98 protein-coding genes, 1 tRNA gene and 1 pseudogene (1 of these 100 running past the window's edge) are annotated in these 115,343 nt (G+C 67.6%); 63 read left to right on the top strand and 37 right to left on the bottom strand.

What is annotated here, in order from left to right; genetic code table 11:
* Positions 1 to 358: 358 nt before the first annotated feature.
* Together pafA and ACFFGN_RS21830 are read left to right on the top strand one after the other, a co-directional pair.
* Entirely contained in the window at positions 359 to 1,720 is a 1,362-nt protein-coding gene (pafA, locus tag ACFFGN_RS21825) for a Pup--protein ligase (RefSeq protein WP_328991985.1), read from the top strand.
* Between the two features lie 144 nt (positions 1,721 to 1,864).
* Positions 1,865 to 2,824 carry an FKBP-type peptidyl-prolyl cis-trans isomerase gene (locus ACFFGN_RS21830; protein WP_380050689.1) on the top strand — a complete coding sequence of 320 codons (960 nt, stop codon included), beginning with the start codon at positions 1,865 to 1,867 and terminating at the stop codon, positions 2,822 to 2,824.
* Positions 2,825 to 2,925: 101 nt separating this feature from the next.
* Here ACFFGN_RS21830 and ACFFGN_RS21835 read toward each other — a convergent pair whose 3' ends face one another.
* Positions 2,926 to 3,381: a hypothetical protein gene (locus ACFFGN_RS21835; RefSeq protein WP_380050691.1), complete on the bottom strand. Its 456-nt coding sequence runs from the start codon at positions 3,379 to 3,381 to the stop codon at positions 2,926 to 2,928.
* Positions 3,382 to 3,577: 196 nt separating this feature from the next.
* Between ACFFGN_RS21835 and ACFFGN_RS21840 the strand changes: the two genes are divergently transcribed.
* Genes ACFFGN_RS21840 through ACFFGN_RS21850 form a run of 3 tightly spaced genes read left to right on the top strand, consistent with a single transcriptional unit; the run spans position 3,578 to position 5,176 of the window.
* Entirely contained in the window at positions 3,578 to 4,045 is a 468-nt protein-coding gene (locus tag ACFFGN_RS21840) for a DUF1579 family protein (RefSeq protein WP_380050693.1), read from the top strand.
* A 19-nt stretch (positions 4,046 to 4,064) separates the two neighbouring features.
* Positions 4,065 to 4,751: a DNA alkylation repair protein gene (locus ACFFGN_RS21845; protein WP_380050695.1), complete on the top strand. Its 687-nt coding sequence runs from the start codon at positions 4,065 to 4,067 to the stop codon at positions 4,749 to 4,751.
* Complete coding sequence (locus tag ACFFGN_RS21850; protein ID WP_380050697.1) at positions 4,748 to 5,176, top strand: hypothetical protein; 429 nt, start codon at positions 4,748 to 4,750, stop codon at positions 5,174 to 5,176. The genes ACFFGN_RS21845 and ACFFGN_RS21850 overlap by 4 nt, the downstream gene beginning before the upstream one ends.
* Here ACFFGN_RS21850 and ACFFGN_RS21855 read toward each other — a convergent pair.
* Together ACFFGN_RS21855 and ACFFGN_RS21860 are read right to left on the bottom strand one after the other, a co-directional pair.
* Positions 5,173 to 6,258, bottom strand: coding sequence for a DUF3866 family protein (locus ACFFGN_RS21855; RefSeq protein WP_380051033.1), 1,086 nt, complete (start codon positions 6,256 to 6,258; stop codon positions 5,173 to 5,175). The two genes, ACFFGN_RS21850 and ACFFGN_RS21855, sit on opposite strands and share 4 nt — an antisense overlap.
* Entirely contained in the window at positions 6,258 to 7,322 is a 1,065-nt protein-coding gene (locus ACFFGN_RS21860; protein WP_380050699.1) for a TetR/AcrR family transcriptional regulator, read from the bottom strand. Before ACFFGN_RS21860 ends, ACFFGN_RS21855 begins: the two co-directional genes overlap by 1 nt.
* A 67-nt stretch (positions 7,323 to 7,389) precedes the next feature.
* Between ACFFGN_RS21860 and clpX the strand changes: the two genes are divergently transcribed.
* From clpX to ACFFGN_RS21880, 4 genes are all read left to right on the top strand, one after another.
* Positions 7,390 to 8,640, top strand: coding sequence for an ATP-dependent Clp protease ATP-binding subunit ClpX (gene clpX, locus ACFFGN_RS21865; protein ID WP_380050701.1), 1,251 nt, complete (start codon positions 7,390 to 7,392; stop codon positions 8,638 to 8,640).
* Between the two features lie 111 nt (positions 8,641 to 8,751).
* Positions 8,752 to 9,714 (top strand): helix-turn-helix transcriptional regulator, encoded by a 963-nt coding sequence (locus ACFFGN_RS21870; protein WP_380050703.1) that lies wholly within the window; start codon positions 8,752 to 8,754, stop codon positions 9,712 to 9,714.
* Positions 9,711 to 10,685, top strand: coding sequence for a helix-turn-helix transcriptional regulator (locus ACFFGN_RS21875; protein ID WP_380050705.1), 975 nt, complete (start codon positions 9,711 to 9,713; stop codon positions 10,683 to 10,685). The genes ACFFGN_RS21870 and ACFFGN_RS21875 overlap by 4 nt, the downstream gene beginning before the upstream one ends.
* A gap of 661 nt (positions 10,686 to 11,346) precedes the next feature.
* On the top strand, positions 11,347 to 11,595 hold the full coding sequence (locus ACFFGN_RS21880) for an RICIN domain-containing protein (RefSeq protein ID WP_380050707.1): 249 nt from the start codon (positions 11,347 to 11,349) through the stop codon (positions 11,593 to 11,595).
* Here the strand turns inward: ACFFGN_RS21880 and ACFFGN_RS21885 are convergent.
* Entirely contained in the window at positions 11,585 to 12,766 is a 1,182-nt protein-coding gene (locus tag ACFFGN_RS21885) for a winged helix DNA-binding domain-containing protein (protein ID WP_380050709.1), read from the bottom strand. The two genes, ACFFGN_RS21880 and ACFFGN_RS21885, sit on opposite strands and share 11 nt — an antisense overlap.
* Positions 12,767 to 12,861: 95 nt before the next feature.
* On the opposite strand from ACFFGN_RS21885, the gene ACFFGN_RS21890 reads away from it, so the two are divergent.
* From ACFFGN_RS21890 to ACFFGN_RS21920, 7 genes are all read left to right on the top strand, one after another.
* Positions 12,862 to 13,062, top strand: coding sequence for a hypothetical protein (locus ACFFGN_RS21890; protein WP_380050711.1), 201 nt, complete (start codon positions 12,862 to 12,864; stop codon positions 13,060 to 13,062).
* Between the two features lie 60 nt (positions 13,063 to 13,122).
* A complete protein-coding gene (locus ACFFGN_RS21895; protein WP_380050713.1) occupies positions 13,123 to 13,431 on the top strand; it encodes a twin-arginine translocase TatA/TatE family subunit in 309 nt (102 codons plus the stop codon).
* 28 nt (positions 13,432 to 13,459) lie between these two features.
* The gene (gene tatC / locus ACFFGN_RS21900; RefSeq protein WP_380050715.1) at positions 13,460 to 14,266 is read left to right on the top strand and encodes a twin-arginine translocase subunit TatC; all 807 of its coding nucleotides are present in this window, start codon (positions 13,460 to 13,462) and stop codon (positions 14,264 to 14,266) included.
* Positions 14,266 to 15,135, top strand: a complete 870-nt coding sequence (locus ACFFGN_RS21905) for a diacylglycerol/lipid kinase family protein (protein WP_380050718.1) — start codon at positions 14,266 to 14,268, stop codon at positions 15,133 to 15,135. The genes tatC and ACFFGN_RS21905 overlap by 1 nt, the downstream gene beginning before the upstream one ends.
* 267 nt (positions 15,136 to 15,402) lie before the next feature.
* Entirely contained in the window at positions 15,403 to 16,029 is a 627-nt protein-coding gene (locus tag ACFFGN_RS21910; protein ID WP_380050720.1) for a DUF1345 domain-containing protein, read from the top strand.
* Positions 16,030 to 17,299: 1,270 nt separating this feature from the next.
* Positions 17,300 to 20,122, top strand: coding sequence for a DEAD/DEAH box helicase (locus ACFFGN_RS21915; RefSeq protein WP_380050722.1), 2,823 nt, complete (start codon positions 17,300 to 17,302; stop codon positions 20,120 to 20,122).
* Between the two features lie 55 nt (positions 20,123 to 20,177).
* Entirely contained in the window at positions 20,178 to 21,488 is a 1,311-nt protein-coding gene (locus ACFFGN_RS21920) for a serine hydrolase domain-containing protein (RefSeq protein WP_380050724.1), read from the top strand.
* A gap of 120 nt (positions 21,489 to 21,608) precedes the next feature.
* On the opposite strand, the gene ACFFGN_RS21925 is transcribed toward ACFFGN_RS21920, so the two are convergent.
* On the bottom strand, positions 21,609 to 22,067 hold the full coding sequence (locus ACFFGN_RS21925; RefSeq protein ID WP_380050726.1) for a MarR family winged helix-turn-helix transcriptional regulator: 459 nt from the start codon (positions 22,065 to 22,067) through the stop codon (positions 21,609 to 21,611).
* A 59-nt stretch (positions 22,068 to 22,126) separates the two neighbouring features.
* Here ACFFGN_RS21925 and ACFFGN_RS21930 point away from each other — a divergent pair, with 59 nt between their 5' ends.
* A complete protein-coding gene (locus ACFFGN_RS21930) occupies positions 22,127 to 22,501 on the top strand; it encodes a cupin domain-containing protein (protein WP_380050728.1) in 375 nt (124 codons plus the stop codon).
* Positions 22,502 to 22,671: 170 nt separating this feature from the next.
* On the opposite strand, the gene ACFFGN_RS21935 is transcribed toward ACFFGN_RS21930, so the two are convergent.
* On the bottom strand, positions 22,672 to 23,373 hold the full coding sequence (locus ACFFGN_RS21935) for a hypothetical protein (RefSeq protein ID WP_380050730.1): 702 nt from the start codon (positions 23,371 to 23,373) through the stop codon (positions 22,672 to 22,674).
* A gap of 79 nt (positions 23,374 to 23,452) precedes the next feature.
* Between ACFFGN_RS21935 and ACFFGN_RS21940 the strand changes: the two genes are divergently transcribed.
* Together ACFFGN_RS21940 and ACFFGN_RS21945 are read left to right on the top strand one after the other, a co-directional pair.
* Entirely contained in the window at positions 23,453 to 24,526 is a 1,074-nt protein-coding gene (locus ACFFGN_RS21940; protein ID WP_380050732.1) for an ArsR/SmtB family transcription factor, read from the top strand.
* Positions 24,527 to 24,626: 100 nt separating this feature from the next.
* Positions 24,627 to 25,844, top strand: coding sequence for an MFS transporter (locus ACFFGN_RS21945; RefSeq protein ID WP_380050734.1), 1,218 nt, complete (start codon positions 24,627 to 24,629; stop codon positions 25,842 to 25,844).
* Between the two features lie 61 nt (positions 25,845 to 25,905).
* Here the strand turns inward: ACFFGN_RS21945 and ACFFGN_RS21950 are convergent, their stop codons facing one another.
* From ACFFGN_RS21950 to cobG, 5 genes are all read right to left on the bottom strand, one after another.
* Positions 25,906 to 26,970 carry an FAD-dependent oxidoreductase gene (locus tag ACFFGN_RS21950; RefSeq protein ID WP_380050736.1) on the bottom strand — a complete coding sequence of 355 codons (1,065 nt, stop codon included), beginning with the start codon at positions 26,968 to 26,970 and terminating at the stop codon, positions 25,906 to 25,908.
* A 39-nt stretch (positions 26,971 to 27,009) separates the two neighbouring features.
* Positions 27,010 to 27,615: a hypothetical protein gene (locus tag ACFFGN_RS21955; RefSeq protein ID WP_380050738.1), complete on the bottom strand. Its 606-nt coding sequence runs from the start codon at positions 27,613 to 27,615 to the stop codon at positions 27,010 to 27,012.
* Positions 27,616 to 27,705: 90 nt separating this feature from the next.
* A complete protein-coding gene (locus ACFFGN_RS21960) occupies positions 27,706 to 29,205 on the bottom strand; it encodes a precorrin-2 C(20)-methyltransferase (RefSeq protein ID WP_380050740.1) in 1,500 nt (499 codons plus the stop codon).
* Positions 29,202 to 29,834: a precorrin-8X methylmutase gene (locus tag ACFFGN_RS21965; protein WP_380050742.1), complete on the bottom strand. Its 633-nt coding sequence runs from the start codon at positions 29,832 to 29,834 to the stop codon at positions 29,202 to 29,204. Before ACFFGN_RS21965 ends, ACFFGN_RS21960 begins: the two co-directional genes overlap by 4 nt.
* Entirely contained in the window at positions 29,831 to 31,063 is a 1,233-nt protein-coding gene (gene cobG, locus ACFFGN_RS21970) for a precorrin-3B synthase (protein ID WP_380050744.1), read from the bottom strand. Before cobG ends, ACFFGN_RS21965 begins: the two co-directional genes overlap by 4 nt.
* Positions 31,064 to 31,243: 180 nt before the next feature.
* Between cobG and ACFFGN_RS21975 the strand changes: the two genes are divergently transcribed.
* Positions 31,244 to 31,747, top strand: coding sequence for a mycothiol transferase (locus ACFFGN_RS21975; protein WP_380050746.1), 504 nt, complete (start codon positions 31,244 to 31,246; stop codon positions 31,745 to 31,747).
* Between the two features lie 36 nt (positions 31,748 to 31,783).
* Here the strand turns inward: ACFFGN_RS21975 and ACFFGN_RS21980 are convergent, their stop codons facing one another.
* The 4 genes from ACFFGN_RS21980 to ACFFGN_RS21995 form a co-directional block, all read right to left on the bottom strand.
* Positions 31,784 to 32,251, bottom strand: coding sequence for a GNAT family N-acetyltransferase (locus ACFFGN_RS21980; RefSeq protein ID WP_380050748.1), 468 nt, complete (start codon positions 32,249 to 32,251; stop codon positions 31,784 to 31,786).
* Positions 32,252 to 32,374: 123 nt separating this feature from the next.
* Complete coding sequence (locus ACFFGN_RS21985) at positions 32,375 to 33,703, bottom strand: hypothetical protein (RefSeq protein ID WP_380050750.1); 1,329 nt, start codon at positions 33,701 to 33,703, stop codon at positions 32,375 to 32,377.
* Positions 33,704 to 33,824: 121 nt separating this feature from the next.
* Positions 33,825 to 34,349 (bottom strand): winged helix-turn-helix transcriptional regulator, encoded by a 525-nt coding sequence (locus tag ACFFGN_RS21990; protein ID WP_380050752.1) that lies wholly within the window; start codon positions 34,347 to 34,349, stop codon positions 33,825 to 33,827.
* 53 nt (positions 34,350 to 34,402) lie between these two features.
* Positions 34,403 to 34,474, bottom strand: a tRNA-Arg gene (locus ACFFGN_RS21995).
* Between the two features lie 155 nt (positions 34,475 to 34,629).
* Here ACFFGN_RS21995 and ACFFGN_RS22000 point away from each other — a divergent pair.
* The 15 genes and pseudogenes from ACFFGN_RS22000 to ACFFGN_RS22070 all read left to right on the top strand — a co-directional run bounded on the left by ACFFGN_RS22000 (position 34,630) and on the right by ACFFGN_RS22070 (position 52,668).
* Positions 34,630 to 34,815 (top strand): PspC domain-containing protein, encoded by a 186-nt coding sequence (locus tag ACFFGN_RS22000; protein ID WP_380050754.1) that lies wholly within the window; start codon positions 34,630 to 34,632, stop codon positions 34,813 to 34,815.
* A 470-nt stretch (positions 34,816 to 35,285) separates the two neighbouring features.
* Positions 35,286 to 35,813, top strand: coding sequence for a hypothetical protein (locus ACFFGN_RS22005; protein WP_380050755.1), 528 nt, complete (start codon positions 35,286 to 35,288; stop codon positions 35,811 to 35,813).
* A 133-nt stretch (positions 35,814 to 35,946) separates the two neighbouring features.
* Complete coding sequence (locus tag ACFFGN_RS22010) at positions 35,947 to 36,408, top strand: hypothetical protein (protein ID WP_380050757.1); 462 nt, start codon at positions 35,947 to 35,949, stop codon at positions 36,406 to 36,408.
* A 192-nt stretch (positions 36,409 to 36,600) separates the two neighbouring features.
* A complete protein-coding gene (locus ACFFGN_RS22015; protein ID WP_380050759.1) occupies positions 36,601 to 38,256 on the top strand; it encodes a choice-of-anchor B family protein in 1,656 nt (551 codons plus the stop codon).
* Positions 38,257 to 39,666: 1,410 nt separating this feature from the next.
* Complete coding sequence (argS, locus tag ACFFGN_RS22020) at positions 39,667 to 41,319, top strand: arginine--tRNA ligase (RefSeq protein ID WP_380050761.1); 1,653 nt, start codon at positions 39,667 to 39,669, stop codon at positions 41,317 to 41,319.
* A complete protein-coding gene (gene lysA / locus ACFFGN_RS22025) occupies positions 41,316 to 42,719 on the top strand; it encodes a diaminopimelate decarboxylase (RefSeq protein ID WP_380050763.1) in 1,404 nt (467 codons plus the stop codon). Before argS ends, lysA begins: the two co-directional genes overlap by 4 nt.
* Complete coding sequence (locus ACFFGN_RS22030; protein ID WP_380050765.1) at positions 42,719 to 44,020, top strand: homoserine dehydrogenase; 1,302 nt, start codon at positions 42,719 to 42,721, stop codon at positions 44,018 to 44,020. The genes lysA and ACFFGN_RS22030 overlap by 1 nt, the downstream gene beginning before the upstream one ends.
* Positions 44,020 to 45,102 (top strand): threonine synthase, encoded by a 1,083-nt coding sequence (gene thrC, locus ACFFGN_RS22035; protein ID WP_380050767.1) that lies wholly within the window; start codon positions 44,020 to 44,022, stop codon positions 45,100 to 45,102. Before ACFFGN_RS22030 ends, thrC begins: the two co-directional genes overlap by 1 nt.
* Entirely contained in the window at positions 45,099 to 45,986 is an 888-nt protein-coding gene (gene thrB / locus ACFFGN_RS22040) for a homoserine kinase (RefSeq protein ID WP_380050769.1), read from the top strand. The genes thrC and thrB overlap by 4 nt, the downstream gene beginning before the upstream one ends.
* A gap of 304 nt (positions 45,987 to 46,290) precedes the next feature.
* Positions 46,291 to 48,525: a transcription termination factor Rho gene (rho, locus tag ACFFGN_RS22045; protein WP_380050771.1), complete on the top strand. Its 2,235-nt coding sequence runs from the start codon at positions 46,291 to 46,293 to the stop codon at positions 48,523 to 48,525.
* Positions 48,526 to 48,580: 55 nt separating this feature from the next.
* A pseudogene (locus tag ACFFGN_RS22050) lies at positions 48,581 to 48,694 on the top strand (GAF and ANTAR domain-containing protein); the annotation flags it as partial.
* 269 nt (positions 48,695 to 48,963) lie between these two features.
* Positions 48,964 to 49,170: a 50S ribosomal protein L31 gene (gene rpmE, locus ACFFGN_RS22055; protein WP_380050772.1), complete on the top strand. Its 207-nt coding sequence runs from the start codon at positions 48,964 to 48,966 to the stop codon at positions 49,168 to 49,170.
* A gap of 91 nt (positions 49,171 to 49,261) precedes the next feature.
* Entirely contained in the window at positions 49,262 to 50,338 is a 1,077-nt protein-coding gene (prfA, locus tag ACFFGN_RS22060; RefSeq protein ID WP_380050774.1) for a peptide chain release factor 1, read from the top strand.
* The gene (gene prmC, locus ACFFGN_RS22065; RefSeq protein ID WP_380050775.1) at positions 50,335 to 51,168 is read left to right on the top strand and encodes a peptide chain release factor N(5)-glutamine methyltransferase; all 834 of its coding nucleotides are present in this window, start codon (positions 50,335 to 50,337) and stop codon (positions 51,166 to 51,168) included. The genes prfA and prmC overlap by 4 nt, the downstream gene beginning before the upstream one ends.
* A gap of 81 nt (positions 51,169 to 51,249) precedes the next feature.
* A complete protein-coding gene (locus tag ACFFGN_RS22070) occupies positions 51,250 to 52,668 on the top strand; it encodes an RICIN domain-containing protein (RefSeq protein ID WP_380050777.1) in 1,419 nt (472 codons plus the stop codon).
* On the opposite strand, the gene ACFFGN_RS22075 is transcribed toward ACFFGN_RS22070, so the two are convergent.
* Together ACFFGN_RS22075 and ACFFGN_RS22080 are read right to left on the bottom strand one after the other, a co-directional pair.
* A complete protein-coding gene (locus tag ACFFGN_RS22075; protein WP_380050778.1) occupies positions 52,669 to 55,665 on the bottom strand; it encodes an AfsR/SARP family transcriptional regulator in 2,997 nt (998 codons plus the stop codon).
* 45 nt (positions 55,666 to 55,710) lie between these two features.
* Positions 55,711 to 56,745: an adenosine deaminase gene (locus tag ACFFGN_RS22080; RefSeq protein WP_380050780.1), complete on the bottom strand. Its 1,035-nt coding sequence runs from the start codon at positions 56,743 to 56,745 to the stop codon at positions 55,711 to 55,713.
* On the opposite strand from ACFFGN_RS22080, the gene ACFFGN_RS22085 reads away from it, so the two are divergent.
* The 16 genes from ACFFGN_RS22085 (at position 56,744) to ACFFGN_RS22160 (ending at position 75,757) form a co-directional block, all read left to right on the top strand.
* On the top strand, positions 56,744 to 57,898 hold the full coding sequence (locus ACFFGN_RS22085; protein WP_380050782.1) for an L-threonylcarbamoyladenylate synthase: 1,155 nt from the start codon (positions 56,744 to 56,746) through the stop codon (positions 57,896 to 57,898). The genes ACFFGN_RS22080 and ACFFGN_RS22085 overlap by 2 nt on opposite strands.
* On the top strand, positions 57,899 to 59,032 hold the full coding sequence (locus ACFFGN_RS22090; RefSeq protein WP_380050784.1) for a glycosyltransferase family 4 protein: 1,134 nt from the start codon (positions 57,899 to 57,901) through the stop codon (positions 59,030 to 59,032). It abuts the gene before it with no gap.
* A 1,032-nt stretch (positions 59,033 to 60,064) separates the two neighbouring features.
* A complete protein-coding gene (locus tag ACFFGN_RS22095; protein WP_380050786.1) occupies positions 60,065 to 60,517 on the top strand; it encodes a Cg1360 family ATP-synthase-associated protein in 453 nt (150 codons plus the stop codon).
* Between the two features lie 102 nt (positions 60,518 to 60,619).
* Positions 60,620 to 60,832, top strand: coding sequence for an AtpZ/AtpI family protein (locus tag ACFFGN_RS22100; RefSeq protein WP_380050787.1), 213 nt, complete (start codon positions 60,620 to 60,622; stop codon positions 60,830 to 60,832).
* Positions 60,833 to 60,899: 67 nt separating this feature from the next.
* Entirely contained in the window at positions 60,900 to 61,682 is a 783-nt protein-coding gene (gene atpB, locus ACFFGN_RS22105; protein ID WP_380050788.1) for a F0F1 ATP synthase subunit A, read from the top strand.
* Between the two features lie 76 nt (positions 61,683 to 61,758).
* Positions 61,759 to 61,995, top strand: a complete 237-nt coding sequence (atpE, locus tag ACFFGN_RS22110) for an ATP synthase F0 subunit C (RefSeq protein ID WP_380050789.1) — start codon at positions 61,759 to 61,761, stop codon at positions 61,993 to 61,995.
* Positions 61,996 to 62,027: 32 nt separating this feature from the next.
* Positions 62,028 to 62,606: a F0F1 ATP synthase subunit B gene (locus ACFFGN_RS22115; protein ID WP_380050790.1), complete on the top strand. Its 579-nt coding sequence runs from the start codon at positions 62,028 to 62,030 to the stop codon at positions 62,604 to 62,606.
* Complete coding sequence (locus ACFFGN_RS22120) at positions 62,606 to 63,403, top strand: F0F1 ATP synthase subunit delta (protein WP_380050791.1); 798 nt, start codon at positions 62,606 to 62,608, stop codon at positions 63,401 to 63,403. The genes ACFFGN_RS22115 and ACFFGN_RS22120 overlap by 1 nt, the downstream gene beginning before the upstream one ends.
* 93 nt (positions 63,404 to 63,496) lie before the next feature.
* Positions 63,497 to 65,134: a F0F1 ATP synthase subunit alpha gene (gene atpA, locus ACFFGN_RS22125; protein WP_380050792.1), complete on the top strand. Its 1,638-nt coding sequence runs from the start codon at positions 63,497 to 63,499 to the stop codon at positions 65,132 to 65,134.
* Between the two features lie 6 nt (positions 65,135 to 65,140).
* A complete protein-coding gene (locus ACFFGN_RS22130) occupies positions 65,141 to 66,052 on the top strand; it encodes a F0F1 ATP synthase subunit gamma (protein ID WP_380050793.1) in 912 nt (303 codons plus the stop codon).
* Between the two features lie 5 nt (positions 66,053 to 66,057).
* Positions 66,058 to 67,509 carry a F0F1 ATP synthase subunit beta gene (gene atpD, locus ACFFGN_RS22135; protein WP_380050794.1) on the top strand — a complete coding sequence of 484 codons (1,452 nt, stop codon included), beginning with the start codon at positions 66,058 to 66,060 and terminating at the stop codon, positions 67,507 to 67,509.
* The gene (locus ACFFGN_RS22140) at positions 67,509 to 67,916 is read left to right on the top strand and encodes a F0F1 ATP synthase subunit epsilon (RefSeq protein WP_380050795.1); all 408 of its coding nucleotides are present in this window, start codon (positions 67,509 to 67,511) and stop codon (positions 67,914 to 67,916) included. Before atpD ends, ACFFGN_RS22140 begins: the two co-directional genes overlap by 1 nt.
* A gap of 88 nt (positions 67,917 to 68,004) precedes the next feature.
* Positions 68,005 to 68,439, top strand: a complete 435-nt coding sequence (locus ACFFGN_RS22145) for a DUF2550 domain-containing protein (RefSeq protein ID WP_380050796.1) — start codon at positions 68,005 to 68,007, stop codon at positions 68,437 to 68,439.
* A 76-nt stretch (positions 68,440 to 68,515) separates the two neighbouring features.
* Positions 68,516 to 70,171 (top strand): signal peptide peptidase SppA, encoded by a 1,656-nt coding sequence (sppA, locus tag ACFFGN_RS22150; protein ID WP_380050797.1) that lies wholly within the window; start codon positions 68,516 to 68,518, stop codon positions 70,169 to 70,171.
* 523 nt (positions 70,172 to 70,694) lie between these two features.
* Positions 70,695 to 75,449, top strand: coding sequence for a DUF6531 domain-containing protein (locus ACFFGN_RS22155; RefSeq protein ID WP_380050799.1), 4,755 nt, complete (start codon positions 70,695 to 70,697; stop codon positions 75,447 to 75,449).
* Positions 75,446 to 75,757 carry an Imm53 family immunity protein gene (locus ACFFGN_RS22160; protein ID WP_380050801.1) on the top strand — a complete coding sequence of 104 codons (312 nt, stop codon included), beginning with the start codon at positions 75,446 to 75,448 and terminating at the stop codon, positions 75,755 to 75,757. The genes ACFFGN_RS22155 and ACFFGN_RS22160 overlap by 4 nt, the downstream gene beginning before the upstream one ends.
* A 73-nt stretch (positions 75,758 to 75,830) precedes the next feature.
* Here the strand turns inward: ACFFGN_RS22160 and ACFFGN_RS22165 are convergent, their stop codons facing one another.
* The gene (locus ACFFGN_RS22165; protein ID WP_380050803.1) at positions 75,831 to 76,457 is read right to left on the bottom strand and encodes a cob(I)yrinic acid a,c-diamide adenosyltransferase; all 627 of its coding nucleotides are present in this window, start codon (positions 76,455 to 76,457) and stop codon (positions 75,831 to 75,833) included.
* Positions 76,458 to 76,668: 211 nt separating this feature from the next.
* Here ACFFGN_RS22165 and murA point away from each other — a divergent pair, with 211 nt between their 5' ends.
* Entirely contained in the window at positions 76,669 to 77,958 is a 1,290-nt protein-coding gene (murA, locus tag ACFFGN_RS22170; RefSeq protein WP_380050805.1) for a UDP-N-acetylglucosamine 1-carboxyvinyltransferase, read from the top strand.
* 6 nt (positions 77,959 to 77,964) lie between these two features.
* Here the strand turns inward: murA and ACFFGN_RS22175 are convergent, their stop codons facing one another.
* The 7 genes from ACFFGN_RS22175 to ACFFGN_RS22205 form a co-directional block, all read right to left on the bottom strand.
* The gene (locus ACFFGN_RS22175) at positions 77,965 to 78,696 is read right to left on the bottom strand and encodes a dienelactone hydrolase family protein (protein ID WP_380050807.1); all 732 of its coding nucleotides are present in this window, start codon (positions 78,694 to 78,696) and stop codon (positions 77,965 to 77,967) included.
* A 14-nt stretch (positions 78,697 to 78,710) separates the two neighbouring features.
* On the bottom strand, positions 78,711 to 79,232 hold the full coding sequence (locus tag ACFFGN_RS22180; RefSeq protein WP_380050809.1) for a PM0498 family protein: 522 nt from the start codon (positions 79,230 to 79,232) through the stop codon (positions 78,711 to 78,713).
* A 2-nt stretch (positions 79,233 to 79,234) separates the two neighbouring features.
* On the bottom strand, positions 79,235 to 81,739 hold the full coding sequence (locus ACFFGN_RS22185; RefSeq protein WP_380050811.1) for a DEAD/DEAH box helicase: 2,505 nt from the start codon (positions 81,737 to 81,739) through the stop codon (positions 79,235 to 79,237).
* A gap of 39 nt (positions 81,740 to 81,778) precedes the next feature.
* Complete coding sequence (locus tag ACFFGN_RS22190; protein WP_380050813.1) at positions 81,779 to 82,591, bottom strand: ATP-grasp domain-containing protein; 813 nt, start codon at positions 82,589 to 82,591, stop codon at positions 81,779 to 81,781.
* A gap of 88 nt (positions 82,592 to 82,679) precedes the next feature.
* Positions 82,680 to 86,132, bottom strand: a complete 3,453-nt coding sequence (locus ACFFGN_RS22195) for a S8 family peptidase (protein ID WP_380050815.1) — start codon at positions 86,130 to 86,132, stop codon at positions 82,680 to 82,682.
* A 91-nt stretch (positions 86,133 to 86,223) separates the two neighbouring features.
* Positions 86,224 to 87,339 (bottom strand): CU044_5270 family protein, encoded by a 1,116-nt coding sequence (locus tag ACFFGN_RS22200; RefSeq protein ID WP_380050817.1) that lies wholly within the window; start codon positions 87,337 to 87,339, stop codon positions 86,224 to 86,226.
* Between the two features lies 1 nt (position 87,340).
* A complete protein-coding gene (locus tag ACFFGN_RS22205; protein ID WP_380050819.1) occupies positions 87,341 to 87,979 on the bottom strand; it encodes an RNA polymerase sigma factor in 639 nt (212 codons plus the stop codon).
* Positions 87,980 to 88,225: 246 nt separating this feature from the next.
* Between ACFFGN_RS22205 and ACFFGN_RS22210 the strand changes: the two genes are divergently transcribed.
* Entirely contained in the window at positions 88,226 to 88,870 is a 645-nt protein-coding gene (locus ACFFGN_RS22210; RefSeq protein ID WP_380050821.1) for an SDR family NAD(P)-dependent oxidoreductase, read from the top strand.
* Between the two features lie 3 nt (positions 88,871 to 88,873).
* Here ACFFGN_RS22210 and hisN read toward each other — a convergent pair whose 3' ends face one another.
* Complete coding sequence (gene hisN, locus ACFFGN_RS22215; RefSeq protein WP_380050823.1) at positions 88,874 to 89,659, bottom strand: histidinol-phosphatase; 786 nt, start codon at positions 89,657 to 89,659, stop codon at positions 88,874 to 88,876.
* 112 nt (positions 89,660 to 89,771) lie between these two features.
* Here hisN and ACFFGN_RS22220 point away from each other — a divergent pair, with 112 nt between their 5' ends.
* Positions 89,772 to 90,263: a DUF2231 domain-containing protein gene (locus tag ACFFGN_RS22220; protein ID WP_380050825.1), complete on the top strand. Its 492-nt coding sequence runs from the start codon at positions 89,772 to 89,774 to the stop codon at positions 90,261 to 90,263.
* Positions 90,264 to 90,298: 35 nt separating this feature from the next.
* On the opposite strand, the gene rsgA is transcribed toward ACFFGN_RS22220, so the two are convergent.
* The 6 genes from rsgA to ACFFGN_RS22250 all read right to left on the bottom strand — a co-directional run bounded on the left by rsgA (position 90,299) and on the right by ACFFGN_RS22250 (position 96,240).
* Positions 90,299 to 91,276, bottom strand: a complete 978-nt coding sequence (gene rsgA / locus ACFFGN_RS22225; protein ID WP_380050827.1) for a ribosome small subunit-dependent GTPase A — start codon at positions 91,274 to 91,276, stop codon at positions 90,299 to 90,301.
* The gene (gene aroA, locus ACFFGN_RS22230; RefSeq protein WP_380050829.1) at positions 91,276 to 92,562 is read right to left on the bottom strand and encodes a 3-phosphoshikimate 1-carboxyvinyltransferase; all 1,287 of its coding nucleotides are present in this window, start codon (positions 92,560 to 92,562) and stop codon (positions 91,276 to 91,278) included. Before aroA ends, rsgA begins: the two co-directional genes overlap by 1 nt.
* A gap of 128 nt (positions 92,563 to 92,690) precedes the next feature.
* Positions 92,691 to 93,314, bottom strand: coding sequence for a DoxX family membrane protein (locus ACFFGN_RS22235; protein WP_380050831.1), 624 nt, complete (start codon positions 93,312 to 93,314; stop codon positions 92,691 to 92,693).
* Between the two features lie 100 nt (positions 93,315 to 93,414).
* A complete protein-coding gene (locus ACFFGN_RS22240) occupies positions 93,415 to 94,170 on the bottom strand; it encodes a DsbA family oxidoreductase (protein WP_380050833.1) in 756 nt (251 codons plus the stop codon).
* 164 nt (positions 94,171 to 94,334) lie between these two features.
* Positions 94,335 to 95,675, bottom strand: a complete 1,341-nt coding sequence (locus tag ACFFGN_RS22245; protein WP_380050835.1) for an ArgE/DapE family deacylase — start codon at positions 95,673 to 95,675, stop codon at positions 94,335 to 94,337.
* The gene (locus ACFFGN_RS22250) at positions 95,668 to 96,240 is read right to left on the bottom strand and encodes a TetR/AcrR family transcriptional regulator (RefSeq protein WP_380050837.1); all 573 of its coding nucleotides are present in this window, start codon (positions 96,238 to 96,240) and stop codon (positions 95,668 to 95,670) included. Before ACFFGN_RS22250 ends, ACFFGN_RS22245 begins: the two co-directional genes overlap by 8 nt.
* Positions 96,241 to 96,316: 76 nt before the next feature.
* On the opposite strand from ACFFGN_RS22250, the gene ACFFGN_RS22255 reads away from it, so the two are divergent.
* On the top strand, positions 96,317 to 96,967 hold the full coding sequence (locus ACFFGN_RS22255) for a lysophospholipid acyltransferase family protein (RefSeq protein ID WP_380050839.1): 651 nt from the start codon (positions 96,317 to 96,319) through the stop codon (positions 96,965 to 96,967).
* 247 nt (positions 96,968 to 97,214) lie between these two features.
* Here the strand turns inward: ACFFGN_RS22255 and ACFFGN_RS22260 are convergent, their stop codons facing one another.
* Positions 97,215 to 98,090, bottom strand: coding sequence for a phosphotransferase (locus ACFFGN_RS22260; RefSeq protein ID WP_380050841.1), 876 nt, complete (start codon positions 98,088 to 98,090; stop codon positions 97,215 to 97,217).
* 286 nt (positions 98,091 to 98,376) lie between these two features.
* Positions 98,377 to 99,666: an aspartate--tRNA(Asn) ligase gene (gene aspS / locus ACFFGN_RS22265; protein WP_380050843.1), complete on the bottom strand. Its 1,290-nt coding sequence runs from the start codon at positions 99,664 to 99,666 to the stop codon at positions 98,377 to 98,379.
* Positions 99,667 to 100,156: 490 nt separating this feature from the next.
* Between aspS and ACFFGN_RS22270 the strand changes: the two genes are divergently transcribed.
* The 3 genes from ACFFGN_RS22270 to ACFFGN_RS22280 all read left to right on the top strand — a co-directional run bounded on the left by ACFFGN_RS22270 (position 100,157) and on the right by ACFFGN_RS22280 (position 106,250).
* The gene (locus tag ACFFGN_RS22270) at positions 100,157 to 102,790 is read left to right on the top strand and encodes a discoidin domain-containing protein (protein ID WP_380050845.1); all 2,634 of its coding nucleotides are present in this window, start codon (positions 100,157 to 100,159) and stop codon (positions 102,788 to 102,790) included.
* A gap of 77 nt (positions 102,791 to 102,867) precedes the next feature.
* On the top strand, positions 102,868 to 104,796 hold the full coding sequence (locus ACFFGN_RS22275) for a glycosyl hydrolase family 8 (RefSeq protein WP_380050847.1): 1,929 nt from the start codon (positions 102,868 to 102,870) through the stop codon (positions 104,794 to 104,796).
* Complete coding sequence (locus tag ACFFGN_RS22280; RefSeq protein WP_380050849.1) at positions 104,796 to 106,250, top strand: discoidin domain-containing protein; 1,455 nt, start codon at positions 104,796 to 104,798, stop codon at positions 106,248 to 106,250. Before ACFFGN_RS22275 ends, ACFFGN_RS22280 begins: the two co-directional genes overlap by 1 nt.
* Before the next feature lie 47 nt (positions 106,251 to 106,297).
* Here the strand turns inward: ACFFGN_RS22280 and ACFFGN_RS22285 are convergent, their stop codons facing one another.
* Positions 106,298 to 108,658, bottom strand: coding sequence for a sigma-70 family RNA polymerase sigma factor (locus tag ACFFGN_RS22285; protein WP_380050851.1), 2,361 nt, complete (start codon positions 108,656 to 108,658; stop codon positions 106,298 to 106,300).
* Positions 108,659 to 108,886: 228 nt separating this feature from the next.
* On the opposite strand from ACFFGN_RS22285, the gene ACFFGN_RS22290 reads away from it, so the two are divergent.
* The 5 genes from ACFFGN_RS22290 (at position 108,887) to rsrA (ending at position 113,017) form a co-directional block, all read left to right on the top strand.
* Positions 108,887 to 109,702, top strand: coding sequence for a hypothetical protein (locus tag ACFFGN_RS22290; RefSeq protein ID WP_380050853.1), 816 nt, complete (start codon positions 108,887 to 108,889; stop codon positions 109,700 to 109,702).
* 701 nt (positions 109,703 to 110,403) lie between these two features.
* Entirely contained in the window at positions 110,404 to 111,207 is an 804-nt protein-coding gene (locus ACFFGN_RS22295) for an SOS response-associated peptidase (protein WP_380050855.1), read from the top strand.
* Positions 111,208 to 111,377: 170 nt separating this feature from the next.
* Entirely contained in the window at positions 111,378 to 112,007 is a 630-nt protein-coding gene (locus ACFFGN_RS22300) for an alpha/beta hydrolase family protein (RefSeq protein ID WP_380050857.1), read from the top strand.
* A gap of 102 nt (positions 112,008 to 112,109) precedes the next feature.
* The gene (locus tag ACFFGN_RS22305) at positions 112,110 to 112,748 is read left to right on the top strand and encodes a sigma-70 family RNA polymerase sigma factor (protein ID WP_380050859.1); all 639 of its coding nucleotides are present in this window, start codon (positions 112,110 to 112,112) and stop codon (positions 112,746 to 112,748) included.
* Positions 112,745 to 113,017 (top strand): mycothiol system anti-sigma-R factor, encoded by a 273-nt coding sequence (gene rsrA, locus ACFFGN_RS22310; RefSeq protein WP_380050861.1) that lies wholly within the window; start codon positions 112,745 to 112,747, stop codon positions 113,015 to 113,017. Before ACFFGN_RS22305 ends, rsrA begins: the two co-directional genes overlap by 4 nt.
* An 88-nt stretch (positions 113,018 to 113,105) precedes the next feature.
* On the opposite strand, the gene ACFFGN_RS22315 is transcribed toward rsrA, so the two are convergent.
* Together ACFFGN_RS22315 and ACFFGN_RS22320 are read right to left on the bottom strand one after the other, a co-directional pair.
* On the bottom strand, positions 113,106 to 113,792 hold the full coding sequence (locus tag ACFFGN_RS22315) for a hypothetical protein (protein WP_380050863.1): 687 nt from the start codon (positions 113,790 to 113,792) through the stop codon (positions 113,106 to 113,108).
* A gap of 377 nt (positions 113,793 to 114,169) precedes the next feature.
* Positions 114,170 to 115,343: the final stretch of an ATP-binding protein gene (locus ACFFGN_RS22320; protein WP_380050865.1), read on the bottom strand. The gene runs 1,226 nt beyond the window's last position; only the last 1,174 of its 2,400 coding nucleotides appear in the window; the start codon falls outside the window, past its right edge; it ends in the stop codon at positions 114,170 to 114,172.

The raw sequence follows: 115,343 nt of genomic DNA on the forward strand, positions 1-115,343 counted from the left end.
CGACGGTCGGACGCGAAATGCGGGCGGTACCGCGCCACTCACCGACGGTCGGACCCGGAATGCGGGCGGTACCGCGCCACTTCCCGACGGTCGGACCCGGAATGCCGTATTCCACGTCCGACCGTGGGTAACAAACCCACGAGGGGCCGGGGGCGCATAACTCCAGCCCGCGAGTGGCTGGGGGTTCGTACGCGTTCACTCGCGGATGGAAGTGGGGGTCGTACCAGCGCTGGGGGCGGGTGGCCGGCCGGATCGGCCTTGTGAAAAGGGGAAGCGGCGGGTGGGTTACGGCAACGATGGGATGACGGCGCGCCTGAGACAGCGCCAAACTGTCGGAGCCGGGACGTAGGGTGGGAATGTGAACCGGCGAATCTTCGGCCTGGAGAACGAGTACGGCGTCACTTGCACCTTTCGCGGTCAGCGCCGACTGACCCCCGACGAGGTGGCGCGCTACTTGTTTCGGCGAGTCGTGTCCTGGGGGCGGAGCAGCAACGTCTTCCTCCGCAACGGGGCCCGGCTCTATCTCGATGTGGGGTCCCACCCGGAGTATGCGACGGGTGAGTGCGACTCCGTCACCGACCTGATAGCGCACGACAAGGCCGGCGAGCGGATCCTCGAGGGCCTGCTGGTGGACGCGCAGAAGCGGCTGCACGACGAGGGCATCTTCGGCGACGTCTACCTGTTCAAGAACAACACCGACTCCGCCGGCAACTCCTACGGCTGCCACGAGAACTACCTGGTCAGCCGGCACGGGGACTTCGCCAAGCTGGCCGACGTGCTGATCCCGTTCCTGGTCACGCGGCAGCTGATCTGCGGCGCCGGCAAGGTGCTGCAGACGCCGCGCGGCGCGGTGTATTCGGTCAGCCAGCGCGCGGAGCACATCTGGGAAGGCGTCTCCAGCGCGACGACCCGGTCCCGGCCGATCATCAACACCCGCGACGAGCCGCATGCGGACGCCGAGCGGTTCCGCCGGCTGCACGTCATCGTCGGCGACTCGAACATGTCCGAGACCACGATGCTGCTCAAGGTCGCCAGTACCGATCTGGTGCTGCGCATGATCGAGGCCGGCATCGTGATGCGTGACCTCACGCTGGACAACCCGATCCGGGCGATCCGCGAGATCAGCCACGACATGACCGGCCGCCGCGAGGTCCGGCTGGCCAACGGCCGCGAGGCCAGCGCGCTGGACATCCAGGGCGAATATCTGACCAAGGCCCGGGACTTCGTCGATCGCCGCGAGCTGGGTACTCCGGCTGTCGAGCGCGCGCTGAATCTGTGGGAGCGCTGCCTGAAGGCGATCGAGTCCGGCGACCTGTCCGGTATCGAGCGCGAGATCGACTGGGTGATCAAGTACCGGTTGATCGAGCGCTACCGCGAGCAGAACAATCTCGGTCTGGCCAGTCCGCGGGTCGCGCAGCTCGACCTGGCGTACCACGACATCCACCGCCCGCGCGGGTTGTACTACCTGCTCGAGCGCAAGGGCGCGGTCACCCGGGTGGTCGACGACCTGCGGGTCTTCGAGGCCAAGTCGGTGCCGCCGCAGACCACCCGCGCGCGGTTGCGCGGCGAGTTCATCAAGCGGGCCCAGGAGCGCCGTCGCGACTTCACGGTCGACTGGGTGCACCTCAAGCTGAACGACCAGGCCCAGCGCACGGTGCTGTGCAAGGACCCGTTCAAGTCCCACGACGAGCGGGTCGAGAAGCTCATCGCCAGCATGTAGGTACCTGGAGGCAAACGTTCTCACCCAGACGGCTGGCTGGGCCACGCTGTGTGCATTTGCGAGTCCAGGCTAGGGTGGTCGGCGTTCATCTGGCCGTACTGAGGCGGGCCTGCCGAGACAGGGTCGCGCCGTGAGATTTTCGAGGTGCTCGTGCGCAAGCTGTTGAGTGTGGTCGCAGCCGTGGCCCTGGGTTCGTCCCTGGTCGCCTGTGGCTCGGAAGAGCCGAAAGCCGGAGACGGTGGTGACTTCGGCAAGAGCGGTATCAAGGTCACCGAATCGTTCGGCAAGAAGCCGACCATCACCCACAAAGAGGGCGAGCCGGACAAGGCTCTGGTCACCGAGGTCCTGAGCGAGGGCAAGGGCGCCGAGGTGAAGAAGGGCGAGCTGCTGGTCGCCAACTACATCGGCCAGATCTGGCGTGACGGCAAGGTCTTCGACAACTCCTACGACCGCGGCGCGCCCGCGGCGTTCCCGATCGGTGTCGGCAAGGTCGTCACCGGCTGGGACGAGGCACTCGTCGGCAAGAAGATCGGTAGCCGTGTGCTGCTGTCGATCCCGCCGGACAAGGGCTACAAGGAGACCGGCAACAAGGAAGCCGGTATCGAGGGCACCGACACGCTGATCTTCGTGGTGGACATCGTCGGCGCGTTCGACACCACCAAGAAGACCGCTGAGGGCGGTACGACGCAGGCCGCGCCCGCCGGTAACCCGACCATCACCGGTGCGATCACCGCCGAGCCGAAGGTCACCGTGCCGAAGGGCCTGAAGGCTCCGAAGGAGACCGGCAAGCCGATCGTGCTGATCAAGGGCACCGGCAAGCCCGTCGAGAAGAACTCGATGGTCCGCATGCACTACGCGATCTTCGACTACACCGGCAAGAAGCAGTTCAGCACCTGGGTGCCGAGTCAGCAGGCCCCGGTCGCCGAAGCGGTCGCACAGCCGATCGCCCCGGCCGGCGCTCCCGCCGGTCAGGCCGGTCCGCTTGCCGCGCTCGTCGGCGTACCGGTTGGCAGCCGCGTGCTGATGCACCTGCCGCCGCAGCAGAACCAGGCCGCGTTCGTCGTACTCGACGTGATCGACAGCCTGCCGATCAGCGTCGCCTGATCCAGCTACCGACTCCGGCCGGATCGTTCCCTCACGGGAGCGATCCGGCCGCTGCCGTTTCCGGGCGCCGTACGACGGACCTGCGCGGGCGGTGTCGTTGGTCAGCGGCGGCGGAACCAGCGGTTTGAGGCGGGGCGGTAGAGGGCCACGAGTGCGCCCAGAACCGCGAGGATGTGGATCGCGCGGATTCCCGCGTACAGGTCCAGGTCGACCTCGGCCCAGTGGGCGCCGGCGGCCAGCCATTTGATGGGTTCGATGACCAAGGTCGCCAGGCCGATCACCCCGAGCAGTCCGGTGAGGGCGATCCTGACCCGGTTCCTGCCGCTGCGCAGTCGAAGGACCAGCATGGTCAGTCCGCCGTACAAGAGCACCCGGAACGCGATCATCGCGGCAAGCGCCGGCGTAACCCCTGATTCCGAGCTGATCGCCGCGCTCGCGCCGATCACGCTTTCGGCGACACCCGCGCCGATGGCGGTGAGCCACAACGCCATCGAGAGACGTACGGAGTGGGGCGGGCTGGTCGGTGCGTGGACCTGGTGGATCTCGAGAGTTGCCATGCCTCAACGATGAGCCGTGGGCTTCGCCCGTTCAGGAGTGTTGAGACCCGCCATGAGGTGGAGGTAGGCCCACCAGGTCGGCCACCCGCGCGGGGGGAACCGGCCAGGTGGCCGATGTTTCTCCCGGCGCGGAAAGACAGGCTTGAGGCATTCATCAACGAGCCGACAGCCGTCGGATCCGAGCAGGAGGAACACCATGACCGAGAATGCGATGGCTCTGCCCACGCCGCACCCCGAGCTCAAGCGTCTGGACCGTTTTGCCGGCACCTGGAGCATGGCCGGTGACCTCGTCGGCGCCGACGGCGAGAACATCAAGGGCCAGGCCACTTTCCGCTGGCTGCCGGGCGGGTTCTTCCTGGAGCAGCACATCACGCTGGACTTCCTCGGCATGACGATCGACAGCCTCGAGATCGTCGGGTACGACGAGCAGCGCGGCACCTTCGCCTCGACGGTCTACTCCAACATGTCGCCGCAGCCCTTGCCGTACACCTGGCAGGTCGACGGGGAGAACCTCACCATCACGGTCTCGTACGGCCCGCTGGACGCGACGTTCCGCGGCGCCTTCCGCGATGACGGCACCTTCTCCGGCGGGTGGCGAGCCAACCCGGGCGCCGACGAGACCGTCAATATCGACTATGACCTCAGCGGCCAGCGACTCGCCTGAACGCCTGGTGGAGTTCGCCATGGTTGAGCTGTCCGCCGACGGGTTTCGGCGCGAGTACGACGACCTGCGGCGCGATGTTGGTAGAGACCGGGTGCCGGCCGGGCGGATCTTCGCGCTGGCGAAGCGGTTCATAGCGGCCGAGGTGGCTCAGATCGAAGACCTGCTGGAGGATCCGCGGCACGACGTTCGCGTCGGTGCTGTCAGCATCATGGACTTCGAGGCCCGCGGCCGCCGTACCTCGCCCGAGCGGCGCCGCGACCTCTATCAGCTGTACCTGCGACGCCATGACCGCATAGACAACTGGGACCTGGTCGATCGGGCCGCGCCGCATGTCGTCGGCGGCTACCTGTACGACAAGCCGCGAGAGCCGCTCTACCGGCTGGCCGCGTCCCCGAGCCAGTGGGAACGCCGTACCTCGATCGTGAGCACCTGGTACTTCATCCGGCTCGGCGACGTCGACGACACGTTCCGCCTGGGTGCGGTCCTCGCGCACGACCCGGCCGACCTGGTCCAGAAAGCGGTCGGCGGGTGGATTCGCGAGGCCGGCAAGCGGGACCCGGCCCAGCTGATCTGCTATCTCGACCAGTTCGCGGCGACTATGCCTCGCACGGCTCTCCGCTACGCGATCGAGAAGCTCGACCCACCGACCAGGCAGCACTACCTCAAGCTCAAATCCACCGCCGGACACGGAGAACAATCCTCATGACTTCACCCCTGCGTAGTACCGCGGCAGTCGTCGCTGGCATTGCGGTCATCGGCATCCTCTCCAACGGCGTCGACACCGTGCTGGAGCAGAGCGGTGTCTTCCCGTCCATCGCGGAGCAACGCGAGCAAGGTTTCCGCACCCCTTGGATGGTGGCCCTTGCGCTCGCCTACCGCCTGCTCTTCGCGTACGTCGGTGGCTGGCTCACTGCACGCTTTGCGCCGGCCAACCCCGCCAAGCACGTAGTGGTGCTCATAGTCATTGGAACCACGCTTGGCGCTCTCGGAGCGATCGCGAGCTGGGACGTCGCGCCTGCGTGGTTCACCGTCCTTATGCTGCTGGGAACCCCCGTCGCTGCCTGGCTGGGCGGGATGCGCGTCAGGCGCAGTCGCGAGGTGCGGGTTCCTGCTGTGGCTCTCGGACGCTAGGAGGCGTTGTGGTCGCCGCTGGTGATTAGGGTGGCGGCGTGGCGGCCGGCGGCTGCGGCGGCTTCGAAGTACGCGCGGTCGCCGTCGAGGTCCCTGCCCATGGTGGACAGCTTGACCGGCGCACCGGCCAGTACGTCGTACAGGCCGTCCACTGGAACCCGTACGACGCGGTGGCGGGCGTGGAGCGGTTCGGCGGCGTCGCGGACCAGATCGCCGAATTCACCCGGTAGGTCCGGTACGACGACGTCAGCCGGTTGAAGCGCCACCCGGCCGTAGGCGGTCAAGCTGTGGTGGGAGATACCGCGATGGCGTGGACGCGGATCAGCCTCGGAAATCCGCAGGGACGCGACGGCCCGTCCACCAAGGGTTCCGACGGCGTTGATGGCTTCACCCGACTGGACGCCGGAGAACCCCCAGCGAGTACCAGTACCGAGGTTGCCCGGGCCCTGGGTGATTACGACCAACTCGGCCTCTAGAACGCGAACAGCCGTCAGTAGGCCTGTATGGACCGTCACGGCCTCCCGGTCACCGCCGTACGCCTGGCCGACCGTGACCGTGCCCGCGAGCCACCCCGCGTCTCGCAGGGCCGGAACCGTACGGGAGAAGGCCATCGGCAGTGCACCACCGTCGGTCATCACGTAGACCACGCGCGTTCCGGGCCGGGCGTCGTACACCCCAGCGAGTACTGCGGGTAGCGCCGAGTGGAGGTCTGCCACTACGACAGGAGCGCCACCGAGGTCGTCGGCGTCGCGAAGTATCTCGTGGTCCGGGGAGTCCTGCTCGTCGGCGCCGAGCACCATCGACTGCAAGGGCGTGTAGCGCGCCTTGACGAGGTGGCCGCTCTCGGGCGGATCGGCCGGCAGTCGGTCCGGAATCGCCACCACCAGGGCGTATCCGCCGGTGCCGAGGCCACGGTCGAGCGCGCCCACGTTCAGCAGGACCCGATCGCCGATCAGGGGAAGGCCGACCAGGTCCGGATAGGCCAAGGCCCGGACGGCGGTGTCGCCCACCGAAACCACCAGCTCCTGCGCTCCGGTCCAGCTGCGGCCCAGTTCGGTCACGAAACCCGCACGCCAACGCATCACGAGGCGACTTTAGTGTCCGCACTCGCGGCGACGTGTCCGGCGCCACGTCCCTCGGCCCGTGACACCACCCGGCCGGCCTGGATCCGCACCGCCACCTCGACCCGATCACCGCCGGCTGCCAGGGGAGCCGCGGCTACGGCCGGGGCCAGCGCGCCGGACGGGTCGAGCACTACCTGCAGCGTGGGCCAGGCCGCCGAGGGGAAGGCCTCGCGCAGACACGTACACACCTCGGCGATCACCAGCCGGGCCAGCGGTGCTCGCTCGTCGGAGGCGTCGACCGGAATCACCAGGGTTGTTGCCGCTCCAGCCCGTACGGCGTCCTCTGCCGCCTCCAACCGTTCCAGGCCGAGAACCGTCACCACGCCGTCGCGATCGAGATCGGCGGGTTGGCCCGTGACGAGGTTGATCGCGGGTGGGGGAGACCAGGGTTCGTCGACCGGTACGGGCCGCACGATGCTGTGCGAAGGCGGCCACCAGTCGTCGAAGTCCAACTCCAGCAGCCGATCGCAGGCGTTCACCACGTTGAAGGGCTCAACGAATCCGGGCGCCGCCGCCACGAGCTGGCTCGCGCCGTACAGGCTGGTCAGCGCGGACTCGGCCACTCGCACCAGACGACGACCCGGGCGCAGGTTCTCCAGGGCCAGGCCGAGTAGGAGGGCGTCGAGCTTCATCAACTGGCCGAAGGTCTGCCGTAGCCGCTCGTCGCCGATGATCTCGGGCAGCAGGTCCTGGTTGATCCGCGCGTCACCTCGCGGATCCAGGTCGAACGGCAGACCCGTCACCCACGTCCGCGCGAACTCCCGCAACGCCTCCGACGCGGTACGCCGCTCGGGTGGTTCCTCGACGGGCCGGTCGGCGGCCTCGGCCAGCACGCTGAAGTAGAGCGCGCGTTTGCCCGGGAAGTTCGAGTAGACCGCGCCACGGGTCAGTCCGGCCCGGTCCGCGATCGAGTCGACTCGCGCAACGCGGAAACCCCGCTCGGTGAATTCGTCCCGAGCGGCCGCCAGCACCCGGTTCCGGGTTTGCTGCTGGGCCTGGGCCCGGCTGAGTCGACCTGCCATCTGGTTAAGATACTTGGATCATCCAGATGATCATAACATCTGGATTCCGCCGCAGGAGGGAACCGCCGTGCCCGATCGGGATCTGCTGAAATGTTCCTTCTGTGGCAAATCACAAAAGCAGGTCCGCAAGCTGATCGCAGGTCCAGCCGGCGTGTACATCTGCGACGAGTGCGTTGACGTCTGCAACGAGCTGATCGAAGAGGAGTTGTTCGAGGCGTCCGCGCCGAGCCTCGACGAGCTGCCCCGGCCGATGGAGATCTGCGCCTTTCTCGATCAGTACGTGATCGGCCAGGACCGGGCGAAGAAGACGCTCGCGGTCGCGGTCTACAACCACTACAAGCGGATCCAGGCGACGGCCAAGCGCGGTGTCGACCAGATCGAGCTGGCCAAGTCGAACATCCTGCTGATCGGCCCGACCGGCTGCGGCAAAACCCATCTCGCCCAGACGCTGGCCCGGATGCTGAAGGTGCCGTTCGCGATCGCGGACGCCACCGCGCTGACCGAGGCCGGGTACGTCGGCGAGGACGTCGAGAACATCCTGCTGAAGCTGATCCAGGCCGCCGACTTCGACATCGCGAAGGCGGAGACCGGCATCATCTACCTGGACGAGGTGGACAAGGTCGCTCGCAAGAGCGAGAACCCGTCCATCACCCGGGACGTCTCTGGCGAGGGCGTACAACAGGCCCTGCTGAAGATCATCGAGGGCACGGTCGCGAGCGTTCCACCGCAGGGCGGCCGCAAGCACCCGAACCAGGAACTCCTGCAGATCGACACCTCGAACATCCTGTTCATCGTCGGCGGCGCCTTCGCCGGCCTGGACCGCATCATCGATCAGCGCGTCAACGCGGGCGGCATCGGTTTCGGTGCGCGCATCCAGACCACTCGCGATCTCGACGATGTGTTCGGTGAGGTGACTCCGGAGGACCTGCTCAAGTTCGGCCTGATCCCGGAGTTCGTCGGGCGGCTGCCGATGGTGACGAGCGTGCGCAGCCTCGATCGCGACGCGCTGGTCCGGATCCTGACCGAACCGCGCAACGCCCTGATCCGGCAGTACCACCGCCTGTTCGAGCTGGACGGTGTCGAACTGGAGTTCACCGACGCGGCGATCGAGGCCGTCGCGGACCAGGCGATCCTGCGCCGGACCGGCGCTCGCGGACTGCGCGCCATTCTCGAGGAGGTGCTGATGGCCGTCATGTACGACATCCCCGGCCGCGACGACGTCGCCCGCGTTGTCATCACCGCCGAAGTGGTCGCCGAACACGCCTTGCCCACCATCGTGCCCCGCCCCACCGCCGAACCCCGCGAAAAGTCCGCCTGACTCCGCCCGGGCGGCGGTGCTGGTGGGACTGGAGTGACTGGTGGGAGGACCCGTTCGCGGGTCGGGGTAATTGTGCGGGTTTGGGGGCCTCGCAGCGCATAAGGTGGACGGGTGTCGGCGCGGAAGAGTGAGCGGCTGCTCAACCTGGTGATCTGCCTGTTGGTGGCGCGCACTTACGTGACCAAAGAGCGCATCCGCGAGGTGGTCGAGGGCTACGCCGGCCTGACCCCGGACGCCTTTGAGAAGATGTTCGAGCGGGACAAGGACGAGCTGCGCGATCTCGGTATTCCGATCGAGATGGGCACGATCGACAAGTTCTTCTCCGACGACATCGGCTACCGCATCCGCCGCGACGTCTTCGAACTGCCCGAGGTCCACCTGGAACCGGACGAGGCCGCCGTACTCGGTGTCGCCGCCCGGGTCTGGCAGCACGCGAGCCTGGCCGAGGCGACCAGCTCGGCCGTGCTCAAACTGAAGGCCGCGGGCATTCAGACCGACCAGTCGGCGCTGAGCGCGATCGAGCCGCACGTCGGTGCGTCCGAGCCTGCCTTCGATCCGCTCTGGTCCGCCGTCGTCACCCGTACGGTCGTGACGTTCGAGCACCTGCGCAGCGGCGCGGCCAAGCCGACCAAGCGCACGCTGGAGCCGTGGGGCATCGTCTCCTGGCACGGCCGGTGGTACGTCGTCGGCCGGGACCGCGATCGCGAGGCGACCCGGATGTTCCGGCTGTCCCGGATCGGCGGCAACGTCAAGACGATCGGCTCGCCGCAGGCGTTCACCGTGCCGGCGGGCACCGATCTGCGCGGCCTGGTCTCCGAACTCGCGCCACCACCACCGACCTCCGAGGCGAAGATCCGCGCCCGGGCCGGTTCGTGCGTGAGCCTGCGCCGTCGCGCTACCGCCGTCGAGCCGTACGAAGAAGGCTGGGACCTCCTGCACGTCCCGTACGCCGATGCCGGGGTGCTCGCCGAGGAGATCGCGTCGTACGGGCCGCAGGCCGTGGTCGACGCGCCGGGCGACGTACTGGACGGCGTACTGCGGCGCTTGCGCGAAGTGGCGGGGGTGCCGGTATGAGCAACGCCCGGGATCAGGTTCAGCGCCTGCTCGCGCTGGTCCCGTACCTCCGTGAGAACGACGGCGCCCTGGTCGAGGACGTCGCCGCGGAGTTCGGGGTCAAGCCGAAGCAGATCATCGCCGACCTGAAGGTGCTCTGGTTCTGCGGTCTGCCCGGCGCGCAGATGGGCGATCTGATCGAGATCGACATCGAGGCGGCCGAGGGCGACGGCGTCATCCACATCAACAACGCCGACTACCTGGCCCGGCCGTTGCGCCTCGCGGCCGACGAGGCCCTCGCCCTGCTGACCGCCCTCCGTACGCTGCGCGAGGTGACCGGTGACAACGACCGGGACGCCGTCGACCGGGCCATCGCGAAACTCGAGACCGCCGCCGGTGAAGGTGCCGCCGCCGCGATCGAAGGTGCCGCCGCGCACGTACACGTCGAACCGACGCGGCCCGAACTCGCCGAGACGGTCAACCGCGCCCTGGCCGGTCATCGCCGCCTGCACCTTACGTACGACGTACCGTCGCGGGACGAGACCACCGAGCGGGACGTCGACCCGATGCGCCTGGTCGTTTCGGAAGGCCGCACCTATCTCGAGGCCTGGTGCCGCCTGGCCGAGGACGTCCGGTTGTTCCGGCTGGACCGGATCGCCGCCGCCAAGCTGCTGGACCTGCCGAGCGAACCACCCGCGCAGGCGACTCCCCGCGATTTGTCGAACGGGATGTTCCAGCCGTCGGAGGCGGATCTGCTGGCCACGGTGCGACTGGCACCACCCGCACGCTGGGTCGCGGAGTACTACCCGACCGAGTCGGTTGAGGAAGGCCCGAACGGCTCCCTGGTGATCACCCTGCGCGTGGCCGACACCGCCTGGCTACAACGCCTCATCCTGCGCCTCGGCGGCTCCGCCCAGGTCCTCGAACCGGCCGAACTCGGCGCCCAGATCGCCGAAACCGCCCGCGAAGCCCTCAAGGCCTACACCTTCTAACCTCACCCCCTCGGCCTGGCTCTTCACCGCCTGCACAACCTCCACCCACCACCACCCCCGCCGCGCCGCCGCTCCCGCCGCGCCCCCGCCGCCACGCCGCGCAGCGATCCCGTCGCGCAGCGCACACGTGCAGGCCGATTTGTGGAAAACCCTCTCGCGAAGTGCCTGGTTGTGTTTGCACACGCGCGACATAAGGAAGCACCTCGCGAGAGGGTTTTCCACAACCAGATCGCGGGAGGGTTCTCCACGGATCAGATCAGGGTTCGAGGCGGAGGGCGTTACCCGTTGCGTCCTGCCTTCTGGGCAGGGTCGAAAGGTAGTGCCTGCGGGCTAATCCGGTCAGTTCTGCCGGCAGATCCGCTTCCGGCCGGCTCTTGTCGCTGCAGTAATCAGCGAGATCAATACGACCGCTGACGCCAGGAAGGTGCTGGGCATTCCAAGGATGGCCCGGCGAACGAGAGCTACGACGTCTACTTCAGGTCCAACAAGTGGACCAACAACTGCATGGGCGTCGGCAATGGCGGCAGCGCCGTCTCGATCGAACACTGGCGCTGCTACGAGGGGGACAACGTCCAGCACTGGCGCATCGTCGAGGACACCCGATCGGACTGGTGGGCACTCAAATCGGTGGGCAAACTCGGCTCCAACGAATGCCTGGACATTGAAGCGGATCCACCAGCGCGCCATCCGCTACCCGTGTCACCTCGGCAAGAATCAGCGCTTCCTGTGGCGCTCCGATCAGCGCGGCAGCTACTGGGTGTCGGAGCTCTCGCCGCACCCGGAAACGAACCAGCGCGTGCTCGAGATCGATGATTACGGCAACAGCCAGTTCATCCAGCTGCCGATCAGCGATGGCGGCGCCCACCAGCGCTGGAACGTGTATCCGGTCGAGTCGGCAGTCAAGCGCTGAGTTCGCGCTCGAGTGGGGTGCGGAAGCGGGGGGTGACGCGGGTGCCGTCGAGCCAGGTGGTCCAGCGGGCCGCCTCCGCCTCGATCGCGGCCGTTGCTTCCTGGCCGATATCGGTCAATATCCGGTACCGCACCTCACCCGTAGCCGACTGGCCCCAGCCGCCGACGATCTGCCCGTCGCACCAGATCGAGGGCCCGACGTTGCCCATCGTGTCGAACAGCTGGGCCTTGTGCTCACCGAGATACCAGTCGCGCTCCTTCCAGCCCATCGGCGTCGGATCGAGCGCGGGCAGCATCGCCACCCACGGCTCCACTGGTTCGACCGGATCCTCGTCACCCGGCAGGACCCAGCCCGTCGTACCGGAGTCGGGCAGGTCGACCTGCACGGCTTGGACGGCGGCGAGGGCCTTCTTGGTCTGGCCGCCGTTCCACCCGGTCCACCACTGCAGGTCGGCCAGCGTGCCCGGGCCGAACGACGCCAGCCAGCGCCTCGTCAGCTCCGCCCGGGCCTCTTCGGCGGGGAGGCCGGTGTCCAGTCCGTCCGGCAGCCAGGTTTCCACGGGGGACCACCGGTGCTGGGCGCTCAACCACGTTCCGACCGGGCGCCCGCGCACGATCAGCCCGTCCACCGCGAGCTGGAACAGGACCCGGCTGGTGACATACGGCTGGGCGGCGTAGGCCTTTCCCTCCGCCATCGACAGCCTGGTCCGCAGCCTGGGCTCGTCGTCGGCCAACTCGCTGGCGACGGCTGAACCACGGGCCCGCAACGCCTTGGCGGTCGAGGCCTCGACCGAGGCGAGCCACTCGGCCGCACTGTCGACGCCCGCCTCGGTCAGGTGTTTGACCAGCAGTTTTCGCTGCTTCGCGGCGATATCCACCGCGCAGGCGGAGTGCACCACGGGCGCGAGCGAGGTCGGCACCACAAAGACCGTGCGTCTCATTCCGAGCATGCGCAGCACGGTCCGGTCGTCGTACAGCGCTTGTTCGAGTGGTTCCGGCGAGGCGGCGCCGGTCCGGGCGGCGGCGGACAGATGCACTGTGGCCTGATCCGTGGCGTGCAGAACCACCAGCGCCTCCGTCGCCTCAAGCGGGTTCGCCGCCTGAACGGAGGGGGCCAGGCGGTGCCGGCGGCCCAGCCTGGCCCGCCGCTCGGTGACGTCGATCTTTTGCATGCCGAAGTCCTATCAGGGGTGTCCGACAATTCCATCCAAGATGAACGGCGGGCGGCTGACCTGCGCTCGGCCGGGGGACCGGCTAGGCTCGGCGCATGTACTGGTTCCTGCTGTTCCTCGGCGTGGCGGTGGTCTGGGCGATCGTGCTCTTCCTGCTCGCGCGGAAGTTGTGGGGGCAGAGCAAGGCATTGGCCCGGGAGGTCGGTGCCGCACAAGCCAAGCTCGAGGCCGCCCAACGGGCCCCGGCCGACTCCGCCATGGAGGACGCCGAGGCGAAGGTCGGCAGCCGGGCGTAGGATCGGCCACGGATTCGCGGTCGACGAGAACCAGTTGGTGTGGGAAAAGGGAGATCCGTCATGACATCGCTCATCACGATGCCTTCGGGCGCGGAGTGGCTCATCGTTTTGGCCATCGTCGTGCTGCTGTTCGGCTCGACCAAGCTGCCGACGCTTGTGCGTCAGCTCGGTAAGTCGAAGAAGATCTGGGAAGAAGAGGTCGGCACCGGCAAGAAGAAGGGCGATGCCGAGCTCACCCAGGGTGTGCAGACGCCGGAGCAGACGATCAACCCGCCCGTGCAGGCGCCGAGCCAGCAGCCGCAGCCGAACACCCAGGTGAACGGCCAAGGCCCGGGCGACGGCGTGCCGCCGTCGCACACGGCCAACTGAGCCACGCGCACCACCTCTTGTGGCGCTGATGAAGATCGGACGGCGGAAAGAGCGCCGTCCGAAGGACGACGAGGGTCGGATGACCCTGCGCGAGCACATCACCGAGCTGCGTAACCGGCTGGTCAAGGCCATTCTCGCGATCCTCATCGGTGCCGTGGCCGGCTGGATCTACTTCGATCCGCTGCTCGACATCCTGCGGCACCCGTTCGAGACCGGTATTCGCGATCTGCTCCGTGAGAAGGGGCAAGAGCCGAAGCTGACCTTCACCAACGTCACCGATCCGTTCACGTTCCGGATCAAGATCGCGCTGGTCTTCGGTGTCATCCTGGCTGCGCCGATCTGGCTGTACCAGCTGTGGGCGTTCATCGTGCCCGGCTTGCACCGTAAGGAGCGCAAGTGGTCGATGCTGTTCGCCGCCATCGCCACGCCGCTGTTCTGCGCGGGTATCGCGGTCGCCTACTGGACCCTGCCCAAGGGTCTGGAGATCCTGATCGGCTTCACCCCTGAGGCCGTCGAGAACCTCATTCAGCTGCCGGACTACCTGAACTTCGTACTGCGGACGCTGCTGGTCTTCGGTATCGCGTTCCTGATTCCGCTCGTGGTCGTGCTGCTCAACCTGCTCGGCGTGGTGCCGGCCACCGCGCTGGCGAAGTTCCGGCCGTACACGATCATCGTCATCTTCGTATTCGGCGCGGTCGCGACGCCTTCGGGTGACCCGTTCTCGTTGATGTTCCTGGCCGTGCCGATGTGCTTGCTGTACTTCGCGGCCGAGATCATCGCCCGGATCGTCGACAAGCGCCGGGCCAAAAAACTCGAAGAAGACCTGGCCGACTGATGGCCCGTCATCTCGCGCTGGTGGTCAACCCGACCTCCGGCAGGGGCCTCGGTGCCCGGGTGGCACCGGTGGTCCTGGCCCGGCTGGAAGCGGCCGGCCTGACGGTGTCCGAGTTCGTCACCACCTGCGCGGAGGACGTCGGCCGGATCTCCGCCGAGGTGATCGCCTCCGGCGCGGACGCGGTGGTACTCGTCGGCGGTGACGGCACGATCCACCTCGCCGCCCAGGTCCTCGGCGGCTCGGGGATGCCGACCGGGATCATCCCGGCCGGGACCGGTAACGATTTCGCCCGCGCCATCGGCGTACCGCTGAAAAATCCCGAGGCCGCCGCGGACCGGGTGATCGCCGGCAACACCCGCGCGGTGGACCTGGCCACGGCCAAGGGCGAGTTGATCACCACGATCATGTGCAGCGGGTTCGACTCGAAGGTGAACGAGCGGGTCAACCGGATGAGCTGGCCCAAGGGCCAGTCGCGGTACACGGTCGCCACCATCGCGGAACTGCGCACGTTCGCGCCGATCCCGTTCAAGGTGACGGTCGACGGCGAGCTGATCGAGACCGACGCGATGATCGTCGCGGTCGGCAGCACCTCGTCGTACGGCGGTGGCCTGCAGATCCTGGCCGGCGCGGTCGTCGACGACGGGTTGCTCGACATCACGATCATCGAGCCGATCTCCCGCATCAAGCTGCTGCAGATGTTCCCGAAGCTGGCCAAGGGCACGCACGTGCCGCACCCGCTGGTCCGCCAGCTGCGCGGCACGGCCGTCCGGATCGAGGCCCCCGGCGTCACAGCGTACGCCGATGGCGAGCGCCTCGGCCCGCTGCCGATCGACGTCGGCATCAAGCCCGGCGCCCTACTCATCTACTAGCTCTTCTGCGAGGACCACTGGCAGGGGCCTGGCGACTCCACCGCCTGCGGAAAGAGCCCACACCTGCCACGAGTGGACGCGTCTGCACGCGACCAGCGCGTCCGGAGAGTCTTGACGACGGTCACCAGTCGCGGCTGAACGGCTCTGACGGCGTTGAGTAGTCGCGTCTGAACGGCGCTGGCGGTGTCACGGTGCGTCGCGAGTCGATTGCACTGCGAATCGTGCGATCTTCGCGGGGGAAGCGGAGCGCGCGAAAGGTGACGGCTGATGCCGAAGGTCCTGTCCGGTATGTCCACAGTGCTCGACGCGGGCCTGCTCGCGCTCGGGCTGTACATCCTGTTCTGGGTGCCGCAGCCACGAATGAACTCGGCTCTGCTGGTCTGGAACGTGCTGGCGCTGGTCTACCTCGCGGTCCGGCTGGTCCGGTCCTTCCGGCTGAGCCCGATCGACCTGGCCGGCTGGCTGAACGGCCCACTGGCGTGGCGGCGCGCGCGTTTCGTCTTCACCTTGCTCACCAGCCTGATCGGTATCGGCTGCGGCCTCGATATCGTTGCCACCAGCAACGAGGATGAGGTGGACGTGGCCCGCCTGCTCGGCGCCGCCGCGGTGGTCGTACTGGCGTGGTTCATCCTGCACTTCGGTTATGCCGAACGGTATGCACTGGTCTATCGCCGGCTGGCTCCGGACCGATCTCTGGTCTTCCCCGGTACCGAGGTCCCCGCGTACCTGGATTTCGTCTACTTCGCCTTCACCACCGGGTGTTCCTTCGCCGCCTCCGATGTCGAGGTCCGCAACCGTGCGACGCGGATCCTGGTGCTGACCCACAGCGTGCTGTCGTTCTTCTACAACACCGCCATCCTCGGCATCGCCGTCGGTGTCATCAGCGGCCGCTAAGGCCTCCCGGCGATTGAGCGCAGTTGGCTCTTGTTGTCGCCGCGGTTCTTCTGATAGGAAACTTTCCTAACAGATAAAGTCCGCTCGTCGGCCGATCCAGTCGGGTGGCGACCAGACCGCCTAGCTGCACGCGTCCCGCGCCGGCCGGGCAAGGGCGACGAACCAGGGAGAGCCGTACGACAAGACCAGCCGGATCCATGCCGTCCGGAGAGGTGTCCTGACGAGCGATCTCACCTGAGTACGCCGCTCGGCTGGAAGTTCTACGACAACAACTTCCACATCAGCTGATGTGGAACCGCCTCCGCTCCTGTCCGCCCGCTGGAGCGGGGGCAACCAAGCCGAACGCCCGGAGGATGCCACCCCTATCCTCCGGGCGTTCGCCCCGTCCTGCGTCCTCCCGTCTCGTCCCGAGCCCTGCGCGTACCCGTGCCCGTCGGCAACCCGGCCTGCCCTTCCGGCCTGCCAACGACTTGTACGCCAGCGTCACCAGGGCCGGGCCGACCGGTTCTGCCGCCTTGCCGCGGCCACTTCCTGGCCCGGCTCGCGACCACCAATCGCCTCGGTATGACCCGCCGGTTGGCCCACTGCCGAGTTGTTTGCTCACTACCCGGCTGCAACCGGGTGGTCCCGCAACAACTCGGTAGTGGGCCAGCGGAAAGCCGGTAGCCGCACTGAACCCCGGCAGCCACGGGGTTCGCGAACTCGATCGGGATCAGTTGGCACTCAGCGCGATTGAGGAGGCAACCGGGCAGGGGAGATCGGATCCGAGCAGGGGAAACCGGGTCCTCGCGCCCGTTATTGCCCCCGCGAGGAGCCCGTTGCCCCTGCTAGGACCCCACTTCCACCGCTAGGTCGACGTGAATAGGCCGCCCGGCACCCCGCACCCGGCGCCCTGGGTCACGCAGCAGGCCACGCAGCAGGCCACGCAGCAGGCCACGCAGCAGGCGTCGCACCGTGGGCCCCCACCGGCGTCGCCCATGGATCACGTCGCAGGCTTCGCGCCTTGGGTCACGCCGCAGTCGTGGCGGCATGGATCGCCCGCAGGGTGCGGTGCCGCGGATGGGCCAAGGCGTCGGGAGGTGGGCCGTCCCGCGGATCGGCCTGAGCGTCAGGAGGCGGGCCGTGCCTCGGATGGGCCAGGCGTTGGGAGGTGGGCCGTGCCCGGATGGTTGAGGTATTCGGATGGTCGCGGTATCTGGAGACCGTGGGCTCGGGCGGTGGCAGGCCGGGGTGTTCGGGAATTGGGGGTGGCGTCGCATAGCCTGGCGTTATGACCTCCCCGTCCGAGAAGTACGCAAAATTCCGCTCGGACCAGGAGCACCCGGCAGTGGCCGAGTTCCGCTCGCTGTACGACTTCAAGCTGGACGAGTTCCAGTTGCGCGCGTGTGCCGCGCTGGAGGACGGGCATCAGGTGCTGGTCGCGGCGCCGACCGGCTCGGGCAAGACCATCGTCGGCGAGTTCGCGGTGCACCTGGCGCTCAAGCACGGGCAGAAGTGCTTCTACACCACCCCGATCAAGGCCCTCAGCAATCAGAAGTACGGCGATCTCGTCCGCCGCTACGGCAGTGAGAACGTCGGCCTGCTGACCGGTGACAACTCGATCAACTCCGAGGCGCCGATCGTGGTGATGACCACCGAGGTGCTGCGCAACATGCTGTACGCCGGTTCCCACACGCTGCTCGGCCTGTCGTATGTGGTGATGGACGAGGTGCACTACCTCGCCGACCGGGCCCGTGGCGCGGTCTGGGAAGAGGTCATCATTCACCTGCCGGACTCGGTCGCGGTGGTTTCGCTGTCGGCGACGGTGAGCAACGCCGAGGAGTTCGGCGACTGGCTCGAGACCGTCCGCGGTAACACCGTGGTCGTGCTGGAGGAGAAGCGGCCCGTTCCGCTGTTCCAGCATGTAATGGTCGGCAAGCGCCTGCACGACCTGTTCGCCGGCGAGGCGCCGACCGCGCGGACCGGTGCGCCGGCGCCCGCCAAGCCGCAGCGCTCGGGTAATCCGGCCAAACAAGAGGCCTTCGACGTCAAGGATCTGGTCAATCCCCAGCTGGTCCGCATCGCGCGCGACGACAACCGGATCTTCCGCGACGACTCGCGCAAGCCGAGGCGCCGTCGCGATCTGCCGAAGCAGCGACCGAGCAAGTCGCACTTCACCCCGTTCCGCTCGGATGTGGTGGAAGAGCTAGACGCGGCCGCGCTGTTGCCCGCGATCTTCTTCATCTTCTCCCGCAAGGGCTGCGAGGACGCGATGGTGCAGTGCCTGCGTTCCGGCCTGCGCCTGACTAAACCGGCCGAGCGGGACGAGATCAAGCGCGTGCTCGCCGAGCGCACGGTCGACCTGCCCGACGAGGACCTGGGCGTGCTCGGGTACCACGATTTCGCCGAGGCGCTCAGCCGCGGAATCGCCGCGCACCACGCCGGCATGCTCGCCGCCTTCAAGGAATGTGTCGAGGAGTTGTTCGCGCGCGGCCTGATCAAGGTGGTCTTCGCGACCGAAACGCTTGCCCTTGGCATCAATATGCCCGCGCGCACCGTCGTACTGGAGAAGCTCAGCAAGTGGAATGGTGAGACCCACGCCGACATCACCCCGGGGGAGTACACGCAGCTCACCGGACGGGCCGGGCGGCGCGGTATCGACGTCGAGGGCCATGCGGTGGTGCTCTGGCAGCCCGGGTTCGACCCGCGCGCGGTGGCCGGCCTGGCCTCGACTCGTACGTATCCGCTGCGCTCGTCGTTCTCCCCGTCGTACAACATGGCCGTGAACCTGGTTCGCCAGGTCGGCCGCGGCCGCGCGCGGGACATGCTGGAGCTGTCGTTCGCGCAGTTCCAGTCCGACCAGGCGGTCGTCGGTTTGGCCCGGCAGGTGCAGCGCAACACCGACGCGCTCGAGGGCTACAAGGAATCGATCGACTGTCACCTCGGTGACTTCCTGGAGTACGCCGCTCTGCGCCGGCGGATCAGCGAGCATGAGTCGTCCGGTTCGAAGCAGCGCAAGCTGGATCGTCGCGTCGAGGCGCAGGAGTCGATCGAGCGGTTGCGCATCGGCGACATCATTCGCGTGCCCGCCGGGCGTAGCGCGGGTTGGGCGCTGGTGCTCGATCCGGGCGTGCGGTCCGAGCGGGAAGGCCCGCGCCCGACCGTGCTCACGCTCGACCGGCAGGTTCGCAAGTTGTCGATGATCGACTTCCCGGAACCGGTCGAGTCGATCGGCCAGTTGCGCGTACCGAAGAAGTTCAACGCGCGAAACCCGCAGCAGCGCCGCGACCTGGCGCACGTGCTGCGCGGCCGGACCGACATGCTCGGCGAGGACGGACCGCCGTCACGTAGCCGCGGCCGGGATTCGGTGCAGCACTCGGATGATCCCGAGCTGCAGCGGATGCGGGCCGAGCTGCGAGCCCACCCCTGCCACGGTTGTGCCGATCGCGAGGACCACGCCCGCTGGGCTGAGCGGTACTTCCGCCTCGAGCGGGAGACGCGCGAGGTCCAGCGCAAGATCGAGCAGCGGACGAATACGATCGCCCGCCAGTTCGACCGGGTCTGCCAGGTGCTGGACGCCCTGCACTATCTGGAGGGCGACCAGACCACCGAGGCGGGCGACCGGCTGTCGCGGATCTACACCGAGCTCGACCTGGTGGCGGCGGAGTGCCTGCGCCAGGGCGTGTTCGACGGGCTGGACGTGCCGCAGCTCGCGGCCTGCCTTGCCGCGTTGGTGTTCGAGTCCCGTTCGAAGGACGAGCCGACGTCACCCCGTCTGCCGGGCGGGGACGTGCGCGATGTGCTGGAGCAGATGGGCCAGATCTGGCGCGAGCTGTCGACCCTCGAGCGGAACATGCGCGTCGACTTCCTGCGCCCGATGGACCTCGGCTTCTGCTGGGCCGCGTTCCGCTGGGCTTCGGGTGCCTCGCTCACCGAGGTGCTGTACGAGTCGGATCTGGCCGCGGGCGATTTCGTGCGCTGGGTGAAGCAGCTGATCGATCTCACCGAGCAGGTCGCGGACGCGGCCGGCCCGGGCGATCTGCGCAAAACCGCGCGCGCCGTCACCGAGGAGATCCGCCGCGGTGTCATCTCCTACGCGTCGGTTGTCGACTGACCCGGTCGCCAGGGTAGAAAGACCCGTCTGCCCGCCGGAGAAGGAGAACCTGTTCGTGGAACTGTCACGCCGTCATTTCGGCAAGCTCGCCGTCGCCACCGGAGCCGCCGCCGCAGTTGGTACTGCGACGGGTACGGCGCTGAGTGGTCCGGTCAACGCCGCCGACGTTGCTGGTACGGCGCTGGGCGGTTCGGCCAGCACGGCCGCGACCTGGCGCGCGACCGGCACCGCCGTACCGGCGTTGAGCGGTTTCGATACCCAGATGCGGGCCTTCATGGAGGCGCGGGGCATCACCGCCGGGCAGATCGCGGTCACCTACAAGGGTCGGCTCGTGCTCGCGCGCGGTTTCAGCACCTCCAGCACGCTCACCGTCCAGCCCACTTCGCTGTTCCGGGTGGCGAGCCTGTCGAAGTCGGTTACCGCGGCGGCCATCGTGAAGCTGGTGCAGGACGGCAAGCTCAGCCTTTCCACGCCGGTCACCTCGATCCTCGGCTTCACCCCGCCGAGCGGGCAGACCGTGGATCCCCGGCTCTCGTCGGTCACCATGAAGCGGCTGTTGCAGCACCTCGGCGGTTGGGATCGCGATATCTCCGGCGACCCGAACTTCAAGGACCCGGCCATCTCGAAGGCCCTCGGGGTCCCGATGCAGCTGCGCCACGCGGACGTCATCAAGTACATGGCCGGGCAGCCGCTCGACTTCGCCCCCGGCAGCCGGTACGCGTACTCCAACTACGGCTACCTACTGGCCGGCCGGGTGATCGAGAAGGTCTCCGGTCTCACCTACGGGTCGTACGTACAGCAGAAGTTGCTGACCCCGTTGAAGATCACCCGGATGGCGCTCGGCGATTCCGTTGCGAGGCGTACCGGCGAGGTCCCATACGAGTCGCAGTTCACCCGGCCGACGGTGATGGACAACACCGGCGCCACCGTGCCCGCGCCGTACGGGGCGTTCAGTATGCGTATCCAGGACGCCAACGGCGGCTGGCTCGCGTCGGCGCCGGACCTGGTCCGCTGGGCGAAGATGTTCGACGCGCCCTCCACGGTTCTGAACAGCACGTCGCTGGCCAGTATCTGGGCCCAGCCCGAGACGGGTATCAACGCCAACGGCGCGTACTACGGCCTCGGCTGGTCCGTGCGACCGACCACGGGTGGGACCGGGCGAAATACCTGGCACACCGGAAGCCTGGACGGCACGTACGCCCTGCTGGTCAGGACGTGGGGCGGGCTGAGCTGGGCGGTGCTGTTCAACCGGCGCGACGACCCGAGTGGCAAGTCGTACAGCGATATCGACCAGATCATCTGGACGGCGGCCAGCAACGTCACCAACTGGCCGACCCACGACTTCTTCCCGAGCTACTTCGCCTGAGCCGCACGCCCTGAGCCGCACGCCCCGAGCCGCACGCCCAGTCGCGGGCCCTGAGTTGAGGGGTCTGTGGGAGGAGTCTCGTCGGCGGATTGAGTTGCAGGGCCTGAGGCGGGCGGCGGGTCAGAGGTAGAGGGCGCGGAGCTGCGGTCCGGCGGGGTCGTGCTCGCCGGCCATCGCGCCGAGAAGTTCGCGAACCGCCTCAACGGTCTCAGCGCCATGGGACCGCTTGAGGCGGCGTTCGTAGTTGTGGTGGAACTTGCGCGCCGCCGCCAGCGCGTCCTGCCCGCGCTGGGACAGCCGCACGATCCGGGCCCGTCCGTCGAATGGTGACGGCATCCGAACGACGTACCCCCGGCGTTCCATATCGTCGATGATCTGTCCCGCGCCCTGTTTGGTGATCTCGAGCCGCTCGGCCAGCGCGCTCACGGTCAGCGGCTCCGCGTCCAGCGTGCGCAGCACATAACCGTCCGACCGGCCTTGATCGTCGAACCCCTGCGCGGTAAGGGCTTCGCGCAGCTCGTGGACGAACTCCTGGTACGCCAGCACGAGCAAGATGCCAAAGTCCGTTGTCTTGGTCATGCGCCCCATGATAGACAAGTGAAGTTGAACAAGCCAGCTTGTCTATCTGAGGGGTGGAAATGACTGTTATCCGCGCGGCCGAGGCGCCGCGATTCGAACTTCCCGGCATCGAGTTCACCGGCCTGGCGTCGCCTAGCCGCGGCTCGGCCGGACTGTGCACCTGGCGCTTGACCCTGAGCCCGGGCATGGCCAACGAGCAGACGCATACGCTCGACCGGGACGAGGTGTTCATGGTGATCTCGGGCCAGGTGCGCATCACGCCGGACGGCGAGGAGCTCGGCCCAGGCGACGCCGCTGTCGTCGTGGCGGGCGATCCCATCCAGGTCGCCAACCTCGGCTCCGAACCGGCCGTGCTGCATGTCGCCATCACGGCGGGATTCACCGGCAAGATGGCCGACGGCACCATCGTCCAGGCGCCGGCATGGGCCAGCTAACGGATAAGGCCTTCGGGCTTGCTCCGCGAGTGGCCGCATCCAGCCAGGTCTGGGCCTGGCCGCGGCCACTCGCGGCACCACCGGCGATTCGCGGCGACTCGCGGCATGAGTGGCCGGTGCGACCGGTGCGAGCAGCCGGTACGACGTACACGTCATGCCGGTGGATCTGCTTAGTGCGTGAGAGTGGCGACGCCGAGGCGGTTGACGCTGTCCTTGATCACCACCCGGAGGCGGACGGCCCTATCCGGTGCCGCGCCCGGGAGCTTCGTGAGGTCGGGGTAGACGCGGTACGGGCCCGCGTCGTCGGTACCGAGGTGCGTCCAATCGCTCTGCCCTTCGACCCGCGCGGCGAAGGTGGCCTGCGCGAACGGCACACCTGGTACGTCGGCGATCAAGGCAGTCCGCCCGTCCGAGGTCTTCCCGCCCACGGATAACCTCGGCGCCGGGGCATGCGCCGTAGGCGGCAAGGCATTCCGGCTTCGGTACACCGCTGCTGACAAAGCTGGCACCGTCACCTGCACGGTCGACTGGTCCAAGCTCCGGAGCGACCTGGTACGTCGTACGGGCCAGTCCTGGTCGTACGTCATCCCGGCCGCGCCCACTGGTACGTCGAGGGCGCGGGGCTGGTTCGACGAGTTGGCCAGCACGAGGTACTCCGTACCGGCGATGCGGCTGAACGCGACGACATCCGCGTCGGTATGCCGCAGCACCTGGTTGCCGCGTTTCCAGATCGGATCGCGCCTCGTATAAGAAGCGAGAGCACTGATCTGTTTGTAGAGCGGGTGTTCACGGTCGAAGTTGTTGTCGGCCGGAGTGGCGTCCGTACCAAGCTGGTCCTGGTTGACGAAGTCGGGCACACGCGTCGGGAACATGTCCTGCCGGGCCTCGGCGTCACCGCCCGTTCCGATGAAGCCTTGTTCGTCGCCGTGGATTGGCTGAGATGATCGGGGGGTGCCCTCTGTACTGACCGGTTTGACCCGGCTGACCGGCGAGCAGGTCCGGCTGGTCGTGTCTCCGTTGCTGGAGCTCGGTTCGGCTCTGCACGTGCTGGCGGCGCCCGACCACCACGACCGGGCTGAATGGGCTGACCGGGTCAAGGCCACGATGACACCGGCCGAGAACGCCGAGCTCGACGCCTGGTCTTGGACGTACCGTGCCGTGCGGGCGCGGATCTTCGTCACCTACCCGGTCGAAGAGCCCGAAGCCGGACCGGCGGAGGGCAATGGCTGGCAGCGTGAACTCGCGCGGCTACGGTCTAGGCCAACCGACGAGCTCGCGGCGGATCTCGTGCGGCCGCTGCAGGCCGGTTCGGGTGACCTCGATTCGGTCCGGCATTGGGCGCGCAGTCGCGGGCGGGAGGTCGACGTACTTGTAGCGGGCTTGCTGACAGACCCGGACCGGCCGGTGGAGAGATTCCTCGATCTGCTGGACCGGTGTTGGCAGGCGTGGTTCGCCGCCGATTGGGCGCAGGTCGCGCCGAAGTTGACGGTCCGCGGGCGGCACGACCGTGACCTCGCGATCCGGCAGGGCCTGGCCAGCATGCTGACCTCGCTCGACCCGGCGATCGACGGCAAGCCCGGCGCGGATTCCGTGGTGGCGCAACGCCTGCACAGCAAGCGTCTCGACGTGGGGAGTCGCGGCCTGCTGCTGGTACCGAGTGCCTTCGTCGCGCCACACCTGTATCTCACCGACGTTCCAGGGCACCCGATCTCGGTGATCTACCCGTTCGATGGCACGGCGGGCCCGGCCGTTCCGACGGCGAAGGCGCTGCAAACCCGGCTGGAGACCCTCGCTGCGCCGATCGCCCTGCGGATCTGCCGAGCCGTCGCCAGCGAACCCCGGACCGCAGGCGAGATCGCCTCCTTGTGGAATCTCAACTCCACCCAGGTGACGAGACACCTCCGCGCCCTGACCCGTGCGGGCGTTGTCACCGCCGCGCGCGAGGGCCGGTTCGTCACGTATCGGCTCGACCATGCCGCACTTCGCGACCTGGGCGACGAGTTGCTCACCCTGATCATGCGCTGAGGTCTCCATCATCTGCTGGAGTGATCCGCGCCAGACCGTCGTTTGACGTGATCCGGCAATCGACGGAACACGTCGGCTCCGAACGGCTGGAATAGCGCCCATGACGTCTGCCCTCCGCCTGCCGGTGATCCGCCGCCTGATCCTCGCCACTGTGGTGAACACCCTCGGCAACGGGGTGTACGCCGCGGTCGGCGCGCTCTTCCTCACCCGGGTCGCCGGGCTCTCCGTCCCCGCGGTCGGCCTCGGCCTGACGATCGCCGCCCTGGCCGGGCTGATCACGAGTACGCCGCTCGGGGTGGTTGCCGACCGCCTCGGCCCGAACCGCGCGTACGTGGTGTTCCTGCTGATCCAGGCGATCGCGATGGCGGGCCTGACGCAGGTCCGCTCGGTCGGCTGGTTCATCGCGATCGCCGTCGTCACCGCCATCGCGGATTCGGGCCAGCGTGGTGCGAAAGGCGCCTTGATCGCGGGCGTCGTACCAGCCGAGCAGCGGGTTCGTACCCGGGCCCAATTGCGGGTCGCCACCAATATCGGCATGGCCGTCGGTATCGCGCTCGCGGGTATCGTGCTCGCGGTCGACCGTCCGACGGTTTACGTGGTGGCGTTGCTCGCGGACGTTGCCACCTTCGCGGCGACCGCGGCGATCGTCGCCTGGGGGATGCCGTCCGTACCGCCGGTGCCGATGGCCTCGGGCCCGTCGGCGCTCACCGCCTTGCGGGACCGGCCGTACCTCGCGTTTGTTGCGCTGGACGGCTTGCTCACGATGCACGCAGCGATGATCCAGGTGGCCATGCCGCTATGGGTGGCCACCGCGACGGATGCGCCGACGTGGGTCATCTCGGTGCTGCTGGTGCTGAACTCGATCGCTGTGATCCTGCTGCAGGTGCGAGTGGCCCGCGGCACCGAGGAATTGCGTGGTGCTGCACGAGCGGGGCGCCGGGCTGGTTGGCTGCTCGCGATCGCATGCGCGGTGCTCGCCTTGACGGATGTGACTTCCGGGCCGGTCACGATCGGCCTGCTGATCCTGGCGGCGCTCGTGCACGTGCTGGGGGAGATGCTGCAGTCGGCCGGTGGTTGGGGCGTGAGCTTCGAACTCGCGCCGCCCGGCGGGCAAGGTCAGTACCAGGGCGCCTACGCGATGGGGCGGCAGATGGGCGACCTGATCGCGCCGCTGCTCCTCACCGTCGTCGCGGTCTCGATCGGCTGGCCGGGTTGGCTCGCGACCGGGGCGATCTTCTTTCTCGCAGGCACCCTCATTCCACCGGTGGTCCGCGGCCACCAGGCGGCCCAACCTCCGCTGACACCCGCCGCAGCCTGACAACCAAAGCCTGGCCAACCAAAGCCTGGCCAACCAAAGCCTGGCAACCAAAGCCTGACGGTCAGAGCTTGGCGGGCATCTTCAGCAACGTACGAAGGGCACGCGCGGCTGCGTGGCCGGCCCGGTTGGCGCCGATCGTGCTCGCGGAAGGCCCGTAACCCACCAGGTGCACGCGATCGTCGCGAACCACGCGGGTGCCGTCCATCCGGATGCCACCGGCCGGCTCCCGCAGATGTAGCGGCGCGAGATGCGCCAGATCCGCGCGAAAGCCCGTCGCCCACAGAATCGCGTCGAACCGTTCGGTCGTACCGTCGGCCCATTCCACCCCATCGGCCACGATCCGCCGGAACATCGGGCGCCGCTGGTAGACCCCGCGCGCCGCGGCGGCCTTCTCCTGCTCGCGAAGCTGCAACCCGGTCACGCTCACCACGCTGCGCGGCGGCAGACCGGCGCGGACGCGTTCTTCCACCTTCGCCACTACGGCTCGCCCGATCTCGGGGCCGAACTCCTCGCCATCACGCCAAACCGGCTCGCGACGAGTCACCCACGTCGTACTGGCGTGTTCGGAGATCTCCGCGAGCAGTTGCACCGCAGAGGCACCTCCGCCGACCACGAGTACGCGCTGGCCCGTGAACTCCTCAGCGCCGGTGTAGTCGGCCGTATGGAGTTGGCGGCCCTTGAAGGTTTCGATACCCGGGTACCACGGGATGAACGGCCTATCCCAAGTACCAGTGGCATTGACGATCGCTGCCGTGTTCCAGACGCCTTGGTCAGTCACGACCTCTAGACGACGCTCCGGAGCTTCGCGGACGGTACTAACCGCCACAGGCCGCAGAATCGGCAAGTTGAACTGCTGTTCGTACTGCCCGAAGTAGTGCGGCACGAACTCGTTGGCCCGCTCACTACCCGCACTCTCCGGTACGTCGAGCCCGGGCAGCGTCGCGATCCCGTGGACGTCGTACATGGTCAACGAGTCCCACCGGTGCTGCCAGGCTCCACCCGGCGCAGGGTTGCGATCGAGCACTACCACCTCGTCGTACGGGCGAAAGCCCATCCGGACGAGGTGGTAGGCGGTCGACAAACCTGCCTGCCCTGCTCCGATCACAACGACGTCGACATGCTCCACACCTGCTTCAACCCGTTAGCGGGCGTGGATCTTCCGGCGTCACTTCCAGCTGGTGTCGATCTTGCGGTGATACCGCTGACCGGCCTTGCCGCCGATGACCGCGGCGAGCAGGGTGACCAGCAGTAACGCGCCGGCCAGGATCAGGCCGCCGGTAGTGATGGTCTCGTCCGACAGCGACAGCGTCGGGATGTCGACCCGGTCGAGCACGTTGTACTCGTTGCCGGCGAACGCGCCGAGACCGGCGACAAGCAGCGTGGCGAGTACACCGATGGCCCAGACGCCTAGACCCTGGCGAGCGCCGTCGAACCGCGCGAGCCGGCCGGCGACGTACCCGCCGGTGTAGTAGGCCAGAGCCATCACCAGCAGCAGGATGATGCTCGAGACCAGCCCGACCGTCCCGGCCTGGCTACCGATCTCGTCCCAGTTGATCGTGACCGCGTAGTCCACCGCGGTGGCGATCGCGCCAACCACCCCGGCCAGTAGGACCGTGATGGCCACGGCGATCAACCAGCCGAAGAAGGCCGAACCACCCTTGAAGCCCCGGTAAACGGGGTCAACGGTCTCGACCACCTTCGTATCGGCGCGATGAGCCGGTGCCGGCGGCACGGTCGTTTCCTCGGTCTTGTCTTCGTAGTGCTGAACCATGACGCTCTCCTCAGCGATCAGCCCGTGACCGGTCAGGTACCCCCGGTCGCGAGCCTCATGCGCCGCGTGGTTCAGCGCGGCGGCCGATGCTCAGGGATAGCGGCGGGGGGTGAAGACCAGCCGGCCGGCCTCGCGCTCGATCACCTGGGTCGTCGACGAGCCGATGATCAGCAGGCAGCGCATATCAACCTGCGCCGGATCGAGCTCGGCCAGCGTGGTGACGGTGATCGCCTCCTCGGGCCCGCCGACGTCGCGGCCGATCACCACCGGAGTCGCCGGCTCGCGCACCGCCAGCAGCAGGTCGCGCATCGCGGCCACCTGCCAGGTACGGGTTTTCGAGGCCGGGTTGTAGATCGCGATGGCCAGATCCGCCGCCGCAGCCGCCCGGATCCGCTTCTCGATGACGTCCCACGGCTTGAGCCGGTCGGACAGCGAGAGTACGCAGTAGTCGTGCCCGAGCGGAGCGCCCACGCGGCTCGCCACCGCCTGCGCCGCGGTCAGCCCGGGCAGTACGACGACCTCAACATCCTGGTACGCCGGTTCGCTCGCCACCTCGGTAACCGCGGAGGCCATCGCGAAGACGCCCGGATCACCCGACGAGACCACCACGACGCGCGATCCCTTGCGGGCCAGATCCAGCGCGAAGGCCGCGCGCTCGGACTCCACCCGGTTGTCCGAACCGTGCTTGCGCTGGCGGGCCCGATCGGGCAGGCGATCCAGGTATGGGCCGTAGCCGATCAGGTCGTCGGCCTGGGCGATGGCGGACCGCACCTGCGGGGTCATCCAGTTCGGGCCGGCCGGCCCGAGGCCCACCACCGTGACGGAACCACCGACCGCGGAGGCTTCCATATTGGTGCCTTCGGCAACAAAATTGTTGATAGGGCTGGGCAGCAACGCCAGTGAGAAGTACGGCACCGAGTCGGGATCCACCTCCGACAGCGGCATCGTGCGCTGGTCGGCGGTCGTCGCTCGCTCGACGTAGAACGCCTCGTCGGCCCGGCCGGCCAGCTCGAAGGCCTCGCGCACGTTGGTGAACGTCCGGCCGAGCTTCATCACCGCGGCGGCGTCGGTCTGCGCGAGGCGCTCGGCGAGCACGTCCGGCGGCAGCGTGCCGGGCAGCACGGTCAGGATCTCGTCGCGCTCGCACAACGGCCTGCCCAGTACGGCGGCCGCGGCGCTGACCGAGGTCACGCCGGGTACCACCTCGCACGGATAGCGATCGGCCAGCCGCTTGTGCATGTGCATGTAGGACCCGTAGAAGAGCGGATCACCCTCGGCCAGTACGACGACGTCGCGCCCGGCGTCGAGGTGGGCCGCCAGCCGTTCGGCGCAGTCGGCGTAGAAGTCGTCCATCGCGCCCTGGTAGCCGCCTGGGTGATCGGTCGTCTCGACCGTGAGCGGATAGACCAGGTGCTCTTCCAGCTGGCCGTCGCGCAGGTACGGCGCGGCCACTGAGCGGGCGATGCTGCGGCCATGCCGGGCGCTGTGGAACGCGATCACGTCAGCGGCATTGATCAGCCGGGCTGCCTTGACCGTCACCAGTTCGGGATCACCGGGGCCGAGCCCGACACCCCATAGTTGTCCCGTCATTCTTCCTCGCTCGCGATCGCGTTGATGGCGGCCGCGGTGATCGCGCTACCGCCCCGGCGGCCCCGGACCACCAGGTACTCCAGCCCGAGTGAGTTGGCCGCGAGAGCCTCCTTCGATTCGGCCGCGCCGATGAACCCGACCGGGATCCCCAGTACGGCGGCGGGCCTGGGTGCGCCGGCTTCGATCAGCTCGAGCAGCCGGAACAGCGCGGTCGGAGCGTTGCCGATGGCAACCACCGCGCCATCGAGACGGTCCAGCCACAGATCGAGAGCGGCCGCACTACGAGTGGTCTCGAGCTGAGCGGCGAGTTCGGGTACGCCGGGCGCGGACAGCGTGCAGACGACCTCGTTGTCGGCCGGCAGCCGTCGCCGGGTGATCCCCGCGGCCACCATGGCGGCGTCGCAGAGGATCGGGGCGCCGGCCCGCAAGGCCTCGCGGGCGGACTTCACCGCGCCGGGGGACCAGGCGAGATCCTCGACCAGATCGACCATGCCACAGGCGTGGATCATGCGCACCGCGACCTGCGCGACGTCGGCGGGCAGGCCGTCCAGCGCCGCCTCCGACCGGATGGTGGCGAACGACTGCCGATAGATCTCGGCTCCGTCGCGCTCGTAGTCCAGCTGGCTCACAGCGTCCTCATCGTCTTCTCGTTGTTTCTTCGGGCGGCGATCAGCTCGCCCACTTGCTCGCGGCCAGCCGGGACACCATCCACCAGGTATCCCTCGCTGGTCGCGACCACATCCACCAGCTCATCGGCGGGATGCCCGCACCGCCGCTCACACCCGGACCAATGCACGGGCCGCCCGCGCCCACTCAACCTCAGCGTCGTACGCCGCGCATCGGCACGTACGTCGGCCAGGGCCTTCGCGCAGCCGGGTTGTCCCGCACAAGCCGTCGTACCGACCCATGGCGACTCGGGATCAACCACCAGGCCGACGCCGGCTAGACGCTCTTCGGCGGCGTGAACCTGGTCCGCGGGGATATCCGGCAGTACGAGCGAACGCCAGGGTGTAACCCGTACGGCCTGTCCGATTGCCTCGGCCTGGTCACTGGTCAGACTCCCGAGGGGAACGACTACGACGAGCGCGACGCGTCCATCCGGCTGCAGGTGGCGTCCGGCCTCGGTGGGCCCGCCCTGCGGCGCTGAGGCCTCTGACGGGTCTTGGGCGGTTTGATGGTTCAGACGGACTAGAACGCGTTGTACGCCGTCTTCGAGTTCCGCGAGCCGCCAGGCCTCGGAACGCTGCTCGGCTCGTTCGGCGAGGAAGGCCCGGGCGGTAGCGAGCAGGAGGCCCGTTCCTTGCGAGAGGTTGGCTCGGACGCCTGTGTCGGCTCCAGCCAGTCTCAGGGCGATCCGGCCATCAGGAAATACTTGGAGCCCTGCGTCCGCCTTGAGCGCGGTGAGATCGCCCCGGCCGTCGTCGAGGGCGAACAGGAACCGCCCGGGCAGTTCCGCCAGGTCAGCCCGTGCGCACAGCAGACGATCTAGCTGCGCCACCAGCGGCCGTACGTCGTACAGGCTGGTCGAGTCCAGGCCGGTCAGTGGAGAGGCCAGGATGTTCCGGACGCGCTCGTGCGTCATCGAGGGCAGCAGGCCCGCCGTGTACAGGCGGTCCGAGAGGGTCTGCTCGCTGCCGGGCTTGAGCCCTCTGATCTGCAGGTTGGCCCGGGAGGTCAGTTCGAGTCTGCCGTCGCCTACCGCGATGGCGGCGCTCGCCAGGACTTGGAGCTGGTCCGCGCTGACGAAGCCGCCAGGGACCCGAATGCGGGCCAATCCACCGTCAGCCGCCTGGTGTACGGCCAGCACGCCCGGACAACTGTCCGGGCTGGTTCGGGCTGGCGGCATACGGAGGACCACGGCCGCGATGCTACTTGCCCACCTCCACCGCCCGGATCAGCAGCGGCCCCGATGTGAGATATGTGGTATTCCGGCGGCTCCTACGCGCCGCTCATGATCCGCCGATCGCTGCGGGGATTCATCCACAGTGGATCGAACATAGATTCGATAATTGCGCAGCGAGTGGGTAGGATCGCTCGCATGAGTCTTCGTGAGCGACCTTGGCCGGACCGGGCGGCGACGCTGCCTGCCGCCGTGCTGGGGTTCCTGGAGTTCGTGCATACGACGGCGGTGAACAAGCTCGTCGGCTTGCGTGAGGAGCAGGCCCGGGCAACGCCATTGCCGACTTCGCCGTTGATGAGCCCGCTCGGGCTGATCAAGCACCTCACCGCGGTGCAGCGGCAGCACATCCAGGTCCACATCGGCGGGAGCCGGCTGCCGCTGCTGTGGAGCCACGATGACCATGGCTTCGACTTCCGGCTCGAGCCGGACGACTCCATCACCACCGTCGTCGCGGCGTACGACGAGGAGTGGCTGCGTTCCCAGCAGACGCTCGCGGAGGTGGACTGGAGTTCGTTCGTCGAGGTCTATGGGCAGCAGGTGCGGGTGGAGCGCCTGCTCACCGATGTCCTGCAGGAGTCGGCTCGCCACTTGGGCCACCTGGACATCTTGCGGGAACTCATCGACGGAACGACGGGGGAGTGAGGCGTTTGGTGTCCCCAGGAGAGCCGGTAGCCGGGATCACAGCACGGTCTGGAGCATCACGCTCTGGGATGCGAATCCCTGCCGCTGATAGAACCGCTGCGCCTTCTCGTTCGCGGCATAGGCGCTGACCGAGGCGAACACCGCGTTTTGTTCGCGAGCCCAGTCGAGGAACCGGGTGGTGAGCAGCGCGCCCACGCCCTGGCTCCGGATGTCGGCCCAGATGTAGATGCTCTCCAGCACGGCGGAGCGATGCGGCCGGGTCGAGCCCGGCTCGTTCACGCGACCGACTAGATGACCGATCAGCCGGCCACCGTCGTCGTACGCCAGTAGCAGCAGCCAGTCCGGATCGCTTACCAGCGCGCTGTACCGCGCATGGCCCTCGCGCTGGGGCCAGCTGGTGTCCGTCAGCGGGTCGAACTGTCCGGCGTCGTCGCGGAACAGGTTGGTGACGGACTCGACCAGCTGGTCGACGTCGCGTTCGGTGACAACTCGGACCGTTGGCATGCGGCCGAACCTAGCCCACCGAAGGGCCGAGTTCGCGGGTCCAACGTGGCGTCACACCGAGGATGTGCAGGTCCGGGATCGCCGGACCTGCACTACGGCTTCGGCGTAAGGGCTTCGGGTTCGTCAGGACGTTTTTGGCAGGTCCGACCGGACCTCGACCGCCGCGAAGGGCTTGATCTGGCCGAGCAGCAAGGGATCGACCGACTTGTCGCCGAGCAGGTGGCGTCGGTAGAAGGCGCTTGCGTACGTGACGAATACCGCGCGTTGCTGGCCCTCCGTGAGCTGCTTGTCGTCCTTGATCGGGTCTTCGCTGTCTCGGCAGTATCCAGGCGCCGGAGGCGGGTTGGTGGCCCACAGGTGGGCGTCGTCGTACGAGCGGACTTGACCGCTGGCGGGCGACCACTGGGTGTTGAAGAAGTTGTGGTTCGCGCCGCGCACGTACCACTGGTAGAGCGGCGCACGGTTCTTCTGGTCGTAGAAGTCGAACCGGCGTCCGTCGGTCGCGCCGTCGCAGCTACCAGCGACAACCCCGATCGGCACGTTGGTGATCCGGTACGGCGTGTGCTCGGGCCTCTCCGGTTCATCGTCGGGCGAGTAGTGCTCGACCGCCGCCAGTGGCAGTACCGCCTTGATCTTCACACCAGCGGGCCACTTCGCCTGGTGCACGTCAGCCGCCTGGAAGCCCACGCCGCGGCCTCCGCGGGAATGACCGCTCAGACCAACGTTCGACATGTCGAGGTGACCCTTGAACTTCGGCGCGTCCTTAAGGACCTTCGCGAGTGGGCCGTCGCCCTTGCTGGCCAGGCGCTGCCAAAGGCTCAGGTGCTTGTTGATGAGAGCGGCGCGAGCTTCGTCCTGGATCTGGCCTTGCTGGCCGGCGTTGACCCCGTTAGCGCTGATGGAGACCGTGACGATGCCCTGAGCTGCCAGGACCTTCCCGAGATAGTCGTAGCCGCGGTAGCTCGGCATCGCAGGCGTGCCAGCCGCGCAAGGCCACGACCCCAGCGCCTTGTAGGCCTTCGCGATGATCGCCTCGAGCCGTGCCTGCTCAGCCGGGTCGGTGGTGTGCTCCAGTTCGGCGCTCGCCTGCTTTTCGGCTCGATCGGCCTCGCGGTCGGCGCAGGTCTCCCAGAGCCCATGCGAGATCAGTACGACGGGGTGGCGGCCCTTGCCCAGGTTCTTCGGATAGTGCACGACGCCGGCCAACTCGATCTTCGCCAGCCGCTCGGAGCCCTCGTCATCCCCCAGAAACCCCGGTACCTCGAAGGCGGTATCGCCAAGGTTGTAAACCGAGCTCTCCACCGCGAGCGTCCGGTGCCGCGCGACTACTCCGGACAGATCCGGTTGGGTCAACCGCGCGGCGGTGGCACCAGGGGCGGCGGCGGTGGTCAGCAGGACCGCGGCGGCTCCGCCCGCGAGTACCCGTTGCCATGACCTAGTCAACTCCGGCAAAACGCGTCCTTCCTCAGAGATCAACCAGCCCGCCGGCTCGCCCTCTGACGGGGCGAGCACCAACGCACTGCTCGGAGGATGACGCGCTACCTCGCGGAACCGTTTACACAGGAGCGGTAGGTCAGGCCTCTAGGGGGCCGATGGCGTAGCGGGCTTGCATGGTTTCGCTGGCGGCCGGGCCTGCGGTGAAGACGAAGTCGGGGCCGTCCACCCGGCGGCCGGTCGCGCGGTCCACTACGACGGGCTCGACCTCTGTGCGGGTTTCGGCGTCGACCAGGATCATGCTGCGCTCGTCCGGCTTGAGCTGCTGGTTGCCCCACGCGGCCATCGCCACCAGAACGGGCCGAAGTGATCGGCCTAGGTCGGTGAGGACGTAGTCGAAGCGCGGTGGATGTTCCTGGTATTGGCGGCGCTCCAGCAGGCCATCGGCGACGAGTTCCTTCAATCGGCTGGTGAGGGTGCTCGCCGAGAGGTTGAGGTTCTGCTGGAACTCGTCGAACTTCGTGAAGCCGTCGAAGGCGTCGTGCAGGATCAGCACCTTCCACCACTCGCCGACATGCTGGATCACGGTGGACAGCGGGCTTTCCCGGTCCTCGTCGCGGATCTGGTTCACAGCGATCTGGACCACCCGTCCCTTCGACGCCACGGTGCCAAGCAAGAGGCCCCGAACCAAACTGGTTCAGGGCCTAACGCGCTGGGCGCCCCCGGCAGGATTCGAACCTGCGCACCCGCCTCCGGAGGGCGGTGCTCTATCCCCTGAGCTACGGGGGCTCGGGACGGGAGGAACAGTACCAGGAAATCGGCCGGAGGTTTTCACCCGGGGCCATCCCTGACTCGACCCTGGCTTGCCCGCGCGGCGGGATCCCGTCGCGCGAACGGGTCGTCATAGTGGATGTAGGCCCAACCAGTGAAAGGAAATCCGAACCATGGCTACCTCTTTGGTCCGTCCGTCGCACGATCGCTGGATCGGCGGTGTCTGCGCCGGTCTGGCCCGCCGGTTCGGCACGTCGTCCAGCACGATGCGGCTGATCTTCGTGATCAGCTGCCTGCTGCCGGGCCCCCAGGTCCTGATCTACCTCGTGCTCTGGGCGCTGATGCCGTCCGAGCGCTGAAGTCACTGATGGTCCGTCAGGGGATGAGGCGGTGAGAGCGATTTCACAGCGGGCGGTTTCCCGGTCGTGCCGATCTTGGCGCGGGCGGTGACAAAAAGCCTTCGCTGGAAGGAACCGCCACAACCCTCGGCCAGCCGACAGGGCGGCCCGTCGCGAGACGGGCCGCCCTTGCTGTCGTCGGCGAGGGTCCTACCGCTGCGCGCCATCCGGGCCCCTTGCAATCAACGCTCGGGCCGACGAGATCGAGGCCGCCGCCTTGCGCGTACGGCGCGAGCTTGCGGGCCGCGATCTCTTTACTGCAAGGGCTCTTGCAGCCCTTGACCGTGAGGGCGGTGGGCCCGTCGGCCGAGGCGATGATCCCAGCAGGCGCGTTTGAACGCCCGCCACGGTTAGTCGAACACGCGACTGCCGGACGGCGGTGAGTGCTCGCGTGCGAAACTTCCCTCCGCCGGAAGGAGGCGAAACCGTTGATGAAGGATCGGGTACGACGTGGCCTGTCCGTCGTACTGCTGCTGGCCGCCACCGGCGCCACGCTCACCGCTTGTCAGGTCGGTCCCGCGCCGCCCGGTCCGGCCGAGGCTCGTACGGGGCCGCCGCCGTGGTCGGCGCCGCGCGACGCCGTGTCGTACATCGACAAGGCTGGGATGGAGCGACTGCCGCTCGACTTCAAGGGCCCCACGCCGTACTACGTGAAACTCATCGTCACGGTGGACGGCGCTCCGGTGGAACTGCCGGTGGACATCGGTATCGACCGGGTCCGTGCCGAACAGGCAGCGGTGCATACCCACGCGACCGACGGCATCGTCAATGTCGAGGCCAAGACCACCACCGAACGGCCGACGCTCGCCCAGTTCTTCACCCTCTGGGGCGTCCGGTACGACGCGAAGTGCCTCGGTGACGCGTGTGGTGGCGTCGAGGTCCAGGTGAACGGCGAACCCGCTGCCTGGGACGCCAAGCTGCAGAGGGAAAGCCTGATCGAGGTCGCCGCCAAGCGCTGAGGTGGCGGACCGGATCGGTAGCCGGGGCAGTTGTTCAGCAGGGCTTCATCGCCGTGCCACCTGATCACGCGACAGGTGACGCCTGGCGGCGATTCGCTGACGGCTCGTCCGCCTATTGAAAGTGATAATCATTATGCGTTTGTCCGGGTTCAAGCCTGTTGCCCTTCGAGCCGGGCTGGCCGTCACCGCCGGCACCCTGCTGATCGCCGCCAACACCGCAACGGCCCAAGCGGCCGGTATGACCTGGAGCGGCGACTTCAGCTCGCGGTCGACCGCGATGAAGCGGTTGGCGAACTGCGCCGCGACCGCCTGGTACAACGACAGCAAGTCAGGTGGCGCCATCACCGGTTGCAACAACGCTTCGAGCAATTCGTACTGGGACGGCATGCGTCTCGGTGCGGCCGGCTACCACGGCATCGAAGGCAAGCGGGTCGCCTACCGCTCCGATCAGTCCTGCCCGCCCAAAGACGGCTTCCAGTACGTCAAGTGCTTCTACGTCGGCGGCAAGGCCAAGGGCCACCCGGTCATGACCGTGGCCATCGAGTCCTACGGCGCCGGCGGCCAGGACGTGAACGTCACTTGGTACTACCTGTAAATCCGCCACGCCAGGCGAATGGCGGCTCCGGTGGTTCGACGCCGGCGCCACCGACCTGCAGATGCGGGTGTTGGCGAGCGCGAAGGTTTTACCTTGCGTGTCCAGGCAATGGCTATACGTAGCGGGGTTCTTCTGGTCCACTGGTCGCCGTCTCGGGTGTGAGGCCGGAGCCGGACGAGGGGAACCACCGCCATGGTTTTGTCGCGCCAGAAAGCACGTTTGCTCGCCGGACTGGCGGTTGTTGCCGCCGTCACCGGCATGACCGCCACGGCGAGTTGGGCTCACGACCCGGACACCCCGGCAGGCCGCGATGCCGCCCGCCGCTTCCTGGTCGACCGCGAGCCGGTGAGCAAGGCGGCACCGATCACCGGTGCCGCCGCCACGCCATGCGTGAACGGAACCGCCGCCGGTTATCCCTGTAAGGGCGTCGACCTGCTGAGCGTGTTGCCGATGAACAGCATCGGCGGGGGCCAGGGCAACGACATCTGGGGCTGGACCGATCAGCTCACCGGCAAGGAGTACGCGTTGATGGGCCGTACCAACGGCACCGCCTTCGTCGACATCTCCACGCCGACCTCGCCGATCTACCTCGGCAATCTGCCCACCCACAGTGGTACGGCGCCCTGGCGCGACATCAAGGTCTACAAGGACCACGCGTTCATCGTCGCGGATGTGTCCGGGCACGGTATGCAGGTGTTCGACCTGACCCGCCTGCGGAACATCTCGAGCCCGCAGAAGTTCACGGCCGACAAGCACTACGCCCAGTTCGGCAACGCGCACAACATCGCGATCAACGAGGCAACGGGCTACGCCTACGCCGTCGGCTCGAACACCTGCAGCGGCGGACCGCACATGGTCGACATCCGTACGCCGAAAACGCCCGTCTCGGCTGGTTGCGTAGCGGCGGACGGGTACACCCACGACACCCAATGCGTGATTTACAAGGGCCCGGACGCGACGTACACGGGACGCGAGTTGTGCTTCAACGCGAACGAGGACACGCTCACCATCGTCGACGTCACGAACAAGGCAACCCCCAAGCAGGTCGTACGCAAGACCTACAACGGATCGGCGTACAGCCATCAAGGGTGGTTGACCGAGGACCACAAGTACTTCCTGCTGGATGACGAACTGGACGAGCAGAAACGGTCTGTGAACACCCAGACCTACATCTGGAACGTGCAGGACCTCGACGCGCCCGTCCACACTGGCACGTACACCGCGCCCTCGAAGGCGATCGACCACAACCAGTACGTGCTGGGCAACTACTCGTACCAGGCGAACTACCGGGCCGGCCTGCGCATCGTGGACATCAGCAAGGTGGCAACCGCCCAGCTGACCGAGGCGGCGTACTTCGACATCTACCCGGCCGACAGCAACGGCAGCTTCAACGGTGCCTGGAGCACCTACCCGTACTTCCCGAGCGGCAACGTGGTGATCAGTGGCATCGAGCAAGGGTTGTTCGTGGTGAAGCCCCAGCTCGGCAACATCCCGCCGCCGACCGGGCAGGCCTACACCAACGACACGGACGTCGCGATCCAGGACAAGGCGACGGTCGTCAGCGAAATCCCGATCACGGCACGTTCGGGCAACGCGTCGTCGGCCGTGAAGGTGGATGTGAGGATCCGCCACACCTACCGAGGCGATCTGGCGATCGATGTGGTCGCGCCGGACGGCACGGCGTACCGCGTCAAGGACCCGAGCAACGGCGACGGCGCAGACGACGTAGTAGCCACCTACACCATCAACGCCTCCTCCGAGCCCATCAACGGCACCTGGAAACTCCGCATCCAGGATCTCTACACCGGCGACACCGGCACCCTGGACTCCTGGACCATCACTCCGTAGGTCCACCCGCGCCGGGTTCTCACTTCGTGTGCGTCGACGCGCCGGGCTCTCCCTTTCGTTGCGTTGATTCGTCTGGAGTCGCTCGCCCTTTCGTACGGCGGCCCGCTGTGGTCGCCGACGTGGGCGGGCGAATTCGGACGAGTCGTCGTCTTCGCCTGCCCTGGGAACTCCGAAACCGGGAGGGGGTTCGGTGGTCACCCGTCCCCCTGAGTGGTCGCAATTGTCAGGTGGACCCGGGACGCGTCAAGGGTCGAGATCGGCTTCGCCGACGCGTGCGCGCCCTTGACGCGTCCCGGGTCCACCAAGGGCGGCGGGCTATCAGGGGGACGGGTGGGGTGTGGCCGGTTGTGTCGGGTTGGTTCGGTGGTGGCGCGGCTGGTTGGCCGGGTGGTCCGCCTCGGCGAATCGCCCGGGTCGCCGGGATCGCCCGGGGTCACCCGGGATCACCGGGACCACCGGGATCGCCGGGATCGCCGGGATCGCCGGGATCACCCGGGATCGCCCGGGGTCGCCGGGATCGCCCGGGGTCGCCCGCATCCGTGGGAGTGGCTGGCCACTGGGGTGGGGGGTTACCACCTGGGAATCCGGGGTGGTAACCCACCGGCGGGGTGGCTGGCCACTCGCAGGATTGGCGTGAGGTGGTGTTGGTGGCGATCGGTGCTGGGGTTTCGGGTCGGCTGCCGGGTTTTTGCTCGGTTACCGGGTTTTGGTGTGTCCGCTGCCGAGTTGTTTGGCCGCTACCCGGTTGTAGCCGGGTAGTCGTACCAAAAGTCGGTAGTGGGTTCGGCTGGACCGCCCCCGGGCCATCGGGGCGCCCGCTGGGGGCATCGGGACCGCCCGCCGGGTCGTCGGGATCGCCAGTGAGGGTCATCGGGACCGCCCGGCGCCGGGGGCATCGGGACCCAGTCGGGCCAGCGGGACCCCAGTCGGGCCGCCGGGATCCCCGGTCGAGCCGTCGGGGCCGTCAGTCGGGCCACCAGCCCGGGTCGAGGGCGGTGGACCCGCGCGGGGGCGTGCCGGAGGTCCTGGCGCGGAGCGTGCGGATATCCCGATCCCGGGCAGACCTCACCCGTCCCCCTGATAGCTGCCGCCTTTTGGTTGGTTCGGGCCGGGTCAAGGGCGCGAACGCGTCACCGCAGGTGATTGAAAACCCTTGACGCGGCCCGAACCGACCTGACAATTCGAAAGACCTCAGGGGGACGGGTGCCAACCGGAACCACCCGGCTCCGACAAACCGGGCGCACAGACGAGAATCGAAGGGAAAGCGACCACCTGGTGGGACGGTCGGGGGACGGATCTGCCGGAGGAATGGGGCTGGGTACGCCTTGGGGACGTAAAAGTGGGGCAAGGAGTGACCAGGGAACGGAAACCCTGTCCGGAGCACGGGATCGCCGCCGTTAGGCTTGGCCGGTGACCCCGGAACAGCTCGCTACCACGATCCTGCAGGCCCTGACCACCCTGGTCGACGATGGCACGCTCACCGTCGAGGGCGGGTTGCCCGCCGAACTGAAGGTGGAGCGGCCCAAGAATCCCGAGCATGGCGACTACGCGACGAACGTGGCGATGCAGCTCGGTAAGAAGGCCGGCATGGCGCCGCGCCAGTTCGCGGAGCTCCTGGCAGCCCGGCTGAGCGATGATCCGGCCATTACGGCGGTGGAGATCGCCGGGCCGGGGTTCATCAACATCCGGGTGGCGGCCGATGCTCAGGGCAAGATCGCGGCGGCGATTCTGGAGGCCGGTCAGCAGTACGGCAGCAGCGCCACGCTGAAGGGCCAAAAGATCAACCTCGAGTTCATCTCGGCCAATCCGACCGGGCCGTTGCACCTCGGGCACACCCGCTGGGCCGCCGTCGGTGATGCGCTGGCGCGGGTGCTGATCGCGGCCGGAGCGGATGTCACCCGCGAGTTCTACGTGAACGACCGTGGCGCCCAGATGGAGAAGTTCGGCGCCTCGCTGTACGCGTCCGCGAAGGGCGAGCCGGTCCCGGAGGACGGATACCACGGCGAGTACATCCACGATCTCGCCAAGCGCATCGTCGCCGAGAACCCCGAGATCCTCAACACCAACGACGCGCAAACGGCGTTCCGTGAGGCCGGGTACCAGCTCCAGCTCACCGAGCAGCAGAGCCAGCTCGACCATTTCCGGACCAGCTTCGACGTCTGGTTCTCCGAGCGCAGCCTGCACGAGCAGAACGGCGTACCGCACGCCATCGACAAGCTGCGCGAGCAAGGCCATCTGTACGAGGCCGACGAGGCGCTCTGGATGCGGACCACCGACTTCACCGACGACAAGGACCGGGTGCTGATCCGGACCGGCGGTGAGCCGACGTACTTCGCCTCCGACGCGGCGTACTACATCAACAAGCGCGAGCGCGGTTTCGACGTCTGCATCTACCTGCTCGGAGCCGACCACCACGGGTACGTGAACCGCCTGAAGGCGATCGCGGCCTGCGCGGGTGACGACCCCGAGCACAACATCGAGATCCTGATCGGCCAGCTGGTGAAGATCCTCAAGGGTGGCGAGGAGATGAAGCTGTCCAAGCGGGCAGGCACCATCGTCACGCTGGCCGAGCTGGTCGAGGAGGGCGGCGTCGACCCGCTGCGCTACACGTTGTGCCGCTACCCGGTGGACTCGCCGCTGACCCTGGACATCGAGGAGATGACCCGGCAGGTCAGCGAGAACCCGGTGTACTACGTGCAGTACGCGCATGCCCGGCTGGCGTCGATCCTGCGCAACGCGGCCGATCTCGGCATCAAGCTGGACGAGTTCGAGCCGGGCCTGCTCAGCCATGACCGCGAGGGCGATCTGCTCCGCGCGCTGGCGGAGTTCCCCGGCGTGGTGGCGACGGCCGCCGAACTGCGCGAGCCGCACCGGATCGCGCGCTACCTGGAGGACACCGCCTCGAGGTTCCACAAGTTCTACGACAGTTGCCGGGTGCTACCGCGCGGTGACGAGGAGGTGGAGCCGGTGCACAAGGCTCGTCTCACCCTGGTCTCCGCGACCAAGACCGTGCTCGCCAACGGGCTCGACCTGCTCGGCGTCTCCGCTCCGGAGCGGATGTGAGGGCGCACGAGGCGGGCGCGCTGCACGCGGACCTCGGGTACCGGGGTCCGGCCTGGCTGCGCGCGCCGAAAGACGCCAACGAACTGGTCAAGTCGCTCTGGTCGATGACCGCGCTCAAGAACGCCGACGGCGCGCTGGAGATCGGCGGCCTCGACGTACGTGAGCTGGTCGCCGAGCACGGCAGCCCGGCGTACGTGCTGGACGAGGCCGATTTCCGTGCTCGCGCCCGGGCGTTCAAGGAGGGCTTCAAGAACTTCGACGTGTACTACGCCGGTAAAGCCTTTCTCTGTACGACGGTCGTGCGCTGGGTGATGGAGGAGGGGCTCAACCTCGACATCTGCTCGGGCGGTGAGCTCGCGACAGCCCTGCGCGCGGGCGCGGATCCGGCCCGGCTCGGGTTCCACGGCAACAACAAGTCCGTCAGCGAACTCACCCGCGCCCTCGAGGCGGGCGTCGGCCGGATCATCGTCGACAGCTTCCACGAGATCGAGCGCCTGGACGCCCTGGCCGTCGAGCGCGGCCTGGTCGCGCCCGTGATGATCCGGGTCACCGCCGGCGTCGAGGCGCACACCCACGAGTACATCGCGACCGCCCACGAGGACCAGAAGTTCGGGTTCTCGATCACCTCGGGCGACGGGTTCGAGGCGGTCAGCCGGGTCCAGCGGGCCGAGGGGCTGGAGCTGCTCGGACTGCACTCGCACATCGGGTCGCAGATCTTCGACTCGTCCGGGTTCGAGGTCGCGGCCAAGCGCGTACTCGCCTTGCACGCAAGGGTTTCCACCGAGCTCGGCGTCGACATGCCCGAGCTGGACCTGGGCGGCGGCTTCGGTATCGCCTACACCACCCAGGACGACCCGTCCGACCCGCACCAGTTGGCCACCGAGCTCGGCAAGATCGTCGAGCACGAGTGCAAGGCCTTCGACGTCGAGGTACCGCGGGTCTCGATCGAACCGGGCCGCGCGATCGTCGGACCGGCCGTGTGCACGGTGTACGAGGTCGGCACGGTCAAGGAGGTCGAGCTCGACGCGGGCGCCTCCCGCACGTACGTCTCGGTCGACGGCGGTATGAGCGACAACATCCGTACCGCCCTGTACGACGCGGACTACTCCTGCACGCTGGCGGGACGGCGTTCCGAGGCGGAGCCCACGTTGGCCCGGGTCGTCGGTAAGCACTGCGAATCGGGTGACATCGTGGTGAAGGACGAGTTCCTGCCGTCCGACGTCCGCCCGGGCGATCTTCTCGCCGTACCCGGCACCGGCGCGTACTGCCGGTCGATGGCGAGCAACTACAACCACGTACCGCGCCCGCCGGTGATCGCCGTGCGGGACGGGCAGGCGCGAGTCGTCGTACGCCGGGAGACCGAGGACGACCTGCTCGCTTTGGACATGGGAGTGCAGTGATGAGTCACGGTGCGGTCAAACCCCTGAAGGTCGCCCTGCTCGGCTGTGGTGTGGTCGGGACCGAGGTGGTCCGGATTCTCACCGACCAGGCCGACGACCTGGCCGCCCGGGTCGGCGCCCCGCTGGAGATCGCCGGGATCGCGGTTCGCCGCGCCGGCCGGGCCCGCGACATCGCGGTGGACGAGTCGCTGATCACCACCGACGCGCACGCGCTGGTCTCGCGTGGCGACCTGGACCTGGTGATCGAGGTGATCGGCGGTATCGAACCCGCCCGCAGCCTGATCCTCACCGCGCTGGAGAACGGCGCCTCGGTGGTCAGCGCGAACAAGGCCCTGCTCGCCGAGGACGGCGGCACGCTGTTCGCCGCCGCCGAGAAGTACGAGCGCGATCTGTACTACGAGGCCGCCGTGGCCGGCGCGATCCCGATTCTGCGCCCGTTGCGCGAGTCCCTGGCCGGTGACGACGTCACCAAGGTGATGGGCATCGTCAACGGCACCACGAACTACATCCTCGACAAGATGGACTCGACCGGCGCCGGCTTCGACGAGGCGCTCGAAGAGGCCCAGGCCCTCGGATATGCCGAGGCCGATCCGACCGCCGATATCGAGGGTTTCGACGCCGCGGCGAAGGCGGCCATCCTGGCGAGTTTGGCCTTCCACACCAGGGTTTCGATCGCGGACGTACACCGCGAGGGCATCACCGAGGTGTCCGCGACGGACATCGCCTCGGCCCGCGAAATGGGCTGCGTGGTCAAGTCCCTGGCCATCTGCGAACTCGACGCCGCGACCGATTCGGTCAGCGCCCGGGTGCATCCGGCGATGATTCCGCTGGGTCATCCGCTGGCCTCGGTGCGGGACGCGTACAACGCCGTTTTCGTGGAATCCAAAGCGGCCGGCCAGCTGATGTTCTATGGTCGTGGTGCCGGCGGCGCCCCGACGGCCAGTGCTGTCCTCGGGGATCTGGTGTCCGCCGCGCGCAACCGGCTCAAGGGAGTGCCGGGGGTCGGCGAGTCGTCGTACACCCAGCGGGCCGTGCGCCCGATGGGCGATACCCAGACCCGCTATCACGTGTCGCTGGACGTGGCCGATAAGGCCGGCGTGCTCGCGGCGGTGGCCTACGCGTTCTCCGAGCACGGCGTGTCGATTCAGACCGTGCGGCAGGAGGGCCGGGGTGGTGACGCGCAACTGGTTGTTGTCACCCACACCGCCAGTGACGCCGCGTTGTCCGCGACCGTGGAGGCCCTGCGAGACATGGACATCGTTCGAGAAGTCAGCAGTGTCATGCGGGTTGAAGGGGAATAATGATGGTTCAGCGGCGACATGCATGGCGTGGCGTTATCGAGGAGTACCGAGACCGATTGCCGGTTTCGGCCGACACTCCGGTGGTGACGCTCGGCGAGGGTGGTACGCCGCTGGTGGCAGCGCAATGGCTCAGCGAGCAGACCGGGTGCGAGGTCTGGCTCAAGGTCGAGGGCAACAACCCGACCGGCTCGTTCAAGGACCGCGGTATGACGGTCGCGATCTCGCTGGCCGCGCAGGCCGGGGACAAGGCCGTCGTCTGTGCCTCGACCGGTAACACCTCGGCCAGCGCCGCGGCGTACGCCGTGCGCGCGGGGCTACTGCCGCTGGTACTGATTCCGGCCGGACGGATCGCGAAGGGCAAGCTCGCGCAGGCGATCGTGCACGGCGCGCAGTTGGTCTCGATCGACGGCAGCTTCGACGACTGCCTGCGGATCGTGCGCGAGCTTGGCAAGAACTACCCGGTCGCGCTGGTGAACTCGGTGAACCCGGTCCGCCTGGAAGGGCAGAAGACCGCCGCCTTCGAGGTGTGCGACGCCCTCGGGGACGCGCCGGATCTGCACCTGCTGCCGGTTGGCAACGCGGGCAACATCGCCGCGTACTGGAAGGGCTACAACGAGTACGCCAAGGACAAACTCGCCTCGAAAACCCCGCAGATGTGGGGGTTCCAGGCCGAGGGCGCCGCGCCGATCGTGCGCGGGGAGATCGTCGACAAGCCCGACACCCAGGCGACGGCGATCCGCGTCGGCAACCCCGCTTCGTGGCAGCTGGCCGCGGCCGCGCGCGACGAGTCGGGCGGGCGGATCGAGGCCGTGACCGACGAGCAGATCCTCGCCGCGCAGCGCGAACTCGCTGGTAAGGAAGGCGTTTTCGTCGAGCCTGCCTCGGCCGCCGGCGTCGCCGGGCTGCTCGCGACCAAGGCCGCCGGGCGGCTCGACGGTGGCCAGACGATCGTGATCACCGTGACCGGGCACGGCCTGAAGGACACCGATACCGCCCTCGCATACGCCGTACCGGATGGTGTGGACGCGCCGGTCACCCCGGCCGAGACCGACGCCGTCGCCCGCGTCGCCGGACTGGTATGAGTTCGGCCGTCCGGGTCCGCGTTCCCGCCACCAGCGCGAACCTCGGACCCGGCTTCGACGCCTTCGGCCTGGCCGTCGAGCTGTACGACGAACTGACGGTGGTTCCGCGCGACTCGGGCCTCTCGGTCGAGGTCACCGGCGAGGGCGCGGACGCCGTACCGCGGGACGAGTCGCACCTGGTCGTGCGGGCGATTCGCGCCGGGCTGAAGTCGCTCGGCGCTTCCGTCGGCGGGTTCGACCTGCACTGCGTGAACCGCATCCCGCACGGCCGCGGCCTCGGTTCGTCGGCCGCCGCGATCGTGGGTGGTATCGCCGCCGCCTACGGTCTGACCGGAACTCCGCTGGACCACGTGAAGGTGCTCGAACTGGCCAACGAACTGGAAGGCCATCCGGACAACGTCGCCGCCGCGGTGTACGGCGGATTCACCATCGCTTGGGTGGACGGCGGGACCGGCAGGGCCGTTCGGCTCGAACCGGCGGAAGGCCTTTCTGTCACTGGTTATGTGCCATCCACCCCGCTGTCGACCGAGGTGGCTCGCGGCTTGTTACCGGCTTCGGTCTCGCACGCGGACGCGTCCGCCAACGCGGGGAAAGCGGCTTTGCTGGTTGCGGCGCTGACCACTCGGCCGGAGCTCTTGCTGACGGCGACGGAGGACCGGTTGCATCAGGAGTACCGCGCGCCGGCGATGCCGGAAAGCCTGGCCCTGATCAGAAAGCTGCGGGCCAACGGCCAGGCCGCGATCGTCAGCGGCGCCGGTCCGACCGTGCTGGTACTGGGGGACAGCGGGCTCGAGGCGCCGGATGGCTGGAACCTGCTGCGATGCGGCATAGATCCAGTGGGCGTACAGGTCTGGTCATCGGCCGATTCCACCACATCGGAATGATCGGCCGGGGACACGCGTTGTACCCCTGGAGTCGTGTTGTTGACCCCCTGTGGTGCTAGTCTCGACTCACCCGATCCCCTCCAGGTGATCGGTGAACTCTCGCCACGATCCGGGCCTAGCTCCCGGCACCTGGTGTTCGGTGGCGCTCTCCAGTGAATTCCTGACGCCGCCTGCGTCGGAGGTTCCAGGGGACCCAGATCTTGCGCGAGAGACTCTATGCCCACGTATCCGTTTCGAGGTCGTGGGTGATGATTCCGGGCGATGAACCTGAGGACATCGTCCATCCGTGTGGGAAGGACCTCACGTGACAGAAACTGTTGAAGCCTCCAGCGCGGTCGGCGCCTCGCCGACTGCTGCCGGTGAGACGCCCGCGCGTCGCCGGAAGTCTGGTGGCGGCCTCGAGGGAATGCTGCTGCCCGAGCTGAAACAGCTCGCCGGCACGCTGGGCATCAAGGGCACCGGCGCACTGCGCAAGGGTCAGCTCATCGAGGCGATCAAGGCCGCCCAGTCGGGTGGCGGTTCGGCGCCGGCGTCCAGCCGGTCGAAGTCGAGCCAGCCGACCCTGGACGAGGCGGCACCGGAGCCGGTGGTCGCGAAGACCGAGGCCCGCAAGAACGACGGCGACACCGCCCGGGACAGCCGGCGGGAGAACGGCCGCACCCGGGGGACGCGTTCAGAGGCCCGTTCAGAGGCCCGTTTAGAGGCCCGTTTAGAGGCCACTGAGGCCCCAGAGCAGAACCGCGCCGAGAAGGCCGACAAGGCCGCCGGCGCCGAGGTAGCCGAGCCGAAGTCGGCCGAGTCTAAGTCGGCCGACCGGGCGGAGCGCGGCGATCGTGCCGAGCGCGCCGAGACCAAGGTCGAGGCAGGCGACGGTCAGGACCAGCCGACCCGTGGCGAGCGTTCCCGTGGCCGCGAGGCCCAGCGGGAGGCGCAGCGTGCGGAAGCCCAGCGCGGCGACAACCAGCGCGGCGATGCGCAGCGTGGCGACGGCCAGCGCGCCGAGCAGCGTGAGGGCCAGCGCGACGGTCAGCGTGGTGAGACCGCGCGCGGCGGCCAGGACGGCCGTGGCGACCGGAACCAGGACCGCAACCGCAACGCCGATGGCCGTGGCGACCGTGGTGCCGACGGGCGGGGTGACCGTGGCGCCGATCGCGCTGACCGCGGCGACCGTGGTGCTGACCGCGGTGCCGACCGTGGTGGGGACCGCAACCAGGACAACCGCGATGGCGAGGACGGCGATGGCCGTCGCCGTCGTCGCCGCGGCCGGGACCGCGAGCGCAACCGCGATGGCGGCGCCACGGTCGGTGGCCGCAGCGAGCGTGGCCGCGCCGGCGGTGGCCGCAACGAGCGGTACGAGCAGGAGCCGGTGGTCAACGAGGACGACGTCCTGGTTCCCGCCGCGGGCATTCTCGACGTGCTCGACAACTACGCCTTCGTCCGGACCAGCGGCTACCTGCCCGGCCCGAACGACGTGTACGTCGCGCTGTCGATGGTCAAGCGTTACGGCCTGCGCAAGGGTGACGCGATCACCGGCGCGGTCAAGCAGCCGAAGGACGGCGAGCGCAAGGAGAAGTTCAACCCGCTGGTGCGGATCGACACGGTCAACGGGGCAGACCCCGAGGCCGCGAAGCACCGCCAGGACTTCAACAAGCTCACCCCGCTGTACGCGTCGGAGCGGCTCCGCCTGGAGACCGAGTCGAACATCCTGGTCACCCGGATCGTCGACATCGTCAGCCCGATCGGCAAGGGCCAGCGCGGCCTGATCGTCTCGCCGCCGAAGGCCGGTAAGACGATGGTGCTGCAGGCGCTCGCGAACGCGATCACCACGAACAACCCCGAAGTGCACCTGATGGTCGTGCTGGTGGACGAGCGGCCCGAAGAGGTCACCGACATGCAGCGCACGGTCAAGGGTGAGGTCATCGCCTCCACCTTCGACCGGCCGGCCGATGACCACACCACGGTCGCGGAACTGGCGATCGAGCGTGCCAAGCGGCTGGTCGAGCTCGGCCACGACGTGGTCGTACTGCTCGACTCGATCACCCGCCTCGGCCGGGCGTACAACATCGCGGCCCCGGCCAGCGGCCGGATCCTGTCCGGTGGTGTCGACTCGTCGGCGCTGTACCCGCCGAAGCGGTTCTTCGGCGCGGCCCGCAACATCGAGGACGGTGGCTCGCTCACCATTCTGGCCACCGCGCTGATCGAGACCGGCTCCAAGATGGACGAGGTCATCTTCGAGGAGTTCAAGGGCACCGGAAACATGGAGCTGCGGCTCCGTCGCGAGTTCGCCGATCGCCGGATCTTCCCGGCCATCGACGTGGTCGCCTCCGGTACCCGGCGCGAAGAGCTGCTGATGAGCAAGGACGAGACGGCCGTGACCTGGAAGCTGCGCCGGGTGCTGTCCGCACTCGACGGCCAGGCCGCCCTCGAGCTGCTGATCGGCAAGCTCAAGGAGTCCAAGTCGAACATCGAGTTCCTGATGCAGGTGAACAAGACCACCCCCACCTCGGGCGGCGGCCGCAGCACTGACGACGGCAGCTAGCAATACCTGAAACGCACGGGCCCGCCACTCTCCGGAGTGGCGGGCCCGTTCTCGGCTCGACCCCGACCGGGCGTTCGCCTTCTTGGTCAGGAACTCCCAGGCCGGCAACATCAACCTGCACCAAGTCGCCGCAGGCGTCGTCGCCGACGCAGCCTCCAAGGCCCAGTAGCCGATCCAGGCGCCGGGCTCAGCCGAGCCCTGACTCGACGGCATCGGTCTGGCTAACGATGCGGTGCACGACGGCCGGGCTCGCCTTGGTGCCGGCGGCGATGTGCCGGCCGCCTCGTCGACCAAAGAACGACCGGCGAACGCCTGGAAGCGGGTGGGAATTCGGGGGCGATTGGCGGTGTTGGGGCCGTCAGTGGCAAACTTGTCTGTTGGTTCCGGTTCACGCCTGCATCCGCCGGCGACCCGGTCCGCCTAAGACTTAGGAGATCCATGAAGAGCGACATCCACCCGACCTACGTGGCGACCACGGTGACCTGCACCTGTGGCGCTTCGTTCACGACGCACTCGACCGCTGAGAACGGCAGCATCCACGCTGACGTGTGCTCGCAGTGCCACCCGTTCTACACCGGCAAGCAGAAGATCCTCGACACCGGTGGCCGGGTTGCTCGCTTCGAGAAGCGCTACGCCAAGAAGTAGCTGTCTTCCGGCGCCGGTCTAGAGCCTCACGGCTCAGGACCGGCGCCGTTTGCGTGTGTTCATCGGATCGTTGGAAGGTGGTGCGGGAGAGATGTTCGAGGCTGTCGAAGCGCTGAAGGATGAGTACGCCGAGCTCGAGAAGCGGATGTCGGATCCCGAGCTGCACTCCGATCAGACCGTGGCGCGCCAGGTCGGTAAGCGCTATGCCGCGCTGGCACCGATCGTGCGGACCTACACCGAGTGGCTGCAGACCGCCGACGACATCGAGGCCGCGAAGGAGCTGGCGTCGGAGGACGAGAGTTTCGCCGACGAGGCCGTCCGGCTGACCGCCCGCCGCGAGGAGCTGGCCGAGAAGCTGCAGGTCCTGCTGGTGCCGCGCGACCCCGGTGACGACAAGGACGCGATCCTTGAGATCAAGGCCGGCGAGGGTGGCGACGAGTCGGCGCTGTTCGCGGGCGACCTGCTCAAGATGTACCTGAAGTTCGCCGAGAACCAGGGCTGGAAGACCGAGGTGCTCGACGCCGCGGATTCCGATCTGGGCGGCTACAAGTCGGTCACCGTCGCCGTGAAGGCCAAGGGTGTACCCGAGCCCGGCGAAGCGCCGTACGCGAAGCTCAAGTTCGAGGGCGGCGTGCACCGGGTCCAGCGGGTGCCGGTGACCGAGTCGCAGGGGCGGATCCACACTTCGGCGGCCGGCGTACTGGTGCTGCCGGAGGCTGAGGACGTCGACGTCGAGATCGACCAGAACGATCTGCGCATCGACGTGTTCCGTTCCTCCGGGCCCGGCGGGCAGAGCGTCAACACGACCGACTCGGCGGTGCGGATCACCCACCTGCCCACCGGCATCGTGGTGTCCTGCCAGAACGAGAAGAGCCAGCTGCAGAACCGCGAACAGGCCATGCGGATCCTGCGGTCCCGCCTGCTCGCCGCCGCGCAGGAGGCCGCGAACCAGGAGGCCTCGGACGCGCGCCGCCTGCAGATCCGTACGGTTGACCGCTCCGAGCGCGTGCGCACCTACAACTACCCGGAGAACCGGTTCTCCGATCACCGGGTCGGCTTCAAGACGCACAACCTGGACCAGGTCCTCGGTGGTGAGCTCGCCCCGGTGATCCAGGCCCTGACCGAGGCCGATCTGGCCGAGCGACTGGCCGCGGTCGCGCCGAAGTGACCGTACGCGTTCTGCTCGCGGACGCCGCCGAGCGCCTGCGGGCCGGTGGCGTGGCTTCACCCGAGTACGACGCGGCCGAGCTGCTCGCGTTCGTACTCGGCACCACCCGCGGCAAGCTCGTACTCGCCGCGCCGACACCCGCCCAAGTCGAGGTGTACGACGCCCTGGTGGCTCGCCGCGCTCGGCGTGAGCCGTTGCAGCACCTCCTCGGTACGGCGGCTTTCCGCTACCGAGAGCTGGCCGTGGGCCCGGGAGTCTTCGTACCGAGGCCCGAGACCGAGGTGATGGTCGGCTGGATCCTCGATCGGCTGGCTGGCGTCGAGAACCCGCTGGTGGTGGACCTGTGCTCCGGCTCGGGCGCGATTGCCGGCGCGGTCGCGACGGAACGACCCGACAGCACCGTGCACGCCGTCGAACTCTCGGCGGAGGCCTGCGTCTGGGCCCGCCGCAATCTCGCCGGAACGGGCGCGATCCTGCATGAAGGCGATATCGACGGGTGCCTGCCGGAGCTGGACGGTCACGTCGACGCGGTGATCGCCAATCCGCCGTACATCCCATTGACGGCGTGGGAGTCGGTCGCCACCGAGGCCCGCGACCACGATCCGGCGCTGGCGCTGTGGTCCGGGGACGACGGGCTGGACGCGATCAAGGTCGTCGCCGCGACGGCCGGGCGGCTGCTCAAGCCGGGCGGCTGGTTCGGCTGCGAGCACGCCGACGTGCAGGGGGAAGCAGCCCCGAAGGTGTTCGCCGCAACCGGCTTCTTCAGCGAAGTGCGGGACCAGCTGGACCTAGCGGGCAAGCCACGGTTCGTTACTGGGCGTCACATCTAGAACCCTTTCAGTCACGGTTGAAACGCTCGCCGGTCGCGACATCCTCACCAAGGATGTGGATCGACTAGTGAGGAGTCGACTGTGCTGAAATTCCGCGGCGTACTGGCCGCTATCGCTCTACTCGCACTGCCCGCCACCGCTGTTCTCCCTGCCACCGCCGGGATCCCTAGGGAGGTTGATCCCAGACCGAAGAGCGAGACCGAGCTCTGTGCCGGCATGCAGCGTCTGGTGACGCCGGGCACGGACCTGTGCACCCGGGGCCCGGACGCCATTCCTGGCAGCGCGCTCGATGAGCCGGCCGAACCGCTGCCGGCGTCGGTCGCGAAGGCCACCATCGCCGCCAACCCGATCGTCTGCGAAGGCGACGGCCAAACCGGCAAGCGCGTGCAGGTGATGTACGCCCGTGAGCAGGCGCAGGCCTCCCGGCTGCAGCACTTCCTGCCTTCGTTCCGGGCCTGGTCCCATGAGATCGACGCTGCCTTCAACGACAGCGCAGCCCAGACCGGCGCTAGCCGTCATGTCCGGTTCGTCACCGAGGCCGTCACCGGTGGTTGCCAGGTCCGCGTGATCGAGGTCGTCGTACCGAACGGAGCGCTGGCTTCCTGGGACACGATGATCCCGGCCCTGCAGAACCTCGGCTACCGCAGCAACGATCGCAAGTACCTGGTGTTCGCGGACGCGCAGAAGGTCTGCGGAGTCGGCACGCTGTACGGCGACGACCGCCCGGGCCAGGACAACGCGAACAACGTGAACACCGGTTATGCCCGTGTGGACGCGTCCGCGAGCTGCTGGGGCTTCAACGCGGCTGCGCACGAACTAGGCCATGCGCTTGGCGCGGTCCAGTCGAGCGCTCCCAACTACAACGGCCACTGCAAGGACGAGTACGACCTCATGTGTTACGGCGAGACCAGTGTGGTCTGTGCCGACAAGGACAACGACAGGCTGCTCGACTGCAACAAGGACGACTACTTCAACACGAACCCGCCCGCGGGCTCTTACCTGGCTACCCACTGGAATCTGGCGAACAGCGCCTGGCTGATCAAGAACGCGGTTCCGGATGCTCGGCCCGGTCCCAGGCACGGCCAGGTCTACGAGTTCGTCAACACCGCCACGGGCGAGGCGATGGACGTGGTGAACGGTTCGCCCGACAATCTCGCGTACCTGAGCCACCGCGCCCGTACCGGGGCGACCAACCAGCAGTGGCGGTTCCTCTACGACACCGGCTGGCTCCTGCAGAACGTCAACAGCGGTAAGTGCGCTGACAGCGCCTTCAGCGGCACAGCGCCGGGTACGAAGATCCTGCAGTACAACTGCAACGGCCAGGACGGCATGAGGTGGACCCTCCACCCGCTCGGTGGCGACGTCTACGGCGTCCTGAACACTCTGACGGGTTTGGCCATCACTGACGCCGGAGCCCACCCGGAGCCGCTGCAGCAGCACCCGTTCACAGGAGCCACCTCCCAGCGCTGGCAGCTCCGCCTGATCACCGCGCCGAGGTAGTCAGCTCGCAGTTCGAGGGCTTGTGCCAACGCTGGTACCCCGATGGCCCGTAAGCCGGTCCAGACGTACCTGCAGGCGCTCTGCGTAGACCGGCAGGTCTTGGCCCAGTTGGACCAAGGCCTGCCGCAGCAGTGCCCGGGCCTCGCCTGGATCGTCGTTGTGCTCGGCACAATCCGCGAGGCCTTCCAGCGCTTGGGCGGCAACACGCGGCTGCTGGTTCGCCGTACGGCGTAGAACGATCTCGAACTGCTCCTGGCTGTCGTCAACGCGACCGGCGGCCAGGAGGCTGTGTCCCAGGTGTAGGCGGGCGCCGTTCTCACCGAGGTGTGTGCAGTTCTTGACGGCTAGGACGAGCCCTTGCTGGTGGGTCTCCACCGCGAGGTCATGCTCGCCCAGTAGGCGATAAGCGTCGCCTAGGTTGTTCATCGTGTACTGCAGCGAGAACTCCAGCCGGTGTTCCTGCGCCAAGGTCTTGGCCGCCATAGCCGCCTGCAGCGCCTCGGTCGACTCGCCGAACTTGAGGTGGCATTCGGCGATCCCGTTCAGAAGATCGGGTTGCAGCCGCTCGTCGCCGATCCGCTCCGCGGTGGCGAGTGCCTCCTGGTAGTAGACGAGGGCGTTCGTGAAGTCCCACTGATCGCCGTAAAGGCTGCCGAGGTAGCCGAGCGTCAGAGCGGCCAATGGTTCGTGCCCGACCTTCCGGGCCAGCCGCACGGACTCCTTGAGCAGCTCGGGCCACTCGGAACGCGAGTCGATCCAGCCGGTGGCGTAACCCAGCGAACTGAGAATGTGCGCCCGCAAGGCCGGCGAAGCGCCCTTCGAGAGGTCCGCGGCTTGGCGCAGATCAGCGATGCCCTTGCGAGCGCCACACCGGATCCGGCCGTAATGCCCGCGCAGATGCAGCAGCCGCGCCCGGCCTTCGGAATCACCTAGGCGCTCCGCTGCGGCCAGGCCGATCGTGAGCACGGCGTCGATCTCGTCCAGCCGGGTTCGCCGATGCAGGTACGGCGCGACCACGTTCGCCAGTAACCAGGCCAGGTCGTCGCGGCCGATGGACTCGGCTTGGGCGACCGCGGCCACCAGGTTCGGCCATTCGGCGTCGCACCAGGCGAGATCGGCGCCGACGGAAGGCCCGGGCACTACCGGACGGCCCGACAAGTCGGCGTACAGGACTTGTGTCACCTGTTGCAGGGATCGCTGGGTGGTCTGGAGGTAGTACTCCAGGAGCCGGCAGATCGCGTCAGTTCGTTCCTGGTCAGACTCTTCTGCCCGGGCGACCTGGGCCGCGTACTGACGGAGAAGGTCGTGGAACTGGAACCGGCCTGGTTCGGGTTGCAGAAGCAGGTTGGCGTCCACCAAGGCCTCTAGGACCTCTTCGGCGTCTGCAGCCGGCGTATCGGTCAATGCGCCGGCGCCGTACGCGTCGGTGTCCTTGCCGGGCATCAGGCTCAAGCGGCGGAACATACGCTGCTGGTCGGCCGTGAGTTGCTCGTACGACACAGCGAAGGCCGAAGCGACTCCGCTGCCGTCAGCGCTCAATTCGGTCAGCCTGCGGTCTTGCGCGTCCAGCCGCTGGTTGAGGTGCGCGACGGTCCAAGCCGGCCGATGCCGCAACCGTGAGCCCGCGATCCGAATAGCCAGAGGGAGATGCCCACACCGCTCGACCAGTTCCAGAGCCGCTGAGGTCTCTTGGCCGCTACGAGCCGCTCCGATGATCTGGCTCAGCAGGGCCGACGCGTCCGACCTAGCGAGTACGTCGAGCGCCATACGGGCCCTTGCGTCGAGACTGGTCAGCTGGCGCCTACTGGTCACAAGCACGCCGCAAGTCGGCGCACCCGGTAGGAGCGGTTCGACCGAGGCGCTGTCGAAGGCGTTGTCCAAGATGATCAACAGGCGCTTCCCGGCGACCTGGGACCGCCAGAACGCCAAACGCTCTTCCGGTTCCTGCGGGATCTGATTAGCCGGTACGTCGATGCTGCGCAACAGGTGGTCCACCGCCCGCTCCGGAGCCAGCGGCGTCCGCCCGGGCGTATGGCCGTGCAGATCGACGAAGAGCTGTCCGTCGGGGTAGACCCGGGCCAAGTCGCGTCCAGCCCGTACGGCGAGGGCCGTCTTGCCGACACCGGCCATACCGTCGATGGTGACCACTGGCGGCGCGACCCCACTGCCCGGGCGCAGAGCCGCGATTACCTCGGCCAGTTCCGTCGTACGGCCTATGAAGGCTGCGCCGCTGTACGGAAGCTCATCCCGGCTACGAGGCGTGGAGGGCTCGTTGCGCAGGATCGTCTGGTGAGCCGCCCGAAGCTCTGGACCCGGCTCCACGCCTAGCTGGTCCACCAGGACCGCCCGGGTCTTGCTGTAGTTGGCAAGCGCCTCGGCCTGCCTGCCACTTCGGTAGAGCGCAAGCATCAGCTGCGAGGCGAACCGCTCGTCCAAGGGCCTGTCCGCGACTAGACCGACTAGTTCGGGCACTAGCTCCGCATGGCGGCCGTTGGCCAGGTCCAGCTCTATGCGGTCGCTCAAGACCTTGTCGCGACGTTCCACCAGTCGATGCCGCTGGACGCTCAGGTAGGACCCTGGAAGGCCGCTGAGGGGTTCGCCCCGGAAGAGCGCCAGCGCCTCGGCGTACAGCTCGGCAGCCCGTACCGGATCGCTCTGCTGGCCTGCCGTCTTCACAGCGCTCTCGAACCGCTGCACGTCGACACAGTCCTCCGGAACGCGCAGAACGTAGCCGTCCCTCGTGCGATCCAGTAGGCCTTCTGACGGCAGCAGCTTGCGAATCCGGTAGATGTACGGCGGGATGACCTTGAGGCCGGTCGGCGGCGGCTTCTCGCCCCAGACGGCATCGAGCAACTCCTCGGCGGTGGAGATCTGGTTGGCCCGCAATGCCAGGACAGCCAGCATCACCTGCTGCCGAACCGGGCCCATATCCAGAGCGCGGCCGCCGAACCGCACGGTCAGCGGCCCGAGCAGATCGATGCGTAGTGCCTCGGTCACAGTTCGAAGTCTGCGTGGTCGACCCGGTTGCCCGCTACCTGGGTCTTACTTTCCGGCCACGTCGGAGCCGTTGGCGACGTACTCGTCGATCTCCGCGACCAGCGCCGCCTTGACCTCGTCCGGCGCGAACGAGACCCGCGCCGCGGTCTTCGCCAGTGCCGCGAGGCCCGCGTCGTCGAGGCCGAGCAGCCGCGCGGCAACGGCATACTCGTTGCTGAGCGTGGTGCCGAACATGGGCGGATCGTCGGAGTTGATCGTCACGGTCAGCCCCGCGTCGACCATGGCCTTGACCGGGTGCAGCTCGTACGCCGGAACCATCTGGGTGGCCAGGTTCGACGTCGGGCAGACCTCCAGCACGATGCCGGTCTCGCCGAGGTGATCGACCAGCGCCGGGTCCTGCATCGCGGACGTGCCGTGGCCGATGCGCTCCGCGCCGAGCACGCGGATCGCGTCCCAGATCGTGTCCGGTCCGGTGGTCTCACCAGCGTGCGGCACGCTGCGCAGACCGGCCGCCCGGGCGGCGTCGAAGTACGGCTTGAACTGCGGCCGCGGTACGCCGATCTCGGGACCGCCGAGGCCGAACGAGATCAGGCCGTCCGGGCGGAGCTGCGTCGCGATGCGCAGTGTCTCCTCGGCGCCGGGCAGGCCCTCCTCGCCGGGAATGTCGAACGCCCAGCGCAGCACCACGCCGAACTCCTTCTCCGCCGTGACCCGCGCGTCCTCGATCGCCTCGCAGAAGCCCTCGGGCGCGATCCCGCGCAGCAGTGACGTGTACGGCGTGACGGTCAGCTCGGCGTAGCGAATGTTCTGCCCGGCCATGTCGCGGGCCACCTCGTAGGTGAGGAAGCGAACGTCGTCCGGCGTACGGATCAGGTCCACCACGGTGAGGTAGATCTCGATGAACTTGGCGAAGTCGGTGAAGACGAAGTACTTGGCCAGTTCCTCGGGATCGACCGGTACCGCGGAGCCCGGATGACGCGCGGCGAGCTCGGCCACGATCCGGGGTGTGGCGGATCCGACGTGGTGCACGTGCAGCTCGGCCTTAGGCAGACCGGCGGCGAAGGTGGGAGACGCGATCATGACGACGATCCTATGTGGCACGATGCACTGCGTGAGCGAGCGTTATGACTTCACCGGTGACGAACTGGGTCCGGCCTACTCGGCCGCCGTCGACGCGATCGAGGCCGGCGAACTGGTGGTCCTGCCGACCGACACCGTGTACGGCCTGGCCGCCGACGCCTTCAAGGCCGAGGCGGTGCAAAGGCTGCTTGATACCAAGGGCCGCGGGCGGGACATGCCGCCGCCGGTACTGATCTCGGTCGTCGACACCATCGACGCCCTGGCCACCGACATCCCGGAGGCCGGCCGCGAGCTGTGCAAGGCCTTCTGGCCCGGCCCGCTGACGGTGATCTGCCACGCCCAGTCCTCGCTGATGTGGGACCTGGGGGAGACCCAGGGCACCGTCGCGCTGCGCGTCCCGGACCAGGCCGACACCCGTGAGCTGCTGTCCCGGACCGGCCCGCTGGCGGTCAGCTCCGCCAACCTGAGCGGCCAGCCCGCCGCCACCGACGTGTACGACGCGGAACGCCAGCTCGGCGACGCGGTCGCGGTCTACCTCGACGGGGGAGTCTCGCCCAAGGGCGAGCCCTCGACGATCGTCGACCTGACCGGCGACGTCCCGACCGTGGTCCGCGTCGGCGCGTTGAGCGTCGAAGAGCTGCGCAAGGTGGTCCGCCGTATCGCCGCCCCCGGTGACCCGGCCCCGGAAGACGACGACGAGCCGAACAAAACGCCCGCCGCCGACGTCTCCGGAACAACGACTCCCGAATCCACCACCACAACCTCCTCCGAAACCGGCCCCACAAAGGCCGACGACGTCGAGGGTGACGCCGCCAAGACTGACGCTGCGAAGGCTGACGCTGCGAAGGCTGACGCTGCGAAGGCTGACGCCGCCAAGGCTGACGCTGAGGGCGACGCGGCGAAGGCCGACGTTCGCGAGGTCGACGTTCGCGAGGTCGACGTTGACGAGGCCGGCGCTGACAAGGCCGCCGCCTTGACCGCTGACCCCGTGGCGAGCGCCCCAGTGGTGACGGAACCGGTGGTGACCGAGCCGGTGGTGACCGAGCCGGTGGTGACCGAGCCGGTGGTGACCGAGCCGGTGGTGACCGACGCGGGCAAGAGGGATGCTGTGAAGATCGACGCCGACAAGACAGACGAGAAGCCAGGCGAGTAAGTGCGCGAATACCTGCTGGTCCTGCTCGTGGCCGCGGCCACGACCTTCCTGCTGACCGGCATCGCCCGCACGATCGCGCTGCGGTACGGCGCGGTGGCGAAGGTCCGCTCCCGCGACGTGCACGCGGTACCGATCCCGTACTTCGGCGGCGTCGCCATTCTCGGTGGCCTGATCGCCGGTTTCGCCGTCGCGTCGTCGCTGCCGTTCCTCGGCGACAGCCTGCAGGTGGCTCGTGACGCCCGGGCGATCCTGCTCGGCGGCGTCATCATCTGCGCGGTCGGCGTGATCGACGACCTGGTCGAACTCGACCCGATCACCAAACTGGCCGGTCAGGTCCTCGCCGTCGGCGTCCTTGTAGTCCAAGGCATCCAGCTGTTCTGGCTGCCCCTGCCCGGCGGCATCCTCTCGCCGCCACCGGCTCAGCTGGCGGTGGTCACCGCGGGAATCCTGCTGGTCTCAACCAACGCGACGAACTTCGTCGACGGCCTGGACGGACTCGCGGCCGGTGTAACCGCCATCGGCGCCTTGGCCTTCTTCACCTACTCGTACCTGCTGAACGTCGAGCAGGGCCTCGACCGAGCTACCACCGCCACCCTGATCACAGCGGTCCTCGCGGGCGCATGCCTCGGTTTCCTGCCGCACAACTTCTGGCCGGCCCGAATATTCATGGGCGACTCCGGATCACTCCTGATCGGCCTGATGCTCGCAGCCTCCACGATCAGCCTCACCGGCCAGATGGACCCCAACGCCGTTCCGTACGAGGTCGGCGGCTCGAGCCTGTTGCCCGCCCTGCTCCCGTTGATCCTGCCGGTCGCCGTACTGGCCATCCCCGCGCTGGATCTGACGCTGGCCTACATTCGCCGTACCAAGGCCGGCCGTTCCCCCTTCGCTGCGGACAAGCTGCACCTCCACCACCGCCTCCTGCAGCGCGGCCACTCCCACCGCCGCGCCGTCCTCCTCATGTACCTGTGGACCGCCCTCATCGCCTTCGGCGTCGTGGTCCTGGGCCTCCTGCTCTCCTGGTGGACCGTCCTCCTGGTGCTGGCTATCACCGCCACCGCCATCGTCTTGACCACCGGCCTCCCCTTCCGCCGAACCCCCACCAGCACCCCCTCCCTCACCAAGGTCTCCTAACAGTGATGAGCTGAGGTCAGCCGGGCATATCCACCCTTACCGCGCGATCCCGATCCCCTTGGCTGTCCGTCGTTCGCCCCCGGTTCGCCCCGGCCTTTCACCGTAGGTCGCTGGTTCCGGCCCGGTTCGCCTCTTCGCGCTAGCTGGATCCGTCGGGTGGCCGCTGGTACGGCGCGTGCCCGGCCGGCTACCGGGTTGTGGTGGGCCCGCTGCCGAGTTTTGGCGCGACTACCCGGTTCCAACCAGGTAGTCGCGCAAAAACTAGGTAGCCGACCTCGCGACCACCCCGACCACCCCGATCGCCACGTCCACCTCGACCCACCGTCGACCCACCGTCGACCCCGCCACGGACCCGCTACGGGCCCTTCGCGGAGCATGCGGAACCACCCGAGCCGACCGGCCATACCCCACCCGTCCCCCTGATAGCCCGCTGTCCTTGGGTCGGGTCGGCCCGGGTCAAGGGCGCGTACGCGTCGCCGCAGGCGATTCCAAACCCTTGACGCGGGCCGACCCGGCCCCACAATCCGCGACTCCTCAGGGGGACGGGTGACCACCAACCACCTCACTCCACAACCGAACGCGCACTCGCGACCACTCGCGATCACTCGCGATCACTCGCGAGTGAAGACGCATGCCCTCGTCGCACCGGCCCTGCCGATCACGCCCGATCTCGCCCGATCTCGCCCGATCACGCCCGATCTCGCCCGAGCACAATCCCGCCCGACCGCCGGTCGGCCTCCATAGGAGCGTCCTTTGCGGTACGACGAATCGCCCTGTCGTACAGGCCGTTCGGTGCCAGCTGTTGCCCTCTTGGCCGCAACAGGTCCGGCACTGCTGGGGACCAGACCACTGGGGGATGTGGTGTGCGGATAGGGTGTGCGTGACCAGCGGGGTTCGCGGTGCTGGTTTTGCTTGACGCGACGACTTTGTGCTAGTTTTCACAAGCAACGCAGCAAAACAGAGTGAGACCCCTGACCCCGCCCATTCGACGCTTTGGCTAGGACCTGAGCGCCAGCAGGACGGAACCACCAGATGGCCCCCGAAGACACCGCCGGCCAGGCGACGCGGCATCCCGCCTTGGTGATGTTGCGCGGAGCCCTTGTCGCCGCCGTGGTGGTCGGTGTGAACGCGAGCGCTATCGCCGCGGTCGCCGCCGGGATCAAAGGCCTTTGGGGCGCGTTGCTCGGTCTGCTGATGGTGATCATCTTCTCCGGCGCCGGCCTGCTCGCCTTGCATGCTTCGCGAAAGACCAGCCCGACCACGCAGCTGGCGGTTGCCCTGGGCTCCTATACCGGCCGGATCGCCTTGTTCGGCGCTCTCCTGGTGGTGGCGCTCGGTTCGGACTCGCTGGCCCGCAACGTCAATCTCACCGCTCTCGGTATCACCGCGATGGTGGTCGTGATGGCGTGGATGGCGGGGGAGATCTGGGCCTGGTCGCGACTGCGCGTGCCGATCTACGACCTTGATCACGAGGTGTCGAAATGACCACGTTCCGTGGCGTTTCCACTGCCTCGTGCAGTGCTGTGGCCAACCGCACTGACGCCGATGTGACCCGGCGTGTCGCCGACTGCTACCGTTCGGGTGCCAATGAGCCAGCAACCGGATCCACCGCCGCCGCCGAGCAATTCGACAGACGGCTGGCGGGTCCTGTCCTACTTGATCGGCGGACTTGTTCTGTACGCCGGAATCGGGTGGATGCTGGATCGCTGGCTCGATACCTCGTTCTTCCTTCCGGCGGGCATCGTGCTCGGTGCCGGGCTCGCCGTAGTGCTGATCTACTTCCGGTACAGGGAATCCTGAGCGTTGCCGGATCGACTGAGACCGCCTTGTTTGAGTACGACTTGAGCACGACGCGAAAGGAGACCCGGTGATTACCGGCGTTCCGACCGAGTTTTCTCCGCCCGGTCCTGAGAGCTTCGACCTGCCGCCCATCTTCTCGGGCGTCGAGTGGTTCACCAAGCCGGTACTGGTGGCCACCGTGTCGGTCGTGCTGATCGTGCTGTTCTTCTGGGCCGCGTCCCGCAAGGCCGCGGTGGTTCCGGGCAAGCTGCAGTTCGCGGGCGAGTTGGGCTACAACTTCGTTCGCAACTCCATCGCCCGGGACGCGATCGGTAGCCACGAGTACATGAAGTACGTGCCCTATCTGATGGGCCTGTTCTTCTTCATCCTGCTGAACAACGTGGCCGCATCGGTGCCGCTGGTGCAGTTCCCGACGTTCAGCCACATCGGCTGGGCCTACGCGGCGGCGATCCTGAGCTGGATCATCTACAACGCGGTCGGCATCAAGAAGCACGGTGTGGTCGGCTACTTCAAGCACCAGACCATGCCCGCCGGTGTGCCGGGCTGGCTGATGCCGCTGATGATCCCGATCGAGTTCATCTCGAACATCCTGGTCCGGCCGGTGTCGCTGTCTCTGCGGCTTTTCGCGAACATGTTCGCCGGTCACATTCTGCTGCTGGTCTTCGTGCTCGGTGCCGAGTACATGATCTTCGAGACCGGCAGCATCGCGCTCGGCGGCGTCGGCATCATCACGCTGCTGATGGGGTTCGCGATCGCGGGTCTGGAGCTGTTCGTGCAGTGCATCCAGGCCTACATCTTCACTGTCCTCACCGCGCAGTACATCGGCAGCGCCATCGCCGAGGATCACTGATCCAGATCAGCACCACCCAGACCCGTAGTACACGGAACCCCGGATATCTCATCCGTACCGAAAGGAAGCACCTGAAATGGTGAGCAACATCGCTCTCGCACTGACCGGCGACATCGCTGTCCTGGGCTACGGCCTCGCGGCCATCGGCCCCGGTGTCGGCGTTGGTCTGATCTTCGCGGCTGTCATCAACGGCACCGCGCGTCAGCCGGAGGCGCAGAGCAAGCTTCAGTCGATCGCCTGGATCGGCTTCGGTGTCACCGAGGTTCTGGCGATCATCGGTATCGCCCTTGCCTTCGTGTTCCGCGGCGCCTGATTCACCCCACACCTGACTGACAGGACCCAGACATGCTGACGAAAGTGCTTCCGCTGACGGAGGCGGCCGGTGAGGCGCATGAGCAAAGTCCGCTCATGCCGCACACGGCCGAGGTTATTTTCGGCTTCGTCTTCCTGATCCTGCTGGCCATTGCCTTCGCGAAGGTCGTCGTACCCAAGTTCGAGAAGGCGTATGCCGACCGGACCGCGGCGATCGAAGGCGGTATGAACGAGGCCAAGCAGGCGCAGGCCGAGGCGAAGGCCGCGCTCGAGAAGTACAACGCGCAGCTGGCCGAGGCCCGCCAGGAGGCGGCCCGGATCCGTGAGGACGCCCGCGAGCAGGGTGCGGTCATCATCGCGGAGATGCGCGAGCAGGCGAATGCCGAGGCGGAGCGCATCGTGACCCACGCGCGCACGCAGATCGAGGCGGAGCGTACGCAGGCCGTCGCGCAGTTGCGCAGCGAGGTGGGCGCGGTTGCCACCCAGCTGGCGGGGCGCATCGTCGGTGAGTCGCTCGAGGACGAGGCGCGCCAGCGTCGTACGGTCGAGCGCTTCCTGGCCGAGCTGGAGTCGCAGGAGTCCGCCGCTCAGGCCGTCGGAACGGAGCGCTGATGCGGGGCGCATCGCGGGAGTCGCTCGCCCGGGCCCTCGAGGCCCTGGCGGGTAGCACCGTCACGGAGCAGCTGGGCGCCGAACTGTTCTCGGTCGTCACGCTGCTCGACTCCAACGGATCGCTGCGCCGCGCGCTGACCGACCCGGCCCGCCCGACGGCGGTCCGGACCGGGCTGGCCGACCAGCTGCTCCGCGGCAAGATCTCCGACACCGCGCTGGCCCTGGTGCTGGCCGCGGTCGAGGGCCGGTGGAGCAGCAGCCGTGACCTCGGCGATGCGCTCGAGAAGCTGAGCGTGGACGCCGATGTGGCGTACGCCGATGGGCAGGGCAACCTCGACGAGCTCGAGGACCAGTTGTTCCGGCTCGAGCGCATCATCGCGGCCGAGCGGGCGCTTGCCGCGAAGCTCGGCGACCGCGGTATTCCCTTGGCCCAGCGCCAGGAGCTGATCCGCGGTCTGCTGGCCGGCAAGGCCGACTCGACCACCGTCCGGCTCGCCGAGCGCGCCGTGGCCGGTCGTGGCCTCAGCCTCGCGGCCGCGTTGCGGTCGCAGCAGACGGCTGCCGCGGCTCGGCGCAGCGCGCGCATCGCCACCGTCCGGGTGGCGAGCGACCTGTCCGAGGCCGAGCGCAACCGGCTCGCCGAGGCACTCGGCCGTCAGTACGGCCGGCTGATCCAGCTGAACGTCATCGTGGACCCGTCCGTTGTGGGCGGCGTCCGGGTGGACATCGGCGACGACGTGATCGACGGAACCATCGCGGCACGGCTCGACGAGGCGTCTCGGCGCATCGCGGGTTAACCCTCACTGACTGATTAAAAAGGCGCTGAGGGTGGTGCTGGTTACCAAAACCCCAGAGCCACCACGAAGCCAAGGAAGCAGGGACGGAAGATAATGGCGGAGCTCACGATCAGGCCGGAGGAAATCCGGGATGCCCTGGATCGCTTCGTCTCCAGCTATGAGCCGGAGACGGCGACCCGCGAAGAGGTCGGCACGGTTGTCGACGCCGGTGACGGCATCGCCCACGTAGAGGGCCTGCCCTCGGTGATGGCGAACGAGCTGCTGCAGTTCGAGGACGGTACCCGCGGTATCGCACTGAACCTCGACGTGCGCGACATCGGTGTCGTCGTCCTCGGTGAGTTCGACAAGATCGAGGAAGGCCAGCAGGTCCGCCGGACCGGCGAGGTCCTCTCGGTTCCGGTCGGCGAGGGCTACCTGGGCCGTGTCGTGGACGCGATGGGCACCCCCATCGACGGCCTCGGCGAGATCCAGAACATCGAGGGCAACCGCGCCCTCGAGCTGCAGGCCGCCGGCGTGATGGACCGTCAAGAGGTCCGTCAGCCGATGCAGACCGGTATCAAGGCCATCGACGCGATGACCCCGATCGGCCGTGGCCAGCGTCAGCTGATCATCGGCGACCGGAAGACCGGCAAGACCGCGATCGCGATCGACACGATCATCAACCAGAAGGAGTTCTGGGCGACCGGCGACCCGGAGAAGCAGGTTCGCTGCATCTACGTCGCCATCGGCCAGAAGGGCTCCACGATCGCCGCCGTCAAGGGCGCGCTCGAAGAGGCCGGCGCGATGGAGTACACCACCATCGTGGCCTCCCCGGCGTCCGACCCGGCCGGCTTCAAGTACGTCGCGCCGTACACCGGTTCGGCCATCGGCCAGCACTGGATGTACCAGGGCAAGCACGTCCTGATCGTGTTCGACGACCTGACCAAGCAGGCCGAGGCCTACCGGTCGATGTCGCTGCTGCTGCGCCGCCCGCCGGGCCGTGAGGCCTACCCGGGTGACGTCTTCTACCTGCACAGCCGTCTGCTCGAGCGTTGCGCGAAGCTGTCGAACGAGCTGGGCGCGGGCTCGATGACCGGTCTGCCGATCATCGAGACCAAGGCCAACGACGTCTCGGCCTTCATCCCGACCAACGTCATCTCGATCACCGACGGCCAGATCTTCCTGCAGTCGGACCTCTTCAACGCCAACCAGCGTCCCGCGATCGACGTCGGTGTGTCGGTCTCCCGTGTTGGTGGTGCCGCCCAGGTCAAGGGTATGAAGAGCGTTTCCGGCACGCTGAAGCTGGACCTCGCGCAGTACCGCGCCATGGAGGCGTTCGCGATGTTCGCGTCCGACCTGGACGCCACCTCGCGCCGCCAGCTGGACCGTGGTCAGCGTCTGGTCGAGCTGCTCCGCCAGCCGCAGTACTCGCCGTACCCGGTCGAGGACCAGACCGTCTCGATCTGGTCCGGTACCACCGGCAAGTTCGACGACGTACCGGTTCAGGACGTGCTGCGGTTCGAGCGTGAGTTCCTGGACTACCTGCGCCGCTCGGGCGACACCCTGGCCAGCATCCGCGAGTCCGGCAAGTTCGACGACGACCACCAGGCCGCCGTGACGAAGGCGCTGGACGAGTTCAAGAAGACCTTCCAGACGTCCGACGGCAAGCTGCTGGCCGGGCGCGAAGAGGTCGAGTCGCTGGAGCAGGACGACGTCGAGCAGGAGCAGATCGTCCGGCAGAAGCGGGGCTGATCAGCCATGGCAGCAAGTCTCCGTGAACTGAAGCAGCGAAGGTCCTCGGTCACCACGATCAAAAAGATCACCCGGGCCATGGAACTCATCGCCGCGTCGCGGATCGTCAAGGCGCAGCAGCGGGCGCAGGCGGCAGCGCCGTACGCCCGTGAGCTGACCCGAGCGGTATCGGCGGTGGCGACGTTCTCGAACGTCGACCACCCGCTGACCACCGAGAAGGCGGACGCCAAGCGTGCGGCCGTACTGATCCTCACCTCCGACCGCGGTCTGGCCGGGGCCTACTCGTCCAACGTGCTGCGCGAGGGCGAGCGGCTGAATCAGCTGCTCAAGGACGCCGGCCGTGAGGTCGTGCCGTACCTGAGCGGCCGGAAGGCGATCGCGTACTACGGCTTCCGCCGCCGCACCGTGGCGCAGTCGTGGAGCGGTGCGTCGGACAAGCCGTCGTACGACGACGCGAAGGCGATCGCGGACGCGCTGATCGAGGCGTTCCTGACCCCGACCGAGGAAGGTGGCGTGGACGAGATCCACGTCGTCTATACCCGGTTCGTGTCGATGATGACGCAGCGTCCCGAGGTCATCCGGCTGCTGCCGCTGGAGGTCGTCGAAGGAACCGAAGCGCCGGCTGAGGACGAGGTCCTGCCGTTGTACGAGTTCGAGCCGTCCGCCGAGGACGTGCTCGATGGTCTGCTGCCGAAGTACGTCGCCAGCCGGATCCACTTCTGCATGCTGCAGGCGGCGGCCTCCGAGCTGGCCAACCGGCAGCGGGCGATGAAGTCGGCGACGGACAACGCCGACGATCTGATCAAGCGGCTGACGCGCGAGGAGAACCAGGCGCGCCAGGCCGGTATTACCCAGGAAATCAGCGAGATCGTCGGTGGCGCGAACGCGCTCGCCGATGCCAACGCCGGGAGCGAGTGAGAGAGATGACTGCCACAGTTACCGAGAACGCCGACGCCACCACGCCTGGCGTGGGCCGCGTCGCCCGGGTGATCGGCCCGGTCGTCGACATCGAGTTCCCCGCGGACGCGATGCCCGAGATGTACAACGCGCTCGAGGTGGACATCACCCTGGGTGAGACCACCACGACGATCACGCTCGAGGTCGCGCTGCACGTCGGCGACAACATCGTTCGCGCGATCTCGATGAAGCCGACCGACGGCCTGACCCGTGGTTCGGAGGTGCGCGACACCGGTGAGGCCATCTCCGTGCCGGTCGGTGACGTCACCAAGGGCCGCGTGTGGTCCGTGACCGGCAAGTGCCTGAACCAGGACGAGTCGACGTTCGAGATCACCGAGCGCTGGCCGATCCACCGCAAGGCGCCGTCGTTCGACCAGCTCGAGTCGAAGACCGAGATGCTCGAGACCGGTATCAAGGTCCTCGACCTGCTCACCCCGTACGTCCAGGGTGGCAAGATCGGCCTGTTCGGTGGTGCCGGTGTCGGCAAGACCGTCATGATCCAGGAAATGATCTACCGGATCGCCCACAACTTCGGTGGCACCTCGGTGTTCGCCGGTGTTGGTGAGCGCACCCGTGAGGGCAACGACCTGATCAACGAGATGGAAGAGGCCGGCGTCTTCAAGGACACCGCGCTGGTCTTCGGTCAGATGGACGAGCCGCCGGGCACGCGTCTTCGCGTCGCGCTGTCGGCGCTGACCATGGCGGAGTACTTCCGCGATGTGCAGAAGCAGGACGTGCTGCTCTTCATCGACAACATCTTCCGCTTCACCCAGGCCGGTTCGGAGGTGTCGACCCTGCTGGGCCGGATGCCTTCGGCCGTGGGTTACCAGCCCAACCTGGCGGACGAGATGGGCGTGCTGCAGGAGCGGATCACGTCGACTCGTGGTCACTCGATCACCTCGATGCAGGCGATCTACGTGCCCGCGGACGACTACACCGACCCGGCGCCGGCGACCACCTTCGCCCACCTGGACGCGACCACCGAGCTTTCGCGTGTGATCGCCTCGCGTGGTCTGTACCCGGCCGTCGACCCGCTGACCTCCACGTCGCGGATCCTCGACCCGCAGTACGTCGGCCAGGAACACTACGACGTGGCCGTCCGGGTGAAGCAGATCCTGCAGAAGAACAAGGAACTGCAGGACATCATCGCCATCCTGGGTGTCGACGAGCTGTCCGAAGAGGACAAGATCATCGTCTCCCGTGCGCGCCGGATCGAGCAGTTCCTGTCGCAGAACACGTACATGGCGGAGAAGTTCACCAACGTGCCGGGTTCGACGGTGCCGCTGAAGGACACCATCGAGTCCTTCAAGAAGATCACCGAGGGCGAGTGCGACCACATCGCGGAGCAGGCGTTCTTCAACGTCGGTAGCCTCGATGACGTCGAGCGTCGTTGGGCAGAGCTCCAGAAGGAAGCCTGATGGCTGAGGACAACACCCCGAAGCACCTCGAGGTCGCGCTGGTCGCGGCCGAGCGGACCGTGTGGTCGGGCGAGGCGACGATCGTCATCGCCCGCACCACCGACGGCGATGTCGGCATCCTGCCGGGTCACGCGCCGCTGCTGGGCCTGCTGCAGGGTGGCACCGTTCAGGTGCGGACCACCGACGACGAGTACTTCGTCGCCGCCGCACCCGAGGGGTTCATCTCGGTCGCGAACAACCGGGTTTCGATTCTCGCGGAGCACGCCGAAATGGCCCACGAGATCGACCTGGAAGAGGCTCGGCACGACCTCGAACGGGCTCGTGCCGCGGGTACGAACGACGAGGCGCACGCCGAACATGTGCGACTCGCCGAAGCCCGAGTGAGGGCCGCCGAGTCGGCGTCCTGATCCGACCTGCCATAATTGAATATCGTCACAGTCAGTACTGCTCGGGGCCGGTGCCGAACAAGGTGCACCAGGAAGAGGTCGGCAAGATATGAGGACAGTCCTCGATGTCGTCGGGGTCTGCCTGCTTGCCGCAGTACTGCTGCTGGTTGCTTTCGCGTGCCGCCGTCGCTTGATCTCAAGGGACGGCGGCACGTTCGATTGCAGCCTGCAACTGGCTGAGAAGGACCACGGCCGCGGCTGGGCCCTCGGCCTCGCGCGGTACGTCGGCGACGAACTCCAGTGGTTCCGCGTCTTCAGCCTGGCCTGGTGGCCGAAGCTGACGGTCAACCGCCGCCAGTTGCAGGGCGTACAGACCCGCCGCCCGATCGGTAACGAGCCACTGGTCACATATGCCGGCCACGTGATCGTCGACGCCGAACTGAAGGACAAGACCGTTCACTTCGCGATGACCGAAGAGGCTCTCACCGGCGTGCTCGCCTGGATGGAGTCAGCACCTCCTGGTACGACGGCCACCTACCGCTAGTTTCTTCCCGCAACGAGTAGTCGCGTCTGGGCGGTAGAAGCCGGGTGCCCTTGGCGCGGGTGACTAAGGTCGGACCATGACGGCGATTCTGCTCGAACTGGACCTGACCCGCGGTGTCCTGACGGCACCACCCGCCAGCCCCGTGGCGGCCTTCCGCGCCCGGCATCTGCCGACGCTGCGCGACCTGGTCACCTCCCTGCGCAAGGCCGCTAGCGACGAACAAGTGCTCGGCCTCGTCGCGCACGTGGGCGGCCCAGCGCTGACGTTGGCGCAGACGCAGGAGCTGCGCGATGCCGTACTGGCGTTCCGGGCCTCGGGGAAGAAGGCCGTCGCCTGGACCGAGTCCTTCGGCGAGGTTGGCGCCGGCACCGTGCCGTACTACCTGGCCAGCGGATTCGACGAGATCTGGGTCCAGCCGTCCGGGGATGTTGGTATCACTGGTGTTTCGGTGCAGGCGACGTTCCTCCGCGGCGCGCTGGACAAGGCGGGCGTGGTCCCGCAGTTCGGGAAGCGCCACGAGTTCAAGACGGCGGCCGACACCTTCACCGAGAAGGAGATGACCGGTCCCGCCAAGGAGATGGCCTCGCGCCTGGCCGCCTCCGCGTACGAGCAGATCATCGACGGAATCGCCTCCGCGCGACGGCTCGAGCCCAGCGTCGTACGGGAGCTGGTGGATCGTGCTCCGCTTGCGGCGGCCGACGCGGAACAAGCCGGGCTCGTGGACCGCCTTGGCTACCGATCCGACGTGTACGACGCCCTCAAGGCGCGGCTGGGTGAGACCACCCTGCTGCTCGCGGAGCGGTACGTACGGCGCAGGCCTCGCTCGCTGCAGGAGAACCTCCCGTGGCCTAAGAAGCCGGTAGTCGCCGTAGTTCAGGTGACGGGCGGTATCACCGTCGGCCGGAACAAGGGCGCCGGGCTGTTCGGAGGGCCTGGTACTGGCTCAGACACGATTGGCGCGGCTCTACGCGCCGTCGGGGAGGACAAGGACGTCCGGGCCGTCGTACTGCGTATCGACAGCCCAGGCGGCTCGTACGTCGCCTCCGACGCAATCCGCCACGAGGTGCTCCGCCTGCGTGCCACGGGCAAACCCGTCGTAGCCTCTATGGCCAGCGTCGCGGCCTCCGGCGGGTACTACGTGGCGATGCCGGCCGACGTGGTTGTAGCCCAGCCGGGAACGATCACCGGCTCAATCGGTGTACTAGCGGGCAAGGGCGTACTACGCGACGCGCTCGGGCGGCTCGGTATCACCTCGGAGGGCGTGTCCGAGGGGCAGAACGCGCGGATGTTCTCGGCGCAGGAGGAGTTCACGCCGGACCAGTGGGCCCGGCTGGAGGAAACCCTCGACCGGATCTACGCCGATTTCGTCGCGAAAGCCGCCGAGGACCGGGGGATGACCTTCAACGCCTTGGAGAAGCTCGCCCGTGGCCGAGTCTGGACCGGTGCCGACGCCCACTCCCACAACCTGGTGGACGAGCTGGGCGGTCTAGAACGCGCCCTGGAACTGGCCTGCCAAAAAGCCGGCCTCGACCGCGACGACATCACCGTAAGCGCCCGCCCCCACAAGTCCTTCCTGGACCAACTCAAGCCCCCAACCACCACCGAAGACCTGGCCATCCGCTCCCAAGCCTGGCTCCCCACCCTCGACGGCCTAACCACCACCGCCTACGCCGCCCTAGCCCTCCCCCCAACCGGCCTCCTAACCATGCCCATAACCTGGAACCTCCAGTAGGAGGTCAATACACGCTCGCGTGCTGTCTTTGGCGGAGGCGCGTCGACAAGATCGCGGTTAAATCTTCCCAATTTGCCTCAGGAGTGGCAAGCTTCCTCCGGCATGGGCCTCACGGCCCGGACCTTTCTGCTCACGTTGAGTGCCGTTGTGTCCACTGGGGGGACCACATGCCTGTTTTGCGTCGTATCGCCGCCTGCCTACTGATCGTTCCGTCGCTTCTGATGGCCGGTACGCCCGGCGCCGCGGGAGCCGGTCCAGGCGCACCGTCGCCAACGCCCAGTGCCAGACCTTCGGAGTCGAAGGCTCGCCCGGATGCTGTCGTCACCGACCGCGCGACGAGCTACGACCACCGATTCGCCGGGCTACCAGCGGCCGAACAAGCGGCGATTCAGATCACGCCGGGGATTCCGCAGCGGACCGTCGCTCAAGGGGAGGTGATCCTCGACAAAACATCACGGTTACCCAGGGTGCGTCGGATGTCTTAGCCATCGCGCGAGCGGCGACCGCCTATGGCGCCATCCGGGTGGACGACATCCTGACCGTGCAGGTCACGCACCAGGACGGTTCCACGGTCAGCAAGACCCGTGACTTCAGCGACGGCTGCATCGGCTGGGTGACTCCGGCGGGCCCGCTGAACCTCTCGGGCGTGCTGGAGCCAGGTAACAACACGGTGCGCTTCATCCTGCGGGACGGCTGCGGCGGCTTCGCCAGTGCGGACCCGATGTACGTCGTTCCAGTGACAACCAAGATCTCCAATCTCTCGATCTTGGGATCCGGTTGCGATCTCTGTGCCAAGAATCCGACGGTGTCCCGCGGATACCCGGTCAACACGGCAACCGGCAACGAGACCAAGGCCGTCACAGATCTGCAGCTGGCCGGTCCGGGCACAGCGTTCCTGTTGCTGCGCAGTTACAACTCCGCCAGTGATCACGTCGGCGCTTTCGGCCGAGGCTGGAACCACGCCTATGAAGGTCGATTGGTGGTTGCCGAGCAAGGCGCGAAGATCACCTACGTCGGAATCGATGGACAGCAGGCGGGTTACACGCGTGCGGCGGACGGTTCCTACACACCGGGCACGGGGGTGGAGGCTGAGCTGAAGAAGCTCACCGACGGGACCTATGAACTGCAGCAGCCCAATCACAGCGTCGCCCGGTTCTCCGCAGACGGACTCCTCCAGTCCTTGCTCGACCAATCGGGCGTGGGCTTGCAGTTGGCACATGCGAACGGCTTGCTCTCGACGGTCACAGATGCGGCAGGCCGAGTCGTTCGCTTCACCCACAATGCTGATGGGCGCTTGGAGAACGTCGAACTTCCGGACGGCCGGTCAGTGGGTTACACCTACACGAATGGACTGCTGACGGGAGTGAGGGATGTCCGGGGCGGTGACACCGTGTACGCCTACGACGCCGGTGGCCGCCTTACTCGCGCGACCGACCCGCTGGCGCGTTCTGTTGTCAACGAGTACGACACTGCTGGCCGCGTCATCAAACAAACCGACCCGCGCGGGAAGGTGACGCAGTACATCTACGACCCGCTCCTTGGCACGACGACTATCAGGCCGGACGGCGGTAAGTGGACCGATCACTACCTGGGAAATGTGCTGATCGGGACCTCGGACGCGCAAGGCGGGCACACCTCCTTCGGGTACGACGCGAATCTGAACATGACGTCGACCACGGATCCGCGCGGCAACACGACGACCATGACGTACGACGCGCGCGGGAACATGCTGACCCGGACAGGACCCGCTCCGCTGTCGTACGTCGAGCGCTGGACGTACGACGCCGCCGACAACGTCCTGACCTCGACCGATGCCCGGGGCAAGGTCACCGGTTATACCTACGACACGGCGAATCGGCCTACCAAGAAGGTCCTCCCGGACTCGACCAGCAACCTCTTCACCTACACGGACTTGGGTCAGCTCAAGACGCGGACCACCGGTCGCGGTGAGATCTGGACGAACAACTACGACGGCGCCGGCAACCTCATCTCGACCGTCTCACCGCTTGGTCACACCACCTCAATGACGTACGACGGCAGTGGACGACTGCTCGGCCGGACGGATCCGCGCGGCACGGTTCAGGGCCAACCGTCCGAGCCGTATACGACCACCAACACCTATAACGCGGCGGACCAGATCACCTCGGTCAAGCAGCCGGATGGTTCCGTGACGACGACCGGATATGACGCCGTCGGCAACGTGATCTCCGAACAGGTCGCGGCGGCCGATGGCGCGATCCAGAGGTCCGAGGCGTTCCGGTACGACCAGGAGGACCGCCTGCTCGAGGTCAAGAACCGTGACCGTGTGACGCTCACCCTGACGTACGACAACGCGGGCAACAAGGCCTCCTCGACCGACGCCACCGGGGCGAAGACGACCTTCCGCCACGACCGTGTCGGCCGGTTGAGCGGCATGACGACTCCGCGCGGCAACGTGGCCGGCGCCAACGCCGAGGAATTCACGTGGGACTACCAATACGACGCCAACGGCAACAAGACCCGCGAGTTTCCGCCGACCGGGGGCTACCAGGAATTCGTCTATGACGTCATCAACAGGACCTCATCGCGGCGCAGCACACTCGGCTATCGGACGACCTACGGCTACGACGGCAACGGAAACATCTGGACCGTAACCGACCACACCGGGCAGGTCACCAACTACGGATATGACGCGGTCGGGCGGCTGGTCTCGGAGGCGCCGCCGGGACTGCAGCCGGTCAAATACACGTACGACGCCGACGGCGCGCGCCTGAGCGCCACTTCCCCGAGCGGCGCCTCCGTGACGAAGTGGACCTATGACGCGGACGGGCGTCAGATCACCCAGACGGATCCCCGGGGGAACGCCACCGGCGCAATACCGGCGGATTACACGACGACCTATGGGTATGACGCTGCGGGCAACCAGTTGACGCTCAAGGACAAGCTCGGGCGAATCACGAGCAAGACTTACGACGGTCGCAATAACCTGCTCAGCCAGCGGGATCCGCGCGGCAACGTCACCACCTTCGTCTACGACGCGCTGCAGCGTCCGACCTCCGTGACGTCGCCGGTAGGCGCTCAGACGACGTACGTTTATGACGATTTCGGTGATCTGGTCGAGCGGCGCAATGCCAAGGGTGCGGTCACCAAGTACGGCTACAACCCTCGCGGGGAGCTCATCTCGACCGTAGATCCCCTGGACCGCAAGCAGACGTTCGGATACGACCCGGACGGCAACGTCGCGGAGATCGTCAAGGCTCGCGGCCATGCGTCTGGTGATCTCGCCACCTGGACGATTCGGCAGTCGTACGACGCGCGTGGTCTGCGCACTGCGGTGACAACCGCCGCGGCTGCGTCGAGTTCCACCTTTGGCTACGACACCGACGGTCGGATGACCTCTCTCAAGGACGTCACGGGGACGACCACCCAAACCTGGAATAGCCTGAACCAGCTGACGGATGTCATTCATCCGCAGGGCAATCATGTATACACGTACACCTCCTTCGGGGCGGTTGCGTCGCGTACCTATCCCGGTGGCGGCAAAGCGGACTATGGCTATGACGCGGACGGCCGGGTCAAATCGATGGCCGCCTATGGCCAGACGACATCCTTTGCCTACGACCTCGACGACAACCTCACGAGCGCGACCTACCCCGCCGCCAGTGGATACGTGGAGACCAGGACCTACGACCGAGTCGGTGACATCTCGTCGATCCGCAGTCAGAAGGCCGGAGTTGCCACCCCTCTTAGCCGCTACGACTATGTGCGGGACGAGGTCGGCAATCCCACCTCGATCAAGCGCACGCGGGGTGCCGCCGTCTACAACGAGGCATTCGAGTACGACGAGGCGAACCGCCTGACCAAGAACTGCGTCGAAGCGACCAGTTGTGCGTCAGCGACCAAGCACATTTCGTACGGCTACGACGCGGTCAGCAACCGGCTGTCGGAAGCTCGCGTCGGCGTGCCGAACCCCGGCACGATCACCACCACCTTCGACGCGGCCGATCAGATCGTGACACGGACGAACCAGGCAGGCGCTGTCTCGCAGTTGACCTACAACGCAGACGGCATGGTGCAGAACGGCCGTGAGTGGGATGTGCTCGGACGACTGACCAAGCTTGGCGGCTCCACGTTCACCTATGACGCGATGGACCTCCGACGAACGGTGCAGAGCGCGGCCGGCACGAAGAAGATGTCGTGGGACATCAATAACGAACTGCCCCTGCTGAACGTGGTCTGGCAGGCGGACGGCAGCTACTGGCGTTATCGCTACACGCCCGACGGTATGCCCATGTACGTCGAGCATCCATACAAGGCCTACCCGATGTCGCTGATGATGCACGACAACATGGGCACGGTCACCGACACTGTCGACCAGGACGGCGGCGCCCGGTGGCGGTATGCCTACGAGGCCTTCGGCGTCCGCACCGCCACGGAGAAGTTGCAAACGGTCGCCGAAGACCCGCAGTTCGGCTTCACCGGCGCCTACCTGGAGTCGACCACCGGCGAGTACCACCTCCGCGCCCGCGACTACAACCTCTGGGGAACCTTCTCCGCCCCCGACCCCGTCCAGCCGGCCGTTGGCGATCCCTACGTCTCCGCCTACGCCTACGCCAACCAACGCCCGACCGTGCTCAGGGACCCCAGCGGGATGACTCCCGAAGGACTGGGTGACTTCTGGCACGCCGTCCGTCAGGGCGAAACTTGGAAGAACCTCGGCGTGGGAATGGGTGGCGGCGCCATCCAGCTGCAGTCGCAGGTGTTGCCTGGCGCTCAGCAGCTCAACACGCTTTCCGGGCTCGCCTTTGGACAGGATGGGCCAAGCCTTTACTACGGACTGACAAACCGCGCCTTCGGCACCGACGGAACCGAAACCTCTACCCGAGTAGGCGAATTCTTAACCCCAATGCCTGGTGGGACGGGCGTCGTGGCGTGTGCGCGGCTGGGCAAACTAGCTTCACGAGCAGCAGACGATGGAGGATGGCTCGCGACGCGTCTGGCGACAAGGAATGAGCGCGGCGCCGTCAGTTGGGGACGAGGGGGGCAGAAGTTGTCGCCCGACGAGGCCGCGGGGGGCCATGCACACTCGACTTTCCGGCGTGGCGCTGACGGCACCATTACTCACTACGTTGAATGGACTCCCAACCCGCGAAGCCCGCGAGGCTACGATATTGCGAAACGCTACGACGGTGTAGGTGGCAGTCACTTCGATAAATCTACTGGGGTCCGAATCCCGACGCCCCACGTTCAAGGGTCAGGGGGCGTCCGTCCTGCCGAGCCATGGGAGATTCCACGATGAGTGACTCTGCTCTCGACTTTCTGGTGAGTTGGTTCGCGACTCACTGTGACGGCGACTGGGAGCACGACCTTGGGATCCGGATCGAGACCCTCGACAACCCGGGCTGGGCGTTGGACATCCGTATCGAGGACACCGAATTGCAGGGTGTGGTCACGGACTGGCAGCGCACGGAAGAGAGCCCTGATCAGTGGGTTCACTGGCGATCCACTGGTGTGGCGTTCGAAGCGCGATGTGGCCCGCGAGATCTCAGCAGAGCACTCGCGGCATTCCAGAGTTTCGCCGAACGGCGCGGCAGCGACCGGCTCTAACTATGGCCGGTTGGAGCAACTCGCCATAGGACGGCTGATCGCCTTGCGACGACGCGTGGTCGGCCGGCCTAGCTCAGTCGGTTGGCGGGGGGTCGGCTGGCTTGGTTTCGGGCTGTGGGGCGGTTGTGGAGGCGCCGGGGATCCAGAGGACGTCGCCGCCGGAGGAGAGGTTGGCTACTCGGGCGAGGATGAAGAGGAGGTCGGAGAGCCGGTTGAGGTAGGTGATGGCCAGCAGGTTGATGGAGGGGCCGTGGGTTTCGACGGCGAGCCAGCCGGCGCGTTCGGCTCGGCGTACGACGCAGCGGGCCACGTTGAGGTGGGCCGCGCCGACGGAACCGCCCGGCAGGACGAACGAGCGGAGCTTGGTGAGGCGGTTGTTGTAGTCGTCGCACCAGCCTTCCAGGCGGTCGACGTACTCCTGGGTGATGCGCAGCGGCGGGTACTCCGGGTTGGGCACGATCGGCGTGCACAGGTCGGCGCCGACGTCGAAGAGGTCGTTCTGGATCTTGGTCAGCAGCACGACGATGGCGCTGTTGAGGTGACCGGCGGCGATCGCCACACCGATCGAGGAATTGGCCTCGTCGACCTCGCCGTACGCCGCCAGGCGCGGATCGGTCTTCGTGGTCTTGCTCATGTCGCCCAGGCGGGTCTCGCCGGCGTCACCGGTCCGGGTATAGATCCGCGTCAAGTTCACAGCCATGGCAAGGCACTCTACGCAGCCCCGCAACCGCCTACCGACTAGTGCCCTGAGTCAGAGATACGCGACTCATCTCCGGCGCCCAGGCACGCACCTCGCGGCGTTGTCGTCGGATCACAATCGAAAAGGATTGCTCCCCTCCTCCGCCTTGCGATGCACGCACCTGACCACCGGACCTGAGTCGCGTATCTCTGACTCAGGGCACTAGAGTCAGATGGTGGAACGGTTCCGAATCGCGGGTGAGGCACGGCTGTCCGGCTCGGTCGAGGTGGCTGGTGCGAAAAACAGCGTGCTGAAGCTGATGGCGCTGGCACTGCTGGCGGAGGGTACGACGACCCTGCGGCAGGTGCCGGCCATTCTCGATGTCACCTTCATGGCGCAGCTGCTCGACACCCTCGGGTGCTCGGTCAAGGTCGACACAGACGCTGGTACGGCGACCATCGCGGTGCCGGGCGAGATCGGCCACCAGTGCGACTACGAACTGGTCCGGAAGCTGCGGGCCTCCATCTCCGTACTCGGGCCGTTGCTCGCCCGGTGTGGTCAGGCCGAGGTCGCGCTGCCGGGTGGCGACAACATCGGTTCGCGCGGGCTCAATATGCATGTGGCCGGGCTCGAGGCGATGGGCGCGAAGGTGCACATCGAGCACGGGTTCGTCGTCGCTGAGGCGCCGCACGGTTTGCACGGCGCCGAGGTCTGGCTGGACTTCCCCAGCGTCGGGGCCACCGAGACGATCATGATGGCGGCGGTGCTGGCCAAGGGCACGACCGTGATCGAGAACGCGGCGCGCGAGCCCGACGTCCAGGACATCGCCACCATGCTGGTCGAGATGGGCGCGCAGATCGAGGGCATCGGCACCTCCCGGGTCGAGGTGACCGGGGTGAGTGGTCTGCTCCAGCCGGTCGATCACACCGTCGTACCGGACCGCATCGTGGCGGGCAGTTGGGCCTTCGCGGCCGCCATCACCAAGGGTGACGTGACCGTACTGAACGCGCACGCCGAACACCTGGAACTACCGCTGGACAAGCTCCAGAAGGCGGGTGCGGAGATCACCGTGCTGCCCGAGGGCTTCCGCGTGGTCATGAACGATCGGCCGAAGCCGGTCGACGTGGTCACGCTTCCGTACCCGGGCTTTCCGACGGACCTGCAGGCCTTCGTGATCGCCATGAACGCGGTCAGCGACGGAGCCGCGATGGTCACGGAGAACCTCTTCGAAGGACGTTTCACCTTCGCCCAGGAGCTCACCCGGCTCGGCGCGCACGTTCAGACCGACGGGCACCACGCGGTGATCCGCGGCGTACCGCGCCTTTCAGGTGCTCCGGTTGTGGCGAGTGACATCCGCGCGGGCGCGGCCCTGGTGATCGCGGGCCTCGCGGCCGAGGGCGAAACCCTGGTTTCCGCCGCGCACCACGTCCACCGCGGCTACACCGACTTCGCCGGCAACCTCCGCCGCCTCGGCGCGGATGTCACTGTGGAGCCGGACGACTCCGAACTGTTCTGGCACTAGCCGGCGTCAGTTGAGGTGACGGGAGAAGAACCTCAGCGCGCTGTCCAGCTCGTACGCCGGAACCTCCCCGTGCTTGCCGGGGTTGGCGTGCAGGGCCTTCTCGGCTGAGCCCAGGGCATCGAACAGCGCCAAGCCCTGGTCCCGCGGTACTCGCTCGTCGTTCCACTGGACTAGGAACTCCACCGGCACGGTGATTCGCGCCGCGTCCTCGGGTGAGGCCAGGTCCCCGCACAGGCCTAGCACCGTCGCGCGAACCCGAGGGTCTGCGGCAACAAACGGAACACCGAGACCGCATCCCAGCGAGAGGCCCCAGTAGCCCACCGGACCGGCGCCAACGTGCTCAAGCTGCTGTACCGCGTCCAGGACCGCCTGCCACTCCACGACGGTTCGGCGCGCTACGAGCGTCCGGAAGTCTGCAAACAGCTGAGCCGATTCCTGGCCGGTCTCCACGCGAGCCTGTTCTTCGGTCGCGAGCCGATCGAAGTCCTCGTCCCTTGGCCGGTCTCCATGACCGAGCACATCCACCGCCACCACCGCGAAGCCGCCCTCGGCCACAAAACGACGCGCACGATCCACTACGCCCGGGCCCAACTTGTGCTCCCCGCCGCCGTGGCCAATGAAAATCACGGGCCGAGTACGGACGGCCCCGGCCGGCGTCCACAGCGCGCCCGGAATCTCGCCAAGGCTAAAGAGCTGCTCGCGGACCCCGTCGTACCACGCCTCAGAGGTAAATCGCATAGCCCCCAGGCCCTTCAGAACGCCGACGAGCTATCGAGGACCGCGATCCACTCGTCTTCGTATGTGTCGAGGTTCGGTAGCCGCCAAGACTCGCCGGGGCGGGCCTCGTGGAACCGGAAGGTGCCGTTGGTTCGGCTGGTGGCGACGATGCAACGTACGGCGGTTGGCTCGGGAAGTTCTCTTGCCAGCCGGACGACCGCCATGGCCAGGCCCATTCCTTGCCTGAGCATGACGAGTTGATCGGCCTCGGAGATCAACGGCAGGTCATCCGCCCAGCCGATGTCGACCGGCACCATGTCGTCGAGGTGGAAGCTGTTCACCGCGCACTCCCAGCCGGTCAGGTCGGGGAAATCCCCGCGCGACCAGTGTTCCTGCCGCGAGAGGGCTGCGAACACCAAGATCTCCTGATGGCGAGTGAGTCCCGCCGCGACCATGCCCTGGAGCTTCGGCGTCAGCTCCGACGGCGCGACTCCCGCACCGAATGCGCCAGGTCCGAGCGCCGCGGCGGTGGCGTCGCTCAGTTGAAGAGTCAGCACTGTTAGAGGGGTTTGAAGCTGGTGATGGTTAGGGAGAGGTCGGCGGCTTCGTCGGAGGCTTCTAGGTCGACGGAGGCGGAGATTCGCCAGTCGTGGTTGCCCTCTGGGTCCTCGATGATCTGCTGGACCTCCCAGTAGCCCGGGTGTTCCTCAACCAGGAAGAAGTTCGGACCACGAGCGGACGGGCCTGTGCCGACGACGGCGTGTTCCGCGTAATACGCCGTACCGGCGTCGGCCCAGCGTGCTGCGTCCCAGCCGGCTTCCGAGTCGAGTGCGCCGAGTTCGGCCCAGCGGTGCAACGCGACGAGCTCCACCCGGCGGAACATCGCATTGCGGACCAGAACCCGGAAAGCCCTGGTATTCAACGTAATCCGGCGTGGGCCGAGCGGGACCGGAATAGCCTCCGGTAGGTCCGTAGACGGGTTGGTGAGCTCTTCCCACTCGTCGAGCAGGCTGGAGTCCGTCTGGCGTACTACCTCGCCGAGCCACTCGATCAGGTCGGTGAGCTCTTCCGTGTGCTGATGCGGCGGTACGGTCTGGCGAAGCGCCTTGTACGCGTCACTGAGATAACGCAGTACGACGCCTTCGGACCGCGCCAGCTGGTAGTACGCGATGAACTCGCCAAAGGTCATCGCCCGTTCGAACATGTCCCGTACGACGCTCTTCGGCGACAACCCGGCCTCAGCGATCCAAGGGTGGGTCACGCGGTACATGTCGAGTGTTGCCGTCAGCAACTCCTCCAACGGCTTCGGCCAGCTGATCTCCTCGAGCAGCTCCATCCGCTCTTCGTACTCGATGCCGTCGGACTTCATCAGCTGAACGGCCTCGCCCTTGGCGTGGTGCAGCTGCGCCATCAGGATCGCGCGTGGATCCTCCAGCGTCGCCTCGACCACCGAGACCACGTCCAGCGCGTACGTCGGGCTCTCCGGGTCGAGCAGGTCCAGGGCCGCGAGGGCGAAGGTGGACAGCGGCTGGTTCAGCGAGAAGTCCTTCTGCAGGTCAACCGTGAGCCGGAGGGTGCGGCCGTTCTCGTCGGGCTCGTCCAGCCGTTCGACCACGCCCGCGGTGAGCAGGGTGCGGTAGATCTGGATCGCCCGGCGGATCAACCGAAGCTGGGCCTTCGAGTCCTCGTGGTTGTCCTGCAGCAGGTGCCGCATGCTCGCGAACGCGTCGCCGTCGCGGGCGATCACGTTCAGCAGCATCGAGTGGCTGACACGCATCCGCGACTGCAGCGGTTCCGGCTCGGCCGCGACCAGCCGGTCGAACGTTTCCTCGCTCCAGGTGACGAACCCCTCCGGCGGCTTCTTGCGCTGGATCTTCTTGATCTTCTTCGGGTCGTCGCCTGCCTTGCCGAGGGCCCGGACGTTCTCGATGACGTGATCCGGCGCCTCAACGACGACCGTGCCGGAGGTGTCGTACCCGGCACGGCCGGCTCGTCCCGCGATCTGGTGGAACTCTCGCGCCTTCAGGATTCGCTGGCGGCGGCCGTCGTACTTGCTCAGGGCGGTCAGCAGTACCGACCGGATCGGTACGTTGATGCCGACGCCGAGGGTGTCCGTGCCGCAGATGACCTTCAGCAGGCCGGCCTGCGCCAGCTGCTCGACCAGGCGGCGGTACTTCGGCAGCATGCCCGCGTGATGTACGCCGATGCCGTGCCGGACCAGCCGCTGCAGGGTCTTGCCGAAGCCCGGGCTGAACCGGAAGTGCCCGATCAGCTCGGAGATCTTCTCCTTCTCCTCGCGAGTGCAGACGTTGATGCTCGTCAGCGCCTGGGCTCGTTCGAGCGCCGAGGCCTGGGTGAAGTGCACGACGTACACGGGCGCCTGCTGGGTGCGCAGCAGGTCTTCCAGCGTCTCGTGCAACGGCGTGGTCACGTACTTGTAGACCAGCGGCACCGGACGGTCGGCGGAGCTGATGATCGACGTCGGGCGGCTGGTACGCCGGGACAGGTCGATCTTGAAGCGCTCGACGTCTCCGAGCGTCGCGGACATCAGAATGAACTGCGCGTTCGGCAGTTCGAGCAGCGGCACCTGCCAGGCCCAGCCGCGATCCGGCTCGGAGTAGAAGTGGAACTCGTCCATCACCACCTGGCCGACGTCGGCGTTGGCGCCTTCGCGCAGTGCGACGTTGGCCAGCACCTCCGCGGTACAGCAGATGATCGGCGCACCCGCGTTGACCGACGCGTCACCGGTGAGCATGCCGACCTGGGAGGCGCCGAAGATGTCACACAGCGCGAAGAACTTCTCCGACACCAGGGCCTTGATCGGCGCGGTGTAGAAGCTGCGCCTGCCAGCGGCCAACGCGGCGAAGTGCGAACCGGTGGCCACGAGGCTCTTGCCCGAACCGGTCGGGGTGGACAGGATCACGTTCGAGCCGGTCATCACCTCGATCAGCGCCTCTTCCTGCGCCGGGTACAGCGAGATGCCCTGCTCGCCAACCCACACGGAGAAGGCGTCGTACAGAGCGTCGGCGTCGGTGCTGCCAGGAAGGCGTTCGGTGAGTGTCATCGCCGTCCATCTTCGCTTATCGGGCCAACGGATCCCGACTCAGGCTTCGAGCGCGGCTACGAGGAGAGCCGGGTCGGCGCTTACAGGCCAGTCGGAGACCTGCCCGTCGCCAAGCTCCACCACCCGCATTACACCGTCCGTACGACGTACCAGGTCCACCGTGACGAAGGGCAGGGTTAGACCGGCTACAAGCGGTTCCAGCTCTAGTACGTCGAACTGAGGCGTCTCGTCGGGCGTATCGGGATGAGCCGTCACAAGTACGCACCGCCCGCCAATCCACCAGGTACGAGCCTCGGCCCCGGCGAAGGCCTCAAATTGGCGTAACACCAGTCCACCGGCAAACGAGTCGTCCCGTAGCTCCAGGAACCGCGAGACCACTCGGCGTACTGCGGGCCGGTCGGCGAGGTCCGGGATGTACGCCGCCTCGTGCCAGTAGTGCTTCATCGACTTCACGTAATCCCGCAGTACGGCGGGCCCGTCGCCTAGGCGGTCGCAGAGGGCGTCAAGGTCTTCCGGAGGTCCCCAGGCGGATAACGGTGTCACCCCGGCAAGAGCGTCGTACCACCCGGGAAGTTCGTGGGCCTGCCGGTAGTCCTCCGAAGACGTTCGCAGGGTTGTACCGCGCGTAGCGAGGGCCCGGGCCATTCCGTCGTACTGGCCGGAGGTCATCATCCAGCCCCGGTAGACGGCGTCCTCCGAGGAAGGAACGCCACGGACGGCTTCGGCGTATTCACCGCGCACTACCGCGTCGTGGTCAATCCGCGCCACCTGAGCGGCCGCGGCGGCTTGAGGCTGGAAGTGCGGGTCCACTTTGCGCGGGTTGAGCGGGTCCGACGGTACGAGCAGCAGCATCCCGTGATTCTCCCGGAGGCTAGTGCTGCCCGTCGCGGGAATTACGGCCGCCACTGGTCCCAACGTGTGGAACCAGTGGCGGCGGAGGTTAGTCGGCTGTGAGTTCGTAGGCGCGCAGGATGGTCTGGTCGACGGTATTGCCGTTCAGATCTCGCGCCTTCGCCCGGAGCGAGACGAACCCGGCGCTCGGCTGGTTGAGCGTGGCGGTCCATCCGGTGCGGGTCTTCCGTACCGGCACGCTCGACCAGGTCTTGCCGTCGTACGACGCCTCGACCGCGAGTCTGACGACCGGGGACTTCGTAGACCCGTGCTGGTGCTCAACCCGCACAGGGATGTCGAACCGCCCGGCGAGAGCCTGGTTCCGCTCGTTCAGCTTGGGCGCGAACCGGACGGACATCAGCGGCAAACGGGTGTCCTCGCCATCTGGCGCACGAGCCGACCGGAAGGTCCAGGACGAGGTGATGTCGGTTGACCAGCGGAAGAACTCCTCGGACCGCTGGACGTGCTTGGTCAGCCGGTAGGTCCCGGCCCCGGCAGGAAGCGCGAAGGTCTGTAGGAGGGGGGACTCAGAGGTACGCAACAACGAGCCGTTGCGATAGAGGCTGGTGGTCTCCTTCTCGACCTCGGACACCCCGAACCGGCCAGCACCGGCATCGGCGAACATCGGCGCCGCCACCGTCAGGATGTCGCCGTCCCGCCAGACCCAGGGCTCGTCCTCGCGCCCGGGGTTACCGGCCTGTGAGCTCGGGAAGTTCGGGCCGACCACGGCGTGGTTCCAGGTCAGCCTGGTGGTCTTGCCGCGCGGGTACGACCGTGTCGGCATGGCGGTCAGCGTGATGTACCTGATTTCACCGTCCGGCAGGATTCGGATGGTGTCTGCCTCGAAGGCCCAACGTATTCCGCCGATGACCGAGTAGTACTCCTCACGCTGGAACGGCACCGTCATCTCGACCGTCGGGGTGAAAACGAATCCGGGCACGGGTCGGCCCGCGGCGTCGTTGGCAGGCAGTACCGGATATCCGAAGTTGTTCATTCGGTTGCCCTTGGCACCGAGGTACGTACCGTCGATCCGGGCGTAGTCCTTCGGCGCGGTGACCAGCGACGGGTCGTCCGGGAAGCGGGCCGGCCAGCTGATCGCGTCGTGGTAGAGGTACGGGCTGTCCAGGTAGAAGTCCCGGTCGGGATCCTGGCCATCCGGCATACCCGCCCAGGCGAGGTGTGCGAAGCCGGTGAAGGTCTTGGCGGAGCCGGTCAGGTTCGGCGCGACGGACAGGCTGGGCGCGTAATCCGGCCGGAACGAGTTGGCGATCGCGAGACCGGTGGTGAAGGTGAAATCGCGGAGCGGCCGGGCGAAGCCGACACCACCCGTGGCCGCGACGGCTCCGGCGACCGGGGCCTTGAGCTTGATCGGCTTGGCGCGGCGCGCGTCCAGCACCAACGTGCCGGGCTTGTCGATGACAACATCAGGCTCACCGAGATAGATGGCTTGACCCCGGGTGTACACCGCGATACCGCCGTCGACCAGGTACCGGCCTTTCGGCAGCGTCAAGGTGTCACCGGACGAGGCGAAGTAGCCCAGCAAGGTGTCGACGTTGAGCACGAACAGCCCGGCCGACAGCTCGTCACTCACGACCACCGGCTTGCCGTCGGTGCCCAGAATCGTGAGCTTCTGCTCGTACGTCGGCAGCGCCTTGCCGACCCCGACAGCCGTCCGGACGACCTGGCCATTGCCGGTGGCAACGATCCAGCCGGCGTAAGCGCCGTCGGGCCCCGGCCGGGAGGTGTCCGCGGTGACGTCCAGTGTCACCGTGCCGTGGGCGGGGATCCGTACGACGGACCGGCTCAGCTTGAACATGCCCGCGGGAGCCGTACGGCCCTTCGGCCCCTTGGCGCTCAGCTTCAACGTCAGCGTGACCGGCTTGTCGCCATCGTTGCGATAGGTCAACGCCTTGGTGACGGGCTTGTTGTCGTGGTGCGGCGCCTCGACCGGACCGAGATCGACTTTGCTCGGCGAGGTGGTGACCGCCTGCTTCAGTGCACGGGTGAGATCGACCCGGCCGGCGCCCTGCCCGAGAACGCCGATACCTGGCAGGCCCAGCGACGACCCGGTCAGGGCCGAACGTAGTTCCTCCGCCTTCCAGTCCGGGTGGAGCTGGGCCAGGATCGCGGCGGCGCCCGTCACGTGCGGAGCCGCCATCGACGTACCGGACATGTCGGCGTACGAGTCGTTGACCGCCAACGGCTCCAGCCGTGCACCGGCGGCCCGGGCCGCGACGATGTGGCTGCCAGGGGCCGCGATGTCCGGCTTGAGGCCGAAGTCATAGGCGCGCGGACCACGACTGGAGAAGGCGCTCAGGCCGTCCGATTTGGTGACCGAGGCAACCGTCAGGGCCGCGTCCGCCTCGCCGGGACTACCCACGCTGAAGTCTGCGCCGAAGTTCCCGGCGGAGATGACGAACAGCGCGCCGGTACTGGCGGTGAGATCGTTGACCGCCTGCTCCAATGGGTCGATCCCGTCGGTGGGACTGCCGCCGAGGCTCAGGTTGATCACCCGGGCGCCGGAGGTGGCTGCCCACTCCATGCCCGCGATGATCGCCGAGAACTCGCAGTCGTACATGCCGCAGACCTTGCCGACCATGAGCTTCGCGTCCGGCGCGACGCCGCGGTACTTGCCGTCGGAAGCCGCACCCGAACCAGCCACCGTCGACGCCACGTGTGTGCCGTGACCGGCTTGGTCGACGGCATCCTCGCCGTCGCCGGTGAAGCCCTTGGCAGCGGATATACGGCCCTTGAGGTCCGGATGCGTCTCGTCGATGCCACTGTCCAGTACGGCGACCTTCACGCCCTTGCCAGTGGCTCCAGCCTTCCAAGCCTCCGGAGCGCCGATCTGCTGGGTACTACGGTCCAGCAGGGGTTTAACCCCGCCATCGAGCCAGACCTTCCGTACGTCGCCCGCAAGCGCCGTACGACGCTTGGACTGCTGGTTGTCGGTCCAGCTGTTCCAGAGGAGAGTGGCCGACACACGCTGCTGGGTGATCGCCAAGGCGTCCACGATTGGCAATTCCCGGCGGACCGTCGTACCGGCGGTGAGCGCGGAACGAGCCGTGCGGGCGGCTCCGTTGTACTGGACCAGCAGGGGCAACGTCGGCGAGCTGGCGTCATCTAGACGGAGATCGGCTAGCAGGGAGACGTCGAACAACCGCTGGTCGAGTACGCCGGAGGCGAGCAGCGGTACGGCATCCAGGGGAACGATGGTCTGCTTGTTGCCGAGGGCATGCTTCTGGAAGACCATGCCCTCCCGGCCCGGTCCGGGCTGGACGTGCACGGCTTGGCCGGCTCCGCCGCGATGACCTGGGCGATACGTCACCTTGTCGCCGGTGATCAGGGTGATGGTCACGCTCTTACCCAGCAAGCCGGCGGAGCTATCGGCCTTGCCGGCGGTGGGTTCGGCAGCCGATGGGCGGAACGGGATCGCCGTGGCCGCGAGCGCGGCGGCCATGGCAGCTGCGGCAAGCCAGCGCTTGCTGCGGGGTCTCGTCAAAACACACCTCTTCGAATAGGGCGGTGATGGAGGACTTGACGCAGGGTAAAGCGGGCGAGGCCAGGAGTGGCCGTCGCCGGGGGAGCGCGGATCAGGGCAGCTTGGCGACCGGAGGCTTCGGGGTGTCGTTCGTCCAGCCCGACGCGAGTACGACGGACTTGCTGCGTTGCCGCGGTGAATGGTCTTGCGCGCACAGCAGGCGTCCGGTGTTCCGGTCGATGATCAACTGGCTGGTGTAGGCAGCACCGTCCAGTTTGGTGCTGAGGCTGATCAGCGAGCCAGGGCGGCCGATCGGATCCTTGACGCCTTCACGCAGGCTGACGTCTGGTAGACCAGCGAGCACTCGCAGAGCGGCGCCGCGCAGCTTGGGCGAGGACGGCGCCTCGGAGAGCAGATAGCTGGCAGCAGCGAAGATGGTGTAGACGCCCAACTCAGCGGGCTGGGACTGGTCCACGTTGCGGCCGAGGAACGCCTTCAGGGCGACCGGATCTGTCGGCAGCTGGGCGATCTGTGCAGCCGTCAGAGGGTCCGTGCCGCCGATGTAGTAGCCGTGCGACGTGGCCTCCTCTCTCATGCTGCGCAGCCTCGGAGCCTCCGGAGCGATGGTGATCGGCGTGCGCTCGTAGCTAAGCTGCCACGACCTGGGAGAGCCATCCGCACGCCACTTCACCTTGTCGGCTTCAGTCGCGGGGTGGTAGCCGAAGTCGGCCCAGCCGAAGAAGGCCTCATCGCCTTGTCTGGGCGGCGTCCAGCTTTCCGCGATCTGGCGGCGTTCCACCTTGTAGCTGCGGCCGGGCTTACCTACAGTCCGGTCGGAGTACCAGAGGCTGCGGATGCGGAAGTACTTGCCCGTGGCGACTTCATTGCTCTCCTGCTGGATCGCGGCCGCAAGAAGGGCCTCGCTGGCTGCAGAGAGCCGCAGGTTCGGTGCACTGCTCGTACCGGGCACGGGCACGGCGTCCGCGCCGGTCTTGGGCGAGAGCACTAGGGGAGCGCCCAGCGCGGCAAGTGCCACGGTGGCGGCCGTAGCAGTCAGAGCGATTCCGAACCGCCCCGACCGCGCTGAGGCGAGCCAACGGTCTCGGCGCCGCAGGTTCAGCTCTTCTGTGGCCAGCGCCTGTACCTGGCGGCGGGCCTGCTGGCGGACGTCAGAGGACGGGCCCGGGCGCTCGGGATAGGCCGAGCGGATCTTGTCGAACTCGTCCATATCAGAACACCTTCTGTTCAGCGGTGGGATCGGTGTGCCCGAGGTTTTCGCGGACGACCCGACGGGCCCGGGACAGGCGGGAACAGACCGTGCCGTAGGCGATGCCAAGCGCGGCGGCCACTTCGTCGTAGGTGAGTTCGCCGAGCGCGACCAGCATCAGCACTTCGCGATCTTTGGCGTTCACCTTGGCGAGCGCTGCCGCGAGTTGACCGCTGGCGCCCTGGGCGGTCACCTGGGCGGCGATCCGGTCTTCGTCGCCGGTCGATTCGGCCGGTAACGGCAGTTTGGCCGCCGCCCGCCAGGCCCGGACCTCGTCGCGGCGGTAGCGCCGGATCAGGTTGGTGGCGATGCCGTAGAGCCAAGCCCGTACGACGCCGCTGCGGCTGTCGAACTTGGCCCGCTGCCGGAAGGCGATCAGAAACGTCTCGGACGACAGATCGTCGGCGATATCGGTACCGAGCCGGCGAGCGACGTACGAGTGCACCTGGCCGAAGTACCGGTCGAAGATCACCGTGAACCGGTCGGGCTCACGCACCGAGGCCAACAGAATCCGGGCATCCTCGTCCACGGCCGGCGCGGGTGGTGCGGAATCGCAGAGCGGCAGAACCGCGGCCAGGGCCAGGTCGGGCGGGGCTGGCATCGAGCTCCTCACGTGTGCCAGGGCAAGGTCCGTACCCGGCGAGACGACAACCGGGCCGGCCCCCGTGGCAGCGGTGCCGCCAAGTGGCTCTACCTCTTCTTGCCCGATGTCCGAATCCCCCTTCTCGCGCGTCAGGTGGGTCTCCCAGGCAAGACGCCCAGCCCAGGCATCCGGTTGTCCGGGAATGGCCTGCTGCGGCCGGAGGTTTCTTCCTTCGACAGTCGTCGAACCAGTGAGGAGCGTCGGATGAGTGGAGCAGTGGTGATCGGAGCCGGTCCGGGGATCGGTACGGCGGTAGCCCGCCGGTTCGCCAAGGAAGGCCTTCCCGTCACAGTGATCGCCCGTAGCCGCTCGACCGTCGACTCGGCCATCGAAGCGCTAGGCCCGGTTGAAGCCTTAGGGGTTCTGGCGGACTCCACAGACGCGGAAGCCCTGCGGTCCGCGCTCGACCAGGCTATTGAGGAGTACGGGACGCCCGAAGTCGTTGTGTACAACGCCGCGATCATCCAGGCGGATAGCCCGGGTGAGCTCGCCGTACAGGATCATCTCGACGCTTGGGCGGTTAACGTCGTTGGCGCGATTACCGCGGCTGGGCACGTTCTACCGGCCATGGCCGCTCGGGGGAGTGGGAGCTTCCTGGTGACCGGGGGAATGCCCGAGCCGGTTCCGGCGTACACGAGTCTCTCGCTTGGCAAGGCCGGTTTGCGCGCGCTGGTGGAGCTCCTGCACACCCAGTACGGCGAGAGCGGGATTCACGTGGCCGAGGTACGCGTAGATGGCCCGGTGGCTCCTGGGACGGCCTTCGACCCTGAGGACATCGCCGAGCACTACTGGCAGCTACACGTACAGGAACCCGCCAACTGGTCCCGGCAGTTCGCTCACACCGGCTAGGAGTTACTTGTCGCCGATGCGGGCGAGGACCTCGTCGTGCAGCCTGCCGTTGGTGGCGAGGGCGTTGCCTCCAGTAGGACCGTCCTTGCCATCCAGCGAGGTAAAACGGCCGCCGGCCTCGGTGACGATGATGGCGAGTGCTGCCATGTCGTACAGGTTGAGCTCCGGCTCGGCCGCAATGTCGACTGCACCCTCTGCGACGAGCATGTACGACCAGAAGTCGCCGTAAGCCCTCGTACGCCAGCAGTCGTCCATGAGGCCCATGAAGTCATCGAGCCGGTCGCGCTGCTTCCAGCCCTTCAAGGACGAGTACGACATCGAGGCGTCGCTGAGGTTGTTGACGTCGCTGACGCGGCAAGGCTGCGCGGACATCAAGGCGCGTCCCGTCCACGCTCCATCGCCGTACGACGCCCACCAGCGGCGGCCGATCGCCGGGGCCGAGACAACGCCGACAACGACCTGGTCCTCGATCATCAGGCTGATCAGCGTCGCCCAGACCGGGACGCCGCGAATGTAGTTCTTGGTGCCGTCGATCGGGTCCACGACCCAGCGGCGAACACCCCAGCCGGTGGTGCCCTGCTCCTCCCCGACAAAGGCGTCACGCGGGCGGGCCCGGGCGAGGGTCTTGCGCATCACGTCCTCGACCTTCTCGTCCGATTCGCTGACCGGGGTCAGATCGGGCTTGGTCGCCACATGCAGATCCAGGGACTTGTAACGGTCCATCGTGATCGAATCGGCGTCATCGGCGAGGATATGGGCGAGCCGCAGGTCGTCGGTGTGCGCGGGCATGGCGGAAGGCTAGCCTGAACTGCGGTGCCTCGGGCGCCGCAGGTAGTACTTTGAACCGAAGCAGGTAGTTGAACGTGGACCTATTATCGAGTTCCGTCGACTGGGAGACGTCATGTTCGAGCGCTTCGGAGATCTGCCCCTGCACGTTCTGGTGATCCATGCCGCGGTGGTCGTACTGCCGGTCGCGGCCGCCACGGCGATCGTTTTCGCGCTGATGCCGCGCTGGCGCTGGGCCCTGCGCTGGCCGGCGCTCGGGCTTGCGGTGATCGCGCTGGGCGCCGCGTTCGTGGCCAAGCAGAGCGGCGAGGCGTTTGTTGCCGCCGTCCCGCAAATGGCCCAGCTGGTCCAGCAGCACCAGGATCACGGCTCGCTGCTGCTCTGGGTCACCCTCGTCTTCACGGCCGTCGTCGTGCTGGCCGCGCTCCGGTTGAGCGGCCCGTCGGCCCTGGCCAGCGGCCGCGGCGCGAAGCCGGCCGGCAATCGCGTGGTCGAGCTGGCGATCAGCGCAGCCGTCGTGGTGATGGCCGTCTTCGTCATCTACCAGACCGTTCGCACCGGCGACTCCGGCGCCAAGGCCGTCTGGGACGGCCGGCTCCCAAGCTGACGGCTGCCTCCCAAGCTGACCGCCGCGGGGCGGGTTTAGTCGCGGGTCTCGCGACTGGCCAGCAGCCGGCGGTACGACGCGACACGCTCGGCGTCGACCCGGCCTTCGGCCACCGCGGTGTCGAGCGCGCAGGCGGCCTCGTTGTCCGCGTGCGTACACCCGCGCGGGCAGTCCTGGGTCTCGTCGGCCAGGTCACCGAAGGCCTTGATCAGCTCCTGCGGATCCACATGCGCCAAACCGAACGAGCGAATGCCGGGCGTATCCACGATCCAGCCGCCGAACGGCAACTGCAGCACCAATGTGCTGGTCGAGGTATGCCGTCCGCGCCCGGTCACGTCGTTCACCACGCCGACGGCACGATGCGCCTCGGGCACCAACGCGTTCACCAGGGTCGACTTGCCGACGCCGGAGTGGCCGACGAGCACGCTGGTCCGATCGCGCAGTTGCTCGATCAGCTCGCTCAGATCGCCGTCGCGCCGGGTGGCGACGGCCTCCACACCCAGCGGCCGGTACGTCGAAAGCAGCTCCTCCGGATCGGCCAGATCCACCTTCGTCAGGCAGATCAACGGCCGCATGCCGGCGTCGAATGCGGCGACCAGGCAACGATCGATCAACCGCGGGCGCGGTTCCGGATTGGCCACGGCGGCGACGATGACCAGCTGTTCGGCGTTCGCCACCAGCGGCCGCTCGACCGGGTCGTCGTCGTCGGCGCTGCGGCGCAGAATCGTTTTGCGCGGCTCGACCTCGACGATGCGCGCGAGGGTGTCCTTGTCGCCGCTGGCATCGCCGTCCAGCCGGACCCGGTCGCCGACGATGACGCCCTTGCGGCCGAGCTGGCGGGCCTTCATCGCGGTGACGACCTGGCCGTCGTTCAGTACACAGGTATAGCGCCCGCGGTCGCGCGTGACCACGAACCCGATTGGGGCGGCGTCGTACGTGGGCCGGTCCTTGGTGCGGGGCCGGGTCCGGCGCTTGGGCCGGTCGTACTTGGCGTCCTCGTCGTACCGCGACATCAGACCCGCGCGCCTCCGGTCACAAGCTGGGACCACACGTCCGGGAACTCCGGCATGGTCTTGGCGGTGGTGCCGATGTTCTCCACCTCGAGGCCGTTCAGCACCAGCCCGATCACCGCGCCGGCTTGCGCCATCCGGTGATCGTCGTACGTCGCGAAAACCCCGCTGTGCAAGGCTTTCGGGCGAATCTCAAGCCCGTCGGCCAGTTGCTTCACGTCGCCGCCGAGGTTGTTGATCTCGGTCTCCAGCGCCGCCAGCCGGTCGGTCTCGTGGAAGCGCAGATGCGCGACGCCACGCAGGTACGACGGGCCGGTCGCGAGGGCGGCGACCGCGGCGACCACCGGGGTCAGTTCGCCGACGGCGCTCAGGTCGAGGTCCACCCCGTTGAGCCGGCCGGTTCCGGTGACGGTCAGGCCGTTCGCGTCGAGGGAGACGTTCGCGCCGAACTGGGCGAAGATGTCGCGCAGCTGATCACCGGGCTGGGTGGTTTGCTCGGGCCAGCCGGTCACGGTCACGGATCCGCCGGTGATCGCGGCCGCGGCCAGGAAGGGCGCCGCGTTCGAAAGGTCGGGCTCGATGGCGGTGTCGCGCGCGGCGATCGGGCCTGGCGACACGACCCAGCGGTTCGGCTCGTCGGTATCGACGTGAACCCCGCGCTCGCGAATCATCGCGATCGACATGTCGAGGTGGGCCTGCGAAGGAACTGGCTTGCCGTCGTGGCGAATGTCCACACCCTGCTCGTACCGCGCGCCGGCCAGCAGCAACGCCGAGACGAACTGGCTCGAACTCGACGCGTCCAGGTGGACGACGCCACCGCGCAGCGAGCCCGTACCACTCACGGTGAAGGGCATCCGGCCGGTGCCGCCGTCGTCGATACCGGCGCCGAGCTGGCGCAGGGAGTCGAGAATGACGTCCATCGGGCGTTCGCGGGCGTAAAGATCGCCGTCGAACGAGATCACGCCGTCGGCCAGCGCGGCAACTGGCGGCACGAACCGCATCACGGTTCCGGCCAGGCCGGTATCAACCGCCGCGGGGCCCTTCAGCGAGCCGGGCGTGACCAGGACACGGCCATCGGTTTCGGTGATGCCGACGCCCATCGAGGTGAGGGCGGATCGCATCAGCGCGGTGTCGCGCGCGGCCAGCAGGCCGGTCAGCGTCGACGGCCCGTCCGCGACGGCGGCCAGGATGAGAGCACGATTACTGATCGACTTCGAGCCGGGAATGGTCACCCGTCCGGTCACCGCCTCCGCCGGTCGCGGAGCCACCCAGTTAGCCGCTTCAGTCACACTTCTCCCTCGCGAATGCCGCCTAATATCACCCCGAGCTTAGCGGCCTCCAGCCCCGAAGCGCCGCGAAGCCTGCCGACCCGTGAGGGGAGCCGGACCGACAGGGCTTGCGTGCGCGGCTTGTGTGCTCAGAGGAAGGGGAGGTCGGCCTTGGCGTGCGCGGTGGCCAGTTTCGCCTCGCGGCGGGCGGAGTGCGCCAGGTGGTGAGCCTCGTGCGCGGCGTGCGCAGCGGCACGTCGGGCCTCGCGCTTGGCCAGCTTGGCGCCGCGTTTGGTCTCCCGCTTGGCCGCCTTCGCGCCATGCGTCGTACGCCAGACCACGCCCGGCTTACCGTCCGTGTCGACGGCGGCGAGCAGAAGGCCGCCGAGCAGACTGAGGTTCTTCAGGAACTGGACCTGCTGAGCCTGGCGCGTAGCCGGCTCGGTCTCCTCCCAGAAGCGGTGCCCGGCCAACGTGGTCGGAACCAGTGAGCTCGCCAGCAGCAACGCGCCGAGCCGACGGCCGGAACCGCTGGCCAGCGCAACGCCACCGACGACCTGGGCGGCGCCGTTCAGCCGGACCAGGTTGCGGGTGCTCTCGGGGAGGCGGTCGCCGACCTGCGCCGGGGCGACCTTCTTGATCAGTGGTACGAGCCGCTCGGCCACCGGTTCGGCCTTCGGCACGTGGGGATCCGGGTTTCGAACCGCCTTCGCCCCTTGGACGATGAAGATGGCGGACAGCAGCGGCCTGGCCAGTGCTCGCACGACAGTCATGGCTCCTTCATACCTTGTGGGACAACCCAGCGGCCATGAGGCCACTCGCGTGTCCGCACAAGTACCCGCCGGAAAACGTCCGGCGGGTACGCGGCTCACGTCAGATCGCGCAGCCGTCCGGCCCGCAGGCGCCATCCGTGCCGTCGGCGTCCTTGCCGAGGTCGGTGGCTCCGGCTCCCGCGACGATGGTGATGGGGGAGCGCTCGGCCAGGGCCTTGCGGATGACCTCGTCGAACACCTCGACCGGCTGCGCCCCGGACACGCCGTACTTCTGGTCGATCACAAAAAACGGCACCCCGTTCGCGCCGTACGCGACGGCCTGGGCCTGGTCGGCCGCCACGTCGTCGGCGTACTCCCGGCCGGCGAGCACCTCGGTCACCCGGTTCTCAGGCAGCCCCGCCTCGACCGCGAGCCGGGTCAGCGTCGCGTGGTCCCCGACGGCCTCGCCCTCGGTGAAGTACGCCCGCAGCAGGCGCTCCTTCAGTTGGTCCTGGCCGTTGGCCGGCAGTTCGCCCGCCTCCACCAGATCGAGCGCGAGGTGCAGCAGGCGGTGCGCGTCCACCGTGTTCGCCGGCTTGGCGTGCTCGAAGTGGAACTCCAGCCCGTCCTCGGCAGCCACCCCGGTCACCTGGGCGTTGGCCTTCAGGCCGAACTCACGCCCACCGCCGTACTTGGCGCCAAGCCGCTCAGCCAGATCCCGCGGGTCGTCGTTGCGCGCGGACGGGTCGAGCTGGAACGAATGCCAGACGACCTCAACCTGCGAACCGAAACCACCATCGGCAATAGCCTTCTCGAGCCGGCGCTTGCCGATGTAACACCACGGGCACACCACGTCGGACCAGACATCAATACGCATGCCAGTCGCAACCAGCCCCCGGCCGCACAAATTCCACAACGTGTCAGACAGCACAACCCGCCGGTGCGGTTCGACCTGCGGTGCGTGGTGGAACGTGCCGGGGTGGTTCGACGGACTGCGGGCAGTACGGCGTGTAGTGGGTGGTACGGCGTGTGGTGGGTGGTTCAGGCGGCGCAGCGGCGTACGGCGAGTAGGGCGTAGGCCCTCGCGCAGTGCAGCACCTCGGCCAGGCGTACGTGCTCGTCAACGGCATGGGCGTACCGAACGTCTCCCGGCCCGTACTGCAGCGTGGGAATACCCGCAGCCGTGTAATGCCGCAGATCCGACCCGTACGGTCCACCCCGCACCTCCGGTTCCGCCACCCCGGCATCAACCGCCGCGGCCAGCGTCTCGCCAAGCAGGGGATGGCCGTCGGCCAAGGCGCCCGACGCGAAGATCCCGCCGGGCCAGGTGACCTTGACCGGGTTCTTCCGCAGCCATTCGTCATCCACTGACGCGACTGCCGCTTCGAAAGCCTTCTTGGCTGCCGCGACATCTTCCCCAAGCCGTACGCCGTACCGGCCTTCCGTGATCAGGCTGTCCGGCACCGTGCTCGCCCAGTCCCCGGCCCGGATCAGGCCCACCGACAAGGGATTCGCCAGGTCGAGATGCGCCAGCAGCGGATGTGGATCCGCATTGCGAGCGGTCTCCAGTTCGCGCAGCGCGGCGTTGACCCGTTCGAAGGCGTCGATCGCGCTCACGCCGCGGGTACGGGTCGAACCGTGCGTCGCCAGCCCGGACACCTCCAGCCGGAACGTGAGGGAGCCCGAGTTCGCCGGAATCACCCGGCCGGCAGTCGGTTCCGCGATGAGGCAGGCGTCGCCGCGATGTCCCCGGCGCAACGTGGCGAACGTGCCGACGCCGCCGTCCTCCTCGCCGACAACGGTGTGTACCGCGATCGGCCGAGCCAGCTCGATACCGGCGGCCGCGATGGCGTGCACGGCGCCGAGGATGGCGGCCACTCCACCCTTCATGTCGCAACTGCCCCGGCCGTACAAGATGCCGTCGGCAACAACCGGCTCGAAGGGATCCCCGCCGGGCCAGAGCGCGAGGTCGCCGGGCGGTACGACATCGAGGTGCCCGTTGAGGATCAACCCCGGTACGCCGTCCGGCCCCAGCGTGCCAACCACACCCCACGCTTGGCTCCGCTCGACCTCCATCCCGGGGAACTCCGGATCCGCCTTCAGCTCGTCAAGGTCGATCCGCCAGTGGTCGACGCTCAACCCCAGCTCCCGAAGTCGCTGCGCCGCCCACACCTGAACGTCGTTCTCCGCCGCCGTGCCATCCACACTCGGAATCCGCACCAACTCCCGCAGATCCGCCAAAATCCGCTCATCCTCAAACGCCCCCAACACCGCTTGCTCAACCCGGCGCAAGGTTTGTGAGACCGGGCCCGGCTGCGGGGACATGGCGTTGGGCTCCGGGCTTGAAGTGCTGAGGATGGGCTGGAGTTGCTCGTCAGGCACGGTCGGGTCCTTCGGGCAGGTAGGCGGACAGGCAGCGGGCGATCACCGGTCCGGGATCGGCCGCGTTGAGCAGATCGAGGCTATGCGCGGCCCGCAGTACCGCGAAACCGTGCAGCCCGGTCCAAATCCCGATGGTCCGCTGCCACGCTTTGTCCTCACTCGACGTCGATACCTCGGCCACCAAGTCCACCAGTGAACCGAACAGCGGCAGCGAAAGCGCCCGCAAATTCGCCCCGGATCCACTCAGCAGGTCATGCCGGAAGATCAGTTCGAACATCGCCGGCCGCTCGCTCGCGAACTCCAGATACCGCTCGCAGGCGCGGGTCAGCCGCTCCCGAGGCGTTCCGGCGCCGAGTCGCTCCAGCCGCTTGGCGAGGTCGCTGATCCCGGTCGTCGCGATCGCGCCGAGCAGGGAGGCGTGGGTGGGGAAGTAGCGCCTGGGTGCGCCATGGGAGACGCCCGCGCGGCGCGCGATTCCCCGGAGCGTCAGTTCCGCCAGGCCTTCTTCCTCGAGCAGTTGAACTCCGGTCGTGACCAGCTTGGCGCGCAGCGATTCGGTCTCCACGTAGACAGTGTCTATCAATCCGCCGTAGACACTGTCTACTATGCGGCGTAGACACTGTCTACCTGAGGAGTTCGCCGTGTGGTACCACCTGTTCAAGTACGTGCTGGTCGGCCCGGTGCTGCGGTTGCTCGGCCGCCCGACCGTCGTCGGGCGCGAGCATCTCCCGGCAAAGGGACCGGTGATTCTGGCCGGCAACCACTTGGCGGTCGCCGACTCGTTCTACCTGTGCCTGATGGTCCGGCGGCGGATCATCTTCATCGCCAAGAGCGAGTACTTCACGGCGCCAGGGATCAAGGGCCGGATGCTGCGCTGGTTCTACTCCGCGACCGGCCAGGTGCCGGTCGATCGAAGTGGGGGACGGGCCGCCGCTGATGCGTTGGAAGCCGCCACGGCCATCCTTCGGGATGGCGGAGTTTGGGGCATCTATCCGGAAGGCACCCGGTCACCAGATGGCCGCCTCTACCGCGGCAAGACCGGCGCCATGCGAGTGGCCCTTGCGACCGGGGTGCCCGTACTGCCGGTCGTGGTGAAGGGCACCGAAACCGTCAATCCGCCGGGTAGTCGCTGCTGGCGCTTCGGACGCGTCGAGGTCAAGATCTGCCCGCCGCTGGACCTGTCGGCGTATCGCCCGGACCAGTTCCGCGCAGCCACCGACCACCTGATGGCGGTCCTGCGCGAGGAATCCGGTCAGGAGTACGTCAACACCTACGCAGTCCGGGCCGCCTGATCCAGCCTGCTTGGTCGCCGCGAGCGGTCACCCGAGTGGTCGCCACGCGCAGTCGCCCGCGCAGTCGCCCGAGCGGTCACCGCGCAGTCGTCCGAGCGGTCACCGCGCAGTCGTCCGAGCGGTCGCCTGGGCAGTCACCGCGCAGTCGCCTAAGCGGTCGCCGCGCGGCAGTCGCCCAGGCGGTCACCACGCACAGGTCCCGCGCGGTCACCGCGGGCGGCGGCGTGGGGTCGGGGCGGGGCGTGGGCTAGAGGGGGTGGTCCAGGAGGGTGAGGATTCGGGCGGCGCCGCGTTGGATGTTGGGCAGGGCGGCGTCTTCGATGGAGTCGGCGAAGAGGGCGAGGTCGGCGAAGCCGGCGGCGGCGCAGACGACGGTGGGACCGAAGCCGGCGGCGCTGAGAGCGGCTTCGACCAGGAACTCGTCCACGCCCGGCGCGGCGCCGTCGCGGGCGGCGCTGGCGGCGAGGGCGATGAGGTCGTAGGCGCGCGTTCCACCGCTGATGGCCTCGACGTCGACGATGGTCACGCCGTCGGCCGTTTCGACGATATTGCTGACGTTGAGATCGCCGTGGACAAGGTCGTTCACCGGCAGATCCTCGTCCTGGTACGGCGCACACGCGGCTTCGAACCGCGCGAGAATCTCGGTGGACCGGTCGTCGAGCGCGGCGGCCGTGTCCCAGATGCCGCCGAGGCCGTCGAAGACCACGCCGTGCACGTACGACGACCAGTTGTACTGCTCGTCGGTCACCAGGCCCGCGGCCTTGCCGATGCCCTGGGCCAGGTTCTCGGCCGTCGCCATGGTGAGCCCGGCTGCGCTCGAAAGCGGACGCCCGTCGACGTACTCCTGCAGGTGGTACGGCAGGCCGCTGGACGTGGTGCCGCAGGCGATCCAGCGGGGCGTTGGGTAACCGGCAGCGCGGGCCTCGCGGACCAGCCCGGCGGCGCGCTGAACGCGGTTGCCCCAGCCTGGTTCGTCGGTCCACTTGAGTACGGCGTGACCGTCGGGCCCAGCCACCTCGTACGCCCCGGACTGGAGGCCGCCGGCCAGCCGTCGAACGAGGCGATATCCCGTGCCGTGGGCCGCGTTCAGTTCGCCCAGCACTCGCGTGGTCGCCAGATCCATGCCCCCAGTCTTCGTCGCACCCGCGCCAGACACCAATCGAGCCATCTCGTGCCCCTCACATCCCACCCGCAAAAGCCTGATCCCGCCTCTCGCTCCGCACGGCCAGCGGTTGGTTCCGCCTATCGGGCGGTACCCCGCCGGAAACGCGCACGTGGCGTCACGAGTCGCTCACTCAAGGTGTCCACGGCCGCAAACACCCCACTCACGCCAGCCGGAACCAGCCCGAATCAGCCGGTGGCGCCGCGCCCGCGCGGAAGCGGAAGCGAGGCGCCACCGGCCCAATGGTTCAGGGCGTGAGGCGGTGGAGGTCCCGGGGGAAGAGCGTGACCTCGCGGATGTTCTCCGCGCCGGTGAGACGCGCCACGAACCGCTCCAGCCCGATCGCGAAACCACCGTGCGGAGGCATGCCGTGCCGGAAGGCCTCCAGATAGGTCGCGTACGCCTCCGACTCGGCCGATTCGCCCTTGGCCGCGAGGGCCGCCGCGTAGTCGCCGTACCGGTGCAGGCGTTGGCCGCCGGTGACCAGTTCAACCCCGCGGAACAGCAGGTCGAACGAGTTGGACCAGCGCGGGTCGGACGGCTGCGGGTGCGTGTAGAACGGCCGTTTCACCATCGGGTAGCCCTCGACCGCGACGAAGTCACTGCCGTGCTCGCGCAAGGCCCATTCGCCGATGGCGCGCTCGTCGGCCGGGGCGAGGTCCGGCTCGTCCGGGTCGGCCCCGGCGAGCTTGAGCGCCTCGGTGAAGTGCAGGACCGGTACCTCGGCAGGGATCGACGGCAATTCGACGCCGATCCGCTCCAGCGCCGCGCCCGCCCGGGTGCCGACCGAGGCCAGCATCGTCGCGAGCACCTCCCGCAGTACGGCGAGTACGTCGCGATGGTCGGAGATGAACCCGAACTCCGCGTCGAGCGAGACGTACTCCGCGAGGTGGCGCACGGTGTCGTGTGGTTCGGCCCGGAAGACCGGTCCCACCTCGAAGACGCGTTCGAAGACGCCCACCATAGTCTGCTTGTAGAACTGCGGCGACTGCGCCAAGTAAGCCGTACGGCCGAAGTAGTCCAGCGCGAAGACGTTCGCCCCGGACTCGGTCGCCGTACCGACGATCTTCGGCGTCTGGATCTCGGTGAAGCCTTGGCCGTCGAGCGCCGCGCGGAATCCGTGCAGCGCCGCCGCGGCCACCTCCCAGCCGGCCCGGATCGCCGGATGCCGCAGGGACACCGCGGCGTGGTCGAGCACGGTCGGCAGGCCCGCGCCGACGGACGGTCGCCAGAGCTCGATCGGGGGCGTCTGGGCCGGTTCGGTCAGCGCCTCGATCACCGGGTCGACGATCTCGACACCGCCCGGTGCCTGTGGGCTGGCCATCACGCGCCCGGTCACCTGGACCACGGTCTCCTCGCCGAGTTCGTCCAGCTGGGCCAGGGCCCCGGGCTCCTTGACCACGACCTGGCTCAGGCCGGATCGGTCGCGCAGCACGAGGAAGCTGACCGCTGCCAGCCGTCGTCTTCGATGGATCCAGCCGGCCACCGTCACGGTCTGGCCTACTGCTGAGGGGATCTCTGAACTGAGAATGCGCATCGCTGTTGTCACCTCCGTTGGTTATCTCGAACCCCGGAGGTGTGGGCGAAGGGGAATCTCGCGGTGCCACCACACCTTCACCAGGCCACGTCGGACGCGGCCCGGCCTCTTGCCTTGCAGTCGCTCAGGAGTGTCTTCACGGCCGGTCTGCGCATCGCCTTCCCAGCTACCGGCGACTCTCTGGAGCACAGCTGAACGGCGCTACTCGGTTCCGTCAGCGCGAACAGCTCTAGTCTAAAACGCTTCGCAAGGCTTTAATGTCGGCACCTCAGGAAAATACGAACAAACGCTTCAATGCGGCCCGGCGGAGCTGGTGTGCACGCTCTCATCCCCGTCGTTCCGATGCTCGTCGCGATGATCGTTCGATCAGTTATTTCCAGCCTCTTGCACCATCGGAATCGGGGATTTACGGTCAGGCTGTTCGTTAGGAAACCTTCCTATCGATTAATGCAGCCGTCGTTCTTTTCTCCCGCCCCCGAGGACAACGTTGATGCCGCTCCTGCTTCGCAGCCTGACCGTGCTCGCGGTCACTGCCTCCGCCCTGACCGTGCAACCCGAGCGGCCCGCGCTCGCGCAAGCCTTCGCACCGCCGCCCGCCACCGCACCGGCCGCGACCACCGCCGTTCCCGACCTGACCAGCGCGAACCGGCGGGCCCCCGTCGCCGGATTGCCCGACTGGAGCAAGGCCGGTTACCGCGGCGGCGCCGCCCTGCCGACCGCGGCCACCCACCCGGATCCGGCCTGCCATATCGCCCCGGCGCGACTCGCCAGCCAGTACGGCGTACGCGCTGACGGCACCGACGCGACCACCGGTCTGCAGGCGGCGATCGACGCGATTCGCACGACCTGTACGCCGACCGCGAGCTACAGCAGCCTGTCGTCGATCACGCTTCCGGCCGGCAAGATCCTGGTGACGAGGCAGCTCGCGCTGGACGCCGACTACCTGCTGCTGAAGGGCGCGGGTATGGGCCAGACCGTGCTGAGCTTCCGCCCGGACCTCAACACCCGGTACGACGCGCTCACGCCCGACGGCGGCGACTGGGACGAGGACGGCATGGTGCACGGCGCCGGCAAGGGTGGTTGGACCTGGCCCGGCCGTGGCCTGCTGCGCGTCCAGACCCGCGACGTGCACACGAAGTACGCGGCCGACTACGCCTCGGCTCCGGCCAACCGCAAGGATCTCTTCGAGGGAAGCGTCAACCAGCACTGGGCCGGTGGGGTGCCGCTGCGGGAGTCGTCCGCGATCGGCACTACGCAGATCAAGCTGGCGCTGAACGCGGACATGACGCGGTTCAAGGTCGGCGGCTATCTGTGGGTCGGCGCGGCCAACAGCGTGAAGTTCTACCAGCAGCAGACCGTCACGGACACGTCCCGATACCTGAACCAGCACATGCGCCAGCAGGTCTTCCAGCTCACGGCGGTCGACACGGCTGGGAAGAACCTCACGATCGACAAGCCGCTGGAGTACGACCTGCCGCTCAACTCCACTTCGGACGGTTCTGCGGCTATCGGCGGTACGACGTACGTGAGCCGGGTGACGCCGCTCAAGATGGTGCAGGGCGTCGGTATCGAAGACCTGACGCTCACCCAGGACATGACCGGTATGCCGAAGCTGGGCGGCGGGACGTACAACCTGAACAAGGCGGACGCCAAGGCCAACTACGGCAACATGGCACCCGAGTACTCCCAGCACGGCATCGTGCTGAAGTGGGCCGCCAACGTCTGGATCAGGCGGGTTGGCACGGACATGACCGGCTCGCACGCCGTTGTCACGGAGAACGCCAAGAACATCCAGGTCCAGGAATCGTCGTTCGACGGCTCGTGGAACAAGGGCAAGGGCGGCAACGGCTACTTCCGCGGTTCGCGGGTGTGGGACTCGCTGTACGCCTACAACACCAGCCGGAACCTGCGGCACTTCACCTTCCAGTGGTCCGCCTCGAACAACGTAGCCATCGGCAACGACTTCGACTCCGACCTGAACCTCCACGGCGGCTGGGAACGGCGGAACCTGTTCGAGAACAACAAGGTGGCCGTACCGTTCGAGCACGCCTCCAAGAACTGCCGGGCCAACTGCGGTGAGGAAGGCGGCGGTGGTCCGGACGACTCCACCTGGTGGCCGATCTGGTGGGCGGCCGGGCCGAAGGCTGCCAAGTGGTCCGGCTCCAGTGGTCCGCAAAACGTCGTCTACAACAATGAGCTGAGCAAGCAGACCACCCAGGGTGGTTCGTACCAGAGCTACTACCCAGACCGGCAGCGGCTGTACCAGTTCGGTAGTTCCACCACCAACGCCGGCGCGTTCCAGCACCTTGTCCGTAACGGCAGCACGATCCTCGACTGGGCCGGGAACGAGACGGCCGACTTCACCAACTCCGGCGTGAACGCCTCACGGACCGACACCACCGGCTCGCTCTTCCTCCGGGGCACGGGGTCCGGAGGCGACACCACCGCGCCGAGCGTTCCGGGAAGCCTGCGGACGACTGGTACGACCTCCAACAGCGTCTCCCTGGCATGGAACCCGTCCACCGACAACATGGGGGTGACCGGCTACGCGATCTACCGCAACGGCACGGAGGTGGCAACCGCCTCAGGAACCGCCTACACGGACGCAGGCCTCACACCCGCCACCGGCTACTCGTACACCGTGAAGGCGCGTGACGCGGCGGGCAACCTGTCGGGGGCAAGCAACGCCGTCACCGCCACCACGCAACCGGGTTCGACCACGGCAACCCTGCTGTCGCGGGGCAAACCGGCCACCGCCTCCTCGATCGAAGGCGCCGGGTTCGAAGCGAGTCGCGCTGTGGACGGCAGTACGACGACCCGCTGGGCCAGCGTTGAAGGGCGCGATCCCGAGTGGATCACCGTCGACCTCGGCACCACCGCCAGCATCACGCGGATCAGGTTGAACTGGGAAGCCGCCTACGGCAAGGCGTACAAGATCCAGACCTCGGCCAACGGCACCACCTGGACGGACATCTTCGCGACCACCACGGGGAACGGCGCGATCGACGACCTCACGGTTTCCGGCAGCGGGCGGTACGTGCGCCTGTACGGCACGGCCCGTGGCACCACATATGGCTACTCGCTTTGGGAATTCGAAGTATTCGGCACCAACGGCGTCCGCTAGTCCGGCGCCGCAGCACGTGTATCGGCAGCACTGGAAGTCGGTCCTGATCCAATCCCCCTGAGCACCTGGATGTCGCGATGAAACTCACCCTGAAAGGCGCCCTGACCAAAGGCGCAGTTCTCCTCACCGCAGGCCTGTTGTTACTTCCGATCGCCCAAGCCGACGCCGCGGATGTCCTGCTCTCACAGGGCAAAGCGGCGACCAGCTCCTCGATCGAGGACAGTGGGTTCGAGGCCGGCCGCGCCGTGGACGGCAATACCGCCACCCGGTGGGCCAGCCTCGAAGGCCACGATCCCGAGTGGATCGCCATCGACCTGGGCGCCACCGCGGCCATCAACCGGGTCAAGCTGACCTGGGAAGCGGCGTACGGCAAGTCGTACAAGATCCAGACCTCGCTCAACGGCACGACCTGGACGGACATCTTCTCGACCACGACCGGCAACGGCGCGATCGACGACCTGACCGTATCGGGCACCGGACGCTACGTACGCCTCTACGGAACCGCTCGCGGGACGGCGTGGGGCTACTCGCTGTGGGAGTTCCAGGTGTACGGGACTACTGGTGGTGGCGACGACCCCCAGCCGCCCACGGCTCCGACGAACCTGACGTCGACCGGAGTCACCTCAAGCACCGTAGGCCTCAGTTGGGGCGCATCCACCGACAACGTTGGTGTCACCGGCTACACGATCTACCGCAACGGTACGGCGGTTGGAACGACTGCCGGGACCACCTACACCGATATGGGTCTCGCGGCCTCTACGGCGTACACGTACACGGTGAAGGCGAGTGACCAGGCGGGCAACATGTCCGTGGCTAGTAACGCCGTGACGGCTACCACGTCCGGAGGGACTGGCGGAGCCGCCGTACCGTTCGGCAGCCACGTGATCCCTTACGCGGCTGGAATGCTCAAGCCGTCGGGTACCCAGGCCACGCTCGACCAGAAGGTTGTCGACTACTACCAGCGCTGGAAGACCGCCTTCCTCAAGCAGAACTGCGGCAACGGCTGGTACCAGGTCATCTCGCCTGACGCGTCTCACCCGTACGTAGGGGAGGCCCAGGGCTACGGCATGGTTATCAGCGCCACGATGGCTGGAGCGGACCCGGCCGCCAAGACGATCTTCGACGGCCTACTGAAGTACGTGCTGGCTCATCCGTCGCAGTACAACTCGGACCTGCACGCCGCTGAGCAGGACACCTCGTGCAACAGCGACAACGGCAGCGACAGTGCGACCGACGCCGACCTGGACATCGCCTACGGACTTCTGCTGGCAGATCGCCAGTGGGGCAGCTCAGGCACCTACAACTACAAGTCCCTCGCAATCCGGCGTATCAACGCCATCAAGGCCTCGATCGTCAACCCGACCACCAAGCTGCTGCGGATGGGTGACTGGAGTACCTCCGGCGGCAAGCACTACTACATCTCGCGGACGTCCGACTGGATGGTCGACCACTTCAGGGCTTTCCGGAAGGCCACCGGCGACAGCAGCTGGGACACCGTCCGTACCGCGCACCAGAACGTGATCGCGTCGCTGCAGTCGAGCTACGCGCCGAGCACGGGTCTGCTGCCGGACTTCGTCATCAACACCAACACCAGCCCCCGCCCTGCGACCGGTGAGGTGCTGGAGAGCCCGAACGACGGCAAGTACTGGTGGAACGCCTGCCGCGTGCCGTGGCGGATCGGCGCCGACGCAGTGACCAGCGCCGACGCGAAGTCGCTGGCCGCCGCTCGCAAGCTCAACACCTGGGTCAAGTCCAAGACGGGCGGCAACCCGAGCAACATCGGCATCGGTTACCAGCTGAACGGTGCGCAGATCGAAGCCGGCAGCGACGCGTGCTACTTCGCCTCGTTCGCGGTAGCGGCCATGACCGACTCGGGTAGCCAGGCCTGGCTGGACGCGCTGTGGAACAAGATGCTGGTCACACCGATCGATACGAGCAGCTACTACGCCGCGAGCGTGCAACTGCAGGTGATGATCGCTGCCTCCCACAACCACTGGGTGCCGTGATGCGGGCCGCTTTACTGCTGATGGCGGGACTGCTGCTGATTCCGGCAGTCCCGGCTGCAGCCGCTGACACGTTGCTCTCGCAGGGCAAGCCCGCCACGGCGTCTTCAATCGAGGGCAGCGGTTTCGGGCCGGCACTGGCCGTTGACGGCAATCCCGCGACCCGCTGGGCGAGTGTGGAAGGCCGCGACCCCGAGTGGATCACGGTCGACCTAGGAGCCACCGCGACCATCAGCCGGGTCAAGCTCACCTGGGAAGCGGCGTACGCCAAGTCGTACAAGCTTCAGACGTCTGCGAACGGCACAACCTGGACGGACATCTACTCGACCACTACCGGCAATGGCGCGACGGACGACCTCGCTGTGTCCGGCAGCGGGCGCTACTTGCGCATGTACGGAACGGCCCGCGGTACGACGTACGGCTACTCGTTGTGGGAGATGGAGGTTTACGGCACGGGAGGCGGTGACCCGGGTACCCCCGGTGGCAGCGTTATCGACGTGTCGACCTCGGCTCAACTGGCTGCAGCCTTGGCGAACGCTCAACCGGGTCAAACGATCCGGATGGCGTCCGGCGAGTACCACGGGTCGTTCGTGTCTCAGCGTGCTGGAACGGCCTCGGCCCCGATCACCCTGACGGGACCAGCTAGCGCGGTGCTAGTGAACGACGGGCCTTCCGGAACCGCGCCGTCGTGTCCGGTGCCAGGAGGTGGCTGGGACTCCGGCTATGGCCTGTGGCTGTACGGAGCGCCGTACTGGAACCTGACCGGGTTCACCGTGAAGGACTCCAAGAAGGGCGTCGTACTGGACAACTCCCACCACGTGACGCTGGACGGGTTGTACGTGCATCACGTCGATGAGGAGGCGGTGCACTTCAGGCGTTCGTCGGCGGACGGGGTGATCAAGAACTCGCGGATCACCCACACGGGCTTGGTCCAGGCCGGGTACGGCGAAGGCGTCTACCTCGGCTCGGCCAACTCCAACTGGGCCTGTCACGGCAATACCGGTGGGGTGGACCGCTCCGACCGGGTGAAGGTGCTGAACAACCAGATCGGCCCGTACGTCGCGGCCGAGCACGTCGACGTGAAGGAAGGCACGTTCGGCGGCCTGATCCAGGGCAACACCTTCAACGGCACCGGTATCAGCGGCCAGAACTCGGCCGACTCGTGGATCGATGTCAAAGGCATCGACTACGTGATCGACGGCAACACCGGCACGTTCGCCTCACCCGGCACCTTCGCCAACGGGTACGAGACGCACAACACCTCGACCACTCCGTCGTTCGCCAACGGTTGCGGCAACATCTGGCGCAACAACAAGTCGAACCTCGGAGGGGTGGGCCAGTACGCCATCAAGATCTCGTCGACGTCGAAGTGCAGCTCCGACCCGAACGTGATCTACGCCAGCAACACCGTCACCAACGCCAGGAACGGGCTGACGAACGTTGCCGTCACTCCGTAGCTAGGGACGGGAAAATGGGGTCCACCCGGCTCAGACCGGGTGGACCCCTACCAGCCGTTCTTGGGCGGGATGCCGACCGAGTCGGCGTCGATCCGGCCGCGGGCGATGGCCCGCACGCTCACCGTGTTGGTACTGCCGTGGCCGGGACGTGCGTCGAACTCCGCGTCGAACTTCGCGGCCGACCGGTAGTCGTCGGTCGAGCAGAACACCCGGCGGCTGTCGCTGGACCGGCTACAGGTCCAGCCGCGGTTGGCCTTCAGGTAGAAGGTCAGGTTGCTGCCGTAGCTGATCTCCAGCGAGACCTTGCGCGGTGCGCCGCTGACCAGCAGGTACCGGTTGTACCGATGCGGGTTCGGGTCGTTGAACAGCCCGGGCTTCACGATCGCCAGCAGGCCGTCGTCCTCCCGGACCGGTGCCAGCGTCTCCGCGTCGTCGTCGCGGTACGAACCGGCGCGCGCCTTCACGGTGAAGGTGCGCTGGCCGCTGCCACCACCGGTCGGGACTTCGAACTCGGCGTACAACGGAGCGGGCTTGCGCGGGTTGGCCGCCGTGCACGTGCCGACCGAGCGCCGGCAGGTCCAGCCGGGGGTGTTCGAGGGCAGCGGCCATTCGAGCGAGTCGCCGTACTCGAGTTGGAGGACGACCGGCCCGGAAGCACCCGCCGGTACGTCGACCAGCAGCGCGCGGTTATAGGCGTCCGGGTTCGGATCGGGATTGAGGGTGGTGATCTTCAGCAGGGACTCGTCGACCACCTCGGGTGCGACCAGGGTCTGCGAGTCGTCGTCGTACAACCGGCCGGTCTTGGCCGACACCGTGAACGTGCGATCCGCTACCGATCCACCCGCCGGGGTGGCGAAGCTGATCGGCAGGCGGTGCGGCGCGGACGGCTTGCGCGCCGTACACGTGCCGGTGGACTGGACGCAGGCCCAGCCGGCCGGGTTCTTGCTCACCGGCCAGCCGAGGGCCTTGCCGTACCGGATGTTGACCACGACCGGTTTGGTGTTGCCCTTCGGCACCGAGATCGACAGGATCCGCTGCTCGGTCGCCGGGGGAGCCGCCTGGGCGGTGCCGTCCATGGCGCCGGCCGAACCGCCGCCCGAAGGTGGCGAGCTGATCGTCAGCAGGCCCTCGTCCAGCACCGGCGTGGTCGGCGGCGGAGGCGTGGGCCGCGGCGGGGTCGGGGTTGAGGTCGGCGGAGGCACCGTCGGCCTCGGGGTGATAGGCGGCGGTGCCGTGGTCTGGGTCTGGCTCTGGGTGGGCCGCGGATCGGTCGGTTCCGGATCCGTCGGTTGTGTCGTCGGCCGCGGATCGGTCGGCTCGACCGGGGGAACCGGCGGCACCGTCGTCGTCGGCTTCACCGTGGGCGGCTTGACCGTCGGTGGTTTCACGCTCGGTGGCACGGCCGTCGGGGGCACCACCGTCGGCGGGGCCGCGGTCGGCCGCGCGCTCGGCGGCGGCGTCACCGCCTCGGGTTTATCGTCGCCACCGGTCAGCGCGAGCGCCGCGAGGATGGCGGCCAGTACGACGACAACGGCACCCGCGGCCGTTCCCGCCGTACGCGTGCTGTTCTCGGTGGCCTTCTGCCACAGGCCGACCAGAATGCCGGCGCCACCCGCGTGCGCGCCGGTCGCGGCCAGGTAGCCGACACCGGCGGCACCGAGCAGAGCCGGGGCGAGCAGCGCGGGCAGGGCGCTGTTGACCTCGACGAGCTCCAAGTAGACCGCGGTGCACTTGGCGCATTCGTCCAGATGCGCGCGGACCTGCTTGTCCTCGCGCTTGGTCAGGCCGCCGCGGACATAGGCACCGAGGCGCTCGGTGGTCCAGCGGCAACGATCCCCGGCCACGTCGGCCAGGTGCTGCTGCAGGTACGCCTGCCGAAGGCCCTCCCGAGCCCGGTAGGCCAGCGCGGAGACGCCGTTCGGGGTGAGGCCGAGCAGGGGAGCGACCGTCGCGGGCTTCTCGCCCTCGACCTCGGTGTGCCAGAGCACGGCCTGCCAGCGCTCGGGCAGGCTGGCGAAGGCCTTCGCCGCGGCGCCGCTCTCGAACCCGGTCACCGTCGGGTCGTCGAACGACTCCGGGGTCCGCTCGAACGACTCGATCTCGTCGGTGCTCTGCACCTTCTTACCGGCGCGGATCCGGTCGACGTGCACCCGGCGGACCGTGGTCAGCAGATACGCGCGGAAGGAGATGTCCGGGCCGCCGCCGTTGCGCAGGGCATCGAGCACCTTCGCGAACGCGTCGCTGGCGAGGTCGTCGGCGTCGGCCGCGGGCACCAGTTGCCGCGCCATCCGCTCCGCGGCGAGGTGGTGCCGCGCGAACAGCTCACCGAACGCCTCGAGGTCACCGGCCCGCACCCGCGCGATGAACTCCGCATCACTGGGTGGCTCGGGTGTCTCCGTCGAGGTCACATGCTCTCCGTTCAGGGCAGGTCACTGGCAAGTCACAGGCAGTGACGATAACGCCGGATCAAGACTCCCATGTGTGACGTGCGAGCGCACCTTCCATGACGCGAAAAACTTCTGCGAAAAAACTTCTCCGAATCCGCGTCATGAACCGTCATGACGGCGGTCTCTCTCCCGTAAGACGCTTCCGGCCGCCTGGTCGGGCGGCAAAGTGGACGCGTTTCGAGGAGGAGCATGTCGCTGTTCGCGGATCTCCGCAGGCGGTTCGACCTGTTCTCCGTACGCACCCACGACCTGGCGGGGTCTCCCGCCCAGGATCGGCCGGAAGCGTCGTACGACTCGGGGCCGCCGTGCGGTTGGAGGGAGTCGCACGGAACTGCTGGCATCCAGCGCAGCGCCTATCTGGCTATCGCCGAGGCGTTGCAGGACGGTGCCGATGTTGTGCCTGCCAGTAGCGAGGTCGGCCGCCAGTTGGCGGAAGACGGAGTCTCGTTGCTGGAGGCACTTGATGGGCTGAGTGCGTTGTACCGCTCGTTCGCCGGGGGCGAGCCGGCTTTCGCGGCGGTACGCGCACTCAGTTCCAGCTGGTCGGAGTCGTCGTTGACCTATCTGCATTCCCTCTCCTGCGAGGACCCGCTGACAGGGCTGGCCAGCATGGCCCACGTCCGGTCGCGGCTCGGGGAGATCTACCGAGAGGCCGAAGTCCGTGGCACGTCCGTACCGTCGACCCACGCTCTGGTCGTTGTCGAACCGATCTGGCGCCAAGACCTGCCGCCGGTGGACCGCGAGCTGCGCCTCGTCGACGTCGCCGAATGCCTGCGCATCGTCTTCTGCGGCGGCGAGGTGCTCGGCCGTCTCGGCACCCGCCGGGCCACGGCACTGGTCCCACGTGACAGCGCCCTGCCGGAACAGGTGGAGACGCTCCGCGCGCTGATCGCGCATTGGCGCCCCGATTCCGATCCACCCCAGCACGCCCGCATCTGGATCGAAGGCCTACCAGCCTCCGAACCCTGGGCCGCCCGGGTCCTGGACGAACTGGCCCGCACCTGATCCCGTCCCGGTCTTCCACGGGGGGATGACCGGGACCAAAGCCGGTGGCGGATCGCCCATCACGGGGTGGGCGATCCGCCCCCGCCGCCCTCCTCCCCACCCGCGCCGCCGCACCGGCACCGCGTCCCGCCTCCGACCCGCGAGCGGCGCCACCACCACCACCTCTCCCACGGTCGGACGCAAAATGCGGCACGCCCTTGTGGAAACCCCTGCCACGGTCGGACGCGGAGTGCGGCGCGCTGTGGAAACCCCTGCCACGGTCGGACGCAAAATGCGGCACGCTGTGGAAACCCCTGCCACGGTCGGAGTACGGCGCGCTGTGGAAACCGCTGCCACGGTCGGACGCAAAATGCGGCGCGCCCTTGTGGACGCCCCTGGCGCGAACGCCGTTCGCCGTACCTGTCCACGCTCGGAGAACCCTCGCTAGCCCGAGCCCGCCGCATTTCGCGTCCGACCGTCGGAAGGTTGGGGCGGTGCGGGCGATACAACGGGGCACTTCGTGGGAGGGTTTTCCACAGATGTGCCGCATTTTGCGTCCGACCGTCGGAAGGTGGGAGGGCGGGGGAGGGCGGCACAACTAGGCGCCTCGCGGGGAGGGGTTTCCACAGGTTTGGGTGTGGGGTGGAAGGACGGCGGGCGGGGGTAGGGGTGGGGCTCGTGTGGGGGTGAGGGTTGTCGGTGGGGGTGTTTAGGGTGGGTGTATGTGTGGTCGATATGCGTCCAGCAGGGATCCGGGTGACCTGGTCGTCGAGTTCGAGATCGACGCGGGCAACGTGCGCGAGACGGTGCAGGAGGTCGAGGCGAACTACAACGTCGCGCCGACGGATCCGGTGCTGGCCGTGGTCGAGCGCAAGGACCGGGAGAATCCCGACGAGGTGGTCCGCAAGCTCACCACGGTGAAGTGGGGCCTGGTGCCGTCGTGGGCGAAGGACACCACCATCGGCAGCCGGCTGATCAACGCCCGGATGGAGACCGTCGCGGAGAAGCCCGCCTTCCGGAAGGCGTTCGCCTCGCGCCGGTGCATCCTGCCGGCCGACGGTTATTACGAGTGGTACGAGACGGACCAGATCACCAAGGGCAAACCGGTCAAACAGCCGTACTTCATCCACCCCAGCGACGGGGGAGTGCTGGCCATGGCCGGGTTGTACGAGATCTGGCGGGACAAAACCGTGCCCGATCCGGAGAAGGACGAGGCCTGGTTGTGGACCTGCACGGTGCTGACCACTACCGCGACCGACGACCTTGGCCGGATCCATGACCGGATGCCGCTGCTGGTCGAGAAGGAGCGGTACGACGCCTGGCTGGATCCGCGCCGCTCGGATCCGGATGACCTGCTCGGGTTGCTCGTTCCCGCCGCGCCCGGCCGCTTGGAGGCCTATCCGGTGTCGAAGGCGGTGAGCTCGGTGAAGAACAACGGCCGGCACCTGATCGACCCGTTGCCGCTGGACGGCGCGGACCCGGCCGACGCCGTGGTGGAGGTGAAGGAGGAGCCCACCCTGTTCTAGACCGCGCCGGTTCAAGACCGCGCCGGTTCAAGACCGCGCCGGTTCAAGACCGAGCGACCGATGGACCGAGGACGCGACGGACCGAGGATGCGACAGGCCGATGGACGATGGACCGCGGATTCAGACCACAGACGGTGCTGGTTGCTTTGGGTAGATGACAGAATCGCTCCGTGACCGACGAACGCATTGTGGCGACTCCGCAGGGTGAGGCACGGATCGTGGCGCACCGGGCCCGGCGGCCGATCGCCACGCTGGCACTCGGGCACGGCGCCGGAGGTGGAATCGAGGCCGGCGATCTGGCCGCGCTGGCTGCCCGGTTGCCCCGGCAGGACATCAACGTGTTCCTGATCGAGCAGCCCTGGCGCCGCGCGGGCAAGAAACTCGCGCCCGCTCCGAAGTTGCTCGACGAGGCGTGGATCGCGACGATCGGACAGCTCCGGATCCGTACGCCGCTGGTGCTCGGCGGCCGTAGCGCCGGGGCCCGGGTGGCGTGCCGTACGGCGACCAGCCTGGGTGGTTCCGGCGTACTGGCGCTGTCGTTTCCGTTGCATCCGCCGGGTAAACCGGACAAGACCCGGGTGGACGAGCTGCGCGGCGCGCGACTGCCCACGCTGGTCATCCAGGGGGAGCGGGACCCGTTCGGCGCGCCGGACGAGTTCCCGCCGTTGACCGAGATGGCCGTCGTACCGGACGCGGACCACTCGTTCAAGGTGCCGAAACGGGCCGAACTGACCCAGCAGGAGAGCTACGACCTGCTCGTCGAGGCCACCCTGGAATGGATCACCCGGACAATCGCCTGAGCCGGGAATGCGCCGTACCGGACCCTTGTTGACCCGGATATGGCAGTGAGATCCCTGACGGTGGACAAACCGATGGTCAAGAGCCCGGTATTCTCGATAACGATGCCGACTCCGACGACCACCGAGACTCCCGAGCAGCGGACCGAGCGCTTTGAGCGCGAGGCGCTGCCTTTCCTCGACCAGATGTACGCCGCCGCGATGCGGATGACCCGCAACCCCTCGGACGCCGAGGACCTGGTGCAGGACACCTTCGCGAAGGCCTACAGCTCGTTCCACCAGTTCACGCCCGGGACCAACCTGAAGGCGTGGCTGTACCGGATCCTGACCAACACCTTCATCAACGGCTACCGCAAGAAGCAGCGGCAGCCGACGCAGTCGCCCACCGAGGAGATCGAGGACTGGCAGCTCACCGCGGCCGAGTCCCACACTCCGGGCGGGCTGAAGTCGGCCGAGGCGGTCGCGCTGGAGCACCTGCCCGACAGCGACGTGAAGCAGGCGTTGCAGTCGATCCCGGAGGACTTCCGGCTGGCGGTCTACCTGGCCGACGTAGAGGGCTTCCCCTACAAGGAGATCGCCGAGATCATGGGAACACCGGTCGGGACCGTCATGTCCAGGCTGCACCGTGGCCGGCGCCAGCTCCGCGATCTGCTGTCGGACTACGCCCGTGACCGAGGGCTGATCCCGGCGGACGCCAAGGCTGAGGCCGACGCGGCCGCGAACGGTTCGGAGGACAAGGCATGAGCTGCGGCGGGAACCACGACGTCGACTGCGGAGAAATCCTGCAACGGGTTTATGTCTTCATCGACAACGAACTCGAGGACGCGAGCTGCGCCGAGATCAAGGCGCATCTCGACGAGTGCGCGCCTTGCCTCGACGAGTACGACCTGGAGCGTTGCGTGAAGAAGCTCGTCAACCGCTCCTGCGGCGAAGAGCATGCGCCCGACGCCCTGCGCCAGAAGATCCTGGCCCGCATCACCGAAGTCCGCCTGGAGATCACCACCCAGGAGTGATCAGCCCGGCCTCCGCGCCAGGCCGGGCTTCGGCTTTCCCGTCAGGCCTTGATCGACGCACCGGCAAGCGCTCGGCCGTGATGGCCGTTTACCCCTTGGCAGGCGCGATCTCGTGGGCGGGAGGCGCCGCCACCGGCAGGGACTCGCCGTAACTGGTGAATGTCGCCTGCAGACTTGTGCGCCCGTGCTTCTCGTGCGTGGTCATGAACGCCACCCGCACCGGCAGGTTTCCAGCGCCGAGCCAGATCGTCACGTCGAGAGTTTTAGGCAGATCCTCGGACGTGCTGATGTACGGCGCGAGGGCCTTCGCCGCGACGGCCTTCCGCAGGTCGATCACCAAGCGGTACTTCGTCGCCACGTCGTCCTCGACGCTCTCCTTCGGGCCACGCGTGAAAGTGGCGTACGGCGCGCCGTTCGCGAGTAGATGCGGCAAGGACTGACCCGCCACGATCTCGGCGAGCGCGGCCGACATGCCGAGCCGGGGCCGCACCGACGTTGTGACCTCCACCCACGGCTTTGCCGGGTTCCCCGTGAGGCTCTGGTCCTTCAGGTAGTAGACGCCGTCGATCCGAACGAAGCGGATGCCATCGGCCCGTACCGACATATCGGTGGTGTTTGGCTTGAAGCGCAGATTCGCTGTGATGGAGGCGGTGCCGTCGCCGTCGGTGGTCGTCGTGGTCACGGCGACAGTGCCCTTGGCCTTGAGCGCACGGAGCACCTGCGGCCCGAAGTTCTCGCGCGTCAACGGACCTCTCGCGGGCGGCGGCAACGTCATCGAAGGGCGCATGGTCGGGGCGGTGGCCCCTGTCGAGGGCGCCGTCGACGGACTCGTACTGCCGCCAGAGGTTTCACTCGGGGCAGCTGACGGCGTGCTGGTGGCAGGCGCGGCCGAGGTCGGCGTACTGACAGACGGGCCGGCGCTGGGCTCTGCGCCTCCGCAACCGGCAACCCCGGCGAGCACGAACAGGACGGAAACACTGATGACGGACGATTTCACGGCAGCTCTCTTCGACGCGGGATACCAGGGCTCGGACAGGCCCGTGGGGGGTCGGGTTGCCGGATCGGCCCACAGTATGAAGGCGCGCGGGGTGGTTTGACCAGCTTCCATCGCTATTCCGGGACGGCGATTGTCAGTGCTTGGCAGCGGAGCGGTCAGTTCGGGCTGATGAGTAGTTCGAGGTCGTCGACGGAGGCTTTCGCGCCGAGTTCGGCGTACAGCGTGCGGGCGGCGGTCCACTCGGCGCGGGCCTCGTCGTGTAGGCCGCGGGCGTCGAGTACGCACCCGACCACCTGCAGCGCGCGGGCCTCCAACGTCTGGTCGTGCAGGATCCGGGCCCGCTCCGCGCTGGTACGGCCGTGCGCGAGGGCGTCGGCGAGCTTGTCCTGCTCCAGCTGGGTGCGGGCCAGTTCGACCGTCGCGATGATCTCGAACGTCGTGAGGTGGTTCCGCTGGCAGACGGTGATGCTCTCCTGCAGCACCTCCGCACTCTGGACCAGCCGGTGCGCCCGCCGGTGCGCGATGCCGATGTTGTTGAGCGCGCGGGCCAGTCGCAGCGGCCGGTCGGCGTCCTTGAGCAGGGTGAGCGCCCGGTCGTAGTAGTCGAGCTCGCACTCGGAATTGCCCTCGTGCCCGTACAAGATGCCGAGCGAGAGGTAACACTGCACCTCGCGCGAGTGGCTCTCCAGCGCTGAGGCGATCTCGAGGGCCTGATGGCCGACGCGAATGCCCTCCTCGATCCGCCCGAGTAGCGCGAAGAGGTAGCTGAGGTTGCACAGCGCGGCGGCCCGGCCATGCTGGTCGTCGACCTTTTCGAACAGGTCGAGCGCCTTCCGCATGCCCTCGACTGCCTCATTCCACCGGCCGAGATGGCCCAGCGCCGCCGCCATGTCGTGCCAGGCGATGCCAAGCATGGCCGGTTCGGCCCGTTCGCGTGTGAGGGCGCCGAGTTCGAGGTAGTCGGCCATCATGCTCGCGTTCTGGTACACGGGGAACATGGCCGTGGTGAGCTGCACGGTGAGCCGGTCGATCCGCTCGCTCATGCCCAGAGCCAGCCGGATCAGCGCGCGGATATGCCGGCGCTCCGAGTAGAACCAGTCGGTCGTCGCCGCCTCGTCGTCGATCGTCGGCAACGGCCCGACCAGGTCGGCGTCGTACCAGGTCTGACGTTCGTCGAGGCCGTACTGCAGGTCGGCGAGGCGCCAGGCGATTCCGGCGTACAGCTTGAGGAGTCGTTCGATCGCGATAGGCCGGGCCGTCGGTGGCAGCTGGGCGGCGCCGTACTCCTGGGCGTAGATGCCGACCAGGTCGTGGAATCGGTACCGCCCG

The sequence above is a fragment of the Kribbella deserti genome (assembly GCF_042434725.1).
GTDB lineage: Bacteria > Actinomycetota > Actinomycetes > Propionibacteriales > Kribbellaceae > Kribbella > Kribbella deserti.

What these genes read in the sequence shown, in the direction of transcription:
- ACFFGN_RS21835 (WP_380050691.1), bottom strand. Translation starts at nt 3,381, where the DNA reads ATGGCAACTCTCGAGATCCACCAGGTCCACGCACCGACCAGCCCGCCC.
- ACFFGN_RS21840 (WP_380050693.1), top strand. Translation starts at nt 3,578, where the DNA reads ATGACCGAGAATGCGATGGCTCTGCCCACGCCGCACCCCGAGCTCAAG.
- ACFFGN_RS21845 (WP_380050695.1), top strand. Translation starts at nt 4,065, where the DNA reads ATGGTTGAGCTGTCCGCCGACGGGTTTCGGCGCGAGTACGACGACCTG.
- ACFFGN_RS21850 (WP_380050697.1), top strand. Translation starts at nt 4,748, where the DNA reads ATGACTTCACCCCTGCGTAGTACCGCGGCAGTCGTCGCTGGCATTGCG.
- ACFFGN_RS21855 (WP_380051033.1), bottom strand. Translation starts at nt 6,258, where the DNA reads ATGCGTTGGCGTGCGGGTTTCGTGACCGAACTGGGCCGCAGCTGGACC.
- ACFFGN_RS21860 (WP_380050699.1), bottom strand. Translation starts at nt 7,322, where the DNA reads ATGGCAGGTCGACTCAGCCGGGCCCAGGCCCAGCAGCAAACCCGGAAC.
- ACFFGN_RS21875 (WP_380050705.1), top strand. Translation starts at nt 9,711, where the DNA reads ATGAGCAACGCCCGGGATCAGGTTCAGCGCCTGCTCGCGCTGGTCCCG.
- ACFFGN_RS21885 (WP_380050709.1), bottom strand. Translation starts at nt 12,766, where the DNA reads ATGCAAAAGATCGACGTCACCGAGCGGCGGGCCAGGCTGGGCCGCCGG.
- ACFFGN_RS21890 (WP_380050711.1), top strand. Translation starts at nt 12,862, where the DNA reads ATGTACTGGTTCCTGCTGTTCCTCGGCGTGGCGGTGGTCTGGGCGATC.
- ACFFGN_RS21895 (WP_380050713.1), top strand. Translation starts at nt 13,123, where the DNA reads ATGACATCGCTCATCACGATGCCTTCGGGCGCGGAGTGGCTCATCGTT.
- tatC (WP_380050715.1), top strand. Translation starts at nt 13,460, where the DNA reads ATGAAGATCGGACGGCGGAAAGAGCGCCGTCCGAAGGACGACGAGGGT.
- ACFFGN_RS21905 (WP_380050718.1), top strand. Translation starts at nt 14,266, where the DNA reads ATGGCCCGTCATCTCGCGCTGGTGGTCAACCCGACCTCCGGCAGGGGC.
- ACFFGN_RS21910 (WP_380050720.1), top strand. Translation starts at nt 15,403, where the DNA reads ATGCCGAAGGTCCTGTCCGGTATGTCCACAGTGCTCGACGCGGGCCTG.
- ACFFGN_RS21915 (WP_380050722.1), top strand. Translation starts at nt 17,300, where the DNA reads ATGACCTCCCCGTCCGAGAAGTACGCAAAATTCCGCTCGGACCAGGAG.
- ACFFGN_RS21925 (WP_380050726.1), bottom strand. Translation starts at nt 22,067, where the DNA reads ATGACCAAGACAACGGACTTTGGCATCTTGCTCGTGCTGGCGTACCAG.
- ACFFGN_RS21930 (WP_380050728.1), top strand. Translation starts at nt 22,127, where the DNA reads ATGACTGTTATCCGCGCGGCCGAGGCGCCGCGATTCGAACTTCCCGGC.
- ACFFGN_RS21935 (WP_380050730.1), bottom strand. Translation starts at nt 23,373, where the DNA reads ATGTTCCCGACGCGTGTGCCCGACTTCGTCAACCAGGACCAGCTTGGT.
- ACFFGN_RS21945 (WP_380050734.1), top strand. Translation starts at nt 24,627, where the DNA reads ATGACGTCTGCCCTCCGCCTGCCGGTGATCCGCCGCCTGATCCTCGCC.
- ACFFGN_RS21955 (WP_380050738.1), bottom strand. Translation starts at nt 27,615, where the DNA reads ATGGTTCAGCACTACGAAGACAAGACCGAGGAAACGACCGTGCCGCCG.
- ACFFGN_RS21960 (WP_380050740.1), bottom strand. Translation starts at nt 29,205, where the DNA reads ATGACGGGACAACTATGGGGTGTCGGGCTCGGCCCCGGTGATCCCGAA.
- ACFFGN_RS21975 (WP_380050746.1), top strand. Translation starts at nt 31,244, where the DNA reads ATGAGTCTTCGTGAGCGACCTTGGCCGGACCGGGCGGCGACGCTGCCT.
- ACFFGN_RS21980 (WP_380050748.1), bottom strand. Translation starts at nt 32,251, where the DNA reads ATGCCAACGGTCCGAGTTGTCACCGAACGCGACGTCGACCAGCTGGTC.
- ACFFGN_RS22000 (WP_380050754.1), top strand. Translation starts at nt 34,630, where the DNA reads ATGGCTACCTCTTTGGTCCGTCCGTCGCACGATCGCTGGATCGGCGGT.
- ACFFGN_RS22005 (WP_380050755.1), top strand. Translation starts at nt 35,286, where the DNA reads ATGAAGGATCGGGTACGACGTGGCCTGTCCGTCGTACTGCTGCTGGCC.
- ACFFGN_RS22010 (WP_380050757.1), top strand. Translation starts at nt 35,947, where the DNA reads ATGCGTTTGTCCGGGTTCAAGCCTGTTGCCCTTCGAGCCGGGCTGGCC.
- ACFFGN_RS22015 (WP_380050759.1), top strand. Translation starts at nt 36,601, where the DNA reads ATGGTTTTGTCGCGCCAGAAAGCACGTTTGCTCGCCGGACTGGCGGTT.
- ACFFGN_RS22030 (WP_380050765.1), top strand. Translation starts at nt 42,719, where the DNA reads ATGAGTCACGGTGCGGTCAAACCCCTGAAGGTCGCCCTGCTCGGCTGT.
- thrC (WP_380050767.1), top strand. Translation starts at nt 44,020, where the DNA reads ATGATGGTTCAGCGGCGACATGCATGGCGTGGCGTTATCGAGGAGTAC.
- thrB (WP_380050769.1), top strand. Translation starts at nt 45,099, where the DNA reads ATGAGTTCGGCCGTCCGGGTCCGCGTTCCCGCCACCAGCGCGAACCTC.
- rpmE (WP_380050772.1), top strand. Translation starts at nt 48,964, where the DNA reads ATGAAGAGCGACATCCACCCGACCTACGTGGCGACCACGGTGACCTGC.
- prfA (WP_380050774.1), top strand. Translation starts at nt 49,262, where the DNA reads ATGTTCGAGGCTGTCGAAGCGCTGAAGGATGAGTACGCCGAGCTCGAG.
- ACFFGN_RS22085 (WP_380050782.1), top strand. Translation starts at nt 56,744, where the DNA reads ATGACGACGATCCTATGTGGCACGATGCACTGCGTGAGCGAGCGTTAT.
- ACFFGN_RS22080 (WP_380050780.1), bottom strand. Translation starts at nt 56,745, where the DNA reads ATGATCGCGTCTCCCACCTTCGCCGCCGGTCTGCCTAAGGCCGAGCTG.
- ACFFGN_RS22095 (WP_380050786.1), top strand. Translation starts at nt 60,065, where the DNA reads ATGGCCCCCGAAGACACCGCCGGCCAGGCGACGCGGCATCCCGCCTTG.
- ACFFGN_RS22100 (WP_380050787.1), top strand. Translation starts at nt 60,620, where the DNA reads ATGAGCCAGCAACCGGATCCACCGCCGCCGCCGAGCAATTCGACAGAC.
- atpE (WP_380050789.1), top strand. Translation starts at nt 61,759, where the DNA reads ATGGTGAGCAACATCGCTCTCGCACTGACCGGCGACATCGCTGTCCTG.
- ACFFGN_RS22115 (WP_380050790.1), top strand. Translation starts at nt 62,028, where the DNA reads ATGCTGACGAAAGTGCTTCCGCTGACGGAGGCGGCCGGTGAGGCGCAT.
- ACFFGN_RS22120 (WP_380050791.1), top strand. Translation starts at nt 62,606, where the DNA reads ATGCGGGGCGCATCGCGGGAGTCGCTCGCCCGGGCCCTCGAGGCCCTG.
- atpA (WP_380050792.1), top strand. Translation starts at nt 63,497, where the DNA reads ATGGCGGAGCTCACGATCAGGCCGGAGGAAATCCGGGATGCCCTGGAT.
- ACFFGN_RS22130 (WP_380050793.1), top strand. Translation starts at nt 65,141, where the DNA reads ATGGCAGCAAGTCTCCGTGAACTGAAGCAGCGAAGGTCCTCGGTCACC.
- atpD (WP_380050794.1), top strand. Translation starts at nt 66,058, where the DNA reads ATGACTGCCACAGTTACCGAGAACGCCGACGCCACCACGCCTGGCGTG.
- ACFFGN_RS22140 (WP_380050795.1), top strand. Translation starts at nt 67,509, where the DNA reads ATGGCTGAGGACAACACCCCGAAGCACCTCGAGGTCGCGCTGGTCGCG.
- ACFFGN_RS22145 (WP_380050796.1), top strand. Translation starts at nt 68,005, where the DNA reads ATGAGGACAGTCCTCGATGTCGTCGGGGTCTGCCTGCTTGCCGCAGTA.
- sppA (WP_380050797.1), top strand. Translation starts at nt 68,516, where the DNA reads ATGACGGCGATTCTGCTCGAACTGGACCTGACCCGCGGTGTCCTGACG.
- ACFFGN_RS22160 (WP_380050801.1), top strand. Translation starts at nt 75,446, where the DNA reads ATGAGTGACTCTGCTCTCGACTTTCTGGTGAGTTGGTTCGCGACTCAC.
- ACFFGN_RS22165 (WP_380050803.1), bottom strand. Translation starts at nt 76,457, where the DNA reads ATGGCTGTGAACTTGACGCGGATCTATACCCGGACCGGTGACGCCGGC.
- murA (WP_380050805.1), top strand. Translation starts at nt 76,669, where the DNA reads ATGGTGGAACGGTTCCGAATCGCGGGTGAGGCACGGCTGTCCGGCTCG.
- ACFFGN_RS22175 (WP_380050807.1), bottom strand. Translation starts at nt 78,696, where the DNA reads ATGCGATTTACCTCTGAGGCGTGGTACGACGGGGTCCGCGAGCAGCTC.
- ACFFGN_RS22185 (WP_380050811.1), bottom strand. Translation starts at nt 81,739, where the DNA reads ATGACACTCACCGAACGCCTTCCTGGCAGCACCGACGCCGACGCTCTG.
- ACFFGN_RS22190 (WP_380050813.1), bottom strand. Translation starts at nt 82,591, where the DNA reads ATGCTGCTGCTCGTACCGTCGGACCCGCTCAACCCGCGCAAAGTGGAC.
- ACFFGN_RS22200 (WP_380050817.1), bottom strand. Translation starts at nt 87,339, where the DNA reads ATGGACGAGTTCGACAAGATCCGCTCGGCCTATCCCGAGCGCCCGGGC.
- ACFFGN_RS22205 (WP_380050819.1), bottom strand. Translation starts at nt 87,979, where the DNA reads ATGCCAGCCCCGCCCGACCTGGCCCTGGCCGCGGTTCTGCCGCTCTGC.
- ACFFGN_RS22210 (WP_380050821.1), top strand. Translation starts at nt 88,226, where the DNA reads ATGAGTGGAGCAGTGGTGATCGGAGCCGGTCCGGGGATCGGTACGGCG.
- hisN (WP_380050823.1), bottom strand. Translation starts at nt 89,659, where the DNA reads ATGCCCGCGCACACCGACGACCTGCGGCTCGCCCATATCCTCGCCGAT.
- ACFFGN_RS22220 (WP_380050825.1), top strand. Translation starts at nt 89,772, where the DNA reads ATGTTCGAGCGCTTCGGAGATCTGCCCCTGCACGTTCTGGTGATCCAT.
- rsgA (WP_380050827.1), bottom strand. Translation starts at nt 91,276, where the DNA reads ATGTCGCGGTACGACGAGGACGCCAAGTACGACCGGCCCAAGCGCCGG.
- ACFFGN_RS22235 (WP_380050831.1), bottom strand. Translation starts at nt 93,314, where the DNA reads ATGACTGTCGTGCGAGCACTGGCCAGGCCGCTGCTGTCCGCCATCTTC.
- ACFFGN_RS22240 (WP_380050833.1), bottom strand. Translation starts at nt 94,170, where the DNA reads ATGCGTATTGATGTCTGGTCCGACGTGGTGTGCCCGTGGTGTTACATC.
- ACFFGN_RS22260 (WP_380050841.1), bottom strand. Translation starts at nt 98,090, where the DNA reads ATGGATCTGGCGACCACGCGAGTGCTGGGCGAACTGAACGCGGCCCAC.
- aspS (WP_380050843.1), bottom strand. Translation starts at nt 99,666, where the DNA reads ATGCGCATTCTCAGTTCAGAGATCCCCTCAGCAGTAGGCCAGACCGTG.
- ACFFGN_RS22270 (WP_380050845.1), top strand. Translation starts at nt 100,157, where the DNA reads ATGCCGCTCCTGCTTCGCAGCCTGACCGTGCTCGCGGTCACTGCCTCC.
- ACFFGN_RS22275 (WP_380050847.1), top strand. Translation starts at nt 102,868, where the DNA reads ATGAAACTCACCCTGAAAGGCGCCCTGACCAAAGGCGCAGTTCTCCTC.
- ACFFGN_RS22280 (WP_380050849.1), top strand. Translation starts at nt 104,796, where the DNA reads ATGCGGGCCGCTTTACTGCTGATGGCGGGACTGCTGCTGATTCCGGCA.
- ACFFGN_RS22290 (WP_380050853.1), top strand. Translation starts at nt 108,887, where the DNA reads ATGTCGCTGTTCGCGGATCTCCGCAGGCGGTTCGACCTGTTCTCCGTA.
- ACFFGN_RS22295 (WP_380050855.1), top strand. Translation starts at nt 110,404, where the DNA reads ATGTGTGGTCGATATGCGTCCAGCAGGGATCCGGGTGACCTGGTCGTC.
- ACFFGN_RS22305 (WP_380050859.1), top strand. Translation starts at nt 112,110, where the DNA reads ATGCCGACTCCGACGACCACCGAGACTCCCGAGCAGCGGACCGAGCGC.
- rsrA (WP_380050861.1), top strand. Translation starts at nt 112,745, where the DNA reads ATGAGCTGCGGCGGGAACCACGACGTCGACTGCGGAGAAATCCTGCAA.
- ACFFGN_RS22315 (WP_380050863.1), bottom strand. Translation starts at nt 113,792, where the DNA reads ATGACGTTGCCGCCGCCCGCGAGAGGTCCGTTGACGCGCGAGAACTTC.